Origin of the sequence: Synechococcus sp. CBW1006, assembly GCF_015840525.1 — a bacterium.
Lineage (GTDB): Bacteria > Cyanobacteriota > Cyanobacteriia > PCC-6307 > Cyanobiaceae > CBW1002.
In genome coordinates this window covers 3,762,741-3,860,130 of the sequence record NZ_CP060396.1, presented here as the reverse complement: position 1 = coordinate 3,860,130, position 97,390 = coordinate 3,762,741, and the positions used below count along the sequence as shown (strand labels likewise).

The 97,390-nt window shown below is 64.6% G+C and carries 97 protein-coding genes and 1 tRNA gene (1 of these 98 running past the window's edge); 38 read left to right on the top strand and 60 right to left on the bottom strand.

Translation table 11 applies throughout. The features are described from left to right. The first annotated feature begins 82 nt into the window (after positions 1-82). Positions 83-1,240 (top strand): trypsin-like peptidase domain-containing protein, encoded by a 1,158-nt coding sequence (locus H8F26_RS19075; RefSeq protein WP_197156577.1) that lies wholly within the window; start codon positions 83-85, stop codon positions 1,238-1,240. A gap of 35 nt (positions 1,241-1,275) precedes the next feature. Here H8F26_RS19075 and H8F26_RS19070 read toward each other — a convergent pair whose 3' ends face one another. Continuing rightward, entirely contained in the window at positions 1,276-1,752 is a 477-nt protein-coding gene (locus H8F26_RS19070; RefSeq protein WP_197156575.1) for a GNAT family N-acetyltransferase, read from the bottom strand. 64 nt (positions 1,753-1,816) lie between these two features. Between H8F26_RS19070 and H8F26_RS19065 the strand changes: the two genes are divergently transcribed. Beyond that, entirely contained in the window at positions 1,817-2,650 is an 834-nt protein-coding gene (locus H8F26_RS19065; protein ID WP_231605363.1) for an alpha/beta fold hydrolase, read from the top strand. A 10-nt stretch (positions 2,651-2,660) separates the two neighbouring features. Here the strand turns inward: H8F26_RS19065 and H8F26_RS19060 are convergent, their stop codons facing one another. Together H8F26_RS19060 and hisG are read right to left on the bottom strand one after the other, a co-directional pair. Further along, positions 2,661-4,460 carry an ABC transporter ATP-binding protein gene (locus H8F26_RS19060; RefSeq protein ID WP_197156574.1) on the bottom strand — a complete coding sequence of 600 codons (1,800 nt, stop codon included), beginning with the start codon at positions 4,458-4,460 and terminating at the stop codon, positions 2,661-2,663. Further along, on the bottom strand, positions 4,460-5,137 hold the full coding sequence (gene hisG, locus H8F26_RS19055) for an ATP phosphoribosyltransferase (protein ID WP_197156573.1): 678 nt from the start codon (positions 5,135-5,137) through the stop codon (positions 4,460-4,462). Before hisG ends, H8F26_RS19060 begins: the two co-directional genes overlap by 1 nt. A gap of 89 nt (positions 5,138-5,226) precedes the next feature. On the opposite strand from hisG, the gene gloB reads away from it, so the two are divergent. Next, on the top strand, positions 5,227-6,024 hold the full coding sequence (gloB, locus tag H8F26_RS19050) for a hydroxyacylglutathione hydrolase (protein ID WP_197159359.1): 798 nt from the start codon (positions 5,227-5,229) through the stop codon (positions 6,022-6,024). 19 nt (positions 6,025-6,043) lie between these two features. On the opposite strand, the gene H8F26_RS19045 is transcribed toward gloB, so the two are convergent. Beyond that, the gene (locus H8F26_RS19045) at positions 6,044-7,144 is read right to left on the bottom strand and encodes an ABC transporter ATP-binding protein (protein WP_231598340.1); all 1,101 of its coding nucleotides are present in this window, start codon (positions 7,142-7,144) and stop codon (positions 6,044-6,046) included. Between the two features lie 86 nt (positions 7,145-7,230). On the opposite strand from H8F26_RS19045, the gene H8F26_RS19040 reads away from it, so the two are divergent. Beyond that, positions 7,231-7,647 carry a Rid family detoxifying hydrolase gene (locus tag H8F26_RS19040; protein WP_197156571.1) on the top strand — a complete coding sequence of 139 codons (417 nt, stop codon included), beginning with the start codon at positions 7,231-7,233 and terminating at the stop codon, positions 7,645-7,647. Between the two features lie 61 nt (positions 7,648-7,708). On the opposite strand, the gene H8F26_RS19035 is transcribed toward H8F26_RS19040, so the two are convergent. Next, positions 7,709-9,322, bottom strand: coding sequence for a bifunctional aminoglycoside phosphotransferase/ATP-binding protein (locus tag H8F26_RS19035; protein ID WP_197156570.1), 1,614 nt, complete (start codon positions 9,320-9,322; stop codon positions 7,709-7,711). Positions 9,323-9,441: 119 nt separating this feature from the next. Here H8F26_RS19035 and pyrC point away from each other — a divergent pair, with 119 nt between their 5' ends. From pyrC to H8F26_RS19015, 4 genes are all read left to right on the top strand, one after another. After that, positions 9,442-10,524 (top strand): dihydroorotase, encoded by a 1,083-nt coding sequence (gene pyrC / locus H8F26_RS19030; protein ID WP_197156569.1) that lies wholly within the window; start codon positions 9,442-9,444, stop codon positions 10,522-10,524. A gap of 96 nt (positions 10,525-10,620) precedes the next feature. Beyond that, positions 10,621-12,117 (top strand): bifunctional orotidine-5'-phosphate decarboxylase/orotate phosphoribosyltransferase, encoded by a 1,497-nt coding sequence (locus tag H8F26_RS19025; RefSeq protein WP_197156568.1) that lies wholly within the window; start codon positions 10,621-10,623, stop codon positions 12,115-12,117. A gap of 133 nt (positions 12,118-12,250) precedes the next feature. Further along, entirely contained in the window at positions 12,251-12,487 is a 237-nt protein-coding gene (locus tag H8F26_RS19020; protein ID WP_197156567.1) for a DUF3136 domain-containing protein, read from the top strand. 134 nt (positions 12,488-12,621) lie between these two features. Beyond that, positions 12,622-15,753 carry an efflux RND transporter permease subunit gene (locus tag H8F26_RS19015; protein ID WP_197156565.1) on the top strand — a complete coding sequence of 1,044 codons (3,132 nt, stop codon included), beginning with the start codon at positions 12,622-12,624 and terminating at the stop codon, positions 15,751-15,753. On the opposite strand, the gene H8F26_RS19010 is transcribed toward H8F26_RS19015, so the two are convergent. The 3 genes from H8F26_RS19010 to H8F26_RS19000 form a co-directional block, all read right to left on the bottom strand. Next, positions 15,742-16,452: an SDR family NAD(P)-dependent oxidoreductase gene (locus H8F26_RS19010; protein WP_231605361.1), complete on the bottom strand. Its 711-nt coding sequence runs from the start codon at positions 16,450-16,452 to the stop codon at positions 15,742-15,744. The genes H8F26_RS19015 and H8F26_RS19010 overlap by 12 nt on opposite strands. Then, entirely contained in the window at positions 16,449-17,375 is a 927-nt protein-coding gene (locus tag H8F26_RS19005; protein ID WP_231605359.1) for a cation diffusion facilitator family transporter, read from the bottom strand. The genes H8F26_RS19010 and H8F26_RS19005 overlap by 4 nt, the downstream gene beginning before the upstream one ends. Positions 17,376-17,551: 176 nt before the next feature. Then, a complete protein-coding gene (locus H8F26_RS19000; RefSeq protein WP_197156561.1) occupies positions 17,552-18,328 on the bottom strand; it encodes a GGDEF domain-containing protein in 777 nt (258 codons plus the stop codon). A gap of 126 nt (positions 18,329-18,454) precedes the next feature. Here H8F26_RS19000 and H8F26_RS18995 point away from each other — a divergent pair, with 126 nt between their 5' ends. Beyond that, positions 18,455-19,945 carry an IS66 family transposase gene (locus tag H8F26_RS18995; protein ID WP_197153750.1) on the top strand — a complete coding sequence of 497 codons (1,491 nt, stop codon included), beginning with the start codon at positions 18,455-18,457 and terminating at the stop codon, positions 19,943-19,945. 36 nt (positions 19,946-19,981) lie between these two features. On the opposite strand, the gene H8F26_RS18990 is transcribed toward H8F26_RS18995, so the two are convergent. The 3 genes from H8F26_RS18990 to H8F26_RS18980 all read right to left on the bottom strand — a co-directional run bounded on the left by H8F26_RS18990 (position 19,982) and on the right by H8F26_RS18980 (position 22,324). Beyond that, positions 19,982-21,073: a hypothetical protein gene (locus tag H8F26_RS18990; RefSeq protein ID WP_197156560.1), complete on the bottom strand. Its 1,092-nt coding sequence runs from the start codon at positions 21,071-21,073 to the stop codon at positions 19,982-19,984. Between the two features lie 118 nt (positions 21,074-21,191). Next, complete coding sequence (locus tag H8F26_RS18985) at positions 21,192-21,698, bottom strand: hypothetical protein (protein ID WP_197156559.1); 507 nt, start codon at positions 21,696-21,698, stop codon at positions 21,192-21,194. Between the two features lie 38 nt (positions 21,699-21,736). After that, positions 21,737-22,324, bottom strand: coding sequence for a hypothetical protein (locus tag H8F26_RS18980; RefSeq protein ID WP_231597977.1), 588 nt, complete (start codon positions 22,322-22,324; stop codon positions 21,737-21,739). 641 nt (positions 22,325-22,965) lie between these two features. On the opposite strand from H8F26_RS18980, the gene H8F26_RS18975 reads away from it, so the two are divergent. Next, positions 22,966-23,133, top strand: a complete 168-nt coding sequence (locus H8F26_RS18975) for a hypothetical protein (protein WP_197156558.1) — start codon at positions 22,966-22,968, stop codon at positions 23,131-23,133. Between the two features lie 16 nt (positions 23,134-23,149). Here the strand turns inward: H8F26_RS18975 and H8F26_RS18970 are convergent, their stop codons facing one another. Continuing rightward, entirely contained in the window at positions 23,150-23,446 is a 297-nt protein-coding gene (locus H8F26_RS18970; RefSeq protein ID WP_370594653.1) for a DUF6737 family protein, read from the bottom strand. 69 nt (positions 23,447-23,515) lie between these two features. Between H8F26_RS18970 and H8F26_RS18965 the strand changes: the two genes are divergently transcribed. After that, positions 23,516-24,244, top strand: a complete 729-nt coding sequence (locus H8F26_RS18965) for a DUF3598 family protein (protein ID WP_197156557.1) — start codon at positions 23,516-23,518, stop codon at positions 24,242-24,244. A 33-nt stretch (positions 24,245-24,277) separates the two neighbouring features. On the opposite strand, the gene H8F26_RS18960 is transcribed toward H8F26_RS18965, so the two are convergent. The 3 genes from H8F26_RS18960 to H8F26_RS18950 all read right to left on the bottom strand — a co-directional run bounded on the left by H8F26_RS18960 (position 24,278) and on the right by H8F26_RS18950 (position 27,229). Next, a complete protein-coding gene (locus H8F26_RS18960) occupies positions 24,278-24,670 on the bottom strand; it encodes an MAPEG family protein (protein ID WP_197156556.1) in 393 nt (130 codons plus the stop codon). Positions 24,671-24,779: 109 nt separating this feature from the next. Further along, positions 24,780-26,285, bottom strand: coding sequence for a 1-acyl-sn-glycerol-3-phosphate acyltransferase (locus H8F26_RS18955; protein ID WP_197156554.1), 1,506 nt, complete (start codon positions 26,283-26,285; stop codon positions 24,780-24,782). Further along, positions 26,282-27,229, bottom strand: coding sequence for an alpha/beta hydrolase (locus H8F26_RS18950; protein WP_197156552.1), 948 nt, complete (start codon positions 27,227-27,229; stop codon positions 26,282-26,284). The genes H8F26_RS18955 and H8F26_RS18950 overlap by 4 nt, the downstream gene beginning before the upstream one ends. A 134-nt stretch (positions 27,230-27,363) precedes the next feature. Between H8F26_RS18950 and H8F26_RS18945 the strand changes: the two genes are divergently transcribed. From H8F26_RS18945 to H8F26_RS19960, 3 genes are all read left to right on the top strand, one after another. Then, the gene (locus H8F26_RS18945; RefSeq protein WP_197156550.1) at positions 27,364-27,606 is read left to right on the top strand and encodes a hypothetical protein; all 243 of its coding nucleotides are present in this window, start codon (positions 27,364-27,366) and stop codon (positions 27,604-27,606) included. 87 nt (positions 27,607-27,693) lie between these two features. Next, positions 27,694-28,410, top strand: a complete 717-nt coding sequence (locus tag H8F26_RS19965; protein ID WP_197156549.1) for a cytochrome P450 — start codon at positions 27,694-27,696, stop codon at positions 28,408-28,410. Continuing rightward, the gene (locus H8F26_RS19960; protein ID WP_197156548.1) at positions 28,380-29,132 is read left to right on the top strand and encodes a cytochrome P450; all 753 of its coding nucleotides are present in this window, start codon (positions 28,380-28,382) and stop codon (positions 29,130-29,132) included. Before H8F26_RS19965 ends, H8F26_RS19960 begins: the two co-directional genes overlap by 31 nt. On the opposite strand, the gene stpA is transcribed toward H8F26_RS19960, so the two are convergent. Together stpA and H8F26_RS18925 are read right to left on the bottom strand one after the other, a co-directional pair. Further along, positions 29,071-30,324, bottom strand: coding sequence for a glucosylglycerol 3-phosphatase (stpA, locus tag H8F26_RS18930; protein WP_231605358.1), 1,254 nt, complete (start codon positions 30,322-30,324; stop codon positions 29,071-29,073). The two genes, H8F26_RS19960 and stpA, sit on opposite strands and share 62 nt — an antisense overlap. Before the next feature lie 162 nt (positions 30,325-30,486). Continuing rightward, the gene (locus H8F26_RS18925; protein WP_197156544.1) at positions 30,487-30,672 is read right to left on the bottom strand and encodes a hypothetical protein; all 186 of its coding nucleotides are present in this window, start codon (positions 30,670-30,672) and stop codon (positions 30,487-30,489) included. Between the two features lie 425 nt (positions 30,673-31,097). Between H8F26_RS18925 and H8F26_RS18920 the strand changes: the two genes are divergently transcribed. Beyond that, entirely contained in the window at positions 31,098-32,744 is a 1,647-nt protein-coding gene (locus tag H8F26_RS18920) for a mechanosensitive ion channel family protein (RefSeq protein WP_231597973.1), read from the top strand. 117 nt (positions 32,745-32,861) lie between these two features. Here H8F26_RS18920 and H8F26_RS19770 read toward each other — a convergent pair whose 3' ends face one another. After that, positions 32,862-33,017: a hypothetical protein gene (locus tag H8F26_RS19770; protein WP_231605356.1), complete on the bottom strand. Its 156-nt coding sequence runs from the start codon at positions 33,015-33,017 to the stop codon at positions 32,862-32,864. 22 nt (positions 33,018-33,039) lie between these two features. Here H8F26_RS19770 and H8F26_RS18915 point away from each other — a divergent pair, with 22 nt between their 5' ends. Next, positions 33,040-33,996, top strand: coding sequence for a mechanosensitive ion channel family protein (locus tag H8F26_RS18915; protein ID WP_231605354.1), 957 nt, complete (start codon positions 33,040-33,042; stop codon positions 33,994-33,996). A 257-nt stretch (positions 33,997-34,253) separates the two neighbouring features. Continuing rightward, the gene (locus H8F26_RS18910) at positions 34,254-35,042 is read left to right on the top strand and encodes a hypothetical protein (protein WP_197156540.1); all 789 of its coding nucleotides are present in this window, start codon (positions 34,254-34,256) and stop codon (positions 35,040-35,042) included. Positions 35,043-35,094: 52 nt separating this feature from the next. Here H8F26_RS18910 and H8F26_RS18905 read toward each other — a convergent pair whose 3' ends face one another. The 14 genes from H8F26_RS18905 to ltrA all read right to left on the bottom strand — a co-directional run bounded on the left by H8F26_RS18905 (position 35,095) and on the right by ltrA (position 50,068). After that, a complete protein-coding gene (locus tag H8F26_RS18905; protein WP_197156538.1) occupies positions 35,095-36,951 on the bottom strand; it encodes a V-type ATP synthase subunit A in 1,857 nt (618 codons plus the stop codon). Beyond that, positions 36,948-37,691, bottom strand: a complete 744-nt coding sequence (locus tag H8F26_RS18900) for a DUF2764 family protein (protein WP_197156536.1) — start codon at positions 37,689-37,691, stop codon at positions 36,948-36,950. Before H8F26_RS18900 ends, H8F26_RS18905 begins: the two co-directional genes overlap by 4 nt. Further along, positions 37,688-38,389 carry a hypothetical protein gene (locus H8F26_RS18895; protein ID WP_197156534.1) on the bottom strand — a complete coding sequence of 234 codons (702 nt, stop codon included), beginning with the start codon at positions 38,387-38,389 and terminating at the stop codon, positions 37,688-37,690. The genes H8F26_RS18900 and H8F26_RS18895 overlap by 4 nt, the downstream gene beginning before the upstream one ends. Positions 38,390-38,451: 62 nt before the next feature. Continuing rightward, positions 38,452-38,904 carry an ATP synthase subunit C gene (locus tag H8F26_RS18890; RefSeq protein WP_197156532.1) on the bottom strand — a complete coding sequence of 151 codons (453 nt, stop codon included), beginning with the start codon at positions 38,902-38,904 and terminating at the stop codon, positions 38,452-38,454. Continuing rightward, the gene (locus tag H8F26_RS18885; protein ID WP_197156530.1) at positions 38,901-40,709 is read right to left on the bottom strand and encodes a V-type ATP synthase subunit I; all 1,809 of its coding nucleotides are present in this window, start codon (positions 40,707-40,709) and stop codon (positions 38,901-38,903) included. Before H8F26_RS18885 ends, H8F26_RS18890 begins: the two co-directional genes overlap by 4 nt. Next, positions 40,706-41,317 (bottom strand): V-type ATP synthase subunit D, encoded by a 612-nt coding sequence (locus tag H8F26_RS18880; protein WP_197156528.1) that lies wholly within the window; start codon positions 41,315-41,317, stop codon positions 40,706-40,708. Before H8F26_RS18880 ends, H8F26_RS18885 begins: the two co-directional genes overlap by 4 nt. Continuing rightward, positions 41,314-42,780, bottom strand: coding sequence for a V-type ATP synthase subunit B (locus H8F26_RS18875; protein WP_231605353.1), 1,467 nt, complete (start codon positions 42,778-42,780; stop codon positions 41,314-41,316). The genes H8F26_RS18880 and H8F26_RS18875 overlap by 4 nt, the downstream gene beginning before the upstream one ends. A gap of 408 nt (positions 42,781-43,188) precedes the next feature. Beyond that, positions 43,189-44,520 carry a S41 family peptidase gene (locus H8F26_RS18870; protein WP_197156526.1) on the bottom strand — a complete coding sequence of 444 codons (1,332 nt, stop codon included), beginning with the start codon at positions 44,518-44,520 and terminating at the stop codon, positions 43,189-43,191. A gap of 95 nt (positions 44,521-44,615) precedes the next feature. After that, positions 44,616-45,893 carry a (E)-4-hydroxy-3-methylbut-2-enyl-diphosphate synthase gene (gene ispG / locus H8F26_RS18865; RefSeq protein WP_231597970.1) on the bottom strand — a complete coding sequence of 426 codons (1,278 nt, stop codon included), beginning with the start codon at positions 45,891-45,893 and terminating at the stop codon, positions 44,616-44,618. Positions 45,894-45,937: 44 nt separating this feature from the next. Then, a complete protein-coding gene (locus tag H8F26_RS18860) occupies positions 45,938-46,426 on the bottom strand; it encodes a solute carrier family 23 protein (protein ID WP_197156524.1) in 489 nt (162 codons plus the stop codon). Further along, on the bottom strand, positions 46,387-46,860 hold the full coding sequence (locus H8F26_RS18855; RefSeq protein WP_231605351.1) for a cache domain-containing protein: 474 nt from the start codon (positions 46,858-46,860) through the stop codon (positions 46,387-46,389). The genes H8F26_RS18860 and H8F26_RS18855 overlap by 40 nt, the downstream gene beginning before the upstream one ends. Next, entirely contained in the window at positions 46,857-47,567 is a 711-nt protein-coding gene (locus H8F26_RS18850) for a uracil-DNA glycosylase family protein (protein WP_197156520.1), read from the bottom strand. Before H8F26_RS18850 ends, H8F26_RS18855 begins: the two co-directional genes overlap by 4 nt. A gap of 81 nt (positions 47,568-47,648) precedes the next feature. Beyond that, on the bottom strand, positions 47,649-48,557 hold the full coding sequence (locus tag H8F26_RS18845) for an urea transporter (RefSeq protein WP_231605673.1): 909 nt from the start codon (positions 48,555-48,557) through the stop codon (positions 47,649-47,651). A 260-nt stretch (positions 48,558-48,817) separates the two neighbouring features. Then, complete coding sequence (ltrA, locus tag H8F26_RS18840) at positions 48,818-50,068, bottom strand: group II intron reverse transcriptase/maturase (RefSeq protein WP_231597922.1); 1,251 nt, start codon at positions 50,066-50,068, stop codon at positions 48,818-48,820. A 568-nt stretch (positions 50,069-50,636) separates the two neighbouring features. On the opposite strand from ltrA, the gene H8F26_RS18835 reads away from it, so the two are divergent. Further along, positions 50,637-51,860 (top strand): IS256 family transposase, encoded by a 1,224-nt coding sequence (locus H8F26_RS18835; protein ID WP_197159353.1) that lies wholly within the window; start codon positions 50,637-50,639, stop codon positions 51,858-51,860. A gap of 195 nt (positions 51,861-52,055) precedes the next feature. Here H8F26_RS18835 and H8F26_RS18830 read toward each other — a convergent pair whose 3' ends face one another. After that, complete coding sequence (locus H8F26_RS18830; protein WP_197156516.1) at positions 52,056-52,868, bottom strand: urea transporter; 813 nt, start codon at positions 52,866-52,868, stop codon at positions 52,056-52,058. Between the two features lie 246 nt (positions 52,869-53,114). On the opposite strand from H8F26_RS18830, the gene H8F26_RS18825 reads away from it, so the two are divergent. The 5 genes from H8F26_RS18825 to H8F26_RS18805 all read left to right on the top strand — a co-directional run bounded on the left by H8F26_RS18825 (position 53,115) and on the right by H8F26_RS18805 (position 59,972). Then, positions 53,115-54,293 carry a pyridoxal phosphate-dependent aminotransferase gene (locus tag H8F26_RS18825; protein ID WP_197156514.1) on the top strand — a complete coding sequence of 393 codons (1,179 nt, stop codon included), beginning with the start codon at positions 53,115-53,117 and terminating at the stop codon, positions 54,291-54,293. Positions 54,294-54,344: 51 nt separating this feature from the next. Next, positions 54,345-55,283 (top strand): putative selenate ABC transporter substrate-binding protein, encoded by a 939-nt coding sequence (locus H8F26_RS18820; RefSeq protein WP_197156512.1) that lies wholly within the window; start codon positions 54,345-54,347, stop codon positions 55,281-55,283. Positions 55,284-55,396: 113 nt separating this feature from the next. After that, positions 55,397-55,633 (top strand): hypothetical protein, encoded by a 237-nt coding sequence (locus tag H8F26_RS18815; RefSeq protein WP_197156510.1) that lies wholly within the window; start codon positions 55,397-55,399, stop codon positions 55,631-55,633. An 815-nt stretch (positions 55,634-56,448) separates the two neighbouring features. Further along, positions 56,449-58,836, top strand: a complete 2,388-nt coding sequence (locus H8F26_RS18810; RefSeq protein ID WP_197156508.1) for a phosphoketolase — start codon at positions 56,449-56,451, stop codon at positions 58,834-58,836. 2 nt (positions 58,837-58,838) lie between these two features. Next, entirely contained in the window at positions 58,839-59,972 is a 1,134-nt protein-coding gene (locus H8F26_RS18805) for an acetate/propionate family kinase (protein WP_197159352.1), read from the top strand. Here H8F26_RS18805 and H8F26_RS18800 read toward each other — a convergent pair. Next, on the bottom strand, positions 59,957-60,910 hold the full coding sequence (locus H8F26_RS18800) for a hypothetical protein (RefSeq protein ID WP_231605350.1): 954 nt from the start codon (positions 60,908-60,910) through the stop codon (positions 59,957-59,959). The two genes, H8F26_RS18805 and H8F26_RS18800, sit on opposite strands and share 16 nt — an antisense overlap. Between H8F26_RS18800 and H8F26_RS18795 the strand changes: the two genes are divergently transcribed. Next, positions 60,836-61,972, top strand: a complete 1,137-nt coding sequence (locus tag H8F26_RS18795; RefSeq protein WP_197153730.1) for an IS5 family transposase — start codon at positions 60,836-60,838, stop codon at positions 61,970-61,972. The two genes, H8F26_RS18800 and H8F26_RS18795, sit on opposite strands and share 75 nt — an antisense overlap. A 165-nt stretch (positions 61,973-62,137) precedes the next feature. Here the strand turns inward: H8F26_RS18795 and H8F26_RS18790 are convergent, their stop codons facing one another. From H8F26_RS18790 to H8F26_RS18770, 5 genes are all read right to left on the bottom strand, one after another. Continuing rightward, positions 62,138-63,355 carry a glycogen-debranching protein gene (locus H8F26_RS18790; RefSeq protein WP_231605348.1) on the bottom strand — a complete coding sequence of 406 codons (1,218 nt, stop codon included), beginning with the start codon at positions 63,353-63,355 and terminating at the stop codon, positions 62,138-62,140. Between the two features lie 20 nt (positions 63,356-63,375). Next, entirely contained in the window at positions 63,376-64,386 is a 1,011-nt protein-coding gene (locus H8F26_RS18785; RefSeq protein WP_304623229.1) for a 2-hydroxyacid dehydrogenase, read from the bottom strand. A 303-nt stretch (positions 64,387-64,689) separates the two neighbouring features. Beyond that, positions 64,690-64,983 carry a hypothetical protein gene (locus H8F26_RS18780; protein ID WP_197156504.1) on the bottom strand — a complete coding sequence of 98 codons (294 nt, stop codon included), beginning with the start codon at positions 64,981-64,983 and terminating at the stop codon, positions 64,690-64,692. 569 nt (positions 64,984-65,552) lie between these two features. Further along, complete coding sequence (locus tag H8F26_RS18775) at positions 65,553-66,017, bottom strand: hypothetical protein (protein WP_197156502.1); 465 nt, start codon at positions 66,015-66,017, stop codon at positions 65,553-65,555. Between the two features lie 225 nt (positions 66,018-66,242). Continuing rightward, positions 66,243-67,100, bottom strand: coding sequence for a cation transporter (locus tag H8F26_RS18770; protein ID WP_231605672.1), 858 nt, complete (start codon positions 67,098-67,100; stop codon positions 66,243-66,245). A gap of 774 nt (positions 67,101-67,874) precedes the next feature. Between H8F26_RS18770 and H8F26_RS18765 the strand changes: the two genes are divergently transcribed. The 4 genes from H8F26_RS18765 (at position 67,875) to H8F26_RS18750 (ending at position 72,096) form a co-directional block, all read left to right on the top strand. Further along, the gene (locus H8F26_RS18765; RefSeq protein ID WP_197159350.1) at positions 67,875-68,639 is read left to right on the top strand and encodes an ATP-binding cassette domain-containing protein; all 765 of its coding nucleotides are present in this window, start codon (positions 67,875-67,877) and stop codon (positions 68,637-68,639) included. Then, complete coding sequence (locus H8F26_RS18760) at positions 68,636-70,210, top strand: ABC transporter permease (RefSeq protein WP_197156498.1); 1,575 nt, start codon at positions 68,636-68,638, stop codon at positions 70,208-70,210. Before H8F26_RS18765 ends, H8F26_RS18760 begins: the two co-directional genes overlap by 4 nt. Positions 70,211-70,350: 140 nt before the next feature. After that, positions 70,351-71,046 (top strand): GDSL-type esterase/lipase family protein, encoded by a 696-nt coding sequence (locus H8F26_RS18755; protein ID WP_197156497.1) that lies wholly within the window; start codon positions 70,351-70,353, stop codon positions 71,044-71,046. A gap of 102 nt (positions 71,047-71,148) precedes the next feature. Beyond that, on the top strand, positions 71,149-72,096 hold the full coding sequence (locus H8F26_RS18750) for a sigma-70 family RNA polymerase sigma factor (RefSeq protein WP_197156495.1): 948 nt from the start codon (positions 71,149-71,151) through the stop codon (positions 72,094-72,096). Here the strand turns inward: H8F26_RS18750 and H8F26_RS18745 are convergent. Beyond that, complete coding sequence (locus H8F26_RS18745) at positions 72,068-72,844, bottom strand: DUF92 domain-containing protein (RefSeq protein WP_197156493.1); 777 nt, start codon at positions 72,842-72,844, stop codon at positions 72,068-72,070. The genes H8F26_RS18750 and H8F26_RS18745 overlap by 29 nt on opposite strands. A 95-nt stretch (positions 72,845-72,939) precedes the next feature. Between H8F26_RS18745 and H8F26_RS18740 the strand changes: the two genes are divergently transcribed. Then, on the top strand, positions 72,940-73,332 hold the full coding sequence (locus tag H8F26_RS18740) for a hypothetical protein (protein WP_197156491.1): 393 nt from the start codon (positions 72,940-72,942) through the stop codon (positions 73,330-73,332). A 33-nt stretch (positions 73,333-73,365) separates the two neighbouring features. Here the strand turns inward: H8F26_RS18740 and H8F26_RS18735 are convergent, their stop codons facing one another. Next, on the bottom strand, positions 73,366-74,226 hold the full coding sequence (locus H8F26_RS18735) for a 16S rRNA (uracil(1498)-N(3))-methyltransferase (RefSeq protein ID WP_197156490.1): 861 nt from the start codon (positions 74,224-74,226) through the stop codon (positions 73,366-73,368). Positions 74,227-74,264: 38 nt separating this feature from the next. Further along, positions 74,265-74,720, bottom strand: a complete 456-nt coding sequence (locus H8F26_RS18730; RefSeq protein WP_197156488.1) for a DUF3531 family protein — start codon at positions 74,718-74,720, stop codon at positions 74,265-74,267. A gap of 97 nt (positions 74,721-74,817) precedes the next feature. Here H8F26_RS18730 and H8F26_RS18725 point away from each other — a divergent pair, with 97 nt between their 5' ends. Both H8F26_RS18725 and hslO read left to right on the top strand, forming a co-directional pair. Beyond that, a complete protein-coding gene (locus H8F26_RS18725; RefSeq protein WP_197156486.1) occupies positions 74,818-75,492 on the top strand; it encodes an ABC transporter ATP-binding protein in 675 nt (224 codons plus the stop codon). A 139-nt stretch (positions 75,493-75,631) separates the two neighbouring features. Further along, positions 75,632-76,546, top strand: a complete 915-nt coding sequence (gene hslO, locus H8F26_RS18720) for an Hsp33 family molecular chaperone HslO (protein ID WP_197156484.1) — start codon at positions 75,632-75,634, stop codon at positions 76,544-76,546. 41 nt (positions 76,547-76,587) lie between these two features. On the opposite strand, the gene H8F26_RS18715 is transcribed toward hslO, so the two are convergent. The 3 genes from H8F26_RS18715 to H8F26_RS18705 form a co-directional block, all read right to left on the bottom strand. Then, a complete protein-coding gene (locus H8F26_RS18715) occupies positions 76,588-77,262 on the bottom strand; it encodes a CPP1-like family protein (RefSeq protein WP_197156482.1) in 675 nt (224 codons plus the stop codon). Positions 77,263-77,319: 57 nt separating this feature from the next. Next, positions 77,320-77,544 (bottom strand): hypothetical protein, encoded by a 225-nt coding sequence (locus H8F26_RS18710; RefSeq protein WP_197156480.1) that lies wholly within the window; start codon positions 77,542-77,544, stop codon positions 77,320-77,322. A gap of 117 nt (positions 77,545-77,661) precedes the next feature. Next, positions 77,662-79,329 (bottom strand): peptide chain release factor 3, encoded by a 1,668-nt coding sequence (locus tag H8F26_RS18705; RefSeq protein WP_197156478.1) that lies wholly within the window; start codon positions 79,327-79,329, stop codon positions 77,662-77,664. A gap of 72 nt (positions 79,330-79,401) precedes the next feature. Here H8F26_RS18705 and H8F26_RS18700 point away from each other — a divergent pair, with 72 nt between their 5' ends. Next, entirely contained in the window at positions 79,402-79,599 is a 198-nt protein-coding gene (locus H8F26_RS18700; protein ID WP_197156477.1) for a hypothetical protein, read from the top strand. A gap of 82 nt (positions 79,600-79,681) precedes the next feature. On the opposite strand, the gene H8F26_RS18695 is transcribed toward H8F26_RS18700, so the two are convergent. Continuing rightward, positions 79,682-80,080: a GGDEF domain-containing protein gene (locus tag H8F26_RS18695; protein ID WP_197156475.1), complete on the bottom strand. Its 399-nt coding sequence runs from the start codon at positions 80,078-80,080 to the stop codon at positions 79,682-79,684. A gap of 244 nt (positions 80,081-80,324) precedes the next feature. Between H8F26_RS18695 and H8F26_RS18690 the strand changes: the two genes are divergently transcribed. Next, entirely contained in the window at positions 80,325-81,461 is a 1,137-nt protein-coding gene (locus tag H8F26_RS18690) for an IS5 family transposase (protein ID WP_197153730.1), read from the top strand. A gap of 176 nt (positions 81,462-81,637) precedes the next feature. Here the strand turns inward: H8F26_RS18690 and H8F26_RS18685 are convergent, their stop codons facing one another. Then, positions 81,638-82,417 (bottom strand): trans-aconitate 2-methyltransferase, encoded by a 780-nt coding sequence (locus tag H8F26_RS18685; protein ID WP_231597967.1) that lies wholly within the window; start codon positions 82,415-82,417, stop codon positions 81,638-81,640. A gap of 171 nt (positions 82,418-82,588) precedes the next feature. On the opposite strand from H8F26_RS18685, the gene nrdJ reads away from it, so the two are divergent. Then, the gene (gene nrdJ, locus H8F26_RS18680; protein WP_197159348.1) at positions 82,589-84,982 is read left to right on the top strand and encodes a ribonucleoside-triphosphate reductase, adenosylcobalamin-dependent; all 2,394 of its coding nucleotides are present in this window, start codon (positions 82,589-82,591) and stop codon (positions 84,980-84,982) included. Between the two features lie 151 nt (positions 84,983-85,133). Here nrdJ and siaD read toward each other — a convergent pair whose 3' ends face one another. The 5 genes from siaD to H8F26_RS18655 all read right to left on the bottom strand — a co-directional run bounded on the left by siaD (position 85,134) and on the right by H8F26_RS18655 (position 87,587). Then, complete coding sequence (gene siaD, locus H8F26_RS18675; RefSeq protein ID WP_231597966.1) at positions 85,134-85,934, bottom strand: biofilm regulation diguanylate cyclase SiaD; 801 nt, start codon at positions 85,932-85,934, stop codon at positions 85,134-85,136. 5 nt (positions 85,935-85,939) lie between these two features. Further along, positions 85,940-86,248, bottom strand: a complete 309-nt coding sequence (gene siaC / locus H8F26_RS18670) for a biofilm regulation phosphoprotein SiaC (protein WP_304623199.1) — start codon at positions 86,246-86,248, stop codon at positions 85,940-85,942. Positions 86,249-86,343: 95 nt separating this feature from the next. Beyond that, on the bottom strand, positions 86,344-86,892 hold the full coding sequence (gene siaB / locus H8F26_RS18665; protein WP_197156473.1) for a biofilm regulation protein kinase SiaB: 549 nt from the start codon (positions 86,890-86,892) through the stop codon (positions 86,344-86,346). 101 nt (positions 86,893-86,993) lie between these two features. Further along, complete coding sequence (locus H8F26_RS18660; protein WP_197156471.1) at positions 86,994-87,296, bottom strand: PP2C family protein-serine/threonine phosphatase; 303 nt, start codon at positions 87,294-87,296, stop codon at positions 86,994-86,996. Positions 87,297-87,395: 99 nt separating this feature from the next. Beyond that, on the bottom strand, positions 87,396-87,587 hold the full coding sequence (locus H8F26_RS18655) for a hypothetical protein (RefSeq protein ID WP_197156469.1): 192 nt from the start codon (positions 87,585-87,587) through the stop codon (positions 87,396-87,398). A gap of 84 nt (positions 87,588-87,671) precedes the next feature. Between H8F26_RS18655 and istA the strand changes: the two genes are divergently transcribed. Then, positions 87,672-89,267: an IS21 family transposase gene (gene istA, locus H8F26_RS19765; protein WP_231605172.1), complete on the top strand. Its 1,596-nt coding sequence runs from the start codon at positions 87,672-87,674 to the stop codon at positions 89,265-89,267. Next, positions 89,182-89,949, top strand: a complete 768-nt coding sequence (istB, locus tag H8F26_RS18650) for an IS21-like element helper ATPase IstB (protein WP_231598236.1) — start codon at positions 89,182-89,184, stop codon at positions 89,947-89,949. The genes istA and istB overlap by 86 nt, the downstream gene beginning before the upstream one ends. Positions 89,950-90,158: 209 nt before the next feature. Here the strand turns inward: istB and H8F26_RS18645 are convergent, their stop codons facing one another. Then, entirely contained in the window at positions 90,159-91,520 is a 1,362-nt protein-coding gene (locus H8F26_RS18645) for an IS66 family transposase (protein WP_197156467.1), read from the bottom strand. 54 nt (positions 91,521-91,574) lie between these two features. Beyond that, positions 91,575-92,483, bottom strand: coding sequence for a SpoIIE family protein phosphatase (locus H8F26_RS18640; RefSeq protein WP_197156464.1), 909 nt, complete (start codon positions 92,481-92,483; stop codon positions 91,575-91,577). A gap of 233 nt (positions 92,484-92,716) precedes the next feature. On the opposite strand from H8F26_RS18640, the gene H8F26_RS18635 reads away from it, so the two are divergent. After that, a tRNA-Ser gene (locus tag H8F26_RS18635) sits at positions 92,717-92,801 on the top strand. A 387-nt stretch (positions 92,802-93,188) separates the two neighbouring features. Here the strand turns inward: H8F26_RS18635 and H8F26_RS18630 are convergent. The 5 genes from H8F26_RS18630 to H8F26_RS18610 all read right to left on the bottom strand — a co-directional run bounded on the left by H8F26_RS18630 (position 93,189) and on the right by H8F26_RS18610 (position 96,888). Further along, positions 93,189-93,689, bottom strand: coding sequence for a tellurite resistance TerB family protein (locus H8F26_RS18630; protein WP_370594652.1), 501 nt, complete (start codon positions 93,687-93,689; stop codon positions 93,189-93,191). A gap of 211 nt (positions 93,690-93,900) precedes the next feature. Beyond that, on the bottom strand, positions 93,901-94,194 hold the full coding sequence (locus H8F26_RS18625; RefSeq protein ID WP_197156462.1) for a hypothetical protein: 294 nt from the start codon (positions 94,192-94,194) through the stop codon (positions 93,901-93,903). Between the two features lie 162 nt (positions 94,195-94,356). Continuing rightward, a complete protein-coding gene (locus H8F26_RS18620) occupies positions 94,357-95,283 on the bottom strand; it encodes an MlaD family protein (RefSeq protein WP_197156460.1) in 927 nt (308 codons plus the stop codon). Further along, a complete protein-coding gene (locus H8F26_RS18615; protein ID WP_197156458.1) occupies positions 95,280-95,921 on the bottom strand; it encodes an ABC transporter permease in 642 nt (213 codons plus the stop codon). Before H8F26_RS18615 ends, H8F26_RS18620 begins: the two co-directional genes overlap by 4 nt. Positions 95,922-96,009: 88 nt before the next feature. After that, complete coding sequence (locus H8F26_RS18610; protein ID WP_370594719.1) at positions 96,010-96,888, bottom strand: PfkB family carbohydrate kinase; 879 nt, start codon at positions 96,886-96,888, stop codon at positions 96,010-96,012. A gap of 54 nt (positions 96,889-96,942) precedes the next feature. On the opposite strand from H8F26_RS18610, the gene H8F26_RS18605 reads away from it, so the two are divergent. Then, a complete protein-coding gene (locus H8F26_RS18605) occupies positions 96,943-97,245 on the top strand; it encodes a hypothetical protein (RefSeq protein ID WP_197156456.1) in 303 nt (100 codons plus the stop codon). A gap of 61 nt (positions 97,246-97,306) precedes the next feature. Here H8F26_RS18605 and H8F26_RS18600 read toward each other — a convergent pair whose 3' ends face one another. Next, positions 97,307-97,390, bottom strand: the final stretch of a protein-coding gene (locus H8F26_RS18600; RefSeq protein WP_197156454.1) for an FAD-linked oxidase C-terminal domain-containing protein. 1,383 nt of this gene lie beyond the right edge of the window; 84 of the gene's 1,467 nt are visible here — the last part of the coding sequence; the start codon falls outside the window, past its right edge — the gene reads right to left on this strand; the stop codon is at positions 97,307-97,309.

The following is a 97,390-nucleotide window of genomic DNA, read 5'->3' as shown; positions in this document are numbered from 1 at the left end:
CGTTGCGTCACCTCGCGGGTGCTGAATATACGCAGCTCCTGGGGGGCGGTCGGTCTTAAATGAATCATTCAGGCCGCGCGTGATGCTCCCTCGCCGTACCCCCTTCGCCTTGCGGCACCTGCCGCTCCTGGCCCTGCCCGCCAGCCTTTTGGTGGTCCTGGGGGGCTGCCAGGGCAATTTCCTGCCCAACATCCGGATGCCCGGCGCCAAACCCGCGCCGCCGGAGCCAAGGATCAGTGATGCCGCACCGGCGACCTCGCTGCAGCCCGGCCGCAACGTCATTGTCGACGCGGTGGACAAGGTGGGTCCATCGGTGGTGCGGATCGACACCACCAAGCAGGTGATCAATCCCCTAGGCGGGCTGTTCGGACGGGGTCCCTCGATCCAGCAGCAGCAGGGGCAGGGCTCGGGGTTCATCACCCGCTCCGATGGGGTGCTGCTCACCAATGCCCATGTGGTCGAGGGGGCCGCCGAGGTGAGCGTCACCCTGCCGGATGGCCGCAGCTTCAATGGCAAGGTGCTGGGCAGTGATCCGCTCACCGACGTGGCGGTGGTGAAGGTGGTGGCCTCCAAGCTGCCGGTGGCCCCCCTGGGGGATTCCGCCAAGGTGCGGCCAGGGGAGTGGGCCATCGCCATCGGCAACCCCCTCGGCCTCGACAACACCGTGACCGCCGGGATCATCAGCGCCATCCAGCGCACCAACGCCGTGGGGGAGGGTCAGCGGGTGCCCTACATCCAGACCGATGCGGCGGTGAATCCGGGCAACAGCGGTGGACCGCTGATCAACGACCGCGGTCAGGTGATCGGGATCAACACCGCCATCCGGCAGGCGCCGGGGGCGGGCCTGAGTTTCGCGATCCCGATCAATGTGGCGCGCCAGATCGCCGCCCAGATCCTGGAACGGGGCTACGCCAGCCATCCCTACATCGGGGTACGTCTGCAGGCGCTCACGCCCCAGCTGGCGCGGGAGATCAATGCCACCACGAACCAGTGCCGCCTGCCTGAAGTGAACGCCGTGGTGGTGGTGGACGTGATTGACGGCAGTCCCGCCGCCGCCGCTGGCCTCAAGCCCTGCGATCTGATCGAACGGGTGGGTGAGAAGGCCATGAAGAACCCCTCGGATGTGCAGCTGGCGGTGGATCAGGGCCGTGTCGGCCAGCCCCTGGCTCTGCGGGTGCGGCGAGGGGATCGCTCCCTCGATCTCACCATCCGGCCGGCCGAACTGCCCCGCAAGAGCTGATCCGGGGCAACGTCTGGAGTCGCCTCAGCCCCGGATCAGGGGGAGTACCAGAAGGCACAGCGGCGGCTCAGGGGCTCCAGCTCCCAGCCCTGGCTCTGATAAAAGCCCACCACGCCGGGGTCAGCGAACAGGCTGACCCGCTCCACCCCCATGGCCTGGAGCTGATCGATCACGTAGACCATCAGCTGTTTGCCCAGGCCTGCTCCCTGGTAGAGCGGATGCACGGCCACGTCCCAGACCGTGGCCTCGATCACGCCGTCGCCGGTGCAGCGTGCGAAACCGACCAGGCGCGGAACGCGGGGATCATGGCGCCAGAGACTGACCCGCAGCAGGCTGTGCTGCAGGGCCTTGCGCACCCGCCGCAGGGGCCGACGGTTCCAGCCCACCGCATCACAGAGCTGCTCCAGTTCGATCAGATCGATCGGCCGCTCCTGACTCAGCACCAGGTGCACCTGTGGATTGGGGGTGGGGCAGAGACGATGGGTCGCGCCGTAGAGCTCTTCCAGCAGCACCCTGAGCTAAGCAATCGGACGATCCTGCCCCATCCCCGCGCCTGATGGGGGCTCCTGCGCGAGGGTGGGGCGAGTTGCGGCCGTTGGCACCCTGAGCCTCCCTCCTGTCGCCCGTACGGCCCCACCGCTGCTGGTGGCGGTTCATGGCTGGCTGCTCTCGGGCCGGCTCTGGCAGCCCCTGGTTGAGGAACTGGGACGGTCCTGGGAACTCTGGTGCCCCGATCTGCCGGGTTTCGGGCACGCCGTGCGGCCCCGCGGTCTGCAGCCCAGCCTGGCCAGCTATGGCCGCTGGCTCGCGGATGCCGCCACGGAACGGGCCGCCGGCCGGCAGGTGGTGCTGATCGGCCACTCCCTGGGGGGCAGCGTCGCCCTCCATGCCGCCCCGTGGCTCGGGGCCAGGCTGGCTGGTCTGGTGCAGATTGCCGCAGGGGGTGGGGTCTATCAGCCGCGCCCCTTTGCCCTCGTGCGCCGCGCCGGCTGCGCGTTTGTGACCCTCCGCCCCCGTTGGCTGGGGCGGCTGCCCGGCACCGCCTCGATTGCGGCGCCACTGCTGGCGGATGCGCGGGCGGCCCGTGGCCTGCTGGCCTGCAGCACCAGCCGCGCGGCGGTGCGGCAACTGCCGGCGCTGACCGCCGAGCTGGTGGTTCCCAGCCTCTGGATCAGCGGCAGCAACGACGGCGTGATGGCACCGCGCTATGTGCGCCATTTAGCTGGATACACCCGCCATCACCGGTTTGAGGAGATGACGGGGGCGGGCCACCTGCCGATGCGGCAGCGGCCGGTTGAGCTGGCGGCTCTGATCCGCAGCTGGTTGGAGGAGGAAGGAATCGGCTTCGTAACCCCTGAGCTGGCCAGCGATCCGATCGCCCCAAGCCCCGAGCCTGTGGGGCGCCACTGAAGGCCGAAGCTCAGAGCCTGGCCAGCCCTTTCTCCTGGAGGTCGGCCAGCTGGGCGTAGAGGCCACCGGCTTCCCGAAGGTCGCGGTGGTTGCCCTGCTCGATCAGCCGGCCCTTGCGCAGCACCAGGATGCGATCGGCTGCCTCGACCGTGGCCAGGCGGTGGGCGATCACAATGGCCGTGCGCTCCTGCAACAGCGATTCCAGGTCCCGCTGCAGGGTGGCCTCGGTGGAGGGGTCGAGGAAGGCGGTGGCTTCATCCATCACCAGCACGGACGGATCGCGAATCGCCACCCGAGCCACCGCCAGCAGCTGGCGCTCGCCCGAGGAGAGATTGGCGCCCCGCTCGCGCAGCTCGGTCTGGAGACCATCCGGCAGGCGACGCAGCAACGGATCGAGACCCAGGTCGTGGCAGAGCTGTTTGAGTCGGGCGTTGTCGATGGCAGCATCGAGCCGGAGATTGTCGGCCACGTTGCCGCTGAACAGGAAGGTGTCCTGCAGCACGACCCCAAGCCGCTGGCGCAAGGTGGGGATGGGCAGCTGACGGATGTCGATGCCGTCGAGCAGGATGCGGCCTCGCTGGGGCTCATAGAGGCGGCAGAGCAGGCGAATCACGGTCGACTTGCCGGAGCCGGTGGGTCCCACAAGGGCCACATGCTCGCCGGGGGCGATCCGGAAGCTGAGATCCTCGAGGATCGGGTCGTCGCTGCGGTAGGCGAAGGAGACGTTCTCGAATACGACCTCGCCGGCACTGGCCCGCAGGGCGCCGCTCCGGATGGCGGCGGCACTGCGTTGCTCCTCCGGGAGGTCGCCGATCTCGATCGGTTGCTCCAGCAACTCACCGATCCGCTCAACGGCCGTGAGGCCACCCTGAATCTGGGTGAAGCGCTCGGCCAGCTGGCGCAGGGGATCGAACAGCCGCTGAGAGAACAGGATGAAGGTGGTGAGCACCCCCAGGCCCATGCTGCCGCTGGTCACCATCCAGCCCCCAAGCGCCAGCACCACCGCCACGGCGGAGAGGGCCACCCATTCGATGAAGGCGGAGATCGAGCTGTCGAACAGGATCGTGCCGGTCACGGCCTTGCGGTAGGCGTCGGTGGTGCGGGCGAAGCGGGCGCTGTTGTAGGCCTCGCGGCGGAACATCTGCACCACCTCCAGCCCCTGCATGTTTTCCTGCAGATCGGCGTTGAGCTGGCCCAGCTCCTCCCGCACCCGGTAGTTGGCCGTGCGGTAGCGGCCCTGCAGCCAGAGGATGCCCAGGGTTACGGGCACCTGGCTGAGCAGCAGCAGCAGGCCGAGGCGCCATTCGATCGAGATCATCGTGATCGCGATCACCAGCAGCGTCACCAGATCGGCCAGCACCCCGAAGGCACCGCTGCCGAACACCTCCGCCAGGGCATCGACGTCGCTGGTCAGCCGGGTCAGCAGCTTGCCCACCGGCGTTCTGTCATGGAACCGCAGCGACAGGGCCAGGGCGTGACGGAAGAGATCGTCACGGATGCGGGCCGTGAGCCGCTGGCCGATCGCCTGCACGTTGTAGCTCTGGGCGCTCTGCAGGGAGAGCCGCACCGCCACCGCCGCCAGCAGCAGCAGCACGAGCCACCGCAGGGCAGCGGGGACCGGCTGGCCCTGCAGCCAGGCCATGGTGGGTTCGCCCCGCAGAACGGCGATCGCCTGGCCCACCAGAAGAGGTTGCACGGCGGCCGACAGGGCCAGGGGGATCAGCAGCAGCAGGGTGAGCAGCAGTCGGCGCCGATCCCGGCCCAGGTAGGGAATCAGACGAAGCAGACGCTGGCGATCGAGGCTGGCCATCAGCCGGCCTGCGCCAGGGCCGGCTGCGGCGACCGGCTGGCGGGTTGTCCCACGCTGGCGATCCGGTCGATCAGGGTCTGGAGCTCGCCGCCATCGAGCCGCAGGGCGAGGGGATGGCCGATCAGACGGGCGGTGCTGTGGAACAGATCTTCGATCGCCACCAGACCGTTGTCCTGCAGGGTGCGGCCGGTGGCCACCAGATCGACGATCGCCTCGGAGATGCCGGTGATCGGCCCCAGCTCCACCGATCCGGTGAGGTGGATCACCTCCACCGGCAGATCCAGGGCTGCGAAGAAGTCTTCCGCGCACCGGGTGAACTTGCTGGCGATGCGGCAGTGGGCCGGCAGATCCGCCGCCCGGGTGTAGCCGCTCGCGGCTTTGACCGCCACTGCCATGCGGCAGCCGCCGAAGCCGAGATCCACCAGCTGGGCCACCGGCAGTTGGTGCTCGCGCAGCACGTCGTACCCCACCACACCCAGCTGGGCCTGGCCGTAGGCCACATACACCGGCACATCGCCATTGCGCACCAACAGGGCGCGGGCGCGGCCACAGCTGCTCTCCACCATCAGCTGGCGGTTGTCGGGATCGAGCAACGACGAAAAATCGAGACCGGCCGCTGCGAAGCGCCGCACCGAATGCTTGAGCAGAGCTCCTTTGGCCAGGGCGACGGTGATCATGGCGGGCTCGGCGGGGGGCGCGCAGCCAGCGCTGCGGCGCAGATCATGCAGCGGTGATCATGGGACCGAGCCGCAGCCGGACTTTAACGATGGGACTGACCACGCCGGGACTGGAGACCCCACCGCACCTTCCAGCGCCTGCTCTCGAGGTCTCGCTGCTGCCGGTGCTGCAGGACAACTACGTGTTTCTGCTGCGCCGTGGCAACGAGGCGGCGGTGGTGGATCCGGCCGTGGCCGAGCCGGTGATTGCCGCCCTGGAGGGCCAGGGGCTGGAGCTGGTGGCGGTGCTCCAGACCCACCATCACAGTGATCACATCGGTGGCACACCGGCGTTGCTGCGGCGCTGGCCGCAGGCGGCCGTGATTGCTTCCGCCGCCGATCGCTCCCGCATTCCCTTCCAGACCCGCGGCGTGCGCGGTGGCGACCGCTTCGAGCTGCTGGGAACAACGGTTCAGGTGCTGGAGGTTCCCGGTCACACCCGCTGCCATCTCGCCTTTCACCTGCCGAAGGAAGAGCAGGGCGATCCGGTCGGCGGCCACCTGTTCTGCGGTGACACCCTGTTTGCCGGCGGCTGCGGGCGACTGTTCGAGGGCACACCAGCCCAGATGCATGCCTCCCTCCAGAGCCTGGCGGCCCTGCCTGCCGCCACCCGGGTCTGGTGCGCCCACGAATACACCGAAGACAACCTGCGCTGGGCCGCGGCCGAGCAGCCCGGCGATGCGGCGATCGCCGCCCGGCTCGCCCAGGTGCAGAACGACCGCCGCCACGGGATCCCCACCATTCCCAGCACGATCGCGCTGGAGCGGGCCACCAACCTGATGGTTCGGGCCACCACGGCCGAGCAGCTGGGCGAGCGCCGCGGCCGCAAGGATCACTGGCGCGGCTGAGGGGGCTGGCAGGCGCTGCTCAGAGCGCCACCAGTGCCTGCCGCTCCGGGAACAACAGGGCCGCTTCACCGCGGCGCAGGCGCAGGCGGCAGCGTTGCCCGCGGGGATGTTCCTGCTCCAGGGGCAGCCGCAGCCGCAGCTGCACCGCCGCCGCACCCGAGCCCTGCTGCACCTGATACAGCCAGTCGCGGCCCAGGAACTCGCGGCCCATCACCCAGGCGTCACCCTCCCCATCGGCTTCGAGGCTGATCGCCTCCGGGCTGATCAGGGCTTCGAGCACCTCGCCCTGGGAGGGCTGGAGATGCTGGCCGTCGAGGGGAGCCAGCCGGCCCAGGGCCGTGTCGAGATGGTCGCCCTGCCGCCGGGCCGGCACCAGGTTGCCCTGCAGCACAAAGCGGCCCACGAAGGGTGTGGCAGGCCGCTGCACCAGATCCCGCGGGCTGGCGCACTGATCGAGGTTGCCGTTGCGCAGCACCGCCACCCGATCACAGATCGCCAGGGCCTCTTCCGGGTCGTGGGTCACGATCAGGCCACTGGCGCCGCAGCGGCTGAGCACCGCCGGCAGTTCGCTGCGCAGCCGCAGGCGCACCTCCACGTCCAGGTTGGAGAAGGGTTCGTCCAGCAGCACCACTGAGGGCCCTGGCGCCAGGGCACGGGCCAGGGCCAGGCGCTGGCGCTGGCCTCCCGAGAGCTCGTGGGGATACCGCTCCTCCAGCCCCTTGAGCCCGAGCAGTTCCAGCAGCCAGGCCGCTCGGCTGCTGTCCTGGCCGCGCCGCAAGCCGAAGCAGGCATTACGCCAGGCATCGAGATGGGGGAACAGGGCATAGTCCTGGAACACCATGCCGACGCCACGGCGCTCCGGTTCCAGCCAGCGGTTCGGCCCCGCCACCACCCGGCCGTCGATCGCCACGCTGCCGCGGCTGGGGTGCTCGAAGCCGGCGATCAGCCGCAGCAGGGTGGTCTTGCCGCAGCCGGAGGGGCCCAGCAGGCCCACCAGCTCACCCTGGGCCAGGCTGAGATCGATGCCTCGCAGGGTCCAGGCTTCGGGGTCGGTGCCGGGATAGCGGTGCCAGAGCCCCTCGATCCGCACGTGCTGGCGCCGCGGCAGATCGGGAGGCATCAGGGAGTCGAGGTCGCTGGCGATGGGGCCGGGGCCGGGAAGGGCCATAGTCTCAGCCGTCATCTTCTCCCAACGGTCCCCGGGCCATGAGCGCGTCCTCCCCCAGTGGTGCCCCGCAGCTGGAAGCCGTGATCACCAGCGACGCACCGGCCCCGGTGGGTCCCTACAACCAGGCTGTGAAGGCGGGCGGTGTGCTCTATTGCTCCGGCCAGATCGCCCTCGATCCGGCCACCGGCGCCATGGTGGGTGACGGCGACGTGGAAGCCGAGACCCGGCAGGTGCTGGCCAACCTGCAGGCGGTGCTGGCCGCCGCCGGCTGCACGCCCCAGCAGGTGGTGCGCACCACGGTCTTCCTGGTGGATCTGGGGGATTTCGCCCGCGTCAACGCCCTCTACGCCGAGGTGTTCGGCGCCGGCATCTCCCCGGCGCGGGCCTGCGTGCAAGTTGCGGCCCTGCCCAAGGACGCGCGGGTGGAGATCGATTGCATCGCGGTGCTGGCCTGAACTGGGCTGGCCTGAGGCGTGATGCCCGCCGGCGTGATGTCCGGAGGCGCTGCCGGTCGCTTCAGACCCTGAGGCGTTGCCTCAAGGCGGCGGTGGTGCATTCCGGGTCGGCCGTTGCATCGACCTGCACAGCCTGGGACCTCTCCCCGGAATCCAGCGGTTCGAGCGTGTGCCACTGCTGCCGTACCACCGCCGCGTCGGCGTCGGAGGGATCGTCCCCCCGGCGGCCTCGCTCGGCGATCCGTTGCAGCACCAGCTCGGCAGGGGCGCTGAACTCCAGGATCACCAGGGGCACGCCCCAGCGCCGCGCCCGCTCCGCCCAGGCCTGCCGCTGACGTCGCCGCAGGAAGGTGGCATCCACGATCGGTGTGAACCCACCAGCCAGCACCGCTTCGGCCAGCTGTGGCAGGCGCTGCTCGAACAGCAGGTCAGACATGGCGGCTCCGTACAGGGGGCCGCTGGCCTGGGGGTGCCGCTGGCGGGGCTCTCCCCACAGGCCCGCCAGCCGCTTGCGTTCCACGTCGGAACGGATGCGGATCGCCCCCAGCCGTTCGCAGACCTGCAGGCTGTGGTGGGATTTGCCGGATCCCGACACCCCGTGGGTGAGCACCAGTGCCTGCGGAGTCGGCCGCATCAATCCCTCCGCCAACGCCAGATAGCGCTCCACGCTGGCCGCTGTGGACGGGTCTCCAAGGGGGGGCAGGCCCTGCTGCGTGGCGCGCAGCACCGCCACCTTGGCCCGCACCAGGGCGCGGTAGGCCTCATACCAGCGCCAGAGCCGCAGGCCTTCGTAGTCGCCGCTGCTCTCCAGCCAGCGGTTGAGCAGCCGCCAGCCCAGGCCCGCATGGCCGCTCTGGTGCAGATCCATCACCAGGAAGGCCAGATCGCTGATCACGTCGATCCAACGCAGGGCAGGGTTGAACTCGAGGGCGTCGAACACGGTGATCCGCCCGCCCAGCAGGGCCATGTTGCCGAGGTGCAGATCGCCGTGGCCTTCACGGATCCGCTCCGCCTGGCGGCGGGCGGGCAGCAGCGGCGCCAGGGCGGCCAGGGTGGTGCGGCTCCAGTCCTGCAGGGGCCGCAATCGGGGGATCAGGACCTCCACCGCCATCAGCGCCGCGATGTTGGCGTCCGCCGGCGCCACCACCGCCTCGAAGCTGCCGTAGGGGCCTGACGGAGCGGCGATGGCGGCCCGGGCCTGAAAGCAGGCCAGATCGTGGGCCAGCCGATCGATCATCCCGCCATTGATGGCACCCCGTTTCAGGGCGGCCGGCAGCAGGTCGTCCTGATCGAACTGGCGCATCCGCACGGCCACATCGATCATCGCGTCGAGCTCGTCTTCGAGGGGAGCGTCGCTTGGCCCCATCAGGGCCTCGGGCGGGCCGAAGCGGGCCTGCCCCACCGGGCCGAGAATCGGCACCACGTCCAGGTAGAGATCGGGCGCGAGCCGTTGGTTGAGCCGAAGCTCCTCGGCGCAGAACTGGCGGCGGAGCTCCAGGGTGGAGAAATCGACGAAGCCGAAGCTCACCGGTTTCTTGACCTTGTAGGCGTACGGCCCGCTGAGCAGCACCCAGGAGATGTGGGTCTCCAGCAGGACGATCCGGCCCACGGGATGGTCGTAGGCCGCTGGGCGCCGCAGGGCCGTGATCAGGGCGTTCGCCTCCCGGTAGGTCACCTTGCCGGTGCCGCTGGCTCCAATGTGGCGGCCCGGGGGTGTTTCAGCCGCCTGGATCGGGCAGGGCGGTGGCCGCTGCCTAGGGTCAATCCTGGCTTGTCCCTGTTCTGCCGTTGCCCATGGCTGTCGAGCGCCTCACGATCCGTCAGCCCGACGACTGGCATGTGCATCTGCGCGACGGCGCCATGTTGCAGGCCGTGGTGTCCGACACGGCGCGGCAGTTCGCCCGGGCGATCGTGATGCCCAACCTGCGGCCGCCGATCACCACGGTGGCGGCGGCCCGGGCCTACCGCGAACGCATCCAGGCGGCCCTTCCGGATGGATGCACGTTCACGCCGCTGCTCACCGCCTACCTCACCGACACGATCGATCCGGCAGAGATTGCGGCCGGCTTCGCCGACGGTGTGTTCACGGCCTGCAAGCTCTATCCGGCCCACGCCACCACGAATTCGGCGGCGGGAGTCACCGATCCCGCGGCGATCGCGCCGGTGCTGGAGACCATGGAGCGGATCGGCATGCCCCTGCTGATCCATGGCGAGGTCACCGAGGCCTCGATCGACATCTTTGATCGCGAGGCGGTCTTCATCGAGCGCCATCTGCAGCCGCTGTTGCAGCGCCATCCCGCTCTGAAGGTGGTGCTGGAACACATCACCACCGCGGATGCGGTGGATTTCGTGCGCGGGACGCCCGCCAATCTGGCGGCCACGATCACACCGCACCATCTGCACATCAACCGCAACGCCATGTTCAGCGGTGGCCTGCGGCCGGATTTCTACTGCCTGCCGGTGGCCAAACGGGAGCTCCATCGCCTCGCCCTGCGGGCCGCGGCCGTCTCCGGTGACCCCCGCTTTTTCCTGGGAACCGATTCGGCGCCCCACGGTCGCGCCGCCAAGGAAACGTCCTGCGGCTGCGCCGGCATCTTCAACGCACCCTGGGCCCTGGAGAGCTACGCCCAGGTGTTTGATCAGGAGAAGGCGCTCGATCGGTTCGAGGCCTTTGCCTCGGTGTTCGGTCCCCGCTTCTACGGCCTACCCCTCAACGAGGGCACGATCACTCTGGAGCGGGTGCCCCAGCCGATTCCGGCGCAGCTGCACCGCAATGACGCGGCGGGCCGGGCGATCGAGCTGGTGCCCTTCCATGCCGGCGAGACCCTGCCGTGGCGTCTGGCGACCCCTCTGGCCCACGCGATTGCCGCTGGATGATCCGGGCCATCCAGGTGCGGATCAATAAGTCCTGTGTCACGCAGGTGTCTGCTGCAGAGCGGCCGGCTTAGCACCCATCCATGCCGCCCCCCGCGCGTGGGCTTTTTCGTTTCCCTCACCGAAGCCATCGCCGAGAACCAGTCGCTGCTGGTGACCGGGCTGGACCCCAACCCGGAGATGTTGCAGAACTGGGTGCAGCGCCGTGGCATGGCGGGCCGCTCCTTCCTCAGTCAGGCCCGCTACTGGATCAAGGAGGTGGTCGAGGCCACCTCCACCCATGTCTGCGCCTACAAGCCCAGCCTCGGCTTCTACCAGGCGCTCGGTCCGATCGGCCTGGAGCTGCTGCGCGAGGTGCGTGAGCTCGTGCCGCTCAGCATCCCCTTGATCATCGACGCCAAGCACGGCGATCTCAACACCTCCTCGGCCCTGGCGCATTACCTGTTCCGCGATCTGGGGGCCGACGCCGTGACCCTCTCCCCCCTGGCCGGTCAGGACATCGCCGCCCCGTTTCTGCTGCATCCCTCCCGGGCGGTGGTGGTGACCTGCCACAGCTCCAACGCCGCCGCGCGGGTGCTGCAGCACTATCCCGACGAGACCAATCCGCTCTATCTGCGCATCGTGCGCGAGTGCCAACTCTGGGCGACGCCGGAGCAGTTGCTGCTGGAGGTGGGCACCAGTGATCCGGAGATCCTGGCGCGGGTGCGCCAGGAGGCGCCGGAGCGGTTTCTGATCCTGCGCAGCCTCTGGGGGGAGGAGGAGCGCCTGGAGGCACTGCTGCAGGCCGGCCTCACCGCCGCGGCCGATGGCCTGCTGCTGCCGCTGCCCCAGAACCTGCTGGTGGAAGACGACATCGGCCCGCGGGCCGAGCAGCTCAAGCTCCGCATCGAGGAACAGCGGTTGCGTTGCCTTGAAGCCCGACCGATCGGCGGTGATGGCTCCTGCCAGCTGTGGTTACCGCAGCCCGAGGCGGCCGTGGATCCGATGGAGGAGTTGATCGTGGATCTCTTTGATATCGGTTGCCTGCTGTTCGGTGAGTACGTGCAGGCTTCGGGGGCCGTGTTCAATTACTACATCGACCTGCGTCAGATCATCTCTGATCCCAATCTCTTTCACCGGGTTCTGCATGCCTATGCCGAGGTCATCGAGGGGCTGCCGTTTGATCGCATCGCCGGCATTCCCTATGGATCTCTGCCCACGGCCACTGGGTTGTCGCTGCAGCTGCACAAACCACTGATTTATCCCCGCAAGGAAGTGAAGGCCCACGGAGCTCGCCGCTTGATCGAGGGGGATTTCGATCCCGGTGATCGTGTGCTGGTGGTCGACGACATTCTGATCACCGGCCGTAGTGTGCTGGAAGGCATCGGCAAGCTTGAAAGTTCGGGTCTGATCGTTGACGACGTTGTCGTGTTCATCGACCACGGCGGTGTCGCCGATTCCAGCGCCCGCGAGCGGCTTGATGCGGCTGGAGTCCGTTGCCATGCCGTGCTGGACATCGATCGCATCACCGCGGCCCTGCGGGCTGTGGGCCGCATCGGTGAGACCGAGCTGGCGGTGCTCGAGCACAGGACGCTAGTCACGGCCTCGGTGCCCTGATGGGAGGGCGCCCTCGTGTGTTGCGATTGTCCCGTGGCCTCGGTAGCGACTGTTGCCGAAGCGCCCCGGTGCCACGATCAACCCGTAGGGTGGTCGATGACCGCACTCAACCCTCTGGGTTGCACGGAGGCCTATGACCAGCGTCAAGCCCCTCACAGGAGTGTCTCAGACTCTCACCATCGGGGAGCTGGAAGCCAATTATTCCCTCTATTGCAAGGCCATGCGCCTGCTGCTCAAGGAGGGCAAGGCGATTGAAATGATCAAACGCACCGTCTGCTGGAGTCGCCTCGAGCAATTGCATACCTGTCTGCCCAGCCGCTACAAGTCGCCCGATTACCTCTATGTCGTTCTGAAGCGCGACATCGGCTGAGTTTCCGCATCCCAACCTCCCCGCCCTCGCGCTGAACGGCCCTTTCCGGCAGGATCTCAGCGTCAACAGCCACTCCTCCGTTAGGCGGTAGCTGCTGACTCTTCCTTGAGTTTCCCTCCTGAGCTGCTGCCGTCTTGAAGTCGGTCTCCGATCCCTTCCTGCGCCGCCCAGTGCTCACCCTGGTCTGCAGCCTGTTGGTGCTGCTGATCGGCTTCGTCAGCCTGGCGGGCCTGCCGGTTGAAAATCTGCCTCCGATCGCGCCGGGTCGGGTGTCCGTGAGGGCCAGTTATCCCGGTGCGGGCCCCGAGGTGGTGGAACAGGGGGTCACCAGCCTGCTGGAGAAGCAGCTCAACGGCCTGGAGCGACTCGATGCGATCCGCTCGGTGAGTTCCTCCAACGGCAGCCTGATCACTCTCTCGTTCGAGGGTGGTGATCCGGAGATCAACCAGATCAACACTCAGAATGAAGCCACGGTGGTGGCGCGGCAGTTGCCGGCCCAGGTGGTGCGTCTTGGCGTTCAGGTGCGCCGCAGCTCCGATGATCTGCTGATGGTGCTGAGCTTCAGTGCCGACCGCAGCCAGTACGACGACGCGTTTCTGAGTGGCTGGGTGGAGCAGACGGTGCGCGACCGCCTGCATCGGGTGAACGGCGTGGGGGAGGTGGCCCTGTTCGGTGGCAGCTCCCTGGCCTTCCGGCTCTGGCTCGACCCTGCGGCCCTGGAGGAGCGCAACCTCACGATCAAGGACATCAGCGACGCTCTCGAAGACCAGAACGTGCTCGCCACGCTGGGTCAGGTCGGAGAAGCACCATCGCCCGCCGATCAGCTTGTCACCCTGCCTCTGCGCATGGAGGGCCGGCTGCGCAGTGTCGCCGAGTTGGAGCAACTGGTGGTGGCACGCAGTGGCAACGGCGGCATCACCCAGTTGCGCGAGGTGGGGCGGGTGGAGCTTGGCAGTGAGTCGTACGACACGATCGCCACCAACCTGGCCGGCGATGCCGTGGTGGCGATCGGGGTGTTTCAGCGCGACGGCAGCAATGCCATGGAGGTGAGTCGAGCGGTGAATGCCGCTCTCGATGAATTGCGGCCGCGCTTTCCTCCCGGGGTGGAGCTGCAGCTGATCGTGGATGAAGCCGACAACGTGCGGGCCAGCATCGACCAGACGGTGGTCAGCCTGCGGGATGCCGTGCTGCTGGTCTTCCTGGTGCTGATGCTCGGCCTGGGCAACAGCCGCCTGGCTCTGATCACTGCCGCAGCGGTGCCGGTGGCCCTGGTGGGATCCCTCAGCGTGCTGCTGGCAACCGGCACCTCGATCAATACCCTCAGCCTGTTCGGCATGGTGCTGGCCACCGGCCTGGTGGTGGACGACGCCATTGTGGTGAGTGAGGACATCGGCCGACGGCTCGAGAACGGCACCCCGCCGATGCAGGCGGCCCGCGAAGCCATGCACGAACTGGGTGGGGCCGTAATCGCCACCTCGCTCGTGCTGGTGGTGGTCTTCCTGCCGATCCTCACCCTGTCGGGAAGCCTGGGTCGCCTCTATGCCCCGATCGCCATTGCGATCAGCGCGGCGATCGTGTTCTCCACCTTCAACGCCCTCACCTTCACCCCAGTGGCCGCCAGCCGGCTGCTTCACGCCGAGCGGCGTGAGCCCGCCTGGCTGGCCCGCTGGATCACCCCTCCCCAGCGGTGGCTCGAGGCGCTGGAAGCTCCCTACGGCCGCTGGCTGGATCGGGTCATGGCCCGTCCCCGGGCGGTGCTGGCCGTTCTGCTGGTTGGTCTGCTCTGCACCGGGTGGGCCCTGCAGCAGCGGCCTACGGCCTTCATCCCCCAGGAAGATGGCGGCCAGTTGCGTGCTGCGGTGGTGCTGCCCGATGGCGCCGCCCTGCCCCAGACCCAGCAGGTGATGGAGCAGGTGCGTCAGGTGATCGCCGCGGAACCGCTGGTGGCCAGCGGGAATTTCTATGCCGGTCGCTCCTTCGGAGACAGCAGTCCGAACAAGGGCAGTGTGTTCCTGCGGCTGCGACCGATCGAGGAGCGGCGCTCCGCGGATCAGAGCAGCGCCGCCGTGGTGAAACGTCTTAATGCAGCTCTGCGCGGACAGGTGCGCAACGGTCTGGTGCAACTCAGCGAGGCCCCCACGGTGCGGGGGTTCAGCAGCGAGGGCGGCCTGGAGCTGGAACTGCTCGATACCAGTGGCGGGCAGCTGAGCCTGAGCGATTTCCAGCGGCAGGCTGAGGCCTTCATTGCCGAAGCTCAGGCCAGTGGGCTGTTCGAGAGGGTGTCGACCCGGTTCACCGCCGATTCGCCCCGCTTGCTGCTGGTGCCCGACCGGCTGCAGATGGCGTCGTTGGGGGTGAAGTTGTCCGATGTGGTGGACACGCTCGGTGCCAGCTTCGGCAGTGAATACGTCAACGACAGCTTCGAGAGCGACGAGGTGCGCCGGGTGATTGTGCAGCTCGATGGTCGTCATCGCCGCGATCAGACCGATGTGCTCTCCCTGCGCGTGCGCAACCGCGACGGACGGCTCATCCCCCTGGCCCAGCTGGTGAGGGTCGAACAGGACACCGGACCCACCACGATCAACCACAGCCGTCTGGCGCGTGCCATCTCGATTCGCGCCCTGCCCAAGGCGGGGGTGAGCACGGGCCAGGCGATGGCAGAACTGGAGAGGCTGGGCAAGAGCCAGGGCAACAGCACCGATCTCGAATGGGCTGGACTGGCACGGGAGGAGCGCAAGGCAGGCGGAGGAAATCTGCGGGTGTTCGCCCTGGGGGTGGTGGTGATGGTGCTGGTGTTAGCCGGCCTGTACGAGAACTTCGCCGACCCGTTCATCATCCTGATCACCGTGCCTCTGGCTTTGCTGGGGGCGGTGCTGGGCCTGGCCCTGCGAGGCCTGCCGCTGGATGTCTATGGCCAGATGGGCCTGCTGGTGCTGGTCAGCCTGGCCGCGAAGAACGGCATTCTGATCGTGGAGTTCGCCAACCAACGGCTGGCTGAAGGAATGGACCTGCAGGCGGCGATCCACGGCGCCGCCCTGGCAAGGGTGCGACCGATCCTGCTCACGGCGATCTCCTCGCTGGCTGGATTTCTGCCGTTGCTGTTTGCCAGTGGTGCCGGCTCAGCCAGTCGCATCAGCATTGGCACCGTGGTGTTCTTTGGCCTGCTGGTGGCCACAGTGCTGACCCTGTTCGTGGTGCCGGTGATCTACCGACTGGTGAAGGGCTGGGAGCGCCGCCGTCTGCAGCCCCACAGTTCAGCTCTCTAGCTGGCAGCTCACCGCGTAATCGAACGGCACTGCAGCCGGGGGCAGATCAAGCAGGTGGGCGACTGTGGCGGCAAGACTCTCCGGCTGGGTCATCGCGTCGGGCGTGAGCGTCTTGACGCCTGCCGCCATCTCGGTGTTCACCCAGCTTGGGCAGAGGGCAGTGACCCGGATTCCGGCGTCCCAGCCTTCGTTGCGCATTGCCTGACAGAGGCCCAGCAGGGCGAACTTGCTGGCGCCGTAGGCAGCGAGGTTGCCCTTGATCCGCTTGCCGCTCATCGACACCAGCACGATCAGCCTGCCATCGCCACCGGCGACCAGATGGGGCCAGGCCGCTCGACTCAGCCACCAGGGTCCCATCAGGTTCACCTCAAGGGTGTGGGCGATCTCGCGCTCCTCGCCGCTGGCGAAGCCCACCCCCACCCGCGAGAAGATACCAGCGCAGTGGACTACCGCATCAAGGCCGCCGAAGTGTTCCACACTCGATGTGACCCAGGCCTGGGCGGCGCCGGGGTCGGTGGCCTCGTAGGGGTGGATCATCAGGGTCTCGTTGCTGCCTCGGGTGCCAAAGACGGTCTTCATCGCGTCGGGGCTGCGCACACCCAGGCTGAGCCGATGACCGCGGGCATGCAGCCGCTTGGCCACAGCCAGGCCGATGCCCCGGCTGGCTCCACTGATCAGAATTGTGCGGGTGCGATTCACGCTGGTGTCTCGCCGGGCTTCACCCATTCCAGTTCCAGAGTGGAGTGATCGATGCCCAGCTCGGCCAGTCGCTCACGGGCCTGTGCCAGCAGCGCGGTATCGCTGACGCCGTTGTTGCGGCACCGCAGATGGGCGGTAAGGGCGGTGCGCGAGGTGCTCATTGCCCAGATGTGCACATGGTGAGCTTTCTCCACGCCTGGCAGCTGCTGCAGGGTCTGGCGCACCAGGTCCAGCTCAATCGTTCGCGGTACGCCATCGAGGTTCACCAGCACCGCCTCCCGCATCAGCCCCCAGCCGCTCCAGGCCACGGCCAGGCCAACACCGACCGCGGTGAGTGGATCGATCCAATCCCAGCCGGTGCAGCTCACCAGCACAGCGCTGACCAGCACCGCCGCCGATACCGCCGCATCCGTGAGCAGATGCACCACCGCGGCCTTGCGGTTGAGATTCCGGCCGTGGTCGTGGCCGAACAGGCGTGCCGAGAACAGGTTCACCAGGATTCCCGCTGTTGCAGCCCAGATGACCGGCGTGCTACTGATCGGCTGGGGATCCCGGAGCCGTTGCAGCCCCTCGACGATCACCACGGCGGCGGCCATCAGGATCAGCGTCGCATTGACCAAGGCAGCCAGCTGGGTGCTGCGTCCGAAGCCGTAGGTGAAGCGGCCGCTGGCCGGGCGGTCGCTGAGGTGCTCCGCTCCCCAGGCCAGCAGCAGGCCAGCCACATCGCCGAGATTGTGGATCGCATCGGAGATCAGGGCGAGCGATCCGAAGCCGACACCGATCGCGATCTGCAGGCCGGAAAGGACGCTGTTCAGCAGCACGCTCCAGCGGAATGCCGATCCCCTGGCGCCGGATATCCCTGGATCGTGGCTGTGGCTGTGGCTGTGGCTGTGGCTGTGGCTGTGGTTGGACATCACGGCCATTCGCTCAGGACTTGCGGTCGGGGGTGTCGCTCGGCCGCAGGACCAGCACTACCGACCCCGCCACGATCAGCAGGATGAGCCCCAAGCCGGCCAGCACCGGCAGCAGAACGTCGTTGTCCATGTCATGCAGGGGTGCCGCGTGCCCCATCCTGGCGGCGCGGCAGGGCATCGGCCAGTCAACCCACCGTGACCTGGTTGCGACCGTTCTCCTTGGAGGCATAGAGGGCCGCATCGGCGCGAGCCATCAGGGCCTCGGCATCATCCTGGCCGGGACTGTAGGTGCTGAGGCCCAGACTGATGGTCACCTGCACTGCCGTGCCATCGAGGATGGTGACGGCTTCCGCGACACCGAGGCGTTGCAGTTCGGCGTAGTTGCGACCGGTTTCGCTGGAGCAATTCGGTAGCAGGATCGTGAATTCCTCACCACCGCTGCGACAGAAGCAATCGGTGGCCCGCAGGCGGCTGCGGATCGTATCGGCGACGTTCAGGAGCACGGCGTCGCCCATGGCATGGCCGTAGGTGTCATTAACGCGTTTGAAATAATCGATATCAAAGCAGAGATAGCTCAGCTCGCTTTCTTGACGATTAGCGCGAGCGATCTCATCTTCCAGTCGTCGAACAAGTTCTCGACGGTTATAGCATCCGGTCAGTGGATCAGTAGTGCTGAGATGATGCAGCTCCTGACGTGATTTCTCGAGCTTGGCATTCATATCTTCCAGCTCCAGGCTGAGCCGGTTGACGCGCAGGAGCCGACTGTTGATCAGTTTCACCATGGCATTGAGCTCCAGGATGACGGAGGTTGCCAGACTGGGTACCGCGTAGAGGCTGGCTTTGCCACTGCCCTGCCTGGCCTGGTGGCGGAAGATCGGGGCCAGCACCTTCACGAACTGTTGATCGAGGCTGCGGCCCAGCCAGTGGCTCAGCAGCGCCCCGATCAGGATCACCCAGGCCATCAGTCCCACGGTCTGAGTGGTTGTATCCGTTCAGGGGGCGTGACAGCTCGCGGCGAACATCGGCCCTGCTGAACCCTTGACGACAGCTTGATTTCCGGTTGCATCTCAGGTAGAGACCCGCCTGTGATGACCGCACATCCGGCTGGAATTCCAGAAGCCGACTGGCTGGAAACTCCCGCCAGCGTCAGAGCGCTGATCAACGCCCAGCAGCAGGAGATCGAGCTGTTGCGCGGCCAACTCACCTCCTTGGCCACCGAGTTGGCAAACCTGCGTGAGCGGATCGGACGCAGCTCTCGCAACTCATCCAAACCTCCCTCCAGTGATGGTCTGGGTTTTAAGCCGCCAGAACGGCGCAAGGGCAGTGGCCGCAAGCGGGGCGGCCAGCAGGGCCATCCCGGATCCGGACCAGAGCTGCTGTCGATCGAGCGGGTGGATCAGGTGGTGGATCACCACCCTGATGCCTGCCGCCGCTGTGGCACCTTGCTCCAGGGAGAGGATCTCGATCCCCTGCGCCATCAGGTGATCGAGATCCCGCCGATTACCCCGCTGGTGATCGAGCACCGGCTGCATCGCCTGGTCTGCCCCTGCTGTTCCACCAGCACCTGCGCCTCGTTGCCGGCGGATGTGGAGGCCAGTCACTACGGCCCAAGGCTCAGTGCACTGGTGGGCCTGCTGGGCAGTGCCTTTCCGTTGAGTTTCAGCAAGACCCAGGCCCTGCTCCAGCAGCTGGTAGGAGTGGAGATGAGCCGCGGCGCGATTGCACGGGTCCGCCAGCGCTTGAGTGCAGCACTGGAGCAGCCCATGCAGGAGGCCCTTGCTTTTGCCCGCGTGCAGCCGGTGGCCTACGTAGATGAAACTGGCGCCCCCACCGGCAATGCCGACGGCAACAATCCCACTGGAAAGCGGGGCTGGCAGTGGGTCATGGTCACCGCCGTGGTGACGGTATTTGTGCAAGGGCTGAGTCGATCGACGACCGCTGCCATCGAGCTGCTGGGGAACGCCTTTGGCGGGATTGTGGTGAGCGATCGCTTCTCGGCCTACAACCACCTGCCCACCAAGCAGCGCCAGCTGTGCTGGGCGCACCTGATCCGCGACCTGACGGCCATCGCCGAACGCCCGGGCGCCAGCGCTGAATTCGGAGCCCAGCTGCTGGGCCTGCAGCAGCAGCTGTTTGGCCACTGGCACCGCTACAAGGAGGGAAAGATTGACTGGCCCGCCTTGCAGCAAAGCTGCCGGCCGATCCGCCAGACCTTTGAGACCACGCTGCAGCGGGTAGTAGAGCTCGGCTACCAGCGCGGCGAGCGAACGCCTTGGGCCAGCACAGTGCGCACGTGCCAGCAGCTCCAGAAGGTGACAGGTGGGTTGTGGACCTTCCTGGAGAACGAGGGAATAGAGCCCACCAACAACGCCGCAGAACGTGCCCTGCGCCAATCGGTGATTCAGCGCAAGATCAGTCAAGGAGTCCAATCCCGCCAAGGTGCGATCTGCCGGAGCCGCCTGCTCACGGTCACCACTACCCTCAGGCAACAGGGGCGGGATGTCTGGGAGTTCCTGGAGCAGGCCTGGATCGCCCATCACCGCGATGGGGTGATGCCGTCACTGCTGAGCGATCCCTGAAGGCAGAAGAAAGGACAAGGAAGAGTCTCTGATCGCTCAGCGGTGAGCGATCAGGCTTGCATTCGTGCGGTGGGGCGTCCCGACCCCTGAACGCATACGAGTGGTTTGACGTTGCAGCGCCTGGATCGTTTCGGCGGCGGAGTAGGCCACGGTGGTCTGGGTGGAGGTTTGGCCTGTGAGGTGACGATCAATCGTGGTGTCGTAGATCCAGTAGCCCTGTTCGAGCCTTCGCTTCCAGGGTTGACGATCACGAGGGATCTTCAAGGTCAGACTCTGTACTGAAAGGATCGGCTGATCAATGGGTTCGTAGTCGCGGGTCAGGGTCTCGAACAGTTTGGTGTCTGTGCTGTGGATTTCACCATTTCCCTGGTGGATGCGTACCTCCATGCGCTCCGTTCCATTAGGCAACGCCCGTTTCATGACGGCAAATTCAGCGTCTGTCATCGTGATCGCCGCATTGGCGACCAGTCTGAGCATGTGCTGCTCTCTCTGTTGCAGGGATAGCTGAAGATTGCGGGACAGAAGTGAGCTGACCGCGAAGGTGGGGATGGCGATGGCCAGCAAGACGATGCTGATGCTCAATCCCCGAATGGAGATTCCCTTGACGACAATTTTCCCTGGAAAGCGATATTTGATCACCAGGTAGAGCGTGAAGCCGATCGTGGTATTCACAACACTGTTCACGCCTTGCACCAGCGCCTGTGTCAGCCCGTCGACGCTGCCCAGGTTTGGCAGCAGTGCGGTGAACAGCAGAATGATCGGAGTGCCGGCTACAAGCCAGAAGCCGACATCCGCCAGGATGATGCGGCCGTTATCGGCATTGCGGCGGCCTTCGTTGAGGCGATCCAGAAACAGCTTCAGCCATACCGCTTCCAGCAAGACAACCGCAAGGCACCAGGGACCCCGTTGCCAGGTTTCCGCCAGTGCCTCAACGGCACCCACCAGAACGCCCCACCAACCGAACCGCAGCACGGCGAAGACGGTGGCGATCGATCCCAGTTGCCAGCGGGCTCCAAAGAACGGCTGAAGGGGAAGCAGACTTCCCGCCGCTGCCCCAACGGCCAGTGCCGCGACGGCCCAGTGTTCACCGAACCATTGCCTTGGGTTGGAGCCGGCAGCCCAACGCATCGGTTCTAGTCGTCAGGGTTGATCAGTCAGTCTTGCGCCCGATCGGCCTGGTCGATTGTTCAGGACAGCGTGGCTGGTGGAGTCCCCGAGTTGGTTGTCCGAGTGGATGGTCGTGATATCAGCGGTAGGGCGCCAGGCCAAACCCCTCGCGTTCGCTGAGCCCGGCCCCTGGTGATGGCACCCTTGCCGGAGGCGTCGCATAGGGCCTGACGGCGATGCCGTTGCCGCGGCCCCGGACACCAGAGGGGATGCTGCCTCGGCGCAGCTGAGCCAGCAACGGATCACAGCCTCCGGCACTTCTGATCACCTGCTCGACTTGTCGGGGGGAGATCCCTGACTCCCATCCCCTTGGCCAGCCCCGTCGCTGGGCCTGGTGGTTGACCAGAGTCCGGGCCTGGACGCGGTCGAGTTGGCCATCTGAGTACAGGCACTGCACGACGGCCAGGCTGGCCAGCTGGTCGGACGGTCGGCGAGGAACGGTCGTCGGAAATTGCGGCCGATTGCCGTTGTCGTTGAGTCCGGGAATACCGAATCCACCACCAAAACCACCACCAAATCCGCCTGGAGCAAGGCTGGAGAACTGACTCAGGGCTGCCATGGCCAGGGAGAGAAGCAGGTCGTTCATGGTCGAATCCGGGCTTGATGAGTCAATGAAGAGAGGCGTCAACCGCAATAGCGTTCGAACAGTTGGATCACCTGCGATGGGGGCAGCTGGGCTGTGTATCGGGCCTCCAGCTCTCCAGCCCGTTGGCGGGCTGGATAGAGCCGCAGGGAAGCCAGATCCTGTGGTGATCGTTTGGCCAGGGCCTCGGCCATGGAGCGGTGGTAATTCGGATCGGTGATGGCACCGCCGCGGCAGGCCTGCATCCGATGGGTGGCCTCATGGGCCAGGGTGTTCCAGACCTCCCTGGGGTTGCTGTGCACTCTGCAGATCACGATCGTGTCGCTGCCGTGGCTGTAGAGGCCCTGCAGCCCCCGCTGGGTGCAGTCGCGTTGCACCACCTGAACCCCGGAACGCTTCAACAGCAGCCGCAGGCGATCGATCGCTTCCCAGTTGGTCGCCCCTGCTGCCGTGGGGACAAGGGCCAGGCCGATGGTCGCCAGCCCCAGAAAGGCAAGCCCCAGGATGTCGCTCAGGCTCCGTTCAAGACGAATCGGGGCCTCAGGGGGCCTGGGCTCCTGGGGGGTATGGGTATGGGGCACGGCCAGTGGCTGGCCATCAGCCCGTGGGACGTGATGGGGGAGATTCATGGCGGCAGGTGAGCCACGTCTTCACTGTCCGTCCGAACGGGCCCGTCAGGTGTGACTTGCCGTGGCCAAGGTGTGACCGGATGTGATCACAGACTCGGTTGGGGGGCTTCCTTCATCGTTCTGGGTGACGACAACCATGCGCGAAGAGCGGCGGTGAACCCAAATCTCCGGGGATTCCGCTGGCACCTGCCCCCATGGTGAACGGTTGCCAGGTGCGCTCACCGGACGTGGCAACACCGAGTCGGCGAGCGATCGGGTCGGCGCTCCTCTGGGGCAGGTCGCTGTTGCGGTTCGTGAGTATCCAGTGATTCCGGGGCGTTGGTGAGCACCCGTGGCGGGCATGTCCAGCGGCCAGGTGCCGAATCCCCGGGAGACAAGCTGCGACTGGTCCGAGCTTGAGCCGCAGGGTTGGATTGGACATCGCCCGGGACATGGAAGAGCCCCACGTTGAACTCCGCAACTGGCTCATGAAGTTCCGACAAGCACCCTGGCGGCAGGTGATGGTTGCGCGCAGGCGCGGACTGTGCGGCCGGGGTCGATCGCCTGGTCAGAAGCACCTGCAGGCGAAGTGGAAAAGCAGGGCCCGGCGCAGCTTCCGCAAAACAACGTTACAATTCTCACAATCTTTGGATTGAGCAGTCGTGGGTGAGCTGGTCGATGTGGGTGGAGGACTCCAGGGTGGCTTCGGGATCGTGTCTGGGATGGTCAGCCTTTTCGCCCTCGGCCTCTACGCCCTTCTCCAGGGTGATCGGGAGAACAACGATGACGACGACAATCACGGCGGTGGCTTGATGCAACCAGTGGCCTGATACCTCCTGGAGTCTTTCAGGCCTGCTCAGGGGTTTCTGGCTTTTCAGGGTCCAGCTGTGCCCGATAAGCCGCTGGAACCAGCACCAGGAACAGCAGCCACCACAGCAGCACCCCCGAGGCCACAAAGCCGCTCAGCCACCAGCGGTGCAGCAGCCACCAGCTCGCCGCCACCGCCACCACTCCCGTCAGCAGAATCGACCAGGGCTGGCACCACCAGGGCTTGGTGGACCAGATGCCCGGGCAGGCTGTCGCCTGGGCCGATGGAATCTGCGGCAAGCCTGAGCGCGCATTGGACACGGTGGGTTCGGACACAACCGTCCTGGAGGCGCACAACCCTCCCATGGTCCCTTCACGGCAGCCCTTCGGCTCCACTCCATGCCCATGACCACCAACGCGCCGCCTCTGACCGTTCGCCCCGACCCGGGACTTGCATTGCCGCGTGGCAGTCAGCGGCGCACCACCCTGCTCCAGCACAACGCCGGCCTCTGGCAGGGCACCTTCATCCGACTCGACGGCCAGGGCCACGAGCTCGACCGCTTTGCCAGCCATCTGGAGGTGCAGGAACTGATCACCGGAACCGAGGATCAGGACATCCCTGAGATCGAGGCGGCCCTCACGAATGGCAGCACCGGTGCGGTCCGCACGATGCGCTTCCGCGAGCCGCCCTCGGAGATGCAGATCGCTGCCGATGGCCACTGGAGCCTGGGCCCGAGCCGGATCGGCCCCTGGACCTGGGTGAGTGAACTGTGTGTGGTGCTGGGCGAGCGTCGCCGCAGGGTTGTGATCGAGCTCGCCGCCGAGGGCCTCTCCAGCCTGGTCTACGTGAACGAAGGGCGCCCGGGCCGCCAGGATCCGGTTCCACCAGCTCCACTTCGTCTGCCGCCTCCCACCACCGTGTGGCAGGCCAACGGTGTTTCGCTGCTCCGCTGGCAGCCGGAAGCGGATGTGCTGATCGATATCCCGCTGCAACGTCAGCCGGATCAGCCCCAGCTGGTGGCCCTGCAGTGGCAGCCGGCCTGGGCCAGCCATGGCGCTCGCATCGAGCGGCGTCACGATCGTTATGGCCTGCTTGAGTCGATCAATTGCAGGGCTCCAGAACCGCAACCTTGATCCCGTGGCGATCGCGGTGGTTCAACCGGGCCTTCAACCCAGCTTGGCCACCACGCCCACGAAGGCCATCACCAGCAGGGCCACGCTGACCAGAAAGGCGATGCCGAAGCCGGGGCCACGCTTGTCCGGCGCCTGCATGTAGCCCACCGCATAGGCGATCCGCGCGCCGATCCACACGAAGCCAAGGGCGCAGGCCACGCCGGCCTGGTTGAGGGTCACCGCCATCCAGAAGGTGGGCAGGAAGAACACCAGCTGCTCCAGGGTGTTCTGCTGGACCCGCAGGGCGCGCTCGAATTGTTCGGGTCCTGTGGTGGCGGGGGGCTTGACCTGATGCTGGACCCGCGCCCGGCCCACCAGCAGGGCCGTGGCCTGGTACAGCACCAGGGCCAGGATCGTGACCAGAGCAGGCAGGGGCGGCAGGCTCATCGGAATGGGGCGGCAGGGGCCTGGGGCAAAGCGGATCGTCTCATGGCCAGCCGGATCCAGCCACTACCACCACCCATCCTTAGGGATTGAACGATGGGTCTTGAATGATTCAGATCCATGCCTGCTCGAAGGCTGCCTGGATGCGGGCGGTGATGGCCTGGGTCTGCGGCCGAGGTCGTCCGGCCGTGTCTGGCCCATCCGGTGCGGTGGCCTGAGCCGGCGGCGGGCCCTCCGGCCGCAGCTGGATCGGTTCGGCCACCTTGAGCCGCACCTGCCGAGGCCCGAGCCCAGGCCGGCGCGGCAGCCGCGCCCCCTGCAGCCTCTCCAGAGCGTCGTGGAGCAAGAGGGATGTTTCGGCGAAGCGCTCGAAGCTGGGGCGGCGTGCCACGTAATCGCCAGACACCGCCACCAGGCCCTCCGCCAGTCGCATGTGCACCAGGGCCATGGCCGCATCACGGGCGAGCCAATCGGCCAGGGCGCGATCCAGGGGGGCCAGAGCGCAGCGGGGCGGCAGGTCTTCGCGAAACTGGCGCCGCCAGCCCTCTTCCTCCAGCCGGCGGCACCGTTCTTCGGGGGTGCCGCCGCCGCTGAGACCGAGGCGGTTCTCCGCCACCGCCAGGGCCCGATCGAGCAGTGCCCGGATCCGCTCACCCCGGCCGGGCAGATCCGACCCCCTCCCCTGGGCGGCAGTCTGCCGGGGGGCAGGTGCTGGGGACCCCAGCTTGAGTTGCGGGGCGAGGCGTTCGTAAAACCGCTCCAGCTGCTCGATCAGCACATCCCCGATCGCCAGCAGCCGCGGGTAGAGCCGCAACGCCGTTTCTGTGATGGCCCCGTTGTCCTGGATGGCGGCGCTCTCCGGCGCTTCAGCCCCTGGCATCGTGCCGGCCCGATCGCTTGTCAGACCCACCAGCCCTTCCAGCCGCTCCAGCAGCTGCTTCAGTGCTCCCCAGTTCCGGCGGCGGTAGCGGTACTGCAGGTTGATCGGCACGATCCACACGGCTTCGCTGCGGCCGGCACGGTCCAGGTCCTGCACACACCACAACCCCAGCTGGGCCACACCGTTCTCCAGGGGGCCCAGCTGCTCGCCGTGGCCGTTGGTGGCCCCCTCCGGAGCCACCGCAAAGGGACAGGCTCCCTCCAACACCAGGCGGCGACTGGTGCGCAGGGCCGTCCAGTCGGGGCGCCGGCCGCGCCGCAGCGACACTCCCCCCAGGCGGGAGAGCACCCAGGCGAGGCCGCGTCCGCCCCAGAGCGGCATGCCGCGGTCGTAGAGGAACTGGGCATGCAACGGCAGATGCAGGCGCACCCCGTGTCGGCGGGCCAGGACCGGCACCCCGCGGGAGAACAGCCACAGGGCGGCGAGGGGATCATCCACTTCCCCATGGCGGAACGCCAGGATCAAGCGCAGGTTTCCGGCCTGAAAGCGCTGGAAGGCCTCCACCAGATGCTCCCCCTCCACCAGCTCCAGCCCTTCGATCCGCGCCGGCAGCCACACGAACCAGCGGAAGCGCAACAGCAGCGGCAGCAGGCCATGCAGCAGTCGCACCATCGCCATGCTCAGGCGAGGCGGGATCGGTTCCAGGCCCTGGCCGTTCCGTCCGTGCATGGGGGTCACGGCGATCCGGCCGGCACCGCCAGCAGGGCCTCGATCCAGCTCCGCAGGTCAGCCAGCACCTCCTGGCGGTCCAGATCGTCAAACAGTTCGTGGAAGCTGGCTGGGTAGAACCGCCAGGTGCTGGTCGCTTCCGGCAGCCCGGCGAAGAACCGTTCCGCTGCCGCCGGCGGGGTGACGCCATCGGCGCCGCTCTGCAGCAGGAGCAGCGGCAGGGTGATCCGGGGCGCCTCCGTCTGCAATCGCCCAGCCACCGCCAGAAATTCGGTGGCCAGCCGCGCTGAGCAGAGGGTGTGCCGGTAGGGGTCGCGGCGGTAGGCCTCGAGGCGGATCGGATCGCGGCAGGCCAGCTTGAGGGGGAAGCCCGTGGACAGGGTGAAGGAGGGCCAGATCCGTGAGAGGAGGCGGGCGCACAGCAGGCGCCAGGAAGCTGCTCCTGTTTCTCCGACGGCAGGATTCGAGACCACCGCCCCGATGAGCCGGGTGCTGGCCTCATCCGGATCCAGCACCGCATCCAGCACGAGGGTCCCTCCGAGGCTGTGACCCAGCAGCAGACAGGCCAGGTCCGGGCGGGCTGCGGTCACCTCGCTGGCGAGGAACTGATCCAGACAGTCGCGGTAATCGCTCCAGGACCGCACCAGCCCCCTGGGACCGTCCGAACGGCCATGGCCCGGCAGATCAAAGGCGAACACCTCCAGACCCCAGCCCACCAGCTCCTCGGCCAGGTCTGTGAACAGACCGCTGTGACCTCCGATGCCGTGCACCAGCACCATCGCCGCCCGGGGCGGCTCCGCACCGCTCCAGCGCTGCCGGTAGAGCCGCAGACCCGCAGGTGCCAGGCTGGTGGTGGCGGTCCACCAGCCTTCCTGCCGACACACCGCGCCGCTCCACTCAGCGGGCTGTCCTGAGGTGGGGTGCCCGGACGCGGGGCTGGATGGCTGGGGCATCCGTCTGGCGGGTGAAGGGGGGCGTCCCCAGGGTGCAGCCGATGGGCTGACGCTGCATGGGTACGAGGTGCTACGAAAATCATCGCCAGCGGTGACAGCCGCCAACAATGCGGGGGTCGTCCGCCCCTCAGGCCATGCCCGTCGGAGCACCCGGGCAACCCCAGCCGCTGGACAGCGTGGGCAGCGGGGGAGGGGATGGGGATCCTGCTCCCGGCCTGGATCTGGTGGCGCTGCTCAGCCTGGTGGGCTGCCTGGCGGCGGCGCTGCTGATGGCCCACGGCATCGTTCGGGTCCATCAGGCGGGTCTGGTTCTGCTGGGCGATCCCGAGGCCCGCGCTCAGCAGGTCAGCCGGCTTCCCTCCAGCGGGCGCGACTGAACGCAGGCCAGCCCGCCGCCCTCAAGGCTGGAGTGCATCCATCGCCACCACGCCCCGTGGCGTCCCGTCGTTTCCCCTTCGACCACCTTGCCCCAGACCAAGACTGAGACCCAGGCCCAGGGTCAGCCTCAGACCAAGTCGAAGCCTCGGACCCTGCCCAGCTCCGCGCTGCCGGCCGGCCCGCGTTCCCCCTGGGTGGTGCAGACGTTCGGCTGGATCCGCTCACCCTTCCGTTTCATGCGGCGAGCCGCCAGCCGTTACGGCGATGCCTTCACGGCACGGCTGGGAGGGGGCGGAAGGCCGCTGGTGATGCTCAGCGCGCCGGAGGATCTGCGCACGCTGCTCAATCAGGACGACGGCGATCCGTTCGATGCCCCCGGGGACCTCAACGCCCTGTTCGAACCCTTCCTCGGCACCGAGTCGGTGATCGGCATCAGCGGCGACCGACATCGCCGCATGCGCAGACTGTTGATGCCTCCCTTCCACGGGGAGCGGATGCGTTCCTATGGGGAGACGATTGCTCAGATCAGCGATGCGGTGATCGATGGCTGGCCTGTCGGATCGACCTTCTCCGCCCAGAAGGCGATGCAATTGATCTCCATGCGCGTGATCCTCTCCACCGTCTTCGGGCTGGCGGAGGGGGAGCGCTACCGGGAGCTGGAGCGGCTGCTGGTCGCCCTGCTGGATCAGATGAGCAGTCCGGCGAGTGTGAGCCTCCTCTACTTCCCGCTGCTGCGGCTTGATCTGGGGCCGCTCAGCCCTGGGGCGGCTTTGTGCGCCGGCGTGCCGCGATCGATGCCCTGATCAATGACGAGATCGAGCGGCGCCGCCGGCAACCCGAGGCGTTTGAGGTTTCGAGCGACATCCTGTCGCTGCTGCTGGCGGCACGGGATGAGCAGGGGCAGCCGATGACGGACCAGGAGCTGCGGGATGAGCTGATGACCCTGTTGGTGGCTGGCCACGAAACCACCGCCACCGCCCTCACCTGGGCGCTCTACTGGCTGCATCGCAGGCCGGAGCTGCGTCTGCGCCTGCAGCAGGAGCTGGCTGGAGTTGATGCTGCCGCCGACCCCACGGCCGTGTTGTCTCTTCCCTATCTGGCGGCGGTCTGCAACGAGACCCTACGCATCTACCCGGTGGGCATGCTCACGTTTCCGCGGGTTGTGCGCCGTCCCGTCACCCTGGCAGGCCAGCGCCTGGAACCGGACACGCTCGTGATCGGCTCGATCTATCTGGCTCACCGTCGCCCGGCCGTCTATCCCGATCCCGAGACCTTCAGGCCCGAGCGCTTCCTCGAGACCAGCTACAGCCCCTACGAATTCCTCCCGTTCGGTGGCGGCAGCCGGCGCTGCATCGGCATGGCGTTCGCCCAGTACGAGATGAAGGTGGTGCTCAGCCGCATTCTCAGCCGCGCCAGCCTCGAACTGGACGCCACCCATGCCGCCCACCCGGTGCGGCGGGGCCTCACGTCGGGGGCGTCGCCGGTGCGTCTGCGTCGGACGGGATCGCCCCACTCCCAGGGTTGAGGGCCGCGGCCAGCCCGGCGAACCAGGCGGTGTACTGGCGATGGCCGCCGGCGAAGAGGTACTGGAGTCGCAGCGGATCGGCGGGATCGCTGATCCCCTCCACCGCTTCCCAGGGGGGCTCAGCCCCAGGGGTGCCCTCCTGCAGGCCATCCCCCAGACCGGGCCGGCGCACCTCGCCGCGGCTGCTGTCGACGAAGAGCACCAGGTTGTCGGTGCTGAACTGGCGGCCGAGATCCTGAACCAGCCGCAGGAAGCCCCGGTCACTGCCGCCCCGCAGCCGTTCGTTTGAACCGGGCTTGATCGGCTGGGAGGTCACCGTGTCGCCGACGCCCACCAGCTGCGGCAGCGTGGCCGGATCGAAGCGCTCCTGCGCCAGCCGCAGCAGATCTTCATGGCGGCGTGGTGCCGTGCGCACGGTGAAGTCGGCCCCGAGGGGATGGCGACCGGTGCTGCGGTGCACGTGCTGATTGAGCAGCACCAGCACGCCCGCCTCCTTGACGGCACCGCTCAGCATGAACTGGAAATCAGTGGTGCCGGCATCGCCCGCCTGGCCGGGCCTGAGCAGCTCGCGGTCGCCGCTTCTGCCGAGGTTGGGGGCGAGGTGCACAAAGAACGACCCCTCCAGCCCGGCTGCCGCCGCCTGATCGAGCAGCCCCTCCATCAGGCCGGCCATGGCCTGTTGCAGCCGGCCCCACAGCTCCGGTTCTGCCCCGAAATAGGGGAAGAGGGTATTGATGTTCAGGGTGGGGGAGACCTGGTTGTCGAGCACGGCGGTCTGCACCAGTGCCTCCAGTTCGTCGCCCCGCAGACCGAAGGACGGCCCTGCCAGCACGGTGGTCAGGTCCTCGCGCAGCCGGATCGGCACATGTTCGAGAAAGCTGAGTTCGGCATCGCTCACGCCGGGATGCTCGATCCGGCCGTGGCAATCCTGGATCTGCACACCACCGCCGGCCAGACCCGGCAGGTAGAGGCCCTCGCGGCGCACCGCCTCGGCATCGCCCACGGCCGCTTCGACGATGGGATTCATGCCGCGGCGGCCGCCGTGCTCGCCGTTGGTCAGCACGGCGAAGCTCCCCTGCATCGCCTTGCAGGCCCGCAGGTAGGCCGGATCAACCCGGCGCTGCAGGGGATCACGCACCAGGGGCATGCAGACCCCATCGAGATCCTGGATCAGCAACAGCGGCCGTGACAATCGGGACCGGACTGCTCCGGCCCCTGTGGAGCCAATCCTTCTCCCCTGGCTCAGCCCCTCCAGCAGACGGTCATGGTCACCACTGAAATGGGCGCTGCTGAGCTGGGAGATCGCCAAGGGCCATGGGTGAAATGTCTTGGGGCATCATCAGACTGCCCCTGCTCAGATCCATCGCCTGCCATGCAGCTGCGCCATGGCTGATTCCGCAGCCCGGAGCTCGCGCTCGGTCTCGATCCAGCTCTCATTGCCGATCGGCAGGAGTTCCACCTGCTCGGCCAGCTGAGCATGCAGCACCTCCAGCCGTTCCCGCAGGGCGGTCAGCCTGGAGCGGGTGCGCAGGGTGGACATCTGCAGCTTGGATGCGCTCGCAGGGGCCACAGGACATGCAACCGACATGCTCGGTTGGAGGGAGGGCGGCGGGATGTCCATGGGGACCTGTTGCGGAGAACAAGTGACGCGGTCCGGCTGAAGGCCCGACTGGCCCGGCTTCACCGATCCAGCAGGCTGAGGACTGTGACACGTCCAAGGTTGTCCCATCCAACCCAGTTCTGGCCTGGGCTCTTAATATTTAGTTTCGATTTGGCGGGGTCTGCGGGGGTGGGAAGTTGGCACGAGATTCGTGGCCTCGCGTCAGCCTCAGGCACCGGCCTTCTGGAGAGAGCGGCATGACCCCAAACCGTCTCCCCCCTCAAGGACGCCACCGCCATAGACGGTCCCCGAGAGGCCGTCAGCGACTGCCTCGGTTGCTGTTCCCCATCGTCCTTGCGGCGTGGTTGGCGATCACGGTCGGGGCGGGACTGCTTCAGGGGGCAGGCGCGACACCGCTCGGGCCCGTGATTCCCCAGGCCGCAGTACCGGCAGAGAAGGGATCCGCGGGATCGCTCACCAAGGCCGCCTCGCAAGCTGCGGGGCCCGAGCAGGTGGAGCTGGACGGCCGTCCCTTGTTCGGCGTCTGGTCATCGAATGAGTTCAGTGCCGAACAACGGGTGGAGCCGGTCAACCGCATCCTCCAGCAGGCCGTGCTCTCCCGTCGCCCCGTGCAGATCACGGTGCGGGAGCACAACAACCTTCCCGTGCTCGCCCTCGACGGGCAGGTGCTGATCACCGTGACCCGGCGCGATGCCCCCGATGGGCTCGACCCCTTTGCCCAGGCCCAGCGCTGGAAGGCGGAGCTGGAGAAGGCGATCGAGCAGGGCCGCCGGGAGCGCCATCCGGATCACGTTCGCCGCAGTCTCCTGCTGGCCGCAGCTCTGCTGCTGCTTGCCTGGCTGGGTCAGCGCGCTCTGGGGTGGCTGGGCCGGAACCTGGCGCAAAGGTATTTCGAGCCGGCTGCGATCGATCCGGCGCGCCCCATGCGCGTTCAAGGTCTGCGCTTTCTGCTGCGCAGCGGGATGCTGGCGCTGAAGATCGGTCTGTGGATCTCTGCGATCGCCCTGGCGGCTCAGCCGTTTCCCAGCGCCCGGATCGGCTTCTATCGGGTCGCCACCGCCCTGAGCGACAGCCTCGCCTCACCGTTTCTTCCCTTGGGAGAAAACAGCTACTCCGTCCTGGATGTCGTGGTGTTGCTGGGTCTGTTTGTGCTGCTCACCCGCCTGGTTGGGGTCCTGCAGGGGCTGTTACGCAGTCGGGTCCTGCGATACACGGGCATCAACGTGGGAGCCCAGGAGGCGGTGGCCTTTGTGGTGCGCTATGGCCTGCTGTTCATCGGCACCCTGGTGCTGCTGCAGCTCTGGGGCCTGGATCTGTCCTCTCTCACTCTGTTCGCGGGTGTCCTGGGCGTGGGCGTGGGCCTCGGTCTGCAGGGCATCACCAAGAATTTCGTGAGCGGTCTGGTGATCATCTTCGAGCAGCCGATCCGGGTGGGGGATTTCGTGGAGATCGGTGATCTGCAGGGCACCGTGCAGCGGGTGAATCTGCGCAGCACGGAGGTGCTCACCCTGGATCGGATTGCCATCATTGTGCCCAATTCCGAGTTCCTCGAATCCCGGGTGGTGAACTGGAGTCACGGCTCCACCACCTCCCGCCTGCAGGTGCCTCTGGGGGTGGCCTACGGCAGTGATCCGCAACAGGTGACCCAGGCCCTGTGCGAAGCCTGCGCAGATGTGGACGGCATCCTCAAGGAACCGGAACCGCAGGTGTTCTTCCAGGGCTTCGGCGACAACGCTCTCAACTTCCATCTGCTGATCTGGATCAACCAGCCACTCCGTCAGTATGAAATCATCAGTGCCCTGAACTACCGCATCGAAGCCGTTATGCGGCAATACGGCATCACGATCCCCTTCCCCCAGCGCACCCTCCATCTCAGCGAGGGTGCGCTGCAGCTGCAGCTGCCGACGGAACTCAGTCGTGCTCTGTTGGGAGGGCTTCCAGGCCCACAGGTTGGAGCCGATGTCTCCACCAAGGGGATGCCGCCCGGCTGATTCCCTGCACGTCTACCTGGGGGCCGCCTCGCTGGATCTGTGTGCTGCAGCATGGCTCAGGGTTCAGCCACGCAGGCGTCGATCTCTGCATAGGGTGCACCCGAATGTGCCGCAGGATCAACGGATGCCGATGGGAGGAATCAACAACACCGCCGCCTTGGCCATTCTCAGCACCCTGGGCGGCATGGCCCTTGGCGCTTTCGTGGTCTGGCTGGCGTCGCGTCTGCTCAAGCGCTGGGTGATGCGGCTGGTCGGGCGAACCAGCAGCCGCACCGACGATCTGCTGGCCAGCCTGGTGTTGAGCACGATCACGCCGCTGGCCTATCTGGGGGTGGCGGTCTGGGGGTGGCAGAGCCTGGTGTCTGAGCTGCAGGCCCTGGCCGCCGGTGCCTGGCTCGACCGGGTCGTGGAGGGGGCCTTCCAGTTGGTTGCCATCGTGCTGGTGGTGCGCTTGGTGAACAGCAGTCTGTTGCTGCTGTTGGATCGCTCGCTGCGCCGGTTCGGCAAGGACAGGCAGATCGCGACTCTGCAGAGTCTGGCCCCGATGATCCGCACCTTGTTCTGGTTGCTCGGGGGACTGGTATTCCTCCAGAACCAGGGCGTGGAAATGGGCGCGATCTATGCCTCCCTGGCGGGTGCCGGCATCGGTATCGGCCTGGCCCTGAAGGGGCCAGTGTCGAACTTCATTAACTATCTCACGATCCTGCTGGATCAACCCTTCGAAATCGGGCAGGTGATTCAGTTCGGCGGGCACTGGGCCTCGGTGGAGAGAGTGGGAATCCGTTCATCGAGTCTGCGCAGCCTCGATGGCGAGCGCATCGTGATCAGCAACGAAGATCTGCTTAGCCAGACGATCCGCAACTTCGGCGATCTGCCCCGCCGCCGGCTGGTGCATCACATCGGTGTTGAATACCAGACCTCACTGGAGAAAGTGCGCCGCATTCCTGCGCTGTTGCAGCAGGTGGTCGAGCAGGTGCCGCCGGCTGAGTTCGATCGCTGTCATTTCGTGCGGTTTGCAGACAGCGCTCTCGAATTTGAATTTGTGTATTTTGTCCCAGGTGGTGATTACGTCCTGGCTCTGAATGTTCAGCAAGAAGTGAATTATCAGATTATGGAGAAATTCCTCGATGAAGCCATCGCCTTTGCTTACCCAACGCAGACCCTCTTCCTCGAAGGGGGCTCAACACCCCCTGCAATGCCTTCAACAGGGTCCTCCGCAAACTCTCCTCAAGTCATTTCAGCCAAGACTTGATTATTGGAGCTTCGCTATGTCCATGGCTGCCTTTCAGTCAAGTAAAGCAAATCCAAGATCTTAGCCATGGGTCAAGAGCTCGCTAATGATTCGCCGGTCGAATGTGATCCGAACACCGTGGCTTTCATGGTCTCAATGACCGGCGACTAAGGCCTGGAACCACCACGTCCCTCCGTGCTGGGACGACATCGTCATGGCGCGCCGGAATGTCTTTCCCTACTGTGGGCTCACCCGCTGTTTCACAGGGACTCGCCTCCATGTTCGAGAGTTCTCCGCCTGCTCCGGCTCAACTTGATGTTTTCGAAGCGGTCAGGCAAGGCTGGGCGGCCTTCAGCCGGGCCCCCTGGGTCTTCGTGGGGTTCTCCCTGCTGCTCACGGTGGTGAATGCGATTTTCAGTGGCATTCAGCGGCTGGGTACCAATGAAGAGGGACTGCCAATCAGCGGGCCGATGGCGTTGGTGGCGCTGCTGGGGGCTGTGGCCGGTGTGATCGTTAGTCTCTGGGGGAGCGTTGCCCTGGTGCGGGGATCCTGGAGCGCTCTTGAAGGTGGTCAACCCAGCTTCGCGACCTTCGTGCGCTGGGATGGGGCGGCCATGATCCGGCTGTTTCGCAACGGGTTGGTGCTCGGCGTCCTGGTGGGGTTGATGCTCCTCGTGGCCGCCGGCCTGGCCTTCGGAGTGGCGCAGCTGAGCCAGTTGCTGGCAGTCCTGCCCTTGCTCGTGGCCCTGCTGGTGCTGATCTATGTGGTGATCAATCAGAAGTTCCTGGCCCAGGTGAGCCTGCTGGAGGGACTTGGCCCGATCAGCGCGATCCAGCGGGGCCGCGCTGTGGTTGACCCGCAATGGGGCCAGGTGCTGCTGCTGGGCCTGGCGGAATTTGCCGTGATGCTGCTCGGCTTGATGGCCTGTGTTGTGGGCCTTTTCGTGGCCATTCCCGTGGTGGCCTGCATCAGCACTGCCGCCTACCGGCAGGTGTTCGGGACCACCGATCTCACCGGCCTGATGACGGGCAGCGACGCTGGACAGGATGCGGCCTCCCTGGTCTGAGACCCCCACGGATCTGCACCGCTCAGCTCTCGCCTGGTCTGCTCAGCTCAGCTCAGCGGCTGGACACCGGTTCCGTCGTCTTGGCGATGCCAGGCGGATGAGCCTGGGTGGTGGCGAGAGTCTGGATCTGTTGCAGAAAGCCTGTGTAAGTGGGCGAGTTGGTGGGTGCATAGTTGAGGTTCTTGAACAGACCGGTCAGGCGGGTGAAGAAATCACGAACGGCCTTCTTGTCGTTGAAGTGATAAGTCTGGTCCACCAGCCCGCAGACCAGATCGAAGCAGGTTTTCTGGCGCTCGATCGAGCAGCTGGCATCCACCTCGTCGAAGGAATCCTGCTGGAGGTACACCATGTCGAGAAACAGGGACTTCTGATACAGAATGAAGTCTTCGATTGTGACGCCCTCCTCGCCGGTCACCTGAATCATCTGGTTCACCGCATCACCGCGGCGCAGCAGATCGGTCATGGCCTGTACCCGCTTTACCCAGTCGGGGGCGACATGCTTGGCGAACCACCCTTCGAGCTGGCCGAAGTAACGCGACCAGGACATCTGGATGTCGACCGCGGGATAGAAACGCTTGTAGGCCCGATCCGCACTCAGTCCCAGGAAGGCCTTCACGGTGCTGAGGGTGGATTGGGTGACCGGCTCCTCGAAGTTGCCGCCGGCTGGTGACACGGTGCCGATCATGGTGAGGCTGCCGACGCTGCCGTCGTTGGTGCGGATGATGCCGGCCCTTTCGTAGACACTCTTGATCGAGGAGTCGAGATAGGCCGGAAAGGCCTCCTCTCCGGGGATCTCCTCAAGCCGGCCGGAGGTTTCGCGCATCGCCTGGGCCCAGCGGGAGGTGGAATCGGCGATCAGCAGCACGTTGAAACCCATCTGGCGGTAGTACTCACCCAGGGTGAGCCCGGTGTAGATCGAAGCCTCCCGGGCCGCCACGGGCATCGAGGAGGTGTTGCAGATGATGATCGTGCGATCCATCAGTGATCCCCCCGTTTTCGGGTCGATCAGTTTGGGAAATTCGGTGATCGTTTCCACCACCTCGCCGGCCCGTTCGCCGCAGGCCACCACGATCACCACGTCCACGTCGGAGTGGCGCGAGATCATGTTCTGCAGCACGGTCTTGCCTGCGCCGAAGGGCCCCGGGATGCAACCGGTTCCCCCGCGCGCGATCGGCAGAAACGTGTCGACGATCCGCTGGGTGGTGATCATCGGCTCCTCCGGATAGAGCCGCTCACACAGCCGCCTCTCCAGCAGGTTCTGGGGCAGGGGTTGTCGCACCGGCCATTCCTGGGTGAGGGTGAGGGAGCGGCTGTTGCCCTGGGCATCGCGGATGCGGGCCACCGCGGTGTCGATGGTGAAGCTGCCCTGCTGAATCCAGTCGAGCGTGACCTCTCCAGGCTCGGCGAAGGGCACCATGATCTTGTGGGTGAAGCGGCCTTCCTGCACCGTGCCGATCACATCACCGGCCCTGAGCCGCTGGCCCATCCTGGCGGTGGGCTGAAACGACCATTTCCGCTCGGTATCCAGGGGCGGCACCACGGCTCCCCGGGGCAGGAACGTGCCATACCCGGCAGCCAGCCCGGCGAGGGGATTCTGCAGGCCGTCGTACACCTGGCCCAGCAGACCCGGCCCGAGGGTGACCGACAGCAGTTCGCCCGACTGTTCGACGGGATCTCCCACGCCCACTCCCTTGGTGCTTTCGTACACCTGGGCATCGGCGGTGGAGCCGTGCACCCTCAGAACCTCGGCCTTGAGGCGTTCCTGCCGGTTGCCGTCCTTGCGGCCCGGGAGGATGTAGATCACCTCATTTTTGAGGATCGGTCGCGGATTGGTATCGGCCATGGCGATCGTCACCAGGTCGTCCTGCACGGCGACCACGCGGGCGATGTTGAAGCTGGCTTCGGTCATCGGCTGGCAGCGGCGGGTTGGGTGGCGGGAGCGGATCGAGGGGGGGGCGGAGCCTGGGAGCCGTTGGTGATGCCCGCCAGCGAGGTACTGACGAGATCGCCGAAGCGCGTCACGGCCAACCGGGCGTCGTAATGGGACCAGCGATCGACCAGCGCCCAGCGGGCGACGTACACAACCACGGCCTCGAGGTCGAAGTGGTGACCGAAACCAAGACGGTCAAGATCCTTCCAGATCACTCCGAACAACGAGCGTTCCAGCGTCACCAGATCTCCCGATTCGAGCAGGTGGCTCACGTTGGGGATCCAGGGGAAGACCGCCTCAAGACCGAAGGCCGGCTCCTTCCAGCGCCGCTCGATCGTGTTCACCCAGGGACCAAAGCCCCAGGCGGGACCCGTGGGGGGCTCGCTTTCGCCGCGGTGGCGTCGGCGCAGGGCCGCGATGATCGTGCGCAGGTCGAGACGCTGGGCCACCAGCTGGCGCAGGGTGGGGTTCGACACCTCCTTGAAGAACTGATTCGCCGACTCCAGCAGACGGGCGTCCACCGGAGCAGCCAGACTGTCGTCATCCCGCACCGACTGGGAGAGAAAACCCACCATCAGGTCCAGGGTGTGTTTGTCCTCGGGGTGCAGCAAGGTGAGGCGGCTCTCGAGTTTCAGCATCGAAATCGCCGGTGCCCGCGCCTCCAACAGACCTCCCAGGGGCGGCAGGCTGGCCATCAGCGCCGTGTAGCGGGGGCTCATTTCACGACACCCTCCAGCAGCGCCCGGAAGCGAGGTTGCAGATGCTGAAGGATGGCCTCGGCCACGGCCGCATCACTGATGTCGAGCATCACATCGCGATCCACCAGCCGCAGTCGCAGCCCCTGCTGGTGGTCGGAGGCGACGCCGAAGCTGACCCCCTCGCGCAGGATCCCCCGGGACACGAGCTGCACGAACCGGGTGAGCACACCGTTTTCGAGCTCCTGGGGATTCTGGCTGAGTTCCTCGAGGCCGGCGATGTGGCGGGGCAGGATCACTTCAGGCTGCTCGGAGCGGTCGGCCTCGCCCCGTACACGACCCACCACCTCCAGGATCATCTTTTCGAGGATTTCCTGCTTCTGCTGCTCCTCTCCCACCAGCTGGCGCACTTCGCCCCGGAACCGCTCCATCAATTGCGACTTCAGCTCCAGCACCGCATCCCGCAGGGCCAGCGTCAGGGCCTGCTTGCCGGAGTTTTCCAGGGTTTCCGCCTGATGACGGGCCTGCTGCACGATCTGGTCGGCCTGCTGGCGGGCCTGATCAAGCAGATGCTGGGCATCGGTCCGGGCATCGGCCACCAGTTGATCGGCCTGGCTCCTGCCGGCGGTCACACCCTGATCCCGCAGACGGGAGATCAGCTCCTCAACCCCCGCAGCGACCTGGGCCGGGGTGTCTTCACGTTTGGTTCGGAACTTGGGCATCGCACTCCAGAACAGAGGAGGGGGAACAGCGGATCACAGAGTTGGACGTGATACGGAGTGACTTACTTGGGAATCCCACCGGCAGCCACCAGGGCGAACACAAAGGCAAAGACGGCGAAGCCCTCCACGATTGCGGCCGGTGCCAAGGCCAGGCCGAAAATCTCCGGCTTCGACTTCGATCCGGCGATCGCCGAAGCGCAGCAGAGACCCTGATAGATCGCGGCAATCAGAAAGGCGAGTCCCGACAGAGTGCCCAGGCCGAACAGGGCCCCGGCATTGGCCGGGATCACCGGCCTGTTGAGGATGAACATCACCACAATGCCGTAGATCGACATCGACGATGGCAGCGCCGAAAGGCCGACAAAACGACCGTAGCCGCTGTTGACTTCCATCATCGCGCCGATCGCTGCCTGACCGGCAATGGTGCAGCCGATCGCGGCACCGATCGCCCCCAGAGCGACCGGGGCATAAATCCCGATCCAGCCGAGAGCGAGTAGAGAGAAATGGTCGTTCAAGAGGCAAGCTCCTTTTTGATGAAAGGCCTGAAGGGAACACCTTCCCCGGACAGCCCCCAGTTGAAGAATTCAATGAAGTTCAACCGTAGGCCGTGCACAAATCCACTGATGATCGCCAGCAACAGATTGATGCCATGGCCCAGCACCAGAATCAACAGGGCAATCGGCACACCCAACGCCAGGCCCGAGTGTGAGACCTGCCCAGCCAGCTGGTTGAAGGTGATCGCCAGGGAAGCGCTCGCCAGGCCCAGGGCAAACAGACGGAGGTAACTCATCACATCGCCGAATAACTTCGAGATGGCGGTAAGCGATCCCAGCCCGTCCAGCAGGCGCAGCAGCAGATCGGCCGGATGGCTGATACGGCGTTCACTGCTGAGCAGCAGAACGGTGAGCAGTCCACCCGCAATCAGGCCGATGCCCAGGTGAAGGAAGGGAGTCTCGGCCTGGCTGAGATAGAGCGTCAGCCCGCCCAGAATCACCGCCATCCAGCCGATCGGTGGTGCCGTCTGGGCCAGCGACTGGCCCCGCAGGGCCACCACGCCATTGGCCAGGAGCAGGTGGGCACAGCCCACCACCAGCGACAGCTTCATCATTGCGGCGAAATCATTGAGATCCAGCAGCTTGCAGTGCGCCAACAGGGAACCAGCTGGAGGTGCTACGCCGAAATAGCTGCCGGCCAGAATTCCATAGATCAGCGCCATCACCAGGCCCACAACCGCCAGAATGCGGAAGTGGCGTCCACCGGACGAGCGCCCCATCGCTGTCCACTTCAGGCCTACCACCAGCCCCAGCACCAGGGCATAGCCGGCGTCCGCCATGATCATGGCGAAGAAGAACGCGAACGAGAAAAAAACCACGATCGAGGGATCCCAGTCGCGGTAGCCCGGGGTCTCGTAAAAGGCGACCAGATCCTGGCCGCCGCTCAGGGTGGCGGGGTTGCGCAACAGGGTGGGTGGGGAGTCCTTCGGCTCCGGCACCTCGGCGAGATAGGCCAGACCGTGCTGTTGCGCAAACGCGTCGAGACGGGGCAGGGCGGGGCGAGGAATCCAGCCCTGCAGTTGCACCAGCGTGTCGTCATCGAGGGCCATGCCGCTGGCCTGCTCCCGCGCCTGGGCGTCCTCGGCCCGGGTGAGGTGTTTGGAGAGCAGAAACACCCAGCGGCTGAGCGATTCGTGCTCGGCCTCCACATCCTCCAGGGCGGTGCGGGCGTCATCGAACTGGCGCTGCACATCCCGATGGGATTGGGCCCCCACATGGGAACGGGCCACGGGCAGGAGTGCCTGATCGGGTTCCTGCTCGGCGATCAGGGCGTAATACCCATGGGCGGGGGATTCGTGCAGCAATTGCCAGGGCAGACCAAGACTGCCAAGGGCACCACGAAATGCGGCGGCCTTGGGGTGGGGCACCCGGTAGAACCACAGGAGATTGCCCGCCAGTCCATCCTGATCGGGAAGGCTGAAGTCTCCCCAGGGCTCCAGTTCATCCAGTCGCTTGCCCAGGGCCAGCACCCGATCCTCGGCCTGCTGCTTGCGTTGCCTGTTGGCCAGGGCTTCGGCCACGATGCGGTCGAAATCAAACGTGGCATCGACCCTCGTCTGATGGCGCCGTCGCCGGACATCCATCAGATAGCGCAGGGCCTTGCGGGCGTCTTCGCTGGGCCGTGCGACCACGAAATTCTCGTCTTCCGTGGTGCTGGTCAGGGGGATCAGATGCACGCAGCCGAGGCTCTGGAGGCCATCGAGCAGGGGTTTCCGGTCGGCCGAGAGCCCGAACAGCGTGAGTTTGGCCAGAGGAATGATCGTCATGGCGCTACGGCGGTTTGCCGTTGTTTCTTGCGTTTGGCGATCTTGGAATTCACCACCCCGGCGCGCTCCGCATCGGCCAGGTAGATGGTGATCTGTCTGATGTTGCTGCGGGTCCGGGGGATCAGCACCCGATCGAACAGATTGAACCGTTGGGTCACCTTGCGCTCGGCCTGTCGCAGCAGCTCCAGCCGCTGCTCGGCCACCTGCAGTTGCAGCTGATTGCGCAGGGCCTCCTGCAGCCAGCCCACCACGGCATCCACCCAGAAGGGCCGGCTCAGCAAGCCATAGTCGGCCACCCGGAAGTCCACCCCTTGCAGTTTCGGCAGGCGGGTGCCCATCAGGTTTTCCTCCTGTTGATGAACGGCGGTGATGGTCACCAGATCCGAGAGGTCGATCCGCTCGTGGGCCAGCATCGGACAGGATTTCCCAACCTCCGCCTCGATGGCGGCCGCCCGGGTTCGGGCCTCCTCCAGCTGCTGGCGGGCGGCTTCTCGCTCCGCACTGAGTTGACGACGTTTGAGGTCCAGGGACGGCAAGACGTCGTGATAGGTCTTGAGCAGACCCTTCTGCCGGCTGAGGGAGGCTTTGGTGAGGGAGAGTCTGCTCATGCGACGGTGGTTGTCTGCGGGCCTGATGGCGGAGAGCCTGGCTGCGAAGAATCTGGTTGCGTTGAAGCTGGCTGGGTTGAAGTTGGCTGCGTTGAAGTTGGCTGGGCAGGAGTTGGCTTCGGAGGAACTGGATGGGGAAAGTACTTGTCGATCAGTTCCTGCTTCATCAGCAACTCCTGAGGCTCGAAGCACTCGGCCAGGGTCTGCCAGGCCAGATCCAGGGCTGCCTCCAGCGGTAGATCCACATTGATGTCCATGAAGCGATCACGGAAGAGGTCGCCGAAGTGGATCAGTTTGCGGTCGTAGTCCGAGAGCTCGAATGCCATGGCCTGCTTCTGCTGCGCATCCCTGGCGCCGGCATACAGCCGGATCGTGGTGTTCATGATCTGGCTGTGGTCTTCCCGGGTCACCTTGCCGATCACGTTCTGCTTGAGCCGCGACAGCGAGCCGAAGGGATCGATCATGCCGTCGTGCAGATAGAACTGCCCTTCGGTGATATAGCCGGTGTTGTCCGGCACCGGGTGGGTCACATCGCCGCCAGGCATGGTGGTGACGGTGAGCAGCGTCACCGAGCCCCCCTTGGCGTAATCGGCAGCCTTTTCGTACCGGCGCGCCAGCTGGGAGTAAAGGTCTCCCGGGTAGCCGCGGTTGGCCGGTACCTGATCCATGGCGATGCTGATCTCCTTGAGACCATCGGCAAAGGAGGTCATGTCGCTGAGCAGCACCAGCACCCGTTTTCCTTCTTCCACGGCAAATTTCTCGGCCACCGCCAGGGCCATGTCGGGGATCAGGATCCGTTCCACGATCGGGTCGGAGGCCAGATTGACGAACATCACCGTGCGGGGGAAGACACCCGCTTCTTCGAAGGTCTTGCGGAAGGCGTAGTAGTCGTCGAAGATCAGACCCAGACCGCCGAAGACCACCACATCGGCATCCGCCTGAATGCCGATCCGTGCCAGGAAGGGATTGAACGGTTCGCCGGAGATGGAGAAGATCGGAATCTTCTGGCTTTCCACCAGACAGTTGTAAATATCAATCATCGGCACGTTTGTGCGGATCAGCTTGGAGGCCAGGATGCGGCACATCGGATTCACCGATGGACCGCCGATTGGTACCCGGGGATCCTGCGAAAGTTCGGGTCCACCATCCATCGGCTCGCCGGTGCCGCGAAACACCCTGCCGAGGATGTTGTCGGAATAGGTGGCCGTCATCGGATGGCCGAGAAAGCGTACCTGCGAGTTGGTCGAGACCCCCTTGGTTCCACGAAACACCTGCAGGGCCACCGAGCCCTGCTTCAGATCAATCACCTGGGCCAGAGAACCACTGCCGTTGGCGTTCTGCAGGACCGCAAGATCGTTGAAGCGGGGTGTATTCTCACCCACTTCTTCTCCGGCAGGAACCTCCACCCGGATGATGTCGCCCACGATCTCGAGGATCTTCGAGTAACTGGCGAAAAGGCTCATGTCGTGGCAGTCGCAGCCCCTGGGCTTCTGGGTTGAAGTTTCAGTCCGGAGAACCGGAACGTTCTTCTTGCACCCTAGGCATTCAGCTTCAGATCGTCAGCTCCCTGCGGCATCTTTTTCATCAAAACCTGCCAGCGGCCGAAGGGTACTGAGCTGTAATCCACCTGCAGCCCTATCACCAGTCAGGGGTTGCGATCGGACAGGGGTCACAAACAATGTGGCTTTCCAAGGGCACAAGCTGCTGGACATCAAGGCCTGGGATGGCAGTGGATCAACGGCAGTGGCTCCAAAGGGAATGGCTGAAAAGAATGGGTCTCTCAGGGCACGTGCAGGCCAAAGCCCGGATCACGGGCTGGCAGTGGGCCCCGCTGGCCTAATGAGGCTTGACTGTTGCCCCAGAATCCCGATTCAGCGGCTACCCAGGGCCGCCGGCAGGTTTGCGCTGCCGGGCTTGTAGGTGCTACCGGACGTGGCGGTGATGCGCAGCTGCTTCATCAGGGTGGATTCGGCGGCCCGGTACTGGGTGTCCTTGGCGGTACCCAGATCCTCAAGCTTGAGCTTCTGAGCCTCCGCCTCAGTCATCTTGGCCGGCACGTCGGGATCGATGCCGTGCTTGTGGATGTCGCGGCCACTGGGTGTGAGGTACTTGGCAATCGTCACGGTCATGCCGGAGCCGTCCGACAGGCCACGCACGGATTGCACCAAACCTTTGCCGAAGGTCTTCTGCCCGACCAGCACGGCCCGCTTGTTGTCCTGCAGAGCACCGGAGAGAATTTCGCTGGCGCTGGCAGATCCTTCGTTGACCAGGATCACCAGGGGCTTTTCTGTGAGTGCCCGGCCGGTGGCCCGCTTTACATCCTGGATGCCGTCCCGGGTCTTGGTCGATACGATCGTGCCCTCGTTCAGCCATTGCCGGGCAATCTCGACGCTGGCCATCAGCAGGCCGCCGGGATTGCTGCGCAGGTCTAGTACATAGCCCTGCACACCCTTCTCCTCAAGATCCTTCACCGCCAGCCGCATATCCTTTGTGGCATTGGCGTTGAATTGCTTGAGGCGGATGTAACCGACCTTGAGGCCTTCCCGGGTTGTGTTGATCTGATGATCCACCGCATGCAGTTCAATCCTCGCCCGCATCAGTGGCACCTCAATCAATTGACCTTTGCGGCGCAGCGTGAGATTCACCTTGCTTCCGGCCTGGCCGCGGATCAGCTTGACCGCATCCTCGGTGGTCATGCCCTTGGTCGTCTTGCCGTCGATCGCCGTGATCACGTCCTTCGGCTGCACCCCCGCTCTGGAGGCCGGTGACCCGTCGATCGGGCTCACCACGATCAATTCCTTGGTCTCCTTGTCAATGCTCAACTGGATTCCCACCCCGGAGAGCTCTCCGGAGGTGTCGATCTGCATCTCCTTGAATTCCCGTGGATCCAGGAAACGGGTGTAAGGGTCGTCAAGGCTGCCCAGCATGCCGCGGATGGCCTCATAGGCCTCCTTGGGGTTGCCGTAACTCTTGGCCAGGATGTCGCGACGCAGCTGCCGCCAGCGATCGGGGGTGTACTTGCCGGTGGTGTCCAGATAATCCCGGAAGACGATCTGCCAGGCCTGGTCCATCACCTCCTTGGGGCTGTCGCTCACCAGGGGACTGCCTCCGGGGGCCATCACCAGTTCGCGGGCCATGACGGCAGTGGCCGCACAGGCGCTCAAGCCAACCAGCACCAGGATGCCGGCGCGACCTCTGGCCATCAGCTTGCGCTCCCGTCGTCAGTGAATGTCCCTTTAACGTAACCCCCGTGGCCGATTCCGTCGTAACGGATCTCCGCACCATCACCGGCGAAGGTTCAGGGATCCACCCAGCGGCCGTCCTCGCGGATCAGGGCGATCAGCGCCTCCACCCCCTCGGCCTCCGGCACCCGGCGGATCTCCTCGCGGCCGCGGTACAGGGAGATGGTGCCGGGGGTCTTGCCCACGTAGCCGTAGTCGGCATCGGCCATCTCGCCGGGGCCGTTTACGATGCAGCCCATCACGGCGATGTCCAGACCCGTGAGGTGGGCGGTGGCGGAGCGCACCTTGTGCAGCACCTCCTCCAGGTTGAAGAGGGTGCGGCCGCAGCTGGGGCAGGCCACGTACTCCACCATCGTCTTGCGCAGCCCCAGGGCCTGCAGGATCGAGTAGCAGACAGGGATCTCCTTCTCCGGCGCCTCGGTGAGCGACACGCGGATCGTGTCACCAAGCCCCTCGGCCAGCAGGGTGGCGATGCCGGCGGTGCTCTTGATGCGGCCGTAGTCGCCGTCACCCGCCTCGGTCACTCCAAGGTGAAGCGGGTAGTGGAAGCCCTCGGCATCCATGCGGTCGGCCATCATCCGGTAGGCGGCCAGCATCACCGGCGCCCGCGAGGCCTTCATCGACACGACGATGTTGTGGAAATCGAGGCGGTCGCAGATGTGGATGAACTCCATGGCGCTCTCCACCATTCCCAGAGGGGTGTCGCCGTAGGTGAACAGCATCCGCTCCGCCAGGGAGCCGTGGTTCACACCGATGCGCAGGCCCTTGTCCTGCTCCTTGAGCAGGCTCACGAGCGGTTCGAGGGTGGTCTGGATGCGCTCGCCGATGGCGGCCACCTCCTCGGGGGTGAATTCGGTGCGGTTCGGGTCGGGCTTGTCGAACACGTAGAGCCCTGGGTTGATCCGCACCTTGTCGACGTGCTGGGCCACCTCCAGGGCGATCTTCATGCCGTTGTGGTGCACGTCAGCCACCAGCGGTACCGGGCGGTAGCTGTCTTCCAGGCGTTTGCGGATCTCGCCCACCGCCTTGGCATGGGCGAGGCTCGGCACTGTGAGGCGCACGATCTCACAGCCGGCTTCATGCAGGCGGCGGATGCCGGCGGTTGCGCCAGGGATGTCGAGGGTGTCCTCGTTGATCATCGACTGCACCACCACCGGGTGGTCGCTGCCCACCAACACGTCGCCTACCCGCACGCTGCGGGTCTTGCGACGGCGGATCACCGTGTCGTAGCGAGGGTTGTTGGCCCAGTCGGGAATGGCCGCATCGGCACTGTGGGCGGCGCTGTTCACTGCACTGTCGGCGGCGCTTGGGTTGCGGGCCGGGGCGGCGGTCATCGCTGTGGGGCCGGAAGACGCGCCAAGCCTGTCACACAGAACCGTCAGCTGGCGGCTGGACGCTGCAGCAATCGCAGCAGCTGGGTGAGCAGGATCGCCACCACCGTGGACAGGGTGAGTGAGGAGCTGAACAGGGGGCGCAGCCAGGCCGACAGGTGGAGGTAAAGCTGGGGCAGGATATCCAGACTCAGGCCCACCACCAGGGCCGTTCCCAGCACGTAGCCGGATGCGGGGCTGAGCGGCTTGCTGACCATCATCCGCAGGCCCGAGCTGATCACCAGGGCGATGATGTACACCAAGATCGCCCCCACAACGGGGTCGGGGATCAGGGCCAGCACGGCGGTGAGGCGCGGCGAGAATGCCAGCAGGGCGAACAGGCCGCCAGCCCAGTAGGCGAGCACCCGGCTGGTTGCCCCGGAGGCCTGGCTGAGGGCCACGTTGCTGGCGGACGTGTCGGAGGCCATGCCGCCCAGCAGGCCCGAAAGGGTCACCGTCAGGCCGTCGGCGAGCAGCCCCCCCTGTACCGAGGCCATCTCCGGCTCCTGCCAGTCGGCGTCGTTGACCCGCTGGCCCTGGGCCCCGGCCTGCGGGCCATAGCCACGATCCGATCCACCACCGGCTGGCCTGTCACATCGCGCAGCTGACCCATGTTGCGGCCTTGAAATTCAGGGAAAATGGGATGAAAGAGGTTGGTGCCATCGGCGTCGTAGACAAACAGATAGTCGTTGCCATGGAGCCAGCGTGACCCTGGCCTGGAGAAGTCCTTGAGGGCCTGCAGACCCTTCTGCTCCAGGTGGGCCGCACCGTCCTCCACCAGGCTCACCAGGTCGCGGGTGTCGCGGAAGCGATAGAGCGGCGCAGCCTTCTCGGCCTGCAGTGGCCTGCCGCAGGCGGCGAGCAGTGGCGCGAGCACAGCCCCCACCAGCAGGCGCCTGCATTGACCTGCTGCCATGCGAGCGGTCTTCACGCCGGATCGCCCTGGGAACTGCCGGCCGCGGCGGCCTCCAGTTCACCCAGGCGCCGCCGCACCTCCTGCAGGTCCTGCCAGGTGAACCACTTGGGGCTGCCCTGCTGCCGGGAGGGATTGCGCAGCAGGTAGGAGGGGTGGAACAGCGGCATCAGCCAGCGGCCACCCAGCACCGTGCCGCTGCCCTGGCGCCACTGGCCTCGCAGCTTGGTGATCCCCCCCTTCACCCCCAGCACCCCTTCCAGGGCGGTGGCGCCGGCCAGCACGATCACCGCTGGATCCACCAGCTGGATCTGCCGTTCCAGCCAGGGGAGGCATGCCGCCATCTCCTCGGCTGTGGGCTTGCGGTTGTCGGGTGGGCGGCACTTCACCACGTTGCAGATGTAGGCATCCCGGTTGCTGTCCAACCCCACACTCGCCAGCATCTGGTCGAGCAGCTGGCCGGCGCGCCCCACGAAAGGCAGCCCCGTGGCGTCTTCCTGGGCCCCGGGCCCCTCACCGATCACCATCAGGCGCGCGGTTGGATTGCCGCGGCTCACAACCACCTGCTGGCGCCCCAGCACCAGACCACAGCGGCGGCAACCGGCACAGGCGGCTGCGAATTCAGCGAGTGAAGCGTCTCTGGTGGGCTGCAGGGCCGGGCTGTAGCGCTCGGCCTGGAAGACATCCGGCTGCTGGCCCTCCTGGGAGGGGATCAAAGGGTTCATAGGCAGCGAAATGTTCCGCGGAATCCTGTCTCGGGGCATCGGAGATCCGCCGACCATGACCCTACGGCTCACATGAGTGGTTCAGCTGAGCAGAAGTAGATCCACAAATTCACCCCAGGTCAGGGGGCGCTGCTGTGGACCGAAGATTCTGACCTCCTCTTCGGGCTGTAGGGGACGGGCACCGACACTGCGCAACAGCCGCTGGAGTTCAGCCCGATCGAGGTGACCATCGGCATTGGCATCGACGGGCAGCAGGTAGGTCAGCAGGCGTTCATGGCCCTGGGAAAGGCGCTGCAGCCGCAGGACCATTTCCACGAATTCCGCTGCATCCAGGCGGCCGTCCCTGTTCAGGTCCATGTGCCGCAGCACCCGATCCAGCAACGCTCTGACCTCCGCAGGACTCTGTTGAGCACAATCGCCCGCCAGGGCGCGCCGTAACTCCTTCAAGGAAAGACAGCCGCTGGAATCGAGGTCGAGCTGGCGAAAGAGCTCCAGCCATTTCGCCACCAGAGCGGGTTGCATGAAGGAGGCCAGAGATGGACCTGGACCCGTACCCGGGGAGGCGGCATGGTGCAGGCGGTGGCGGAAGTCGGCCAGCAGGCGGCGGGCCACTCGAAAACGACGGCGATGCTCCTCGGGGGTGAGGATCGCGTGAAGGGCCACCGGAACCAGGGCCGGCAGTCTTCGCCGCACCATCACAAGCATCAGCCAGGTGGCGAGGACGAAGGGGAGTGAGGAGAGGGGCAAGCCAACCCTGGTCAAGGGTGCCAGAAGGATCCGCTCCAGCGGAATGGTGAGAGCGGCACCGGCGATGGCGATCGGCACACTCCGGCGGGTGGGTGCAAAAAAGATGCCGCCCAAGGCGATGGCAGCCAGGACAGCGTTGAAACCGTACGCTCCTGAGATCACCTCTTCCCACGAGTTCAGCCCCAGCAGAAGGCCTGTCAGAGCTGCTGTCAGTGCCCCCAGGGCCCCGAGGAGTGCCGCCACTGGACTGGCCAAAAGGACCGACAGGAGCACCAGCAGCTGGCGTCCCCAGCAGTGGTGTAAATCCCCTGGGCCTCAGCCCCGGCGTAGCCGGGGCTGAGCGAGCACACCTCAGACGCCTGGCGTTGCAAGGGGTGGGCAGGCCCGTTTCCCTGGTTCGAGAACCACCTCAACCAGACGAACCATGTCGAGTCACCCCGGGGAACTTCCCCCCGAGGTGCTCACAGAACCGTACGTGACACTCTCGCGTCATACGGCTCCCATCATCCACATGCCACTTCACTGACTCGACGCCAGTGCGCGAACAGATCACGATGTCCAGACCTGATCCTGGCAAGTACTCGCCAGCTTTGGAGCCGACGACCCCGCAGCCTTTTGTACTTCTGCCGTAACCAGGCTGCAATTCTGTCATCCAGGTAGCGATACAACTTCCTGATCAGTTCTGTCCTATAGAAACGACCGTAGTACTGAATCCAGCCACGAATCACTGGATTCAGCACTTTAGCGATCTCCTCAAGCGACAGATACACGAGCGATGGAAGCCCTATCGACCTAATCCTCTCCCGCATACGCTGGAGAGCCTGCGGACTCACTGCCGGCAAAAAGCCTGTGTAGATGACTCCGCGAGAATTGCGAGACACACGTGGCCGAAACGCGAAACCAAGAAACGTGAACGTGACATCAGCAAACGGTGCCCGGCGGTTGCTATCCCTGCAGTAGACCACCTGGGTCTTCTGGGGATGAAGCTGGAGGCCACAGGACGCAAAGCGATCCTGCAATGCCTCCAGCAACCGCCGAGCTTCCTTCTCGCTGTGGCAATGACAGATCACATCATCTGCATAGCGCTCAAAGGCAATGGCCGGGTGGCTCCGGCGCATCCACACATCAAACGCATAGTGCAGGAACAGATTGGCCAGCAGTGGACTGATGACACCACCTTGCGGTGTGCCCCGGTCCCTGGGATGGAGCGTGCCATCCGGCAACAGAACCGGTGCCTGCAGCCATCGTTGCAGGTAGAGCACCACCCAGCGCTCGGAGGTATGGGCCTTGATCGCGCGCATCAACAGGTCGTGATCGATAGCATCGAAAAACCCCTTGATGTCGAGATCGAGAACCCAGTTGGACCTCCAGCAGCGCTGACGGCAGACCTCTACTGCCTGATGCGCTGACTTGCCCGGTCTGTAGCCGTAGGAATCCTGATCAAAGATCAGCTCCAGCTCTGGCTCCAGCACCTGCTTGACCACCATCTGTGCGATGCGATCAGCAACCGTCGGGATACCCAGCGGCCTGACGCCTCCACCGGATTTGGGAATCTCCACACGCCGAACTGGTGGCGGAAGATAACTTCCTGATGCCATCCGATTCCAGAGTTTGTAGAGATTATTCTCCAGATCCTTGTTGAAGTCGTCCAGGCTTTGGCCATCCACACCGGCCGCCTGTCCGTTCCGTTTCACCTGTTGATAGGCCTTCCAGACCATCACCTTGGTAATCGGTAGCGGCTTGTCTGTTGTCATCCCATTCCTCCTGCCGTAGGCAGTTGATGGGAGACTCCAAACGGGATGATGCAACCCCTTGGCTCCGAGTCCGTTACAGACCCATCATCGCTACTACGGGTTGCTCCGCCCCTGCCACAGACATCGGTATTGACCCTCATGGTGGTGACCACTTGGGATGTTCCCTTGGCATTCCATGGCAGGTTCTCACGTTCCGCATCAGGGCCTGCGATGAGCTCGTGCCGTCTATACGCCGGCTGCCGTGTGGTCCATAGACAGGCTCTGTCCACACTGATCCAGGAGATTTGGGCCGCCTCCCGTTTTGGCAGCGTCTGAAATAGATATCGGCGCGTCATCAACGGTTCGCTTGCGCTCACCTTCTCGTCGCACACCTGACGGATCCAGTCCGCCGTTTCCCCGTCGCTCACCACCACGTCTTTTGAACGCAGCAGCACGGGGTGGTTTGGTACCAGCCCCTGCAGGCCGATCCCGGGAGGCCACACTCCCATCCCCGATGCAGTTTCATCAGCCTTGGCTTTCACCTGCTGACTCGTGACACACGCCCAAGACCCATCGTGCCGCAGTTGACCTGGCGCCGCTACTGGATGGCAGCAGTGCCGGCGAGCTGATCCCGGAGCTGGCCCGCCACGGCCTGCAGCAGCTGATCGAGCTGGAGGTTGCCGCCGTTCTGGGTGCCGACCGCCATGAGCGCAGCGAGGAACGGCTCGGCTACCGCAACGGCTACCGGCCCCGCAGCCTCACCACCCAGGTGGGCGACATCGACCTGCTGATCCCCAAACTGCGGGCCGGCAGCTTCCTGCCCTCGATCCTTGAGCCCCGCCGCCGGGTGGATCAGGCCCTCTATGCCGTGATCATGGAGGCCTACATCGGCGGCGTCTCCACCCGCAAGGTCGATGCCCTGGTGGGGGCCCTGGGATCGCAGAGCGGCATCTCCAAATCCCAGGTCAGTCGCATCTGCCAGGAGATCGACCAGCAGGTGCAGGCGTTCCTGAGCCGGCCCCTGCAGGAGTCCGGCTACGCCTACGTCTACCTGGATGCCACCTACCTCAAGGGCAGGCTGGGCAAGGCCCTGCAGGTCTGCTCACGGGCTGTCGTCGTCGCCATGGGGGTGAACGCGGACGGCCGCCGGGAGTTGCTGGGTCTCAAGGTGACAGGCAGCGAAACCGAGGGCTTCTGGAGCGAGTTCATTGCCTCGCTCAAGGAGCGCGGCCTCACTGGCGTCAAGCTGGTGATCAGCGACGCCCACGTGGGCCTCACCAAGGCCATCAGGCGCCAGCTGCAGGGCTGTGTGTGGCAGCGCTGCCGCGTCCACTTCGCCCGCAACCTTCTCCAGCGCGTCCCCAAAGCCCACCAGGGCATGGTCACCGCCGCCCTGCGCTCGGTGTTCGCTCAGGAGGATGCCGGAGAGATCCTCAGCCGCTGGGATGACCTGGCCGCCTCGCTGGCGGAGCGCTTCCCCAAGGCCACCGAGCTCATGAACGAGGCCAGAGAGGACGTGCTGGCCTTCCGTCACTTCCCGCAGCCTCACTGGAAGAAGGTCTGGAGCACCAACCTGCTGGAGCGGGTCAACGAGGAGATCAAGCGCCGCACCAGGGTGGTCGGCATCTTCCCTAACGACGCGTCGATCACCCGCCTGGTGGGCGCGGTATTGCTGGAGCAGCACGAGCACTGGCAGCTGGAGGGACGCCGCATGTTCTCAGCCGAGAGCATGGCCGCCATCCCGGAGCTGGAGGATCTGCCGGCCCTGCTCAGCGCCGCCGCCGCAGAGGTGCAAGACGCAGGCCCCAGGTGATTGAGGTGGCAGCGCCCCCACAGGGCGCAGCGGCCTCAATCGCCGCCCGGGGGCCGGCGCTGTAACCCCTGGGCTGCATAGAAGACCCCTGCCGCTCACAACACAGCCGCGATCAGACGAGAGACTTGACAAGTCAATCGCCTCATTTCATCGTGGAAAAACGAGGTGCATCTGCGCCTCAGGAATGACAGCCCGTCATTCCACCCTGTTCACCCTCTGAGTCAGGGCATTCGGGCCTCGGGTTTTACACCACGCAAAGGGACGCGGCCGCACCAGCATTCCGCTGGGTAATCCTGTACAGAGAAAAACCTGACCGAAACCCCGTACAACACCTTGCACCAGCCATGGCAAGGGGGAACCCTCCCCGGCAAAGGGCAAGGAAGCGGACAATGAAAGTGATGGTTCCACCGGATCGGTCTGGATGCCGATTGCGCCGAGACCAGCCAGCAGCAGCGGCAGCAGCCAGCCGATCAGGCAAGCCGGCAGGGAAAGGGGAGGCAACCCTGTCCTCCCAAACCACCAGCTCCTCAGCCCCTCCAGGCAGGCCGCACTCAATGCACCCGCGAGCGGTACCAACACCAACCAGAGCACCAGGGCGGGGCCAGAAGGGGGCGCAACCAAGGCAAGGGCGCATCCCACCAAGGCCCCGTTGAAGCCCACGATCCCCTGCCTCCTGGAGGAGGGATCCCATGCCATGGCGATTTCCATGGCATGGGCACCGGCAATGCCGAGCACCGCGAATGCGGCCATCCAGCCGGACTGCAGCAACAGTGCGAGTAGCAGCACAGCCCCACTGAGGGGATTGTTGATCAGGATGACCTGGCCCACCGATCGCAAGCCGCAGAAAAGCTCGGCCAGATGGGAACGTCCGGCGATCCAGGGATCCGTGCGGGCGTGCAGGGTTCCGCTGGTCGGAAGGAGGCGCTCAAGAAGACTGCTGGGCCGGGGTGCCTCGGGCAGCAGAGCCTGCAGCAGTCCGTAGGCAGTGACCTGGGGGGCGTTCTCCATTCCGGGTCCGGTTGCAGGCGATGTCATGGAGAGCGACGCCGCGGCCTACTCCGCGAACCCCGTAGCAGAACGCTTTGAATCTCCATCGACGCGACCGGAACTGCCGTCACCCTGGCTACCAGGACCTCACGGGCATGCTCCTGATGGGCGGCGTGGCGATTGGTGAAGGGCCCAGGCCAAAGGCTGCAGGGCATAGGGCAGGATGACCCCTTCGCCGAAGCTGCGCCCCGTTGGCGCGCCTGTCCCATGCCGGCCCCGTTGACGCTGTCTGCCCGGGCGCAGGCGTTGCAGCCCTCTCTCACCCTGGCGATCGCCGCCAAAGCCAAGCAGCTGCGCTCTGAGGGGCGGGATATCTGCAGCCTCAGTGCCGGCGAACCTGATTTCGATACGCCAGCCTTCATCCGCACGGCCGCAGCGGAGGCCCTCGAGAGCGGTCATACCCGCTATGGCCCAGCCGCTGGTGAGCCGGAGCTGCGCCAGGCGATCGCCACCAAGCTCTCGGCGGAGAACGGGGTGTCCACCAGCAGTGACCAGGTGCTGGTGACCAACGGTGGCAAGCAGGCGCTCTACAACCTCTTCCAGGTGCTGCTGGGCCCTGGCGATGAGGTGTTGCTTCCCTCCCCCTACTGGCTCAGCTACCCGGAACTCGCCCAGCTGGCCGGTGCTTCGGTGAAGCTGCTGCCCAGTGATGCCAGCGCAGGCTTCCGCCTGCGGGCCGAGCAGCTGGACGCCGCCATCACGCCAGCCAGCAAGTTGCTGGTGCTGAACAGCCCCTCCAACCCCACCGGCATGGTGCTCAGCCGGGCTGATCTCGAGGCGATCGCCGCGGTGCTGCGCCGCCATCCCCATGTGGCTGTGGTCTGCGATGAAATTTATGAATTCCTGCTGGCCCCGGGCCACAGCCACCACAGCTTCGCGGCGGTGGCCCCCGATCTGGCCGACCGGATTTTCATTGTCAACGGCTTCGCCAAGGGCTGGGCGATGACCGGCTGGCGCATCGGCTGGCTGGCGGGGCCCCGGGCCGTGGTGGCCGCCGCCAGCGCCCTGCAGAGCCAGAGCACCAGCAATGTCTGCAGCTTTGCCCAGTACGGAGCCCTGGCCGCGGTGAGCGGCCCGCGCGACTGCGTGATCGCGATGGCAGAGCAGTTCAATCAGCGCCGCACTCTGCTCACCGAAGGCCTGCAGGCGATTGCGGGTGTGACCCTGCGCGCGCCGCAGGGGGCTTTCTACGCCTTCCCGGACGTGAGCTCCTATGGCCTCGATTCGATGGCGCTCTGCAGGCTGCTGCTGGAGGAGGTGGGCCTGGCGGTGGTGCCGGGTGTGGCTTTCGGAGATGATCGTTGCATCCGTCTGTCGTGCGCCGCTTCGCCTGCCACGATCAACGACGGCCTCGGGCGTCTCCAGCGTTGCCTGGCCACCCTCTGATCTTGCGGCGCTGCCGCTGCAGCGCGGTTTTTTCCACCCTTGCAACCAACCATGACGCCCCGCGCCCGCTGGGCCGCCGTGCTGGCAGGTCTCTCCCTGGCCCTGCTGCCGGCGGTCCTGCCTCCGCTCAACCCCCAGGCCGCTCCGCTGCTGAGCCGGGCTGAGGCCCAGCAGACCGTGCTGCGTATCAGCGCCATCCCCGACCAGAACCCCGAGAAGCTGAATCGGCTCTACGGCCTGGTGGCCGATGAGCTGAGTCAGCAATTGGGCGTGCCGGTGAAGTACGTGCCCATGACCGACTACACCGCTGCCGTGAGTGCATTCCGCACCGGCAATCTCGATCTGGTCTGGTTCGGTGGCCTCACCGGCGTGCAGGCCCGTCTGCAGAAGCCGGGGGCGACGGTGATTGCCCAGCGCGACATCGATGCCGCGTTCCACAGCGTGTTCATCGCCAACACCGCCAGTGGCCTCAAGCCCCTCAGCAACCAGAAGGGCCTGACGGCTCTCAAGGGCAAGCGCTTCACCTTCGGGTCCGAGAGTTCCACCTCCGGCCGGCTGATGCCCCAGTATTTCCTCAATCAGGCCGGTGTGAGCCTCAAATCCTTCGCCGGGGGTGCACCGGGGTTCAGTGGCAGCCACGACGCCACGATCGCCCTGGTGCAGAGCGGTGCGTATCAGGCCGGCGTGGTGAATGAGCAGGTCTGGAAGAGCAGCCTGCGGGAGGGCAAGGTGAACCGAAGCAAGGTGATCGCGATCTGGCGTACACCGCCCTATCCCGACTACCACTGGATCGCCCAGCCAGGCCTGGACAAGCGCTTTGGCAAGGGCTTCACGGGCCGTATCCAGGCGGCGATCGTGAGCTGGAGGCAGAAGGATCCCGAGCAGAAGCAGATTCTTGAGCTGTTCGGCGCCCAGCAGTTCACCCAGGCCCAGGCGTCGGACTACCAGAAGATCGAGCAGGTGGGACGGCAGATCGGCAAGATTCGCTGATCTGCTCAGGCGAGGGCAGAACTGAGCCTTGGAGGCTGGGGGTTGGCCTGGCCTCCTGTGGAAAGCGGCCGAAATTGTGCTTAGCGTTCCCTCAGCTTCATGAAGGTCCGTCCATGCAGTTTTCCGGAACCCTGGAGGAGTTGCGCAGCCTCGTGGAGCGCCTCGGCCATCCCGGCCACTGGGAGCACAAGGGGGCCTACGAACTGTTTGTGTTTGACGAGCAGCAGACCAATCTGCGGCTGAACTGGTGGCCTGAAAGCGGCGCGCTCACCCTGGTGGGGGACCCCGCCGAACGGGTGCAGTGGGAAGCCGATCTGCAGGGCTTGCTGGACCAGCACCAGGCCGAATGATGCGTGGGGGCCTCTGCTGTCGGTTCAGGTGGAGCTGCGCTTCAGCCTTGACCGATCCGGTGGGATGGTCAATCGATTCTGGAGCTTGGATTGCAAGGCTTGGCAACGATGTTCAACCGTGCTGAAGATGCATGAGAATATTGAGGCTTAGACTGTGGCGATCGCGGGAATCATGCCCCTGAGCGATGGGCCTTCAGGCGTCAATTCTGGACTCTTTCTTCAAGCGATTTCTTCAATCGATAGTGATTCTGGCTTGGTCCTCTGGGTGACCTTGTCATGGTCTTGCCTGCGACTGAGCGTGAGGTCTTTGGCGGCGTATTCCGGAGCGGTCTCGGGCCAGGTAGCGAGTGTTCTCCATCCGCAGCGGAGTGCTGCTGACGGTCTCTGGCTACCGCGATAGGTGTTTAGGCTTTCAGGTTGGCGCTTCCCTTCATGGATGGCATTGCAGCAGGGGCGGGGCGGCCTGAGGCTGTGTTGGGGTGGTTGTGGCTCTGCAGCAGTCGTGTAGGCGTTTTGAATGGTTTTCGGGCTTCTTCTCTGGCGCTAAAGCTGCTTCAAGTAGATTTAATCTGCTGAACAGTGTGTCCTGGTGGATTTGATTCTTCTGCGCAGAGGTTTCCTCGCAACTGGCTGGCCGCTGGCTGCCCTTGATCCAGCTGTTTTCGCTTTCTGAATCAACAGCTCTCCTTGGAATTCCTCCCTGGAACTCCTCTCTGGACTTCTACGCCGATGCGTCAGGCGTTAACGCGTGGTTAGGATATGCCTATCAAGGCTTCAGCGGCATGCGAAGATAGTGAGAATCGCTTGCTGCTCCTATGGACCTCGATCGTGACCAGGAGCTGAATCTTGTCGACGCCTGGTGGCGTGCCGCCAACTACCTTGCCGTGGGGATGATCTATCTCCAGGACAACCCCCTGCTGGCGGAACCCCTGCGCTTTGAGCACATCAAGAAGCGTCTGCTGGGTCACTGGGGTTCCAGTCCGGGCCAGGCGTTCATCTGGGCCCATGCCAACAGGGTGATCCGTCATCACGACCTGGAGATGATCTACCTCTCCGGTCCGGGCCACGGCGCTCCGGGGGTGCTGGGGCCCACCTACCTCGATGGAAGCTACAGCGAGGTTTATCCCGACAAATCACAGGATGCCGAGGGGATGCGGCGCTTCTTCAAGCAGTTTTCCTTTCCGGGCCATATCGGTTCCCACTGCACCCCCGAAACCCCAGGCTCGATCCACGAAGGTGGTGAGCTGGGCTATGTGCTGTCGCACGCCTGCGGGGCGGTGTTCGACAATCCGAACCTGATCGCCCTCGCCTGCGTCGGGGACGGTGAGGCTGAAACCGGACCCCTGGCCACCTCCTGGCACATCAACAAGTTCCTCAACCCGATCAGTGATGGCGCCGTACTGCCGGTGTTGCACCTGAACGGTTACAAGATCGCCAATCCCACCTTGCTGGCCCGCATTCCCCACCAGGAGCTCGAGAGCCTGATGCGGGGCTATGGCTGGGAGCCGATCTTCGTGGAGGGCAGTGAGCCCATGGCGATGCATCGCGCCATGGCCGATGCCATGGATCAGGCCATTGGGACAATCCAGCGGGTGCGGGAGGACTGCCGCACATCTGCTGAGGCCCTGCGACCAGCCTGGCCCATGATCGTGCTTCGCTCCCCCAAGGGCTGGACCGGTCCGCAGGAATTCCACGGCAAGAAACTGGAAGGATTCTGGCGTTCCCACCAGGTGCCGCTGGCGGCGCCCAACAAGGATCCGGAACAGCTGGCCATGCTCGAGAGCTGGCTGCGGAGTTACCGGCCCGACGAGTTGTTCGATGCCAACGGAACCCTCCGCTCCGACCTGCAGACGCTTTCCCCCCGGGGTGATCGCCGCATGGGCTCAAGCCCCCATGCCAATGGCGGCCAACTGCGCCGCAGCCTGCGGCTGGCGCCGATCGAGGCTTATGCCGTGCCGGTGGAGCAGCCGGGTCAGACGGAGTACGAGAACACGGCCGCTCTCGGAGCCCTGCTGCGTGACACGATCGCCCGCAACCCCGATTCCCTGCGGGTGTTCGGCCCTGATGAAACCTCCTCCAACCGCCTTCAGGCCATCTACGAGGTGAGCAAGAAAGTCTGGATGGAGGAACTCCTGCCGGAGGATGCCGGCGGCAGTGAACTCGCCCGCGACGGACGGGTGGTGGAGATGCTCTCCGAGCACACCCTGGTGGGAATGATGGAGGGCTATCTGCTGACGGGACGCTATGGCTTCTTCCACACCTACGAAGCTTTCGCGCATGTGATCGCCTCGATGTTCAATCAACACGCCAAGTGGCTGGAGTCGTGCATTCATCACGCTCCCTGGCGCGCCCCGATCGGTGCCTGGAACTGTCTGATTTCTTCCACCGTCTGGCGGCAGGATCACAACGGTTTCACCCATCAGGACCCGGGTTTCATCGACCTGGCCGGTAACAAGAGCGGTGAAGTGGTTCGGGTCTATCTGCCGCCCGATGCCAACTGCCTGCTGGCGGTGGCTGAAGAGGCGCTGCTGGAGCCGAACGTGTGCAACATCATCGTCTCCGATAAGCAGAAGCACCTCCAGTATCTCACCCTGGAGCAAGCCCGTGTCCATGTGGCCAAGGGCATCGGCATCGTGCGCTGGGCCAGCAACGACGATTGCGGAACTGAGCCTGATGATCCGGATGTGGTGATGGCCTGCGCCGGCGACATTCCCTCCAAGGAGACCCTGGCAGCCGTGGAGATCCTCCGCCTTGAGATTCCGCAACTCAAGATCCGGGTTGTCAATGTGGTCAAGCTGTTTGCCCTCACCCAGCCCACGGAGCATCCCCATGGCTTGTCGGATCGCGATTTCGATACGATCTTCACCACCGACAAGCCGGTGATCTTCAACTTCCACGGCTATCCGTGGCTGATTCACCGCCTCACTTATCGCCGCACGAACCATTCCAATTTCCATGTGCGCGGCTACAAGGAAAAGGGCAACATCAACACGCCGCTGGAGCTGGCGATGAACAACCAGATTGATCGTTTCAACCTGGTGATGGATGTGATCGATCGTGTTCCGTCGCTTGGCTCCCGGGCCGCCCACCTCAAGGAACGCATGAAGGAGGCGATTCTTCGGCACCGTGAGTACGCCCATACCCACGGAATGGATGCACCGGAAGTCACCGACTGGCGTTGGACCCTGCCGGTCGCGACCTAGGTATGGCTGGCCAGATTCCTGCGCCAGATGTAGCGCTCCTGGTTCTCAATGCGGGTAGCTCCAGCCTCAAGGCTGCCCTGTTCACTCCAGATGGAGCCTGCCTCTGGCGTGATCAGCGCCCCTGGCACCCCGGCGACCAGGACGGCGACGCTGCCGCAGCGGCAATCGGGGAGGACAGTCGCGCCGTCGGTGCTTTGGAGCAGGTGCTCGCAGGCTGGTTGCCCGCAGCGCTGGAGGCTCTGCAGGTCGATCTGCTTCTGGTGGCCCACCGCGTGGTTCATGGCGGCGAGCGGTTCATCGGTCCCACCCTGCTCGACCCGGAGGCTCTCAAGGCTCTCGAGCAGCTGGTGCCCCTGGCACCGCTGCACAACGGTCCGGCCCTGAGGGTGATGGGCTGGGTGGGCAACTGGCGGCCTCAGCTTCCCCAGTGGGCCTGCTTTGACACCGCCTTCCACTGCACCCTGCCACCCGAGGCCAGCACCTATGCCCTGCCCCAGGCCTGGCGGACTCAGGGCCTGCGCCGCTTTGGCTTCCATGGATTGAGCCATCAGCATGTCAGTGAAACGGTCAGTCGGCTCTATGCCGATCGTCCGAGGACGGCTGCTCAGCCCCTTCGTCTGATCAGCTGCCATCTGGGGGCCGGCTGCTCGCTCTGCGCCATCCGAGCTGGCCGCAGCCTCGACACCACCATGGGTTACACGCCGATGGAGGGCCTGGTGATGGCCACCCGCAGTGGCTCTGTGGATCCGGGAGTGCTGCTGCACCTGCTGGAGCAGGGCCTGTCGCCGGCGCTCCTCGAGCGCGGCCTTCAGACCGAGAGCGGTCTGCTCGGCCTCTCCGGTCTGAGTGCCGACATGCGGGAGTTGAGGGTTGCTGCCACTGCTGGCCACGAGGGGGCCTTGTTGGCTCTGGCGGTGTTCCGGCACAGACTTCTGGCCGGTATCGGTGCGATGGCGGCGTGCCTCGGGGGTGTGGATGTGATCGCCCTCACCGGAGGCATCGGCGAGCACGACGATGCCCTGCTGGCCGAACTGGAGGAGGCCGTGGCCTGGCTCAGGCCCGTGGATCTGCTGAGGATTGCGGCCGACGAAGAGGGCCTGATCGCGCGCAGTTGCATGCCTCATCCAGTCGTATAAAGAACGACGACGGATCGTTCTGCGGCTGCGTATGTATTCCCGCTGTGTGATGGGGCCATCTCCCAAGGCACGATATCGTTGGGAGAAGCGAGCGATGTGTCTAACCAGCGCCGCCATGATGTGACAGTGTTTGTGCCGATCAAGGGAAGCTCGAAGTCAAGGGGCTTCCAGTAGCCATTCAGGATCAGATGAAGCCAGCTGTTTTCACGCTTCAGCTGAATTGTGAGGCCAATGCTGTGTGAGTCCTCCCCCCAGTCGGGGTTGTTGAGACGACTGCCATGCCAGGCCTTGGTGGCATCACGGATCAGAACATTCAGGGGGGTTCGTTCCTGTTCCGAGTGAAGGTCGCGTAGCAATCGTCGGCTGATCATCAGTTTCACAAAACGATGCAGATCGGCATGCTGTTGCAGCAGGGTCCAGTCGAACCAGTTCACGGGATCATCCATCCCATAGCTGTTGTTGTTGCCGTGCTGGGAGCGTCTGACCTCATCGCCCATCAGCAGCATGGGGATGCCCAGAGACAGCAGGGTGACAGCGATGAAGTTCCGGATCTGCCGAGCCCGCAACTGTTCCACTGCGGGGTCGTTGCTTGGTCCTTCCACGCCACAGTTCCAGCTACGGTTGTCGTCGCAGCCGTCGCGATTCTGTTCCCCATTGGCCTCATTATGCTTGTGGTTGTAGGAAACCAGATCGTTGAGCGTGAATCCATCGTGACAGTTCACGAAATTGATACTTTGCTCCGCTTCACGCTCTTTATGCCCGTAGATTTGGGGGCTGCCAATCAGTCGGTCGGCGAATCGTCCTAAGAGTTTGCTGAAAAACCCCGCCGCCTCTGCGAAAATAGGGCAACTGCCCCAGGTTTGATGCGAGGTCAGCAGGAGCGCAGCGGCTCCTTGTTCTCCTACGTCTCGATCGAGGAGCGGATCCCGACCAGCCATCCACTCAGGCGGATTCGCAAGCTGGCGGATCAGGCCCTCGATCGACTCAATCCCACCTTCTGCAGGTTGTATGCCTCAGAAGGGAGACCATCGGTGCCGCCAGAGCAGCTGCTGCTGGCCTCGTTGTTGCAGGCGTTCTACGGCATCCGCTCCGAGAGGCTGCTGCTGGAGCAGGTCCACTACAACCTGCTGTTCCGCTGGTTTGTGGGCTTGAGCCCTGACGATGCGATCTGGCATCCGACCACATTCACCAAGAATCGTGATCGGCTCCTCACTGACGACGTCATGGGGCTGTTCCTGGAGAAGCTGATGGGAGCACCCGAGGTCAAACCGCTGCTCAGTGACGAGCACTTTTCGGTGGACGGCACGTTGCTCCAGGCCTGGGCGTCACACGCTTCCTTGGAGCGGATCGATGGCCAGGAGGATCCTCCGCCTCCGCCCACAGGTCCTGGCGAAGGATTCGGTGCTCCCAAAGAGGGAAAGAAGCGCGCCAAAGGGGACTTTCGCGGCATCAAGCTCAGCAACGAGACCCACCGCTCCAGCACCGATCCTGAGGCACGGCTGGCCCGGAAATCGAATGCCCATCCAGCGCAGCTGAGCTATCGGGGCCATGTCCTCATGGACAACCGCCACGACCTGATCGTCGATTGCCGCGTCACCCAGGCCACGGGCACCGGTGAGCGGGATGCCGCCAAAGAGATGGCAGCAGACCTCACCGGTGCCCACCAGAAGACCGTCGGCGCCGACAAGAACTACGACACCAAAGGGTTTGTCGCTGAGATGCGGCGGATCGGTGTCACGCCCCACGTGGCCCAGAACACGGCCCGCAGCGGTGGCTCAGCCATTGATGGCCGCACCACCCGTCACGTGGGCTACTCCAAATCGATCAACGCCCGCCGGGGGATCGAAAAGGTGTTTGGTTGGATCAAGGCGTTCGGAGGGCTGCGCCAGTTCAAACTGCGCGGTACCGAGAAGGTCGGCGCCGTGTTTGGCCTGCATGTGATCGCCTACAACCTGATCCGCCTGGGCAACCTGCTCAAGCCCGCGATGGAGGCGGCATGAACAGCCCGTTGTCCAGAGGTGTGCCCAATAGGCCTCAACCAATGCCTTGCAGAGAGGCCAACGATGCCGAAATCGGGCTGTTTGCGGCTCTGATAGCCGCCGATCCGTCTTTTTGAGCCGGAAATCCACTGATGCCTGTGGAAAACTGGCTCGTGGGTTGGTTTTTCAGCAAACTCCTAAGGAACCCGGTGTGCTGCGAAAGAAATCACGGGCATCGTCGCGGAAACGGCCGTTCCATTCACGCCAGCTGTCGCCAACGAAACTGCCAACCTGATAGAGCCCCGCCGCATCCCAGGCTTCAGCAATCAGCTTGGTGCCCGCCAGCTGCGGGTCCGACTCAATGTCCCAGAGAACCGGGGGATTGGGAAGCACATTCCCGGCCGAATCGCGGGCGAGGATGGAGGCAAGGTCAAAACGAAAGCCATCGACGTGCATCTCGCCAACCCAGTAACGAAGGCTGTCGATAATCATCCGTCGCACAACAGGGTGGTTGGCATTCAGGCTGTTCCCACAGCCTGAGTAGTCGGCGTATTGACTCCCGCCGTCCTTGAGCAGATAGTAATTGGGATTGTCGATTCCCCGGAAGCAGAAGGTGGGCCCGTTCAATCCTCCCTCGGCCGTGTGGTTGAACACCACATCGAGAATCACCTCAATCCCTGCACGATGCAGGGCCTTCACCATGTCGCGGAATTGGTTGACAGCCGCCAGCGGGTCGTCCCCACAGCTGTAGCCGGGATGGGGGGCGAAGAATCCCAGGGGCTGGTAGCCCCAGTAGTTCGTCTGACCAGCGGGTGCAGCCTGGCGATCAAAGGCGAACACCGGTAACAGCTCCACAGCAGTGATGCCGAGATCCTGGAGATAGGGAATCTTGGCGATCAGACCGGCATAGGTTCCTCGCTTCTCCTCGGAAACTCCGGAACTCGGATGGGCCGTGAAGCCACGGATATGCATTTCATAGATGATCGTGCGGGCACAGGGATGGCGCAAAGGTTGATCACCCTGCCAATCGTAGGCTCCTGGATCAACAACCACACTTTTCATCAATCCCGTACCTTCTGTTATGGCCACAGCGCGTCCATAGGGATCGAGCAACACCTTCGCAGCATCGAAGCACAACCCGCGCGAAGGGTCCCACGGCCCGTGGACGCGGTAGCCATACAGCTGACCGGCTTCCACCCCTGCCACAAAAGCGTGCCAATAGTGGTAGGTGCGATGCTCCAACGGATCCAGCGTCACCACCTGTGATGGGTGAGAATCGTTCACCCCGTCGAACAACAGCAGCTCCACAGCCGATGCCGTTCTGGAAAACAGGCAGAAGTTGGCCCCACCGCGCTCCACAGTGGCGCCGATCGGGTGGCTCCTTCCATTCGTGGACTTGGTCATGGAGTTGTTGAGGGGGGGGGTCACGTGAGCACGGAGCCATCCACGAAGGAACCTCCTGCTGCAAGAGCCCGAAGATTTGCCCCTGTGGTGCGAGCGATGTCCATCAGTGCTTCATGGGTGAGAAAGGCCTGATGAGCTGTGATCAGCACCTTCGGAAAGGTCAGCATTCGTGCCAGAAGATCATCCTGCAGCACGGTTCCGGAGAGATCCTCGAAGAATACGCCTTCCTCCTCTTCGTAGACGTCAAGAGCTACGCCACCCAGACGGCCGGATTTCAGTGCATCGATCAAGGCTGCAGTATCGATGAGTGCTCCCCTACTCACATTTACCAAGACGACTCCGGGCTTCATGCGTTCTATGGTTTCGCGGCGGATGATGTGGTGTGTTTCGGGAGTGAGTGGGATGTGGAGGGAAATCACATCACTGAGGCTTGCCAAGGTGAATGGATCCACGTAAGTGATGCCTTCACGAGCTGCCCATGCTGCATCAGGGTAGGGGTCGTAGGCTACAACCACCATCCCAAAGCCGCGCAGGATGCGAGCAACAATGCGGCCGATTTTGCCGGTTCCGACAATGCCTGCAGTTTTGGCGTTCAGATCAAAGCCCACTAGCCCCTGCAGGGAGAAATTCAACTCTCGAACGCGATTGAAGGCGCGGTGGATCCTGCGGTTGAGAGTGAGCAGCAACGCCACAGCATGTTCCGCTACAGCGTTGGGCGAATAGGTTGGAACCCGGGTGACAGTGATGCCATGGTCACGAGCTGCGGAGAGATCCACATGATTGAATCCTGTGCAGCGTAGGGCCAGTAGTTCGGTGCCTTGAGAGGAAAGCTGCTGGAGGCAATCCCTGTCCACAGTGTCGTTGACAAAGGCGCAAACGGCACGGTCGCCAAGTGCCGCGGCGGCGGTTTCGGCAGTGAGGCGAAAGTTCAGGAAACGCAGCTGAACGTCTGCGCCCGTTGCCGCGGGAAGGTGAATGCGATCGTAGGGTTTCGTGTCAAACACCGCTGCCGACAGGCCGGGACTGTTCAAGGTGATGGCCTCTGCTGATGCTCAGGTGTGACTGGCAATCTAGCCGTGATTCCGTTCAGATCAGATTTGTGCAGGGGCGAGGAACTGTGAATTCAGAGTGTGAATGCAGAGGTGCCTGGTTGTGCCTCGGTTGTTGCTGGGTTGATCCGGCCAGGAATCTCACTGCCGAGCTCTCTGGCAACCTGATCGGCGATGCGCAGGTAGCCCGCTCTCTGTTCTGTGGAAAACCTATTGTCGCCCTTGACGAAATGGCTTGGATGCTGCATTCCCACTGAGCGTCTACTGCTGGCTCCAGGGCCAGCTTTATTCTCCAAATGCCACCTGGCACGAAGCATTGAGCAACTGGGCTTCTTCTGGGGTGGCCGGTGGCTCCCCATCCAGCAGGCCCTGCTCGCAGTCTGCAGTGAGCTGATAAATCGTGTTCTCTCGCTCGGCCCAGAACGTGGTTGATGTGCTGTCGACCGGCTGAATACTCTCGTAACGGAGGCCCAGCTGCGTATCGGGAACGATCACGGTGGGATTGCCGGCGTCGACGGCGGCGTCGATCAGGTTGTTGATCAGCGATGAGGCCGCCAGGGCGCCGAGGCCCCAACCCACTGCCCTGGAATTCCACCACCCCCAGCTGGGTCTGCGCGAGCGTCCGTACCAGCCCCAGCCCCAGGGACGGGCCCGGCGCCAGCCTTGCCGCGCCCACCCCGGAGTCCGCCGGATGAGTGTGGTTGGCCGGCGAGCCCTCCCCCAGACGGCGCCGGACGATCCCCTGCCCCGCCAGATGATTCCGCTGCTGTTCCGGGGAATGCTTCGGGGGAGGTTTCGGAGGCCATGGCTGCTGCGGCCCCAGCCACTGGTGGGCCGGTAACTGCCCCGGTTGATTCCCTGTCGACCGAAACCCGTTCGACCACCGCTACTGGGCCCGATTCTGCTTCCGCTTCGCCCTCGACTGCTGCCGCCTCTGCTACCGCCGCCGCCTCTGCTTCCTCCGCCTTTTTTTGCCAACTCTCGATTGAGCCGTTCGTGCCCGGGCGAAGGGTTGACCCCGCTGGCAAGACTCTGGGTCCATCCCAGCGATTCAGTTGGGAGAGTTTCAGCGCCACAGGGCATGGCCACCATCGCGCTCAGCAGGAGTGATGACGCCGCAAGCGTGAATCCGGAGGATTAGATACGTCTCACAGGTCGGCTCCAATGCGCCGGCCGCAGCCGTCATCAAAGCAGGACGCCTTCACTCTGCCGTTGCTGTCAAACATCACCTCGACTCGATCACGCTCTCGGTATTCGCCGGGGCGCTGCTCGTAGAGGCTGTTCAGAAAGTTGGGATTGACTACGCAGAACTCACGCCCGTTGAAGCAGATCGTATTGGTTGAGAATTGCCCTGACGCTGACGCGACGGAAACCCAGGCTTTTCCCTTGGGGTCGAAACGTTCGATCCGATTCTCAGGGTCATCGGAGATTCTGATCAGCTCAACCTGCGTGCCGATCCGGTGCCGGTAGTAGGTCACAGTACCCTGATCGTAGACATCCACCCGGCATTTCTGCATCGGCCCCTGCTTGATCGAACAATCGGTTTCCAGTTCGTACAGCGGTTTCTGATCGGGTGGGATGCTCTGGGCTGTGCCAGGAGAGGGATGCAGCATTGCTCCAGCCAGGATCGACGCCCCTGAAAGCAGAAGCGCGAAGTATCGGCGTGCGTGACGTGGCATCACTGGCGTTTATTCCATCTTGCTTCTACTACACTGAGAAGAGATCTTGGTTTGTCCGCTGGCTTAGGCGATTCCGAAACCAAACGTTATGTGCTGACCGGAGATGCGTTTGATTGACTGCCAAAGACGTTTGGTCTTGCCCTTCTCTCTTTCTTTCCCTCAGAGAGGATCACGACAGGTCAGCACCAGTTCCAGAGCAAGATTCTCAAAGCGTTGACGGCAGGTCCGCTCCAGCTGATCCCGCAGGAGATCCACATCCAACGCCGAAAGGGCCATGCCGGGATCGATGTACAGCAACCCCTGAACAGCCCGTCCTAAGGTGAACACGGCGTCGTCAACCAGGCGGATTCCCTGTGCATTCAGTTCCTGCCGGACGATGTTCAGCACTGCCTGGCGGACCGTGGATCTGGCGGCTACGCCACCGAGTTCACTGACCGCATCTCTGAGGCTGCGCAGCGGAGCCACCACTAGGATCCCAGAGAGCAGCAGAACGATCCAGGCATCACTCACCGGCACCATGCCCGCCAGTGGTGTGTCGAGCAGGAGGGGGGTGACGGCAAAGGCCAGTCCCAGGCCGGCACTGATGGCTGCACCCACCAGGGTGGCGCGACGCTCCATGGCCAGCAGCTGGCTCTGTCTGCCCCCTATTTTCCAGTGCCGGTGATGATTCCAGGCGACCAAGAGCCCCAGCGCGGCCATCAGGCATGCGTAGATCACGATTCCACCAATCCAGGGAGGGGTGATGCTGGCTCCATGCCGCTGAGCCAGAATCCTGTCGATCGAGCTGATCGCCGCAAACAGCAGAATCCCCAGCAGCAGGAGGGATCGACTGCCGACATACAGGGTTTCCAGTGCCCAGTAGCCAAAGGGAAAGCGCCTGTCGGGTGGCCGCAGAACCTGGGTGCTCAGGTGTCCGCCGGCAAGAATCATCAAGGCGTTCAGCCCTGATACCAAACCATCGAGGGCGAGAGCCTGGGCATTGCAGAGCCAGGATGCGATCGCCCCAGCCACCGCCATGATCAGATTGACTCCAACCGCAAACTGCAGAGCCCGCGAGTCCTGATTCACCATGACGAGCCTGGACGGTTCTCTTATTTCCAGACAACCGTACTTCAGTGTTTAAGCACGGGGCCGGAACAAGGCACCATTATCTTAGTTGGTCGCGTTCAGATCGCCATCGATCGGATTGAGAGTGTTGAGCCTGTTGGCTGTTCGCCTCAGTGATTCCTGGCTTTCCTGCCTTCATGGCTCTCTAGCCTTCTTCATGATGAGCGTTCAAGATGGTCTTTTTCTCCGTGAGACTTTTGGTGGTCTGGCGTTGAACCGGTGTCCTGTCTTCTATCTGATTGATGGGAAAGGGCTGTTGTTGATTCACTGACTGCTGGCATCAGATATCACTGCTGCTGCGGCAGGTGTTGTGCAGCGTCCATGGGATCGCGTATGAATCACATCCGTCGATGTGTCGGGCGTTGTCTCTATCCGCGTTATTCTTGCGACAGCACCGCCGCCAATTCCAGTCGTTGGCAGGTCGGGCACAATCTGGACCATGGCCATTACGATGTTGGCTCCGCCTATGTGCAGGCCTTCAACTGCCGCTTTGGTCCGAATGACAAGGTTGTGGATTGATGCGGGAACTGAATTCGCCTGAATCCGCAGAGAAGCGACCCTGAATCTGGCAGGGTGCAAGGGATTCCGCCCAGTCGACGCCCCCTTCCCCTGGTGAGATCTCCACAGGCCCCTTCCCTTGGTGCTGCCGCCTCCTCCGCTGCCACGCACACCTCCGCTTCGCCAGTGCTTGAGCTGCTGGACATCGCTGTGGCCGGAAGGGTCGTGGCTGGTGTGGAGCGCCCCCGGCTCCAGGGGGTGACGCTGCGGTTGCAGCCTGGCGACAGCGTGGCGCTGCTTGGTGCCAGCGGCGCCGGTAAGAGCACTCTGCTGGCCGTGGCCAATGGTCTGCTCGAGCCCACGCGGGGTGTGGTGCTCTGGCAGGGGGAGACGCAGGCCCGCACAGGCCGGCGGCGGCGGCGCCAACAGGCCCGCATCGGCACCCTCTGGCAGGACCTTCGCCTGATCGAGGAGCTCAGCGTTCAGCAGAATCTCAACGCCGCACGCCTGGCCCAGTGGGGTTGGCCTCGGGCCCTGCTGAATCTTCTGCTCCCCCTGGAGACGGAGGTCAATGCCCAGGCCCTGCGCCAGGTTGACCTCGATCCCGCCCTGCTCGGTGAGCCCGTTGCCGCTCTCTCGGGCGGGCAACGCCAGCGGGTGGCCCTGGCCCGTCTGCTGCGTCAGCAGCCCACCCTACTGCTGGCGGATGAGCCACTGGCCAGCCTGGATCCGCGCCTGGCCCAGGATCTGCTGGCCCTGTTGCTGGCCCAGGCCGCCCCCCCCCGTGCCCTCTTGCTGAGTCTGCATCGACCTGACCTGATTGGCGGATTCTCAAGGGTGGTGGGCCTGCGCCAGGGCCAGGTGGTCTTCGATGGCCCGCCCAGCGCGATCAGCCCCGAAGCCCTGAAGGCTCTGTATGCCGGAGAGCCCAGCACCGTGGAGGCCCGATGACCACGCTGCCGGCGGTGGACAGGCCCAGGCTGCGGCCCGCCGTGCCGCTCTGGGTGCTGCTGCCGGCGCTGGCGCTGCTGCCGGTTGCTGCCCTGCTGCCCCAGCTGATCCACGGCGGTGGCTGGGATCTGCTGGGTCGTTTCGTCTCTGCGGCGGTGACGCCCTCCCTCGACCCCTTGGTGGTGGGTTCCGCCCTGCAGGGGCTGGGGATCACCCTGGGTGTGGCCCTGCTCGGCTGGGCCCTCAGCCTCGGCCTTGGACTGGCCCTGGGGCTGGCCAGCTCGCGCACGGTGTGGGCCACCTGTGGACTGGGTTCAGCTCCGGCGGGGCTGATCCGCCGTCTGCTGGCGCTGCCCCGCTCGATCCATGAGTTGCTCTGGGGGCTGTTTCTGCTGCAGCTCGTGGGACTGCAGCCGGCGGTGGCGGTGGTGGCCATCGCCCTGCCCTACGGCGCCCTGGTGGCCCGCGTCACCGCAGACCAGCTCGATGCCCTTCCCACCCGCACCCTTGACGCGTTGCGCGCCTGTGGCGCTCCCCCTGGCGCGGCCCTGCTCACGGCCATCGGCCCGCCGCTGTTCCCGCAGGTGCTGAGCTACGGGGGGTATCGCCTCGAGTGCGCCCTGCGCAGCGCCACCCTGCTCGGAGTCTTCGGTCTGGGGGGGATCGGCACCGACCTGCGTCTGACCCTGCAGTCGCTCGCTTTCCACGAACTCTGGACCAGCCTCTGGCTGCTGCTCGCGGCCATGCTGCTGCTCGAGGCCCTGGTGGGTTGGCTGCGGCGGCGCTGGGGCATGCCGGGCCGCCTGGGCCTGAAACGGGCGAGCGTGGGCCGCAGGGGCCGCGAGATCCTCGTCACGGCCCTGGCCTTGCTGCCACTCCTGCTCGCGGCGGCGGCACGGCTTGAGGTGCGCCCCCAGGATCTGCTGCAGTGGCAAGGCCTGCCGGGCCTGGGCCAGGGCGACTGGTCTGGGGTGCTGGCTCTGCCCTGGGGCGACCTGATCGGCACCACTCTGGTGATGACCCTGCTCGCATCAGCCCTGGCGGTGGGCGTGGCGCCGTTGCTGCTGCTGCTGGCGGCACCCTGGGGCTGGGCCCGGGCCGCTCTGCAACTGATCTGGGCCCTGGGCCGGCTCTGGCCCCCACCCCTGACGGCCCTGCTGCTGTTGTTTCTGCTGCAGCCGGGGTTGATCACCGGGGCCCTGGCTCTGGGCTTCCACAACCTCGGCATCCTGGGGCGCTTGCTGCTGGAGGCGGTCGAGAGCGCAGATCCTGGCCCTGAACAGGCCCTGCGCGCCGGTGGCGTCGGCCCCCGACTGGCCCTGCTTTATGGCCGTTACAGCCGGCTGGCCCGCTCCTACCTGGCCTATGGCGCCTATCGGACCGATGTGATCCTTCGGGAATCGGTGGTGGTGGGCCTGGTGGGCGCCACGGGCCTGGGCACCCAGCTGCTGGAAAGCCTCAGCGGCTTTGCCTGGGATCAGATCGCGGCCCTGCTGGCGGTGTATGCCGTTCTCACCCTGCTGGGGGAGGAACTCAGCGACCGGTTGCGCCAGCGGTTGCTGCTCGCCTGAGGCCACCTGGAGACGGCGAAGTTGGCATCAGGGGACCTGCGAACGGCGAACCAGACAACTGCGGGCCCGAAAGCAGCTGACCGGGAAACTGGCAGGGCTGTCGGATCCAGCGGCGAGACTTCCAAGCTCCGAGAACCCCCATGGCGTCGATCGTGCCCGGCCCGACCCGGATTCCCCGAAAACTGGTGGTGCTGGGGGACAGCCTGGTCTACGGCTGGGGCGATCCGGAGCATGGCGGCTGGTGTGAGCGGCTGCGGCGCCACTGGATGGGCCTGCCCCAGGGCCCGGTGCTCTACAACCTCGGGGTGCGGGGCGACGGCCTGGAACGCCTCTCCGCTCGCTTGCCGGCAGAAGTGCACTGCCGTGGCGAGCTGCGCCGCCAGCGACCCCAGGGGATCCTGATCGGCATCGGCCTGAATGACACCGCCCGGGTGGGCCGCTCGGATGGCCGTGAGCAGCTGGAACCGGAAGCCTTTCTGTTCGGCATGCAGCAGTTGCTGCGGGAGGCCCGGCGGATTGCGCCGGTGCTGTTGCTGGGGCTCACCCCGGTGGATGAGGCGGTGATGCCCTATGCCGAGGTTCTCTGGTTTGACCTGGGGTCGGTGCGGCGTTACGAGGGGCTGCTGGAGGAGGCGGCCATGGAGGCGGACGTGCCCTTTCTGCCGCTGCTGGAGACCCTCACGGCCGATCCGCGTTGGTTGCAGTGGATCGAGCCCGATGGGCTTCACCTCAACGCCGAAGGCCACCGGCAGGTGTACGAGCGGGTGTGCCGCTGGCCGGCGCTGCAGCGCTGGGCCGAGCTGGATCCCCGTGTCACCGCCACGCCGGCTGTTTGAGGCGGCAAAGATCACCCGAATGGGTGAGCTGGATTCACCGGATCAGGGGATGTGGGCGCCTGGCCTCCAGGCCGACCGTGAAAGGACGGACGTGATTCCCCCATGGTCGGCTCGATCGTTCCCCTGTTTCGCTCGTCACCCACGGCAGCCTCCACGGAAGCCAGTGCCGCTGCCGCCGGTGCCCCAGCTGCCATGCGGCGCACGGCAGGACCGGCGGATCCGGCCGCCATCAACCGAGCCTGGTTGGCGGCCTACGCCTGCAGCAGCGAAGCTCATGTGCGGCTGCACTGGCGCAATGCCCTGGTGCAGGTCAATCTGCCACTGGTACGGCTGCAGGCCCGACTCCAGGCGGCCAGCACCGATCTGCCCCTCGACGACCTGATCCAGCTTGGAGCGATCGGCCTGCTGCGGGCCATCGAGGCCTTTGACCTTCAGCGGCGCGTCAGCCTCAGCAGCTTTGCGGTTCCGTACATCCGCGGCACGATGCAGCAGTATCTGCGCGATCGGCACCGGCCCCTGCGGGCGCCCTGGCGGCTGCGGCAGCTGCAGCAACGGGTGGAACGGCTCCAGGCGCTTCGCCTGCACGACGGCCAGCCACCGCTGTCCGCCGAGGAGCTGGCCCGCCAGCTCTCCTGCAGTACCGAAGCCCTGGGACAGGCGGCGGATCTGCAGACCTGCGAGCGGTTGCGCTCCCTGGATGCCCCGATCGGCGGGGATGACGGCGAGGGCTGCGGCAGCTGCCTGCTGGACCAGTTGGCTGATCCTTCGGCCTCTGTTTCTCCTGCCTCATCCTCCGCGGAAACCGATCCAGATCCTCAAGATCAGGCCAGCCTGCACTGGCTGCGGCAGCGCCTGGCCCAGCTCAGTCCTCAGGAGCGGCAGCTGCTGAACGGTCGCCATCTGCAGGGCGACACCTGGGTGGCTCTGGGGCGCGAGCTCGGCCTCCATCCACGCATGGCCCAGCGTCAAACCGACGCCCTGCTGCAGCGGCTGCAACGGGAGGCGCAGCAATGGCAGGAGCTCAACCGCCCGGCAATGCAGCAGACGTGAGCAGACGAGCCGCCCCCATCGCCAGCAGGGCGGCCACCAGGGTCTGGAGGCCATTGATCACCTCGTTGGTGAGCCAGGCGACCCGTTGCTGCACGGTGGCGCCGAGCCAGCTCTCCAGCAGGGTGGCCGCCAGCCCCACGGCCGTGACCAGGCCCCAGCTGAACCAGTCCGGCAGCACGCCCAGAGCCAGCAGGATCAGGGCCATCAGGGCACTGCCGGCCAGGCTGGCGGCCGTGCCTTCAAGGCTCACGGCTCCTTCCGTGCCGGGCGGTACCGGCCGCAGGCTGGTGATCAGCAGCGTGTGCCGGCCCCAGCGCTTGCCGATCTCACTGCCGAAGGTGTCCGCCAGCTTGGCGGCAAAACTGGCGGCGAAACCGATCAGCAGCAGCGGCTGCCAGTGCGGGGGGCTCAGGGGCACCAGCACCGCCAGAACGGTGCCGGTGAGGGCCGATCCCCAGACATTCTCCGGCCCGCGGCGGCCGCCTCTGGCTTCGGCGAGACCCTGCTCCTGTTTGCGGCGCAGCCCCAGGCGGGTGACGGCCGACCCCAGAGCCAGGTAGGCCACCACGGCCCACCAGCCGGCGGCCCCCAGGCAGCCCCACAGCAGGGTGCCGAGCAGGCCGGCATGGATCCAGCCGGCACGGGTGAGCAGCGGCAGGGGCTGGGCCAGGCTGATCAGGATTCCATTCAGGCCCAGGGCCAGCAGCCAGTGCGCGGCGGTCTGGGCCGGGATGGCGTTGCTCAGCACAGGGCCAGGGTCGATTGATGTGTTGCACAGATCTAAGCGCTGGGCCGCATCGTGCCGCCGGGAGCGGATAATCGGGCCAGTCTTTCGACGCCGCCATGGTGTTCAAGCTCAAGCCGTCGTTCTTCCTTGAGCTGGGCGGCGACGCCAAGACCCCAGACAGCAAGAAGCCCGCCGTGGTCGTTGCCCCGGCGGCTCAGGAGAAGGCGGAGGCCAAAGCCCCCAAAGCCAGCAAGGACAAAGGTGTCACGGCTGCTGAGGCAGTCGCTCCCGCCATCCAGGAGGCTGCGCCCTCCTCCGGCGTTGAGCTCACCACCGCTGAAGCCATCGCCGCCGAGCTGGCTGCCGCTGCCGCCAGCCGGCCGGCCCCCAGCCTGACCACCTTCGCGCCCGATTGCCTGGTGCCCGGCGCTGCCGTGACCCGCCGCCGCCGTGGTGGCGCCAACCTGGCCGGCTTCCGCAGCATGGCCGCCGGCATGTTCCGCAGTTGAAGTCTGCGGGCATCGCCCCGGCTCAGGTCTGAATCAGCTGCTCCCCAGCTGCGCCCGCCAGGCCACCAGGCGGGCCACGCCGGCCACAGCAGCGGTGGAGCTCCGCAGGATCGTGGGTCCAAGCTGCACCAGCTGCCAGCCAGCGGCCACTGCGAGTTCCTCCTCGCGCTCAGACCAACCCCCTTCCGGCCCGATCGCCAGGGTGATGGTGGCCACAGCCGCGGATGCAGCTGCCGGTGTTGTCGCTGCTGGCAAGGTCGCAGCAGGCGATGTCGCAGCCGAGCAGATGGTCGCTGCAGGTGTAGGACGATCCATGGGCTGCCAGTCCTCACAGGCCTCCTCCAGGCCTGGCAGCTCTCCCTGACGCGTCGTGGCCAGCAGACCCAGTCCCTCCACCGGCACTGACAGGTAGGCAGCCGCGCTCCGCAGCGGTTCCCAGCGCGGCAGCCACAGCCGCTCGCACTGCTCCGCCGCTTCCCGCACGACCGCGCGCCAGCGCTCCGGGATCGCCGGGTCCGCCGCATCGCCGCGCCGGACGCTGCGCTCGGCCTGCAGGGGGCCCAGCTGATCCACCCCCAGCTCGGTGGCCATGCGCAGCACCAGTTCCCCGTCGCGCCGTGGCATCGCCAGGGCCAGGCCAATCGGCAGGGAGGTGGGCTCCTGGCGCTCCAGGGGCTGCCCCAGCGGCTGCTCCAGGTCGGCGCGGCCCGGTTCCTGCAGCTGCGCGGTCCAGAGGCCCCCGCAGCCATCCACCACGGCGAACCGGTCGCCGGGCCGCAGCCGCAGCACCCTGTTGAGGTAGTGGCTCTCCTCCCGGCTGAGGGCGATCCCAGCGTCGCCGCCCTGCCGCAGTCGGTTCGGATCGATCAGTAGGCGGCGCAGTTCCCGGGCCATCGCTCTGGCTCACCCCAAGCCGCTACCCCACCGGTACCTCATTCGTCCTCCAGCTGGGGAAAGAGGCTGTCGGGCTGCTCCTCGATCGGCCAGTCCTCGTTGATGCCGCCCACGACCACCTCCTCGATCTCCACCACGTCGTTGTTGAGTTGCCGCAGGGCGTTGAGCAGCACATCCAGGGCAAAGACATCGCTGGTGCCCATATCCACCCAGCAGCGGGCCCACTCCCCCTGCAGCTCCAGCGGCCCCATGTTGTGCATCAGGGCGGGCAGGGCCCGCTCCGCTTCCTCCTGGTCCACCACCAGCCAGCTCAGATCGGCCGCCTCTTCGTGCAGCTGCAGGGTCTCGGCATTGAAACCGCCGAGCTTGCCGAGGAAAAACCAGCTGTCGAACACCGTTTCCACGTAGCCCCTCTCCCCATGGCCGAGGGGATGGGAGAAGCGCATCCAGATCCAGCAGTTGAACGGGTCGACCTCGCGGAAGCGGATCTCCATGGGGCAGTGCGAACCGGCGTGGTTGCGATCGATGTCTCTCCATCAAACACGCCGCCTCGACCGACCGACTCAGGCGGCGGCCCAGCATGCTGGTGCCATGCTCGAGCTTCAGAACCTTCGTTATCAGCCCGCCACGGCTGCCACACCGGTGCTGCTCGATGTGAGCCTGCGGCTGGAGGTGGGAGAGCCAGCCCTGGTGACGGGGCGCAGTGGCTGCGGCAAGACCACCCTGCTGGAGGTGATCAGTGGCCTGGCCGAAGCCGATCGTGGCCGCATTCTCTGGAACGGTGAACTCCTCTCCAGCCGCCGACGGCGCTGGCTCTGCGGGCTGGTGTTCCAGTTCCCGGAGCGCCATTTCCTCGGCCTCACGCTGGGCCAGGAGCTGAAACTCGGCCAGCGGCGCCTCACCCAGGAGCGGGCCGAGGCGGCGCTGGCCAAGGTGGGGCTCACAGGGGTTTCGCTTCAGCAGGCACCGGAGCGGCTCAGTGGGGGCCAGCAGCGGCGGCTGGCCCTGGCGGTGCAGTTGCTGCGCGATCCGCGGGTGCTGCTGCTGGATGAACCCACCGCCGGGCTCGATTGGACCGTGCGCGATGAGGTACTGCAGCTGCTGCGCAGCATCGCCCGCGAACGGGCGGTGCTGGTGGTGACCCATGAGCCGGAGCTCTTTGGCGATCTGGCACCCCAGCGCTGGCTCCTGGAGAACGGCACCCTCCAGGCCTGCCAACCCCACCCGGGCCAGTCGGCGCAGCGTTCAACCGCCCGACTGGGCTGACCCACGGGCCAGGACACCCCACCGGCGCATCGCCTACCGCCGCATCGTCCACGGCCGCATTGCACTCCGTCGCATCCCCTCTTGGCCGCAGCGCACTGCCTACGATGCCCGTCAGTTGGGTTGCGGGCGGGCCGGTGTGATGGGCGATCAGCTGGTGCGTGCCACCGCCGCCGGGGGCGGTATCCGACTGGTGGCGGTGACCACCACCGTGGCCAGCCGCTATGCCCGCCGTCGCCACGACCTCTCCTTCCTCACCACCGCCTTGCTGGGCAGGGCGATGACCGCCGGTCTGCTGCTGGCCAGCTCGATGAAGGTGGCCCATGGCCGGGTGAATCTGCGCATCGCCTCCGATGGTCCGCTGCGCGGCCTGATGGTGGATGCAGGCCGCGACGGCACCGTGCGCGGCTACGTGGGCCAGCCCAGCCTGGAGCTGGATCTGGTGCGCGAAGCCGATGGCGGCTCCCACTTCGACTTCCGCACGGCCACCGGCACCGGTTACCTGCACGTGGTGCGAGACCTGGGCGAGGGAGAGCCCTTCAGCAGCACCGTTGAGCTGGTGAGTGGTGGCATCGGCGAAGACGTCGCCTCGTACCTGCTCCATTCCGAGCAGACCCCTTCGGCGGTGTTCGTGGGGGAACGGATCGACAGCAGCGGCGTGCGATGTTCCGGAGGGGTGCTGGTTCAGGTGCTGCCCAAGGCGGCCCGGGAACCGGCCTTGGTGGCCCTGCTGGAGGAGCGGTGTCGTGAGATCCGAGGTTTCAGTACTCGGCTGGTCGCCTGTGAGGGCAATCTCAAGGCCCTGCTGGAAGATATCTTCCCGGATCTGGATCCCCAGCTGCTGCAGGAGGGAGAGCCCCACCAGGCGGTGCAGTTCCACTGCCCCTGCAGCCGCCGTCGCAGCGTCAGCGCCCTGAAACTGCTGGGCCGCGACGAACTGAGCGCCATCCTGCAGGAAGACGGCCAGGCTGAGCTCGTCTGCCACTTCTGCAATGAGACTTACCAGGTCAAGGCCCCTGAATTGCAGGAGCTGATCGACGAGCTTGCTGTGGCGTGAGAGTCGCCCCTGAGCCGTCGGCTTGAGGCCACCGGGGGGCTTCAACCGATCAGAAGGGCACCCAGCAGCAGCAGCAGCAGGGCCGGCAGGCTCTGGACCTGGAGAGGCGACAGGGGCAGGGACGGATCGAGGCCGCCGGCCAGCAGGCCGCCGATCACAAGCCCGATCGAGAGCAAGGCAAAACCCCAGCCGACCGCCACAAGCAACCGACCGAGACGGCGCTGCAGGTTGATCACGGCCACGCCGGTGGCGAGGGCCAGCAGCAGTTCCGGTGCTGCGCTCGGGGTGAACAGCAGCAGGGCCAGCAGGGAACCGATGCCGGCCAGGGGAATCCAGAGTTCGGTGCCACTGGCCAATCCCAGGTTGGGCATGCGCAGGGCGGCGCCGGAGAGCCTGGGAACCGCCAGCTGCGGCAACTGGGGCAGGGCGGGCAGGGCCGGCCGGGCTGGCGGCGGCGAGGCCTGTTCCCGCTGGGAGGCGGAACGGGCAGCGAAGCTCACCCGTCCCTGCTGCCTTTCCTTGAGGCGCTCCATCAGCACGGCGTCGTAGGCGGCCTCGATCCGGGAGCGGGCCAGGGGGTCATCGCCCACCTCGTCGAGACGAGCCAGCTTGGCGGCTTGCACGGCGTCGAAACTTGCGTCGGCGGCGATCCCGAGACGCTCATAGGGGTCGAAGGCATCGGCCGCGCGGGACGGCTGATCGGAACCTTGATTCATGGCCAGCTCTGCGTATGGAGGAGCGTATCGAGAACCGGCCACCCTGGGTGGTTCAGCTCAGAACAGCGGATCGCTGCGCTGGTATCCGGATTCCTGCTGCAGACGGCGACGCCAGGCTTCTGCTTCGTCAAAAGGCAGGCGCTGGCGATGCTTGAGCAGCGGCATCTGGGGAGGAAGATGGCTGCCCTCACGCATCTCGACAGCCCCCTGGGCAGGGAGGAAATTGACGTAATCACAGCCCCCGTCGCTGCGGGGACGCACCAGCCAGACCGGCAGCGGCATGACCTATGACCTTCTGTTGCAGAACCTTTCGGTTGGTGAAGAGCAGTCTGGCGGATCCTGCGCCCATCCGCGACCAGCCGAGCTCGCTCCGCAGTCCGGCTGCCCGATGGGCTGCGTTCAGAGCGCGATCGGTTCGACGCCGCTCACCACGGGCGCCACTGCACTGAGCTCAAGCTCGGGATGGTCGTCGTGCAGCTGGTTGAGATTCCAGGTGTTCTTGAACAGCAGCACGGGTCGGTCCCAGGCATCCCGCACGGTTTTGCAGTTGAAGACGCGGCCCACCTGCTCGAGCGCTGGCCAGCCCCCCACCACCCAGCGGGCCACCGAGAAGCCCAGGGGCTCCAGGCGGGTCTGCACGCCGTACTCGTTCTCGAGGCGGTACTGCACCACCTCCAGTTGGAGCGGGCCCACGGCCGCGAGGATCGGATCGCGCTTGCTCTGGTCGGTGTCGTAGAGGATCTGCACGGCGCCCTCCTCGCGCAGCTCGTTCACGCCTTTGCGGAAGCTCTTGAAGGCTGAGGGGTTGGGGTTGCGAAGCCAGGAAAAGATCTCCGGGCTGAAGCAGGGAATTCCCTCGTATTCCACTCTGGGGCCCACATAGAGCGTGTCACCGATGGCGAACATGCCCGGATTGTTGAGGCCGATCACATCACCGGGGTAGGCGTCTTCCACCACCTCCCGGTCCTGGCCGAACAGTTTCTGGGGCCGCGAGAGCCGAATCGCCTTGCCGGTGCGGGCGTGCTGCACCGTCATGTCCTTCTCGAATCGGCCGCTGCAGACCCGCACGAAGGCGACCCGATCGCGGTGCCGCGGATCCATGTTGGCCTGCAGCTTGAACACGAAGCCGCTGAAGCCCGGCCGGATCGGATCCACCGTGCCGGCGCTGCTGCTGCGGGCGATCGGCTTCTGGGCCAGTTCCAGGAAGGCATCGAGAAAGGGCCGCACGCCGAAGTTGGTCATGGCCGACCCGAAGAACACCGGACTCAGTTCCCCGGCGTGCACCAGCTCGAGGTCGAGCTCGGCACCGGCCCCATCGAGCAGGTCCAGTTCTTCCAGGGCGGCCTCCAGCAGATCCGCTTCCACCAGATCGCTGCCGACGGCCTCCTCGACGGACAGCAGCTTCTCTTCGCTCTGGCGGCCCCGCTCGGCCCGCTGAAACAGGATCACCTGCCGGCTGCGGCGATCGATCACGCCGCGGAAGCGATCACCGCTGCCGATCGGCCAGTTCACGGGCCAGCAGGCCAGACCGAGATCGGTCTCGATTTCATCGAGCAGCTCCAGGGGTTCGCGCCCTGGCCGGTCCATCTTGTTGATGAAGGTGAAGATCGGGATCTGTCGCATGCGGCAGACCTCGAACAGCTTGCGTGTCTGAGGCTCGAGTCCCTTGGCCGCGTCCTCCAGCATCACCGCGTTATCTGCGGCCGCCAATGTGCGGTAGGTGTCTTCGGAGAAGTCCTGGTGGCCGGGGGTGTCGAGCAGGTTGATCGTGCTGCCGCTGTAGTCGAACTGCAGGACCGTGGAAGTGATCGAGATGCCGCGCTGCTTCTCCAGCTCCATCCAGTCGGAGGTCACCTTGCGCTGTTCGCCCTTGGCCTTCACGGCACCGGCCTGCTGGATGGCGCCCCCGTAGAGCAGCAGTTTTTCGGTGAGGGTGGTCTTACCGGCGTCCGGGTGGGAAATGATCGCGAAGTTGCGCCGCCGGCCCACCGCCTCGGCCAGGGCGGCGAGCTCGGGGTCGGCGGCGCTGCTGGCCGCTGCTGAGGGGGACTGGGCTGTGCTCGTCATGCACCCCAGCCTGACAGGCAGCCCCTGCTCAGGGCTGACTGGAGTTCACCTGCCCTTATCCCGAGGGTCGCTGTGATCAGAGGCCCGCTCAGCAGGCGGATCCAGGACCAGCTGAACTGGCGCTTTGGTCTGGTTCCCCACGACTCCCTGCCGGACCCCACCCTGCCGCTCAGCCTCCGCAGCGGAGTGGTGCTGATCAATTCCGGACAGCCGATCGACAGATTGATACAGCAGGCCGATCAGGGGATGGATGAGGCCAACCATGGCTGAGGCAAAACATGGCTGAGGCCAAAGGGCTCGGGCGCAAGCGGGGGGGTGCCGATCCAGGTGCCATGGGAATCATAAAACTGAATCAGGCTGAGCCCGGGCCTGGGTCCAGGATCACGCAGATGCGGCCTGCCTCCTTGGCCCGATAGAGGGCTGCATCTCCTCGGGCCAGGGAATCGAGGATCCGGTCTTCGGAGTTCTCCTCAAGGCAGCCGCCGATACTCACCGTCACGATCAGGTCAAGCCCATTCAGCTGCACAGGCTCGGCTGCCATGGCGCTGCGCACTCGTTGAGCCAGCTCCGTCAGGCCCGCCAGAGTTGTGCCACGCATCAGCACGAAGAATTCCTCTCCTCCAAGGCGACCCGCCGTATCAGAAGTGCGCAGGGCTCCCTTCAGCTTCTGGCTGAAATGCTCCAGTACCAGATCCCCACTGGCGTGGCCGTAGGTGTCGTTCACCCGTTTGAAATGATCCAGATCCAGCATCAGAATTCCCAGCCGTCAATCCGTGTTGCGTTGATACACCAGCCAGGTCTGCCGCAGTTGTTCCATGAAGCCGCGATAGTTGGCCAGATTGGTGAGCCCATCGGTGGTGGCCTGCAGCTCCAGTTTTTCATAGGCGCGAGCTTCTCGCTGGATGCTGCTGAATCGGTTTGTGGACCGACCGACTTAAGAGTTTGCTGAAAAACCCCGCCGCCTCTGCGAAAATAGGGCAACTGCCCCAGGTTTGATGCGAGGTCAGCAGGAGCGCAGCGGCTCCTTGTTCTCCTACGTCTCGATCGAGGAGCGGATCCCGACCAGCCATCCACTCAGGCGGATTCGCAAGCTGGCGGATCAGGCCCTCGATCGACTCAATCCCACCTTCTGCAGGTTGTATGCCTCAGAAGGGAGACCATCGGTGCCGCCAGAGCAGCTGCTGCTGGCCTCGTTGTTGCAGGCGTTCTACGGCATCCGCTCCGAGAGGCTGCTGCTGGAGCAGGTCCACTACAACCTGCTGTTCCGCTGGTTTGTGGGCTTGAGCCCTGACGATGCGATCTGGCATCCGACCACATTCACCAAGAATCGTGATCGGCTCCTCACTGACGACGTCATGGGGCTGTTCCTGGAGAAGCTGATGGGAGCACCCGAGGTCAAACCGCTGCTCAGTGACGAGCACTTTTCGGTGGACGGCACGTTGCTCCAGGCCTGGGCGTCACACGCTTCCTTGGAGCGGATCGATGGCCAGGAGGATCCTCCGCCTCCGCCCACAGGTCCTGGCGAAGGATTCGGTGCTCCCAAAGAGGGAAAGAAGCGCGCCAAAGGGGACTTTCGCGGCATCAAGCTCAGCAACGAGACCCACCGCTCCAGCACCGATCCTGAGGCACGGCTGGCCCGGAAATCGAATGCCCATCCAGCGCAGCTGAGCTATCGGGGCCATGTCCTCATGGACAACCGCCACGACCTGATCGTCGATTGCCGCGTCACCCAGGCCACGGGCACCGGTGAGCGGGATGCCGCCAAAGAGATGGCAGCAGACCTCACCGGTGCCCACCAGAAGACCGTCGGCGCCGACAAGAACTACGACACCAAAGGGTTTGTCGCTGAGATGCGGCGGATCGGTGTCACGCCCCACGTGGCCCAGAACACGGCCCGCAGCGGTGGCTCAGCCATTGATGGCCGCACCACCCGTCACGTGGGCTACTCCAAATCGATCAACGCCCGCCGGGGGATCGAAAAGGTGTTTGGTTGGATCAAGGCGTTCGGAGGGCTGCGCCAGTTCAAACTGCGCGGTACCGAGAAGGTCGGCGCCGTGTTTGGCCTGCATGTGATCGCCTACAACCTGATCCGCCTGGGCAACCTGCTCAAGCCCGCGATGGAGGCGGCATGAACAGCCCGTTGTCCAGAGGTGTGCCCAATAGGCCTCAACCAATGCCTTGCAGAGAGGCCAACGATGCCGAAATCGGGCTGTTTGCGGCTCTGATAGCCGCCGATCCGTCTTTTTGAGCCGGAAATCCACTGATGCCTGTGGAAAACTGGCTCGTGGGTTGGTTTTTCAGCAAACTCTTAAAGCTGCCCCCAGATCTCCAGGTAGCGGTCGTCCAGGGGAGCCACCCGCAACCCTGTCAATCCCGCCTGCAGCAGCTGCGCTTCCACCTCGTCGGGGCGGAAGGCCGCGTGCAGCGAAGCCAGGTAATCCCGCTGCAGGACCTCTGGTGCCTGGCCCAGGTGGCGGTGCAGCAGATCCTCAGCGGCAGCCGCTGATTCAGGTCGTCGCAGATCCTTGATGTAGACGACGGTTGCCCCGGGTGCGGAGAGCTGGCGGACCGTGTGCCAGAGCACGGCGGGGTCATGCAGATGGTGGAGCAGGCTGTTGCTGAGCACGGCATCGCAGGCCTGGACCAGATCAGGGCTCTCGAGGTCGGCACACGGCAACACAAGATGGCGGAACTCCAGATTTCCCCCGAATCGTCTGTCGCTGGCCCTGGCTCCGCCGGTGCTGGCAGGGCGCGCGTTGTCACCGGTTGCGCTGAGGTTCTCGCGACTGTCCAGCCGTTCCCGGGCGATCGCCAGCATCGCCTCCGCCCCGTCGAGGCCCACCACATGGGCCTCGGGATACTGCTCAGCCAGTAGGAAGCTGATGTTGCCGGGCCCGCAACCGAGGTCCACCAGGCGATCGGGGCACCGGCCTGGGGTGAGGGTTGTCAGGATTTCGGCGAAACGATCGACCACCAGCCTGTCGGTGGCAGCGAAATCGGCCGCGGCATAGGCCGTTGCCTGGGCCGGTTCGTCCATCAGCTCCGGCTCAGGCCGCCGCGGCATGGGTTCGGGATCGGGGCTGGGCATGGCGAACACGTTTGCGAAGAGTTTCCAGCCTGCTGCGTCAAACGCCAGGCAACATCCGCTGTTGGTCCGCCGCGGCTGATCGGACCTGACCACTGCCACTGGTGCAGGGCGAACCTTGATGGCCCCACCAGTGGCGTTAAGGTGGCCATCAAGTACCTGGCCTCAGCAGCGGTGACCCTCACCCCCCTTCGCCCGGAGTCGCTCCAACGCAGCGATCCCCAGTCTGTGGCTGCCGGTGCGGCGGCGGTTGAACGTGGCGAGGCTGGTGGCCGGCAGGGGCAGTGCGAGGCTGATTTCCCCGCCACCGCTCCCGCGGCCAATCCGGTTTTCTACCGCACCTACTCCCGCAAGACGGCCACCGGTCGCGAGAGCTGGCATGAGGTGGCCGAACGCAACCTGGCCGGGCTACGCAGCCTCGGAAACCTCTCAGACGAGGAAGTGAGCCTGCTGCGTCGGATGCAGCAAGAGCAGAAGGCCTTGCCCTCCGGTCGCTGGCTCTGGATCGGAGGCACCGACTGGATCGAGCAACCGGAAAACTTCTCCGGTGCTTACAACTGCACCTCCACCAATTTGGTGGATTGGGAGGCCTTCGGTCTGATGATGGACCTCGCCATGATGGGCTGCGGCACCGGCGCCATCATTGAGCCCCGCCTGATCAACCGGTTGCCGGCGGTGCGCAACCAGTTGGTGATCACCGGCGTCAGTGACATTGGCGCCACTCCTGCGGGCCTGCGGCAAGAGACCACCAGCCACACGATTGAGGGCAACAACGTCCACATCCGGGTGGGCGATACCCGCCGCGGTTGGGTGGACAGCTATCAGCTGCTGCTGGAACTCTGCAGTGACCCGCGCTTCGGTGAGTGCGAGCAGGGCGGCACCGTCGAGATCTCGGTCGATCTCTCCGATGTGCGTCCCGTTGGTGAAACCCTCAAGGGCTTCGGCGGCATGGCCAATCCGGTGAAGTTGAAAGATCTCTATGGCCGGGTGGCCAAGATCCTCAACAATGCCCGTGGCCGCCAGCTCAGCTCGGTGGAATGCTGCCTGCTGATTGATGAGGCGGCGGTCACGATCGTGGCGGGCAACATTCGGCGCAGTGCAGGCATGCGCCAGTTCGCCGCCGATGACCTGGCCGCGGCTGGTGCCAAGGAGAACCTGTGGCAGCAGGATGCTGCCGGCAACTGGCGGATTGATCCCGAGCGTGATGCACTCCGGATGGCCAACCACACCCGCGTCTTTCACACCCGCCCCAGTCGTGAGACGGTGCTGGAGGCGGTGACCAAGCAGTTCCACTCCGGCGAGGGTGCCATCCAGTTCGCGCCTGAGGCGATCGCCCGCTCCAACGCCGATCTGCTGCACACCCCGGAGCTGCGCAGCGAGTTCATTGAGATCTATGTGGATCAGGGCCGCGAGGAAGCCGGTCGCTGGCTCACGTTGCACCACCCGGAGATCAGCCCGGCGGAACTGGAGCATCGCCTGGGCCGCTACGGCCTCAATCCCTGCGGTGAAATCCTCGGCGACGATTTTCACTGCAACCTGGCTGAGATTCACCTCAACCGCATCGATCCGGCCGACCACAAGGCCCAGGAGGAGGCCTTCACCGCCGGCGGCCTGGCTGTGGCCTGTCTGCTCAACCACCGCTTCGAGGTGGAGCGTTACCGCCAGAGCCGCGCCTGGGATCCGATCGTGGGGGTCAGCTTCACCGGCCTGTTCGACTTCTTCGTGCACGCCTTCGGTACCCCCTGGCTGAACTGGTGGGAGGCCGGCCGTCCGGCCACGGCCGAGGGGCTCAGCTTCAAGGCCCAGGAGGCCGCTTACCTGGGCCGCTGGAAGGAGATCGTCAATCAGGCGGTGTGGGACTACTGCGATCGCCACGGGATGCGCCGCCCCAACCGCTGCACCACAGTGCAGCCAGCCGGTACCAAGAGCCTGCTCACGGGTGCTTCCCCCGGCTGGCATCCGCCCAAGGCCCAGCGTTTCATCCGCCGGATCACCTTCCGCAAGAATGATCCGGTGGCTCTGGCCTGTATGGATTATGGCTACACCATTGTCCCCAGCCAGAGCGATAAGGATGAGCAGGGCCGGCTCCTGGATGATCCGTTCGATCCCCGCTGCACGGAGTGGCTGGTTGAAATTCCCACGCAGGTGAGCTGGGCCAATATTCCAGGTGCCGATAGCGTGGAGATCAACAACTTCTCCGCCTTAGCCCAGTTTGATTTCTATATGCAGGTGCAGCAGCATTACACAGCTCATAACACTTCGGCTACCGTTGAATTTCGTGAGCATGAAGTCGTACCTTTGGCTAATGCCATCTTCGAGGCGATTGAAGAAGGAAAAGGGTATATTTCTGCAGCTCTTCTGGCGCGTTTTGATGCCAATGCTACCTTTCCAAGATTGCCATTTGAACCGATTGACCATGCCACCTATGAGCGATTGCAAATTGAGGTGGAGAACCGTCGCACCACTGCAGATTTCTTTGAAGCCCTCCGGCGTTACGATGGCGGTGAGCTGATGGAAGCCGGTCCTGCAGGTTGCGATTCTGATAAGTGCCTGCTGCCACTTGCCTAGCCGGCTGCATCCTAGCCATTTGGCTCATGGTGTGTCCGAACCTTTGGGAGCCATGGGTCCATAGGAATAGCTGTCTCAAAGGAGATGGCCATCTAAGATCAATCTCTTTCCGGCCAATGAATTAATCTATCACCCTACTTGTCTTTTCTCGTTATGATGCCTCAAAGCGATGAAAAACACATCGGTTTCGGCCAGTTTGCTTGGCTTCGTATAGAGCGGTATCGGCTCTTGTGAATGTTTCAATATAAGTTTCGCCGGGTTCGTGTTCCGCTAGCCCGACACTCATCGTGACCCGAAGTTCATGCCCATCGGTGGGTATGCTTAGATTTCGGACTTCTAGTAAGATTCGATCGACTATCTCTTGACTTTGCGTGGCTGTACTCCCAACAAAAAGTGCGAGAAATTCTTCGCCGCCCCAACGCGCGCAAAGATCATATTCACGCATACTCCGTCGCAAGGTTGAAGCCAGCTTAATCAGCACCTGATCTCCTATATCGTGTCCATAGGTGTCATTTACTGCCTTGAAGAAATCAGCATCAAATATGGCCATACAGTAGGTGGTGCCATGCCTGGATGCACGCTCATCCTCATCTCGACAGCGGTCTGCCATTAAACGGCGGTTGGGGATGCCTGTGAGTTGATCGTGGGTTGCAGCTTCCTTTAGGCTTACATTCATATCCTTCAGCATGGCTTGGTAGCGATCCGAAATCTTGATCACACGTTCCAGCCGGCGCAGCTGCTTGTCATAGCGATGCATCAGACTCAGCTCTTCTGAAGAAGCGGCTGAATGGCTGTGATCAGATGCAGTGACGTGCTCAAGCTTCGCTAACTGCATGGCCATACGTTGCCAAAGCTGCTCCAGGGCGGCATGCAAGGGATGGCCATGATGCGATTCATCATCCAAGAGCTGTTGTATCAACAGCTCAAGTTCATCAACCTCCTTGCGAACCATGGTAATCAGCTCTCTGTGGTCAAAAGAATCTCAAAGGGAAAAGAATAATCTTCTTTGAATTCTTCTCCTAGTTCTGCTGATCGGGGATTGCGACAGTCATAAAGCCAATGAACAGAAACATCACCTCCTTCGTCGTAACTTCTCTGAAGAAGATCAAAGATATCAATCATTGCGCGTATGCTGCTTGTGTTTAGATAGTTAAGCTTGAGGTCGACTCTGAGCGGCGCTGATATTATTTGTAAATATTGCTCCACCCAAGAGATCACTTGGTCAAACAGTTCGTACGTATTCTCTGGATAGGATTCGCCGGTCATAACAGGAGCCCTGCGTTCCAATCAGCGTCGATCGCAGGCGTTGACTGGCTGGCGGGAAGGCTCATGTTCAAGCCGGTAGGAGAATTCATAGGCACTCAGATAATGGCGCGGATAGTGAAGAAAGCTCGTCCGTCGTCCAGCAAGTCAAGGGTAGCTTCCAAGGGGCGGGAGGCGATCCTGGAGATTTGAATCAAGCCAAGGCCCGCACCGGTGACAGAGTCTTCCTTGCGTGGCTGGCGCAATTGTTGTTTGTAGAGCGCTTTCAACTCTATCTTATCAAGTGAGGCAAGCTTTTGGATCCGCTCCAACAGTTTGTTCCCATCGGCACGCTCAATGACGTTGCCAGCCGAAACAGAATAATGCGATTCATCCGTTGCGGCAATGACCACGGTGGCTGAAGCATCTTCTTCATTGTATTGACGCGTACTCATATAATGACGGATGTTTTGACTCATTTCTACGTACACACTGAAGACATCAATTGCTGCCGTTTGGCTAGTCTGTATCGATTCGATATGATTTTTTAGCGCGAGGCCAATTTCCCCGATAAGGCTACGCGAAATAGGACCATTAAAGCAAATGAAAATGCGTTCATTGCAAAAATAATGGCGTAACGTTGATAGATTGTGAATGGAGATGGTCATGGTAGATTCAGATTCAGCTGCAGATATGGAGCGACTGGGCTTGACGGTTCCAAGTCATGAATAAATAAGCAAAAAGCACAGAAGCAAATGAACATCAAACTCTATGGCAGGCGGAACGACAAGACGGTAACATCGTCTCTTTGAGGAAGATTTCCTCGAAAATTGGCTAAGCTCTCAGAAAATGCATGGCGTTGATCTTCTAGAGGCTTGTCAGCATGTTGGAGCAGCCAAGAGGAGAAACGTTCACTGCCGAGCCCAAAGCCATGATCACCTCCAGATTGATCTAGATATCCATCGGTGGTTAAATAGTATGTGAATCCCTGGATGAGCTTGATGTCATGATCTTGAAAATTTCCAGGATGACGACCGCAGATGGCGCGATTGTCACCCTTCTGCTTGTACACAGTATGCGTTCAGGGGTCGGGACGCCCCACCGCACGAATGCAAGCCTGATCGCTCACCGCTGAGCGATCAGAGACTCTTCCTTGTCCTTTCTTCTGCCTTCAGGGATCGCTCAGCAGTGACGGCATCACCCCATCGCGGTGATGGGCGATCCAGGCCTGCTCCAGGAACTCCCAGACATCCCGCCCCTGTTGCCTGAGGGTAGTGGTGACCGTGAGCAGGCGGCTCCGGCAGATCGCACCTTGGCGGGATTGGACTCCTTGACTGATCTTGCGCTGAATATCCGGCGACAATCTGGTTGAGGGGTCGCGCCAAACAGGTTGACCGCTCCTGAGGGGCTCTGCTGAATCCGGTTGCCATGCGCAGGGCACCGGCTCATGCCTGCTCCCCTCACCGCTCAACAGATTGCGCTGTACATGTCCAAACGACGAGCCGGCAGCCGCCAGGAGGTGGCTGCCGCAGCGGCGGGCATTTCGGTGAGCAGTGCCCACCGCATTGATGCTGGCCGCCTCCAACCCAAAGCCGCCAAGCCCCGTGGCCGGCGGCGGCCCGATCCATTGGCTGAGGTCTGGGAGCCCCTGTTGCTGCCGCTTCTGGAGCGCCATCCAGCCCTGACGCCCACCACCCTGCTGGAGCACCTGCAGGAGCAGAAGCCAGATCAAGACTGGAGTTCGCTCAAACGCACCCTGCAGCGGCGGGTGCAGCAGTGGAAGGCCTTGCACGGTCCAGCGCCGGAGGTGATGTTCCCGCTGGCCTACCAGCCTGGAGAGATCGGCTTCTGCGATTTCACCCGGCTGAAACGGGTGACGATCACCCTGCGCGGCGAACCATTTCCCCACCTGCTGTTCCACTACCGCCTGGCCTGGAGCGGCTGGGCTTATGGGCAACTCATCCATGGTGGCGAGAGCTTTGTCGCCCTTTCAGAAGGGCTGCAGAACGCCCTGGCCGCCTGCGGTGGGGTGCCCAAGGAGCTGCGCACCGATCGACTGTCGGCCGCCAGCCGCAATCGGGATGGCAGCTACGCCCTCGACATCACCCCCCGCCACCAGGCGCTCTGCGCCCACTACGGCCTCAGTGCCAGCCGCAATAACCGCGGCGTGGCTCACGAGAACGGCATCATCGAGGCTCCCCATGGCCATGTGAAACGTCGGCTGGAGCAGAAGCTGATCCTGCGGGGCAGCTGCGATTTCGAGGAGCCCGCCGAATACGCCCAGCTGCTCGCTGAGGTGTTCTGTGCCCTCAACGCCCCCCGGCAGCAGCGTTACGAGCAGGAGCTGGAGCACCTGGGGCCCCTGCCGGCCTTCCGCTTTGCCGACTACGAGCTGCTCACAGTGCGGGTGCGCAGCACCAGCACGATCGAGGTGCGGCAGGTGATCTACTCAGTGCCGCCCACCCTGATCGGCCGCCAGGTCATGGTGCGGCTGCACCACGACCGGCTGGTGGTGTTCCTGGGCAGCGACTGGGTCTGCCAGCTCCCCCGCCTCTATGGCGCCTCTGGTGGCAAGCGGGCCTGGTGCATCGATCTGGAGCACCTGATCGATGCCCTGCGGGCCAAGCCCCGGGCCCTGCTCCATTGCCGCTACCAGCGCTACCTCTTCCCTGATTCCCGCTGGTGGGACTTCTGGCAGCAACTCCTGGTCGGCGGTGACCGTGACGCCGCTGCCCGGCTGATGGTCGAGGCCCTGTATGTGGCGGTGCGGGTGGCCTCCTATGCGCTGGTGCTCGCCTTCCTGGAGCAGGCCCAACGCCGCCAGACCCTTTCGCTGTCGGCTCTGCAGCAGCGATTCCGCGTTCCTCCCCGTTGCCAGAGCCTCCCCGATCCCGCCATCCCCCAACACCTGCTGGCTACCTATGACCACCTCGTCCCCATGCCCGCGCTCTGCGGCGGTGGAAGCGGCGCTGCCGCTCCTGCTCAAACAGCTGAAACTGGCGCGCTTCCGCAGTCACTGGCAGCCGCTGGCCGATCAGGCTGATGCCCAGGGCTGGAGCCCGGGCCAGTTCCTCTACGCCCTCTGTGAGCAGGAACTGGAACAACGGCAGATTGCCCGCCAGCAACGCCTGCTGCGCGGTGCCCATCTCCCGTGGCAGAAAGGTCTCGATGGCTTTGACCACCAGCACCTCGAGCCCCACCACTGGCAGGAGCTCCAAGGCCTGACGCGGCAGACCACTTGGCTCCTGCAGGCGGAGAACCTGCTGCTGTTTGGTCCCAGCGGTGTGGGCAAGACCCACCTGGCCATTGCCATCACGATGGCAATGGCGGCGCAGGACCAGGCCTGCCGCTTCTTCCCGGCCACCACGCTGGTGCAGCTGCTGCAGAAGGCCAAGGCGGCCTACGACCTGCCGGCGATGCTCCAGAAGCTCGATCGCTATGCCCTGCTGGTGATCGACGACATCTCCTACGTGCGCCGCAGCGAACTGGAGACCTCGGTGCTGTTTGAGCTGATCTGCCACCGCTACGAGCGGAAATCCCTGCTGGTGACCAGCAACCAGCCGTTCCGGGAGTGGGACGACATCTTCCCGAGCGGATCGATGACCGTGGCCGCGGTGGACCGGTTGGTGCACCACTGCCACATCATCGGGATCAAGGGCGAGAGCTACCGGCAGAAGGCAGCTGCCGCAAGGGTTTCCAAGGATTCCAGCAACCCGCCAACGTAATTGACGCGGACGTCATGGCCGCCACGATCAACGGCAACACCGGCCCAGCCCGGCAAAACCAAGGCGGCGACACGAAAACTGGCCCTCTCGCCATGAGATTGAGGCCAGAACCACAACTTGATTGACGCGCCACGACAGCCATGGGCACGATCGAGGCCCCATCAGGATTTCAGGCCTGGTGCCGCAGCAAAATTCAACCGGCTCACCGGTCAACCTGATTGGCACAAGCCATCAACCTGATTGACACGGGACAGCTGAATCACCGATTGGCGCAGGGCACGTTCTGCGGCGTTGTTGGTGGGCTCTATTCCCTCGTTCTCCAGGAAGGTCCACAACCCACCTGTCACCTTCTGGAGCTGCTGGCACGTGCGCACTGTGCTGGCCCAAGGCGTTCGCTCGCCGCGCTGGTAGCCGAGCTCTACTACCCGCTGCAGCGTGGTCTCAAAGGTCTGGCGGATCGGCCGGCAGCTTTGCTGCAAGGCGGGCCAGTCAATCTTTCCCTCCTTGTAGCGGTGCCAGTGGCCAAACAGCTGCTGCTGCAGGCCCAGCAGCTGGGCTCCGAATTCAGCGCTGGCGCCCGGGCGTTCGGCGATGGCCGTCAGGTCGCGGATCAGGTGCGCCCAGCACAGCTGGCGCTGCTTGGTGGGCAGGTGGTTGTAGGCCGAGAAGCGATCGCTCACCACAATCCCGCCAAAGGCGTTCCCCAGCAGCTCGATGGCAGCGGTCGTCGATCGACTCAGCCCTTGCACAAATACCGTCACCACGGCGGTGACCATGACCCACTGCCAGCCCCGCTTTCCAGTGGGATTGTTGCCGTCGGCATTGCCGGTGGGGGCGCCAGTTTCATCTACGTAGGCCACCGGCTGCACGCGGGCAAAAGCAAGGGCCTCCTGCATGGGCTGCTCCAGTGCTGCACTCAAGCGCTGGCGGACCCGTGCAATCGCGCCGCGGCTCATCTCCACTCCTACCAGCTGCTGGAGCAGGGCCTGGGTCTTGCTGAAACTCAACGGAAAGGCACTGCCCAGCAGGCCCACCAGTGCACTGAGCCTTGGGCCGTAGTGACTGGCCTCCACATCCGCCGGCAACGAGGCGCAGGTGCTGGTGGAACAGCAGGGGCAGACCAGGCGATGCAGCCGGTGCTCGATCACCAGCGGGGTAATCGGCGGGATCTCGATCACCTGATGGCGCAGGGGATCGAGATCCTCTCCCTGGAGCAAGGTGCCACAGCGGCGGCAGGCATCAGGGTGGTGATCCACCACCTGATCCACCCGCTCGATCGACAGCAGCTCTGGTCCGGATCCGGGATGGCCCTGCTGGCCGCCCCGCTTGCGGCCACTGCCCTTGCGCCGTTCTGGCGGCTTAAAACCCAGACCATCACTGGAGGGAGGTTTGGATGAGTTGCGAGAGCTGCGTCCGATCCGCTCACGCAGGTTTGCCAACTCGGTGGCCAAGGAGGTGAGTTGGCCGCGCAACAGCTCGATCTCCTGCTGCTGGGCGTTGATCAGCGCTCTGACGCTGGCGGGAGTTTCCAGCCAGTCGGCTTCTGGAATTCCAGCCGGATGTGCGGTCATCACAGGCGGGTCTCTACCTGAGATGCAACCGGAAATCAAGCTGTCGTCAAGGGTTCAGCAGGGCCGATGTTCGCCGCGAGCTGTCACGCCCCCTGAACGGATACTGTACACATTGGTGCCATTACTCCAATAGAGTGAAATCTTGGCACCTGCGAATCGTATCAAGCCGTTCGAAAAATCAATTAAGGCTAGACCCATATCCATGCTAGTGGCAATTGCTCGGCTCAGCTGGGCATCACTCAGCAGGCTGCGCATTGATGTATCAATTGCCATCAACAAGGCCGCTGGCGAACTGATTCCAAGATCTTGTACCGAGCGATCTACCCCTGCCCTGGCCATCATCGTCATCATGGCTCCTGGAACGCCATGGCCGGCACAATCAGCTACTCCGACCAGGGTACGATCGGCTTCGGTGTGGAGAATGTAGTAATCACCACCAACGGTGTCACGAGGCTGCCAAAGGATGAAATGCTCGTCGCCAAAAACATCTCTAAATTGTCGATCTGGCAGAATTGAGCGTTGGAGTAATCCTGCGTAACGGAGGGACTCGGATATTTTAGAATTTGCATGGACTAACTTATTGTTGGAGGCCTCAATTTCGCTGAAGGCTTGACGCATCTTTGATAGTAAAATATTAAACCTGTGAGCAAGGAGGCTGACCTCGTCCCTTCCTCTTACGGTGAGATAGACTTCATCGTTGGTATTGCTTTCAATCTTGCGGGTTTCTTCTACAAGATGTGCTAATGGCGAGACGATTCTGGCAAAAATAATACGATAGGAAATGATGGCAAGTGCTGACAAGATCATTGTCAGGAGGAGCGAAACGTAGATCGATGAATGCGCTCCCGCTTCCCCTCTTAGTAAAGTGAAGTTATATATGGTCAAATAGGCCAAGACGCCGCCGTTGATCGTCGCGATCAAGGTGAAACTCTTCTGGATCGATAGATGCTTTTGGGTGGCCATCAAGCTCCGACAGATGTCTGCTCCGAGTTGGGCGGGGGAGGTGACCCGCGGGTTTGAGTAAACGACCTAAAGAATGGTAAGGGAATTGGAGCTAGGCCGACGTTTGGAACCATGGCGACTGAAACAGCAGGTGACGGTGCCAAAGGCGGTTCCGCCGGTTGAGGGAAATGACTATGGGATAATGGGGAGGCGTTCGTACGGCGGACGCTGGTCCGCATCTCGCGGCGGCCCAAGGAGGGGTGGTCGAGTGGTTGATGGCTCTGGTCTTGAAAACCAGCGAGGTGAAAGCCTCCGCGGGTTCGAATCCCGCCCCCTCCGTTTCTGAATTGGCGTTTCGGGATTCAACAGAGTGTTGAGGCGCCTACTTATATGATGTCTTTGACTTGAATGTTCAAGCTTTGCTTGGTATATAAGAGCTCCTTGCTTTTTCCCTTTCGCCATAGGACTTGATCACAGCGATTCCCATCGAGCCTTGTGGCCTCCAATGTCACACGATGCGATTGTTCGGGATCTCGGCTGTGTCCCTCTCGCCTCCCTGTGTCTGTGCCCGGTAGCGGCCTCAGGATCGACTGATCGTTCCAGTGATGCTTACGAACACAGATTAGGGGAGAATAATCGCATAGGGGAAGCAGGTGAAAGAGAAGTGGGGGTATGACATTGCGGCTGCGGACCGTCGTGATGGATCGCAGTCCGTGATTCAGCGTTTCAGACGGCCACCGTTGCAACGGGCTTGTCTGTTGTGCGCAGGGTCCCGTCGGTTGGCGTTAACCAATTCGGATCGTCCAAGGCAGCGTGAAGGATATCCATCACCTCCAATACCTTGGCTGTTTCGAGAAGGTCAATGCTGAGCGTTTCGGCAAGATGCTCAAGGATCAGCTGCTCCTGTTCGAGCAGCGGTCCATCAGAGCGCATGATTTCTGCAGCCATGGCATAGGCGGTGTGCCGTTGTCGCGGGTCGAGAACGCTGGCTGCCCGCTCCATCAGTCCTTCAGCTCCGAGCCGACGTAATTCGGCTAGAAGGTCATCCATCAGCGCGATCATCTGGGCTTCGCTGCGCTGGTTGTAAGGAGCTCGGTAATCCAGCAGGTGGCGTAGAGAACGGGTGCCGGCTCGCGTGAGACTACCGTCCCATGAGACAGCAGCCAGGGCAACGGCTGCAAGCGCAGTGGGGGAATCCATGGAAAAGTCCGGGGAGGTCTGCTCCATCACCAGTCAGGACCCCATCTCACTTCGGTCGCCAATGCAACAGACCAGGCTGACCTGTCATGCAGATTTACATCGGCTGAACCGCCGCTGTGCGAATTCGCTCACGTTGAACAGCTATCGGATGACATTGATACAGTTCAAGCAAGTGATCACAGTCTGCCGACCATTAGGCCAGTGACTTTGTAGGCCATCAACTTTGGTGCGATGAGTCTCAGTCGAATGATTTGGAAGGACACTGCTTGCGAATGCCGCCGTAGAAGAGTCCGTTGAAGCGATCTTCCCCCAGCTTTTCGACAAAATCAGCCTGCTTGGGGTACTGGCCGAAGATGAATCCGATCGCCATGCCTTCGTAGAGCCCTCGGTCGTAATCAGTCATCCGGCCGGGATTTTCGCTCTTCATGCTGCCGCAGTAGAAGTCCACGGCCTGGCGTACCAGGAATTCGTTGTCGGCGGCCTCGGCCGTTGCCGCGGGACTCAGGAGAAGGGCGAGGGCCGTGGCCAGCATGGGAGCCATTCTGTTCAGCAGCGGTTCCCGTCCGCCAGTCCCAGACTCTGCAGCCTGCTGGCCCATTGTTGCTGCGTTGGAGCCAGTTGCGTGCATGTCATTCAAGGCTGACTCCCGCGTGAATCCGGAGATCTTCCCATGCATCCCCAATCGGCTGCAGCCTCAGTTGGCTGTTCTTTCAGATGGATTCGCCTTGCTTGAGGGACTGGCCAGAGGACTGGCCGGTTCCTGTTCGGCGGGAGGGTCGACCAGCAGGGGAGCGGCGAACATTTCCAGCAGGCGATTGGTGCCGGCGGTGAAGCGGCGGATTTCGCGCAGCGCTCCCACCAATTCCGGTGTGGTCTTCTGCAGCACAGCATCCACCCGGGTGGAGGTCTGGCCCACCTCCGCGCCCGTTCGCTGGTAGGCGCGCAGGGTGTCGCGGGTCACGGCTGCCGTGCTGCCGGTCTCGCGGTTGAGGGTGCCGGCCAGGCGGCTGACGTCGGCAAGGGTGCCGTTGAAGCGGCCGATGGCGCCGGGAAGGTCTTTCTCGACCACCTTGACCGTGCTCTGCAGGGTGCGATCCAGCTGCAGACGGGTCTGGGCCAGCTCCTGCAGAAGATCGGCCACGTCGGTGGGTGGGTCGTAAGGGATCAGAAGATCGGTGCGTGCCAACGCAGAACCCGGTGGGCTGGGGTCGGCCGTAATGGCGATTTCACTGTCGCCGATCACCCCGGGCCGGGTGCCGTAGGCGCGGCTACGCGGACCGAGCAGCGAGCGGTAGCGCTCCACGATGCGCAGATCCACGGCCACCACACCATCAGGTCCGAGCTGGACCCGATCCACCCGACCGATCCGATAGCCGGAGAGGGTCACATGCACGCCTGGCCAGATGCCGGTGGCGTCGCGGGTGCGCATCCGGGCTTCAAAGCTGTTGCGCCAGCGGAGCTGCTCCATAACCATGCCCCGCACCACCCAGCCGCCCATCAGCAGGGCGCCGATGATGAACAGCCAGCTCAGGCGGCTGACCACCGGCCGGCGGGGCGGCCATGCCGGCAGCTGGCCGGGGCCGGAAGGCTCTCCTGGGCCGGCGGGAAGGAGCTCTGTCATCGCAGGATTCCGTGGAACGGGTCGATCAGGGTGAGCCAGGCCGCCTCCAGGACGATCACCGCGAGAAAGCACTCCGGAATCGCATCGGCGATCAGGCGGGGCAATTCCTCAAGAGACGTCTGCAGCCGGCGGCCCTTGCGCAGGCAGAGGGCTTCGGCCACCGCGGCGAACAGGGCCGTGCGCAGCAGCGTCTGCATCAGATCACCCGGGCTGATCTGTCCCATCAGCTCCCACAGCTGCCCCGCGTTATCGAGACGGGGTGTGGCCACCACACCGGCCAGCAGGATGGCGCCCACGAAGTAAGGCAGTAGCAGCACCGCCGTGATCATCGCCGCAGTCAGTTCCCTCCAGAGGCGCGGGCCGCCGGCATCGGGCCGTTCACCCAGCTGCATCTGGTGCCAGCGGTGTCGCGCCACCAGGCCCACCCGCAGCGGGGCCGACCGACTGATCCAGATCAGGTTCACACCCACCGGCCCGAAGATCTGCAGGGTGCCCATCATCAGAGCCTCCATGCTGAGGCTGCTGTTCTGGCCCAGGGCGCTCGCGAGCATGGTGGTGAGGCCATAACCGAGCGTGGCCCCCACCAGCACCGCCAGTGGTGCCGCCTCTGCAAGCTCCTGGCGGATCCGCACCAACATCCGATCTCAGGCGGCGTGAGGGCGCCCCACGATGCCACAGGTGCCCGAGCCACTGATCAGGGCGGTGCCAGGGGGGGCAGAAAAAGGGTCAGCGGAGCTGCAGCTGGCTGGCATAGGGCCCCAGCTCGTCGAGGCAGGCCCGGCCGCAGTGGCAGCCAAGGCTGAGCGCGGCGGCCAGGGACCAACCGGCGGCCAGACCGGCGCTCACGCCGGCGGCGAAGCTGTCCCCGGCCCCGTAGCTGTCGACCACGGGCCGCAGCTGGGGCAGCGCCTGGAAACGTCCGCCTGGTCTGCAGTGGCCACCCGCTGCGCCTTCGGTACCGATCCAGATGGCCGGGGCTGGATCGATCGCGTCGTCCGGCAGCTGCTCGCCAGGGTCGAGGGCACTGCCGATCAGGGCATCGAGGGCTACGCCCGCCTGCTGGAGCACCGGCAGTCGCAGCCGGGGCGTGGCCGCCAGCCACGCCGCCCGGCGAGCCAGGCGCAGGGCCTCCGGATCGGCTGCGGTGACGAACACGCCCCGCATCGCCGCCAGCCGCTCCCAGGGCAGGGGATCGCTGGCCTGGGGGGCGAGTCGCTCGCCGATCACGCAGATGCCGCGCTCCCCGCTGGCATCGGTGAAGCTCACGCCCCGGCGGGTGGGGGCATCGCGCCAGGCCACATGCAACTCCAGTCCCAGGGCTTCGAGCCGTTCGGCAGCCTGCTGGCCGATTCGATCGCGTCCGAGGGCGGTGAAGAAGGGCACGCGGGCTCCGGTGAGGCGGGCCAGCTGCACCGCCACCACGGCCCCTCCGCCGGCGGGTTCCTCTGCGAAGGCGTTGGCGTGCTGAATCAGTCCGGGACGCGGCCATCGCGTCACTCCCAGGAAGCTCACCATCTCCACATGGCCCACCACCGCCAGGGGCAGGCCGTCGGGCAGCGATGGCAGTTCTGCGAGCGGCAGGACAGTGAGCGGCAGCGGTTCGATCACGGGGCCGTGGTTTGCTGGTTAAGACCGACGCAGCATCGAACCTGGGCACCCATGGCCTGTCCTTCCTGCGGCAGCTGGGCGGTACGCGCCGATCGCAGTCTGGCTGGCCGCATGGTGTGTGGCCGTTGCGGCCGCCCCCTCACCGGCACGGTGGTGGAGCTGGAGCAGCACCGCCGCCGGCGTCGCGGCTGGATGCGGTTGTTGCCGCGCCTGCCACGACGCAACCTGAGTCGGCGCTGGTGGGCTCTGATCGCCCTGCTGGCGATCTCAGCCCTGCTGGCGACGCTTCCTGAGCAGCCTTCGCGCCCCCGCGCTCCCTCCCCGATCGGCACCCCCGATGCCCCCCTCTTCTGACCTCAGCTCTACCCCAGCCGCCTGAGGCCCAGCCACCGAACGGCTGACTGTGGCACCCCGATCAGAAGGCGGCCACCGGCAGCGTCACACCTTGCTGCTGCAGGTGCACCTGGCGGCGCATCGATTCACCGCAGCTGCGGGGGGT

What these genes read in the sequence shown, in the direction of transcription:
- H8F26_RS18825 (WP_197156514.1), top strand. Translation starts at nt 53,115, where the DNA reads ATGCCGGCCCCGTTGACGCTGTCTGCCCGGGCGCAGGCGTTGCAGCCC.
- H8F26_RS18605 (WP_197156456.1), top strand. Translation starts at nt 96,943, where the DNA reads ATGGCCTGTCCTTCCTGCGGCAGCTGGGCGGTACGCGCCGATCGCAGT.
- siaD (WP_231597966.1), bottom strand. Translation starts at nt 85,934, where the DNA reads ATGGTTCGCAAGGAGGTTGATGAACTTGAGCTGTTGATACAACAGCTC.
- H8F26_RS18730 (WP_197156488.1), bottom strand. Translation starts at nt 74,720, where the DNA reads ATGGAGATCCGCTTCCGCGAGGTCGACCCGTTCAACTGCTGGATCTGG.
- hslO (WP_197156484.1), top strand. Translation starts at nt 75,632, where the DNA reads ATGGGCGATCAGCTGGTGCGTGCCACCGCCGCCGGGGGCGGTATCCGA.
- H8F26_RS18805 (WP_197159352.1), top strand. Translation starts at nt 58,839, where the DNA reads ATGGCTGGCCAGATTCCTGCGCCAGATGTAGCGCTCCTGGTTCTCAAT.
- pyrC (WP_197156569.1), top strand. Translation starts at nt 9,442, where the DNA reads ATGGCTGTCGAGCGCCTCACGATCCGTCAGCCCGACGACTGGCATGTG.
- H8F26_RS18900 (WP_197156536.1), bottom strand. Translation starts at nt 37,691, where the DNA reads ATGAGCCCCCGCTACACGGCGCTGATGGCCAGCCTGCCGCCCCTGGGA.
- H8F26_RS18715 (WP_197156482.1), bottom strand. Translation starts at nt 77,262, where the DNA reads ATGAATCAAGGTTCCGATCAGCCGTCCCGCGCGGCCGATGCCTTCGAC.
- H8F26_RS18925 (WP_197156544.1), bottom strand. Translation starts at nt 30,672, where the DNA reads ATGTCCACCCTGCGCACCCGCTCCAGGCTGACCGCCCTGCGGGAACGG.
- H8F26_RS19005 (WP_231605359.1), bottom strand. Translation starts at nt 17,375, where the DNA reads ATGGCCGTGATGTCCAACCACAGCCACAGCCACAGCCACAGCCACAGC.
- H8F26_RS18870 (WP_197156526.1), bottom strand. Translation starts at nt 44,520, where the DNA reads ATGGCCAGAGGTCGCGCCGGCATCCTGGTGCTGGTTGGCTTGAGCGCC.
- H8F26_RS18875 (WP_231605353.1), bottom strand. Translation starts at nt 42,780, where the DNA reads ATGAGCCTTTTCGCCAGTTACTCGAAGATCCTCGAGATCGTGGGCGAC.
- H8F26_RS18965 (WP_197156557.1), top strand. Translation starts at nt 23,516, where the DNA reads ATGACCACCAACGCGCCGCCTCTGACCGTTCGCCCCGACCCGGGACTT.
- H8F26_RS18775 (WP_197156502.1), bottom strand. Translation starts at nt 66,017, where the DNA reads ATGCTGCATCCCTCTCCTGGCACAGCCCAGAGCATCCCACCCGATCAG.
- H8F26_RS18795 (WP_197153730.1), top strand. Translation starts at nt 60,836, where the DNA reads ATGCGAGGTCAGCAGGAGCGCAGCGGCTCCTTGTTCTCCTACGTCTCG.
- H8F26_RS19075 (WP_197156577.1), top strand. Translation starts at nt 83, where the DNA reads ATGCTCCCTCGCCGTACCCCCTTCGCCTTGCGGCACCTGCCGCTCCTG.
- H8F26_RS19020 (WP_197156567.1), top strand. Translation starts at nt 12,251, where the DNA reads ATGACCAGCGTCAAGCCCCTCACAGGAGTGTCTCAGACTCTCACCATC.
- hisG (WP_197156573.1), bottom strand. Translation starts at nt 5,137, where the DNA reads ATGATCACCGTCGCCCTGGCCAAAGGAGCTCTGCTCAAGCATTCGGTG.
- H8F26_RS18800 (WP_231605350.1), bottom strand. Translation starts at nt 60,910, where the DNA reads ATGGCTGGTCGGGATCCGCTCCTCGATCGAGACGTAGGAGAACAAGGA.
- H8F26_RS18755 (WP_197156497.1), top strand. Translation starts at nt 70,351, where the DNA reads ATGGCGTCGATCGTGCCCGGCCCGACCCGGATTCCCCGAAAACTGGTG.
- H8F26_RS18760 (WP_197156498.1), top strand. Translation starts at nt 68,636, where the DNA reads ATGACCACGCTGCCGGCGGTGGACAGGCCCAGGCTGCGGCCCGCCGTG.
- ltrA (WP_231597922.1), bottom strand. Translation starts at nt 50,068, where the DNA reads ATGACAACAGACAAGCCGCTACCGATTACCAAGGTGATGGTCTGGAAG.
- H8F26_RS19060 (WP_197156574.1), bottom strand. Translation starts at nt 4,460, where the DNA reads ATGGCCAGCCTCGATCGCCAGCGTCTGCTTCGTCTGATTCCCTACCTG.
- H8F26_RS18990 (WP_197156560.1), bottom strand. Translation starts at nt 21,073, where the DNA reads ATGCGTTGGGCTGCCGGCTCCAACCCAAGGCAATGGTTCGGTGAACAC.
- H8F26_RS19045 (WP_231598340.1), bottom strand. Translation starts at nt 7,144, where the DNA reads ATGCCTCCCGATCTGCCGCGGCGCCAGCACGTGCGGATCGAGGGGCTC.
- H8F26_RS18945 (WP_197156550.1), top strand. Translation starts at nt 27,364, where the DNA reads ATGCCCGTCGGAGCACCCGGGCAACCCCAGCCGCTGGACAGCGTGGGC.
- H8F26_RS18620 (WP_197156460.1), bottom strand. Translation starts at nt 95,283, where the DNA reads ATGACAGAGCTCCTTCCCGCCGGCCCAGGAGAGCCTTCCGGCCCCGGC.
- H8F26_RS19000 (WP_197156561.1), bottom strand. Translation starts at nt 18,328, where the DNA reads ATGGCCTGGGTGATCCTGATCGGGGCGCTGCTGAGCCACTGGCTGGGC.
- H8F26_RS18905 (WP_197156538.1), bottom strand. Translation starts at nt 36,951, where the DNA reads ATGACCGAAGCCAGCTTCAACATCGCCCGCGTGGTCGCCGTGCAGGAC.
- H8F26_RS18705 (WP_197156478.1), bottom strand. Translation starts at nt 79,329, where the DNA reads ATGACGAGCACAGCCCAGTCCCCCTCAGCAGCGGCCAGCAGCGCCGCC.
- H8F26_RS18735 (WP_197156490.1), bottom strand. Translation starts at nt 74,226, where the DNA reads ATGGCCCGGGAACTGCGCCGCCTACTGATCGATCCGAACCGACTGCGG.
- H8F26_RS18690 (WP_197153730.1), top strand. Translation starts at nt 80,325, where the DNA reads ATGCGAGGTCAGCAGGAGCGCAGCGGCTCCTTGTTCTCCTACGTCTCG.
- H8F26_RS18740 (WP_197156491.1), top strand. Translation starts at nt 72,940, where the DNA reads ATGGTGTTCAAGCTCAAGCCGTCGTTCTTCCTTGAGCTGGGCGGCGAC.
- H8F26_RS18615 (WP_197156458.1), bottom strand. Translation starts at nt 95,921, where the DNA reads ATGTTGGTGCGGATCCGCCAGGAGCTTGCAGAGGCGGCACCACTGGCG.
- H8F26_RS18950 (WP_197156552.1), bottom strand. Translation starts at nt 27,229, where the DNA reads ATGCCCCAGCCATCCAGCCCCGCGTCCGGGCACCCCACCTCAGGACAG.
- siaB (WP_197156473.1), bottom strand. Translation starts at nt 86,892, where the DNA reads ATGACCATCTCCATTCACAATCTATCAACGTTACGCCATTATTTTTGC.
- H8F26_RS18910 (WP_197156540.1), top strand. Translation starts at nt 34,254, where the DNA reads ATGTTCGAGAGTTCTCCGCCTGCTCCGGCTCAACTTGATGTTTTCGAA.
- H8F26_RS18885 (WP_197156530.1), bottom strand. Translation starts at nt 40,709, where the DNA reads ATGACGATCATTCCTCTGGCCAAACTCACGCTGTTCGGGCTCTCGGCC.
- H8F26_RS18980 (WP_231597977.1), bottom strand. Translation starts at nt 22,324, where the DNA reads ATGAATCTCCCCCATCACGTCCCACGGGCTGATGGCCAGCCACTGGCC.
- H8F26_RS18895 (WP_197156534.1), bottom strand. Translation starts at nt 38,389, where the DNA reads ATGCCCAAGTTCCGAACCAAACGTGAAGACACCCCGGCCCAGGTCGCT.
- H8F26_RS18860 (WP_197156524.1), bottom strand. Translation starts at nt 46,426, where the DNA reads ATGGCCTCGGTACAGGGGGGGCTGCTCGCCGACGGCCTGACGGTGACC.
- H8F26_RS18625 (WP_197156462.1), bottom strand. Translation starts at nt 94,194, where the DNA reads ATGCTGGCCACGGCCCTCGCCCTTCTCCTGAGTCCCGCGGCAACGGCC.
- H8F26_RS18960 (WP_197156556.1), bottom strand. Translation starts at nt 24,670, where the DNA reads ATGAGCCTGCCGCCCCTGCCTGCTCTGGTCACGATCCTGGCCCTGGTG.
- H8F26_RS18710 (WP_197156480.1), bottom strand. Translation starts at nt 77,544, where the DNA reads ATGCCGCTGCCGGTCTGGCTGGTGCGTCCCCGCAGCGACGGGGGCTGT.
- H8F26_RS18810 (WP_197156508.1), top strand. Translation starts at nt 56,449, where the DNA reads ATGGACCTCGATCGTGACCAGGAGCTGAATCTTGTCGACGCCTGGTGG.
- H8F26_RS18985 (WP_197156559.1), bottom strand. Translation starts at nt 21,698, where the DNA reads ATGAACGACCTGCTTCTCTCCCTGGCCATGGCAGCCCTGAGTCAGTTC.
- gloB (WP_197159359.1), top strand. Translation starts at nt 5,227, where the DNA reads ATGGGACTGACCACGCCGGGACTGGAGACCCCACCGCACCTTCCAGCG.
- H8F26_RS18685 (WP_231597967.1), bottom strand. Translation starts at nt 82,417, where the DNA reads ATGCCCAGCCCCGATCCCGAACCCATGCCGCGGCGGCCTGAGCCGGAG.
- H8F26_RS18820 (WP_197156512.1), top strand. Translation starts at nt 54,345, where the DNA reads ATGACGCCCCGCGCCCGCTGGGCCGCCGTGCTGGCAGGTCTCTCCCTG.
- istA (WP_231605172.1), top strand. Translation starts at nt 87,672, where the DNA reads ATGCCTGCTCCCCTCACCGCTCAACAGATTGCGCTGTACATGTCCAAA.
- H8F26_RS18850 (WP_197156520.1), bottom strand. Translation starts at nt 47,567, where the DNA reads ATGAACCCTTTGATCCCCTCCCAGGAGGGCCAGCAGCCGGATGTCTTC.
- H8F26_RS19040 (WP_197156571.1), top strand. Translation starts at nt 7,231, where the DNA reads ATGAGCGCGTCCTCCCCCAGTGGTGCCCCGCAGCTGGAAGCCGTGATC.
- H8F26_RS18630 (WP_370594652.1), bottom strand. Translation starts at nt 93,689, where the DNA reads ATGGAGCAGACCTCCCCGGACTTTTCCATGGATTCCCCCACTGCGCTT.
- siaC (WP_304623199.1), bottom strand. Translation starts at nt 86,248, where the DNA reads ATGACCGGCGAATCCTATCCAGAGAATACGTACGAACTGTTTGACCAA.
- H8F26_RS18750 (WP_197156495.1), top strand. Translation starts at nt 71,149, where the DNA reads ATGGTCGGCTCGATCGTTCCCCTGTTTCGCTCGTCACCCACGGCAGCC.
- H8F26_RS18695 (WP_197156475.1), bottom strand. Translation starts at nt 80,080, where the DNA reads ATGCTGGATCTGGATCATTTCAAACGGGTGAACGACACCTACGGCCAC.
- H8F26_RS18880 (WP_197156528.1), bottom strand. Translation starts at nt 41,317, where the DNA reads ATGAGCAGACTCTCCCTCACCAAAGCCTCCCTCAGCCGGCAGAAGGGT.
- H8F26_RS18815 (WP_197156510.1), top strand. Translation starts at nt 55,397, where the DNA reads ATGCAGTTTTCCGGAACCCTGGAGGAGTTGCGCAGCCTCGTGGAGCGC.
- H8F26_RS18770 (WP_231605672.1), bottom strand. Translation starts at nt 67,100, where the DNA reads ATGGCGGTGGCTGGGGCGATCGCATCCTGGCTCTGCAATGCCCAGGCT.
- H8F26_RS18640 (WP_197156464.1), bottom strand. Translation starts at nt 92,483, where the DNA reads ATGGCCACCCAAAAGCATCTATCGATCCAGAAGAGTTTCACCTTGATC.
- H8F26_RS18645 (WP_197156467.1), bottom strand. Translation starts at nt 91,520, where the DNA reads ATGACCGCACATCCGGCTGGAATTCCAGAAGCCGACTGGCTGGAAACT.
- ispG (WP_231597970.1), bottom strand. Translation starts at nt 45,893, where the DNA reads ATGACCGCCGCCCCGGCCCGCAACCCAAGCGCCGCCGACAGTGCAGTG.
- H8F26_RS18830 (WP_197156516.1), bottom strand. Translation starts at nt 52,868, where the DNA reads ATGGAGAACGCCCCCCAGGTCACTGCCTACGGACTGCTGCAGGCTCTG.
- H8F26_RS18790 (WP_231605348.1), bottom strand. Translation starts at nt 63,355, where the DNA reads ATGACCAAGTCCACGAATGGAAGGAGCCACCCGATCGGCGCCACTGTG.
- H8F26_RS18995 (WP_197153750.1), top strand. Translation starts at nt 18,455, where the DNA reads ATGACCGCACATCCGGCTGGAATTCCAGAAGCCGACTGGCTGGAAACT.
- H8F26_RS18725 (WP_197156486.1), top strand. Translation starts at nt 74,818, where the DNA reads ATGCTCGAGCTTCAGAACCTTCGTTATCAGCCCGCCACGGCTGCCACA.